At 70.6% G+C, this 112,027-nt stretch carries 107 protein-coding genes, 5 tRNA genes, 1 other RNA gene and 4 pseudogenes (2 of these 117 cut by a window edge); 62 read left to right on the top strand and 55 right to left on the bottom strand.

What is annotated here, in order from left to right:
- From arsB to G6R20_RS18610, 3 genes and pseudogenes are all read left to right on the top strand, one after another.
- A protein-coding gene (arsB, locus tag G6R20_RS01555) for an ACR3 family arsenite efflux transporter (protein ID WP_163375400.1) crosses the window boundary here: on the top strand, positions 1-364 show its end. The gene continues 749 nt to the left of window position 1, outside the view; 364 of the gene's 1,113 nt are visible here — the last part of the coding sequence; its start codon lies beyond the left edge, outside the window; the stop codon is at positions 362-364.
- Positions 361-768, top strand: a pseudogene (locus G6R20_RS18615) (low molecular weight phosphatase family protein); the annotation flags it as partial. The gene arsB and the pseudogene G6R20_RS18615, both read left to right, overlap by 4 nt.
- 18 nt (positions 769-786) lie before the next feature.
- Positions 787-1,200, top strand: a complete 414-nt coding sequence (locus G6R20_RS18610) for an arsenate reductase ArsC (protein ID WP_240341265.1) — start codon at positions 787-789, stop codon at positions 1,198-1,200.
- Positions 1,201-1,255: 55 nt separating this feature from the next.
- Here the strand turns inward: G6R20_RS18610 and G6R20_RS01545 are convergent, their stop codons facing one another.
- The 3 genes from G6R20_RS01545 to G6R20_RS01535 all read right to left on the bottom strand — a co-directional run bounded on the left by G6R20_RS01545 (position 1,256) and on the right by G6R20_RS01535 (position 4,548).
- The gene (locus G6R20_RS01545) at positions 1,256-2,782 is read right to left on the bottom strand and encodes a glutamine synthetase family protein (RefSeq protein WP_163375398.1); all 1,527 of its coding nucleotides are present in this window, start codon (positions 2,780-2,782) and stop codon (positions 1,256-1,258) included.
- Between the two features lie 92 nt (positions 2,783-2,874).
- On the bottom strand, positions 2,875-3,552 hold the full coding sequence (locus G6R20_RS01540) for a trimeric intracellular cation channel family protein (RefSeq protein WP_163375397.1): 678 nt from the start codon (positions 3,550-3,552) through the stop codon (positions 2,875-2,877).
- A gap of 15 nt (positions 3,553-3,567) precedes the next feature.
- On the bottom strand, positions 3,568-4,548 hold the full coding sequence (locus tag G6R20_RS01535) for an LLM class flavin-dependent oxidoreductase (RefSeq protein ID WP_163375396.1): 981 nt from the start codon (positions 4,546-4,548) through the stop codon (positions 3,568-3,570).
- A gap of 307 nt (positions 4,549-4,855) precedes the next feature.
- On the opposite strand from G6R20_RS01535, the gene G6R20_RS01530 reads away from it, so the two are divergent.
- The 5 genes from G6R20_RS01530 (at position 4,856) to G6R20_RS01510 (ending at position 12,138) form a co-directional block, all read left to right on the top strand.
- Positions 4,856-6,010 carry a phosphotransferase family protein gene (locus G6R20_RS01530; protein ID WP_240341225.1) on the top strand — a complete coding sequence of 385 codons (1,155 nt, stop codon included), beginning with the start codon at positions 4,856-4,858 and terminating at the stop codon, positions 6,008-6,010.
- Positions 6,011-6,120: 110 nt separating this feature from the next.
- Positions 6,121-7,221, top strand: a complete 1,101-nt coding sequence (locus G6R20_RS01525; RefSeq protein WP_240341224.1) for a hypothetical protein — start codon at positions 6,121-6,123, stop codon at positions 7,219-7,221.
- Positions 7,222-7,318: 97 nt separating this feature from the next.
- Positions 7,319-7,714 carry a (deoxy)nucleoside triphosphate pyrophosphohydrolase gene (locus tag G6R20_RS01520; RefSeq protein WP_163375395.1) on the top strand — a complete coding sequence of 132 codons (396 nt, stop codon included), beginning with the start codon at positions 7,319-7,321 and terminating at the stop codon, positions 7,712-7,714.
- Positions 7,711-10,923, top strand: coding sequence for a DUF3427 domain-containing protein (locus G6R20_RS01515; RefSeq protein ID WP_163375394.1), 3,213 nt, complete (start codon positions 7,711-7,713; stop codon positions 10,921-10,923). Before G6R20_RS01520 ends, G6R20_RS01515 begins: the two co-directional genes overlap by 4 nt.
- A gap of 243 nt (positions 10,924-11,166) precedes the next feature.
- On the top strand, positions 11,167-12,138 hold the full coding sequence (locus G6R20_RS01510; protein ID WP_163375393.1) for a VOC family protein: 972 nt from the start codon (positions 11,167-11,169) through the stop codon (positions 12,136-12,138).
- A 51-nt stretch (positions 12,139-12,189) separates the two neighbouring features.
- Here G6R20_RS01510 and G6R20_RS18605 read toward each other — a convergent pair.
- A pseudogene (locus G6R20_RS18605) lies at positions 12,190-12,375 on the bottom strand (sucrase ferredoxin); the annotation flags it as partial.
- Here G6R20_RS18605 and G6R20_RS18600 point away from each other — a divergent pair.
- A pseudogene (locus tag G6R20_RS18600) lies at positions 12,367-12,530 on the top strand (LuxR C-terminal-related transcriptional regulator); the annotation flags it as partial. The pseudogenes G6R20_RS18605 and G6R20_RS18600 overlap by 9 nt on opposite strands.
- Here the strand turns inward: G6R20_RS18600 and G6R20_RS01505 are convergent.
- The 11 genes from G6R20_RS01505 to G6R20_RS01455 all read right to left on the bottom strand — a co-directional run bounded on the left by G6R20_RS01505 (position 12,508) and on the right by G6R20_RS01455 (position 21,968).
- A complete protein-coding gene (locus tag G6R20_RS01505; RefSeq protein WP_240341264.1) occupies positions 12,508-13,398 on the bottom strand; it encodes an alpha/beta hydrolase in 891 nt (296 codons plus the stop codon). The pseudogene G6R20_RS18600 and the gene G6R20_RS01505 sit on opposite strands and share 23 nt — an antisense overlap.
- A gap of 110 nt (positions 13,399-13,508) precedes the next feature.
- The gene (locus G6R20_RS01500) at positions 13,509-14,378 is read right to left on the bottom strand and encodes an SDR family oxidoreductase (protein WP_163375391.1); all 870 of its coding nucleotides are present in this window, start codon (positions 14,376-14,378) and stop codon (positions 13,509-13,511) included.
- A complete protein-coding gene (locus tag G6R20_RS01495) occupies positions 14,375-15,535 on the bottom strand; it encodes a hypothetical protein (protein WP_240341223.1) in 1,161 nt (386 codons plus the stop codon). Before G6R20_RS01495 ends, G6R20_RS01500 begins: the two co-directional genes overlap by 4 nt.
- A 98-nt stretch (positions 15,536-15,633) precedes the next feature.
- Positions 15,634-16,653, bottom strand: a complete 1,020-nt coding sequence (locus G6R20_RS01490; protein WP_120284854.1) for an AraC family transcriptional regulator — start codon at positions 16,651-16,653, stop codon at positions 15,634-15,636.
- Between the two features lie 115 nt (positions 16,654-16,768).
- Positions 16,769-17,671, bottom strand: a complete 903-nt coding sequence (locus G6R20_RS01485; protein ID WP_163375390.1) for a sucrase ferredoxin — start codon at positions 17,669-17,671, stop codon at positions 16,769-16,771.
- Positions 17,668-18,903, bottom strand: coding sequence for a cupin domain-containing protein (locus G6R20_RS01480; RefSeq protein ID WP_163375389.1), 1,236 nt, complete (start codon positions 18,901-18,903; stop codon positions 17,668-17,670). The genes G6R20_RS01485 and G6R20_RS01480 overlap by 4 nt, the downstream gene beginning before the upstream one ends.
- Positions 18,904-19,182, bottom strand: a complete 279-nt coding sequence (locus G6R20_RS01475) for a hypothetical protein (RefSeq protein WP_061917080.1) — start codon at positions 19,180-19,182, stop codon at positions 18,904-18,906.
- 257 nt (positions 19,183-19,439) lie between these two features.
- Positions 19,440-20,111: an enoyl-CoA hydratase/isomerase family protein gene (locus G6R20_RS01470; RefSeq protein ID WP_163375388.1), complete on the bottom strand. Its 672-nt coding sequence runs from the start codon at positions 20,109-20,111 to the stop codon at positions 19,440-19,442.
- A 68-nt stretch (positions 20,112-20,179) separates the two neighbouring features.
- On the bottom strand, positions 20,180-20,515 hold the full coding sequence (locus G6R20_RS01465; RefSeq protein WP_163375387.1) for a type II toxin-antitoxin system PemK/MazF family toxin: 336 nt from the start codon (positions 20,513-20,515) through the stop codon (positions 20,180-20,182).
- Positions 20,508-20,735, bottom strand: a complete 228-nt coding sequence (locus G6R20_RS01460) for a hypothetical protein (protein WP_067714579.1) — start codon at positions 20,733-20,735, stop codon at positions 20,508-20,510. The genes G6R20_RS01465 and G6R20_RS01460 overlap by 8 nt, the downstream gene beginning before the upstream one ends.
- A 198-nt stretch (positions 20,736-20,933) precedes the next feature.
- Positions 20,934-21,968, bottom strand: coding sequence for an aspartate-semialdehyde dehydrogenase (locus G6R20_RS01455; RefSeq protein WP_132063754.1), 1,035 nt, complete (start codon positions 21,966-21,968; stop codon positions 20,934-20,936).
- 451 nt (positions 21,969-22,419) lie between these two features.
- Between G6R20_RS01455 and G6R20_RS01450 the strand changes: the two genes are divergently transcribed.
- Entirely contained in the window at positions 22,420-23,310 is an 891-nt protein-coding gene (locus G6R20_RS01450) for a DUF559 domain-containing protein (RefSeq protein ID WP_240341222.1), read from the top strand.
- Between the two features lie 194 nt (positions 23,311-23,504).
- On the opposite strand, the gene G6R20_RS01445 is transcribed toward G6R20_RS01450, so the two are convergent.
- Positions 23,505-24,767, bottom strand: coding sequence for an aspartate kinase (locus G6R20_RS01445; protein ID WP_163375386.1), 1,263 nt, complete (start codon positions 24,765-24,767; stop codon positions 23,505-23,507).
- A gap of 71 nt (positions 24,768-24,838) precedes the next feature.
- Here G6R20_RS01445 and G6R20_RS01440 point away from each other — a divergent pair, with 71 nt between their 5' ends.
- The 5 genes from G6R20_RS01440 to G6R20_RS01420 all read left to right on the top strand — a co-directional run bounded on the left by G6R20_RS01440 (position 24,839) and on the right by G6R20_RS01420 (position 30,550).
- Positions 24,839-25,702, top strand: coding sequence for a DMT family transporter (locus G6R20_RS01440; RefSeq protein WP_163375385.1), 864 nt, complete (start codon positions 24,839-24,841; stop codon positions 25,700-25,702).
- Between the two features lie 116 nt (positions 25,703-25,818).
- The gene (locus G6R20_RS01435; protein WP_163375384.1) at positions 25,819-26,631 is read left to right on the top strand and encodes a trypsin-like serine protease; all 813 of its coding nucleotides are present in this window, start codon (positions 25,819-25,821) and stop codon (positions 26,629-26,631) included.
- 52 nt (positions 26,632-26,683) lie between these two features.
- Positions 26,684-27,115, top strand: coding sequence for a GNAT family N-acetyltransferase (locus G6R20_RS01430; RefSeq protein WP_163375383.1), 432 nt, complete (start codon positions 26,684-26,686; stop codon positions 27,113-27,115).
- A gap of 158 nt (positions 27,116-27,273) precedes the next feature.
- Positions 27,274-29,133, top strand: coding sequence for a 2-isopropylmalate synthase (leuA, locus tag G6R20_RS01425; RefSeq protein ID WP_163375382.1), 1,860 nt, complete (start codon positions 27,274-27,276; stop codon positions 29,131-29,133).
- A 316-nt stretch (positions 29,134-29,449) separates the two neighbouring features.
- The gene (locus G6R20_RS01420) at positions 29,450-30,550 is read left to right on the top strand and encodes a peptidoglycan recognition family protein (RefSeq protein WP_163375381.1); all 1,101 of its coding nucleotides are present in this window, start codon (positions 29,450-29,452) and stop codon (positions 30,548-30,550) included.
- 282 nt (positions 30,551-30,832) lie between these two features.
- Here the strand turns inward: G6R20_RS01420 and G6R20_RS01415 are convergent, their stop codons facing one another.
- The 3 genes from G6R20_RS01415 to G6R20_RS01405 all read right to left on the bottom strand — a co-directional run bounded on the left by G6R20_RS01415 (position 30,833) and on the right by G6R20_RS01405 (position 33,718).
- Positions 30,833-31,264: a phage holin family protein gene (locus G6R20_RS01415; protein ID WP_069389444.1), complete on the bottom strand. Its 432-nt coding sequence runs from the start codon at positions 31,262-31,264 to the stop codon at positions 30,833-30,835.
- A 7-nt stretch (positions 31,265-31,271) separates the two neighbouring features.
- The gene (locus tag G6R20_RS01410) at positions 31,272-32,633 is read right to left on the bottom strand and encodes an aspartate aminotransferase family protein (RefSeq protein ID WP_163375380.1); all 1,362 of its coding nucleotides are present in this window, start codon (positions 32,631-32,633) and stop codon (positions 31,272-31,274) included.
- Positions 32,634-32,776: 143 nt separating this feature from the next.
- Positions 32,777-33,718, bottom strand: coding sequence for an exonuclease domain-containing protein (locus G6R20_RS01405; RefSeq protein ID WP_163375379.1), 942 nt, complete (start codon positions 33,716-33,718; stop codon positions 32,777-32,779).
- Here G6R20_RS01405 and G6R20_RS18970 point away from each other — a divergent pair.
- From G6R20_RS18970 to G6R20_RS01390, 4 genes are all read left to right on the top strand, one after another.
- Positions 33,717-33,839 carry a hypothetical protein gene (locus tag G6R20_RS18970; RefSeq protein WP_256385628.1) on the top strand — a complete coding sequence of 41 codons (123 nt, stop codon included), beginning with the start codon at positions 33,717-33,719 and terminating at the stop codon, positions 33,837-33,839. The two genes, G6R20_RS01405 and G6R20_RS18970, sit on opposite strands and share 2 nt — an antisense overlap.
- A gap of 44 nt (positions 33,840-33,883) precedes the next feature.
- Positions 33,884-35,206, top strand: coding sequence for a MurT ligase domain-containing protein (locus G6R20_RS01400; RefSeq protein ID WP_163375378.1), 1,323 nt, complete (start codon positions 33,884-33,886; stop codon positions 35,204-35,206).
- Positions 35,203-36,084 carry a glutamine amidotransferase gene (locus G6R20_RS01395; RefSeq protein WP_119193465.1) on the top strand — a complete coding sequence of 294 codons (882 nt, stop codon included), beginning with the start codon at positions 35,203-35,205 and terminating at the stop codon, positions 36,082-36,084. The genes G6R20_RS01400 and G6R20_RS01395 overlap by 4 nt, the downstream gene beginning before the upstream one ends.
- Before the next feature lie 246 nt (positions 36,085-36,330).
- Positions 36,331-37,260 (top strand): amidohydrolase family protein, encoded by a 930-nt coding sequence (locus G6R20_RS01390; RefSeq protein WP_163375377.1) that lies wholly within the window; start codon positions 36,331-36,333, stop codon positions 37,258-37,260.
- A 189-nt stretch (positions 37,261-37,449) separates the two neighbouring features.
- Here G6R20_RS01390 and recR read toward each other — a convergent pair.
- The 5 genes and pseudogenes from recR to ffs all read right to left on the bottom strand — a co-directional run.
- Positions 37,450-38,055 (bottom strand): annotated as a pseudogene (recR, locus tag G6R20_RS01385) (recombination mediator RecR); the annotation flags it as partial.
- A 112-nt stretch (positions 38,056-38,167) separates the two neighbouring features.
- Complete coding sequence (locus G6R20_RS01380; RefSeq protein ID WP_067714618.1) at positions 38,168-38,503, bottom strand: YbaB/EbfC family nucleoid-associated protein; 336 nt, start codon at positions 38,501-38,503, stop codon at positions 38,168-38,170.
- A 148-nt stretch (positions 38,504-38,651) separates the two neighbouring features.
- A complete protein-coding gene (locus G6R20_RS01375; protein ID WP_163375375.1) occupies positions 38,652-41,402 on the bottom strand; it encodes a DNA polymerase III subunit gamma and tau in 2,751 nt (916 codons plus the stop codon).
- Positions 41,403-41,928: 526 nt separating this feature from the next.
- The gene (locus G6R20_RS01370) at positions 41,929-43,203 is read right to left on the bottom strand and encodes an aminotransferase class I/II-fold pyridoxal phosphate-dependent enzyme (RefSeq protein ID WP_163375374.1); all 1,275 of its coding nucleotides are present in this window, start codon (positions 43,201-43,203) and stop codon (positions 41,929-41,931) included.
- A gap of 59 nt (positions 43,204-43,262) precedes the next feature.
- Positions 43,263-43,357, bottom strand: an RNA gene (gene ffs, locus G6R20_RS01365) — signal recognition particle sRNA small type.
- A 118-nt stretch (positions 43,358-43,475) separates the two neighbouring features.
- On the opposite strand from ffs, the gene G6R20_RS01360 reads away from it, so the two are divergent.
- From G6R20_RS01360 to nuoN, 16 genes are all read left to right on the top strand, one after another.
- Positions 43,476-43,563, top strand: a tRNA-Ser gene (locus tag G6R20_RS01360).
- A 212-nt stretch (positions 43,564-43,775) separates the two neighbouring features.
- Complete coding sequence (locus G6R20_RS01355) at positions 43,776-44,102, top strand: hypothetical protein (RefSeq protein ID WP_240341262.1); 327 nt, start codon at positions 43,776-43,778, stop codon at positions 44,100-44,102.
- A gap of 251 nt (positions 44,103-44,353) precedes the next feature.
- Positions 44,354-44,713 (top strand): NADH-quinone oxidoreductase subunit A, encoded by a 360-nt coding sequence (locus tag G6R20_RS01350; protein ID WP_067714630.1) that lies wholly within the window; start codon positions 44,354-44,356, stop codon positions 44,711-44,713.
- Between the two features lie 27 nt (positions 44,714-44,740).
- Positions 44,741-45,295, top strand: a complete 555-nt coding sequence (locus G6R20_RS01345) for an NADH-quinone oxidoreductase subunit B (protein WP_067714633.1) — start codon at positions 44,741-44,743, stop codon at positions 45,293-45,295.
- Entirely contained in the window at positions 45,292-46,044 is a 753-nt protein-coding gene (locus G6R20_RS01340; protein WP_163375372.1) for an NADH-quinone oxidoreductase subunit C, read from the top strand. Before G6R20_RS01345 ends, G6R20_RS01340 begins: the two co-directional genes overlap by 4 nt.
- Positions 46,041-47,393 (top strand): NADH dehydrogenase (quinone) subunit D, encoded by a 1,353-nt coding sequence (gene nuoD / locus G6R20_RS01335; protein WP_163375371.1) that lies wholly within the window; start codon positions 46,041-46,043, stop codon positions 47,391-47,393. The genes G6R20_RS01340 and nuoD overlap by 4 nt, the downstream gene beginning before the upstream one ends.
- The gene (gene nuoE / locus G6R20_RS01330) at positions 47,390-48,190 is read left to right on the top strand and encodes an NADH-quinone oxidoreductase subunit NuoE (RefSeq protein ID WP_163375370.1); all 801 of its coding nucleotides are present in this window, start codon (positions 47,390-47,392) and stop codon (positions 48,188-48,190) included. The genes nuoD and nuoE overlap by 4 nt, the downstream gene beginning before the upstream one ends.
- A gap of 1 nt (position 48,191) precedes the next feature.
- A complete protein-coding gene (nuoF, locus tag G6R20_RS01325; protein WP_163375369.1) occupies positions 48,192-49,619 on the top strand; it encodes an NADH-quinone oxidoreductase subunit NuoF in 1,428 nt (475 codons plus the stop codon).
- Positions 49,616-52,366 (top strand): NADH-quinone oxidoreductase subunit G, encoded by a 2,751-nt coding sequence (locus G6R20_RS01320; RefSeq protein WP_163375368.1) that lies wholly within the window; start codon positions 49,616-49,618, stop codon positions 52,364-52,366. The genes nuoF and G6R20_RS01320 overlap by 4 nt, the downstream gene beginning before the upstream one ends.
- The gene (nuoH, locus tag G6R20_RS01315; protein WP_163375367.1) at positions 52,363-53,817 is read left to right on the top strand and encodes an NADH-quinone oxidoreductase subunit NuoH; all 1,455 of its coding nucleotides are present in this window, start codon (positions 52,363-52,365) and stop codon (positions 53,815-53,817) included. The genes G6R20_RS01320 and nuoH overlap by 4 nt, the downstream gene beginning before the upstream one ends.
- Positions 53,810-54,439: an NADH-quinone oxidoreductase subunit NuoI gene (gene nuoI / locus G6R20_RS01310; RefSeq protein WP_163375366.1), complete on the top strand. Its 630-nt coding sequence runs from the start codon at positions 53,810-53,812 to the stop codon at positions 54,437-54,439. Before nuoH ends, nuoI begins: the two co-directional genes overlap by 8 nt.
- A complete protein-coding gene (locus tag G6R20_RS01305) occupies positions 54,436-55,188 on the top strand; it encodes an NADH-quinone oxidoreductase subunit J (RefSeq protein WP_163375365.1) in 753 nt (250 codons plus the stop codon). The genes nuoI and G6R20_RS01305 overlap by 4 nt, the downstream gene beginning before the upstream one ends.
- Entirely contained in the window at positions 55,185-55,484 is a 300-nt protein-coding gene (gene nuoK / locus G6R20_RS01300) for an NADH-quinone oxidoreductase subunit NuoK (RefSeq protein WP_067714654.1), read from the top strand. The genes G6R20_RS01305 and nuoK overlap by 4 nt, the downstream gene beginning before the upstream one ends.
- Before the next feature lie 26 nt (positions 55,485-55,510).
- A complete protein-coding gene (gene nuoL / locus G6R20_RS01295; RefSeq protein WP_163375686.1) occupies positions 55,511-57,517 on the top strand; it encodes an NADH-quinone oxidoreductase subunit L in 2,007 nt (668 codons plus the stop codon).
- On the top strand, positions 57,514-59,088 hold the full coding sequence (locus G6R20_RS01290; RefSeq protein WP_163375364.1) for an NADH-quinone oxidoreductase subunit M: 1,575 nt from the start codon (positions 57,514-57,516) through the stop codon (positions 59,086-59,088). The genes nuoL and G6R20_RS01290 overlap by 4 nt, the downstream gene beginning before the upstream one ends.
- Positions 59,085-60,701: an NADH-quinone oxidoreductase subunit NuoN gene (nuoN, locus tag G6R20_RS01285; RefSeq protein ID WP_163375363.1), complete on the top strand. Its 1,617-nt coding sequence runs from the start codon at positions 59,085-59,087 to the stop codon at positions 60,699-60,701. The genes G6R20_RS01290 and nuoN overlap by 4 nt, the downstream gene beginning before the upstream one ends.
- 184 nt (positions 60,702-60,885) lie before the next feature.
- On the opposite strand, the gene G6R20_RS01280 is transcribed toward nuoN, so the two are convergent.
- Complete coding sequence (locus tag G6R20_RS01280) at positions 60,886-61,242, bottom strand: 4a-hydroxytetrahydrobiopterin dehydratase (RefSeq protein ID WP_163375362.1); 357 nt, start codon at positions 61,240-61,242, stop codon at positions 60,886-60,888.
- 162 nt (positions 61,243-61,404) lie between these two features.
- On the opposite strand from G6R20_RS01280, the gene gluQRS reads away from it, so the two are divergent.
- The 3 genes from gluQRS (at position 61,405) to G6R20_RS01265 (ending at position 63,723) form a co-directional block, all read left to right on the top strand.
- Positions 61,405-62,328 carry a tRNA glutamyl-Q(34) synthetase GluQRS gene (gluQRS, locus tag G6R20_RS01275; RefSeq protein ID WP_163375361.1) on the top strand — a complete coding sequence of 308 codons (924 nt, stop codon included), beginning with the start codon at positions 61,405-61,407 and terminating at the stop codon, positions 62,326-62,328.
- Between the two features lie 304 nt (positions 62,329-62,632).
- Positions 62,633-63,358, top strand: a complete 726-nt coding sequence (locus G6R20_RS01270; protein WP_163375685.1) for a queuosine precursor transporter — start codon at positions 62,633-62,635, stop codon at positions 63,356-63,358.
- On the top strand, positions 63,355-63,723 hold the full coding sequence (locus tag G6R20_RS01265) for a CHY zinc finger protein (RefSeq protein ID WP_163375360.1): 369 nt from the start codon (positions 63,355-63,357) through the stop codon (positions 63,721-63,723). The genes G6R20_RS01270 and G6R20_RS01265 overlap by 4 nt, the downstream gene beginning before the upstream one ends.
- On the opposite strand, the gene G6R20_RS01260 is transcribed toward G6R20_RS01265, so the two are convergent.
- The gene (locus G6R20_RS01260) at positions 63,708-64,397 is read right to left on the bottom strand and encodes a hypothetical protein (RefSeq protein WP_163375359.1); all 690 of its coding nucleotides are present in this window, start codon (positions 64,395-64,397) and stop codon (positions 63,708-63,710) included. The two genes, G6R20_RS01265 and G6R20_RS01260, sit on opposite strands and share 16 nt — an antisense overlap.
- A gap of 122 nt (positions 64,398-64,519) precedes the next feature.
- Here G6R20_RS01260 and G6R20_RS01255 point away from each other — a divergent pair, with 122 nt between their 5' ends.
- Complete coding sequence (locus G6R20_RS01255) at positions 64,520-65,215, top strand: SIMPL domain-containing protein (protein WP_163375358.1); 696 nt, start codon at positions 64,520-64,522, stop codon at positions 65,213-65,215.
- Between the two features lie 63 nt (positions 65,216-65,278).
- Here G6R20_RS01255 and tgt read toward each other — a convergent pair whose 3' ends face one another.
- Positions 65,279-66,562 (bottom strand): tRNA guanosine(34) transglycosylase Tgt, encoded by a 1,284-nt coding sequence (gene tgt, locus G6R20_RS01250; RefSeq protein WP_163375357.1) that lies wholly within the window; start codon positions 66,560-66,562, stop codon positions 65,279-65,281.
- 136 nt (positions 66,563-66,698) lie between these two features.
- On the opposite strand from tgt, the gene G6R20_RS01245 reads away from it, so the two are divergent.
- On the top strand, positions 66,699-67,304 hold the full coding sequence (locus tag G6R20_RS01245) for a TetR/AcrR family transcriptional regulator (protein WP_163375356.1): 606 nt from the start codon (positions 66,699-66,701) through the stop codon (positions 67,302-67,304).
- A gap of 299 nt (positions 67,305-67,603) precedes the next feature.
- Here G6R20_RS01245 and G6R20_RS01240 read toward each other — a convergent pair.
- The 4 genes from G6R20_RS01240 to G6R20_RS01225 form a co-directional block, all read right to left on the bottom strand.
- Positions 67,604-67,694 (bottom strand) — tRNA-Ser (locus G6R20_RS01240).
- A 74-nt stretch (positions 67,695-67,768) separates the two neighbouring features.
- Positions 67,769-67,972: a CsbD family protein gene (locus tag G6R20_RS01235; protein WP_163375355.1), complete on the bottom strand. Its 204-nt coding sequence runs from the start codon at positions 67,970-67,972 to the stop codon at positions 67,769-67,771.
- Positions 67,973-68,115: 143 nt separating this feature from the next.
- The gene (locus G6R20_RS01230) at positions 68,116-68,553 is read right to left on the bottom strand and encodes a nucleoside deaminase (protein ID WP_083249541.1); all 438 of its coding nucleotides are present in this window, start codon (positions 68,551-68,553) and stop codon (positions 68,116-68,118) included.
- A 71-nt stretch (positions 68,554-68,624) separates the two neighbouring features.
- Positions 68,625-69,152: a tRNA adenosine deaminase-associated protein gene (locus tag G6R20_RS01225; protein ID WP_069388832.1), complete on the bottom strand. Its 528-nt coding sequence runs from the start codon at positions 69,150-69,152 to the stop codon at positions 68,625-68,627.
- Positions 69,153-69,188: 36 nt separating this feature from the next.
- On the opposite strand from G6R20_RS01225, the gene G6R20_RS01220 reads away from it, so the two are divergent.
- Positions 69,189-70,151, top strand: coding sequence for a prephenate dehydrogenase (locus tag G6R20_RS01220; protein WP_163375353.1), 963 nt, complete (start codon positions 69,189-69,191; stop codon positions 70,149-70,151).
- Between the two features lie 61 nt (positions 70,152-70,212).
- Here G6R20_RS01220 and G6R20_RS01215 read toward each other — a convergent pair whose 3' ends face one another.
- The 3 genes from G6R20_RS01215 to G6R20_RS18435 form a co-directional block, all read right to left on the bottom strand.
- Positions 70,213-70,824, bottom strand: coding sequence for a putative glycolipid-binding domain-containing protein (locus tag G6R20_RS01215; RefSeq protein WP_240341221.1), 612 nt, complete (start codon positions 70,822-70,824; stop codon positions 70,213-70,215).
- Positions 70,825-70,983: 159 nt separating this feature from the next.
- Positions 70,984-72,396: a cytochrome P450 gene (locus G6R20_RS01210; protein ID WP_205475694.1), complete on the bottom strand. Its 1,413-nt coding sequence runs from the start codon at positions 72,394-72,396 to the stop codon at positions 70,984-70,986.
- 4 nt (positions 72,397-72,400) lie between these two features.
- On the bottom strand, positions 72,401-72,547 hold the full coding sequence (locus G6R20_RS18435) for a hypothetical protein (RefSeq protein WP_205475693.1): 147 nt from the start codon (positions 72,545-72,547) through the stop codon (positions 72,401-72,403).
- Between G6R20_RS18435 and G6R20_RS01205 the strand changes: the two genes are divergently transcribed.
- From G6R20_RS01205 to G6R20_RS01195, 3 genes are all read left to right on the top strand, one after another.
- On the top strand, positions 72,546-73,175 hold the full coding sequence (locus tag G6R20_RS01205) for a hypothetical protein (RefSeq protein ID WP_163375351.1): 630 nt from the start codon (positions 72,546-72,548) through the stop codon (positions 73,173-73,175). The two genes, G6R20_RS18435 and G6R20_RS01205, sit on opposite strands and share 2 nt — an antisense overlap.
- Positions 73,176-73,267: 92 nt before the next feature.
- Positions 73,268-73,990: a VIT family protein gene (locus G6R20_RS01200; protein WP_163375349.1), complete on the top strand. Its 723-nt coding sequence runs from the start codon at positions 73,268-73,270 to the stop codon at positions 73,988-73,990.
- 83 nt (positions 73,991-74,073) lie between these two features.
- Positions 74,074-74,634: a PGPGW domain-containing protein gene (locus tag G6R20_RS01195; protein WP_163375347.1), complete on the top strand. Its 561-nt coding sequence runs from the start codon at positions 74,074-74,076 to the stop codon at positions 74,632-74,634.
- On the opposite strand, the gene G6R20_RS01190 is transcribed toward G6R20_RS01195, so the two are convergent.
- Positions 74,621-77,062, bottom strand: a complete 2,442-nt coding sequence (locus G6R20_RS01190) for a glycoside hydrolase family 65 protein (protein ID WP_163375345.1) — start codon at positions 77,060-77,062, stop codon at positions 74,621-74,623. The genes G6R20_RS01195 and G6R20_RS01190 overlap by 14 nt on opposite strands.
- Positions 77,063-77,247: 185 nt before the next feature.
- Here G6R20_RS01190 and G6R20_RS01185 point away from each other — a divergent pair, with 185 nt between their 5' ends.
- Complete coding sequence (locus G6R20_RS01185) at positions 77,248-77,709, top strand: hypothetical protein (RefSeq protein ID WP_163375343.1); 462 nt, start codon at positions 77,248-77,250, stop codon at positions 77,707-77,709.
- Here the strand turns inward: G6R20_RS01185 and G6R20_RS01180 are convergent.
- Complete coding sequence (locus G6R20_RS01180) at positions 77,664-79,700, bottom strand: DUF2339 domain-containing protein (RefSeq protein ID WP_163375341.1); 2,037 nt, start codon at positions 79,698-79,700, stop codon at positions 77,664-77,666. The two genes, G6R20_RS01185 and G6R20_RS01180, sit on opposite strands and share 46 nt — an antisense overlap.
- A 140-nt stretch (positions 79,701-79,840) precedes the next feature.
- On the opposite strand from G6R20_RS01180, the gene G6R20_RS01175 reads away from it, so the two are divergent.
- A complete protein-coding gene (locus G6R20_RS01175) occupies positions 79,841-80,350 on the top strand; it encodes a hypothetical protein (protein ID WP_163375339.1) in 510 nt (169 codons plus the stop codon).
- Here G6R20_RS01175 and G6R20_RS01170 read toward each other — a convergent pair.
- Both G6R20_RS01170 and G6R20_RS01165 read right to left on the bottom strand, forming a co-directional pair.
- The gene (locus G6R20_RS01170; RefSeq protein ID WP_163375331.1) at positions 80,318-81,289 is read right to left on the bottom strand and encodes an ADP-ribosylglycohydrolase family protein; all 972 of its coding nucleotides are present in this window, start codon (positions 81,287-81,289) and stop codon (positions 80,318-80,320) included. The two genes, G6R20_RS01175 and G6R20_RS01170, sit on opposite strands and share 33 nt — an antisense overlap.
- A gap of 33 nt (positions 81,290-81,322) precedes the next feature.
- Positions 81,323-82,138: a hypothetical protein gene (locus G6R20_RS01165; protein ID WP_163375330.1), complete on the bottom strand. Its 816-nt coding sequence runs from the start codon at positions 82,136-82,138 to the stop codon at positions 81,323-81,325.
- A gap of 70 nt (positions 82,139-82,208) precedes the next feature.
- On the opposite strand from G6R20_RS01165, the gene G6R20_RS01160 reads away from it, so the two are divergent.
- Positions 82,209-82,901, top strand: coding sequence for an NUDIX hydrolase (locus tag G6R20_RS01160; RefSeq protein WP_069390440.1), 693 nt, complete (start codon positions 82,209-82,211; stop codon positions 82,899-82,901).
- On the opposite strand, the gene G6R20_RS01155 is transcribed toward G6R20_RS01160, so the two are convergent.
- Entirely contained in the window at positions 82,860-83,804 is a 945-nt protein-coding gene (locus G6R20_RS01155) for a DMT family transporter (RefSeq protein WP_067714715.1), read from the bottom strand. The two genes, G6R20_RS01160 and G6R20_RS01155, sit on opposite strands and share 42 nt — an antisense overlap.
- A gap of 267 nt (positions 83,805-84,071) precedes the next feature.
- On the opposite strand from G6R20_RS01155, the gene G6R20_RS01150 reads away from it, so the two are divergent.
- The 4 genes from G6R20_RS01150 to G6R20_RS01135 all read left to right on the top strand — a co-directional run bounded on the left by G6R20_RS01150 (position 84,072) and on the right by G6R20_RS01135 (position 86,954).
- Positions 84,072-84,416 (top strand): hypothetical protein, encoded by a 345-nt coding sequence (locus tag G6R20_RS01150; protein WP_146776241.1) that lies wholly within the window; start codon positions 84,072-84,074, stop codon positions 84,414-84,416.
- Positions 84,417-84,493: 77 nt separating this feature from the next.
- Complete coding sequence (locus G6R20_RS01145) at positions 84,494-85,384, top strand: oxygenase MpaB family protein (protein WP_163375328.1); 891 nt, start codon at positions 84,494-84,496, stop codon at positions 85,382-85,384.
- 224 nt (positions 85,385-85,608) lie between these two features.
- Entirely contained in the window at positions 85,609-85,953 is a 345-nt protein-coding gene (locus tag G6R20_RS01140; RefSeq protein ID WP_069390443.1) for a helix-turn-helix transcriptional regulator, read from the top strand.
- Positions 85,953-86,954 carry a hypothetical protein gene (locus tag G6R20_RS01135; RefSeq protein WP_069390444.1) on the top strand — a complete coding sequence of 334 codons (1,002 nt, stop codon included), beginning with the start codon at positions 85,953-85,955 and terminating at the stop codon, positions 86,952-86,954. Before G6R20_RS01140 ends, G6R20_RS01135 begins: the two co-directional genes overlap by 1 nt.
- Positions 86,955-87,013: 59 nt before the next feature.
- Here the strand turns inward: G6R20_RS01135 and G6R20_RS01130 are convergent.
- A tRNA-Arg gene (locus G6R20_RS01130) sits at positions 87,014-87,086 on the bottom strand.
- Between the two features lie 47 nt (positions 87,087-87,133).
- Positions 87,134-87,225: transfer RNA gene (locus G6R20_RS01125), tRNA-Ser, on the bottom strand.
- A gap of 105 nt (positions 87,226-87,330) precedes the next feature.
- On the opposite strand from G6R20_RS01125, the gene G6R20_RS01120 reads away from it, so the two are divergent.
- From G6R20_RS01120 to G6R20_RS01110, 3 genes are all read left to right on the top strand, one after another.
- A complete protein-coding gene (locus tag G6R20_RS01120; protein WP_096906230.1) occupies positions 87,331-88,389 on the top strand; it encodes a pyridoxal phosphate-dependent aminotransferase in 1,059 nt (352 codons plus the stop codon).
- A gap of 123 nt (positions 88,390-88,512) precedes the next feature.
- The gene (locus tag G6R20_RS01115; RefSeq protein WP_083249862.1) at positions 88,513-90,249 is read left to right on the top strand and encodes a 5'-nucleotidase C-terminal domain-containing protein; all 1,737 of its coding nucleotides are present in this window, start codon (positions 88,513-88,515) and stop codon (positions 90,247-90,249) included.
- Between the two features lie 306 nt (positions 90,250-90,555).
- Complete coding sequence (locus tag G6R20_RS01110) at positions 90,556-91,434, top strand: alpha/beta fold hydrolase (protein ID WP_069390447.1); 879 nt, start codon at positions 90,556-90,558, stop codon at positions 91,432-91,434.
- A 382-nt stretch (positions 91,435-91,816) separates the two neighbouring features.
- On the opposite strand, the gene G6R20_RS01105 is transcribed toward G6R20_RS01110, so the two are convergent.
- A tRNA-Ser gene (locus tag G6R20_RS01105) sits at positions 91,817-91,902 on the bottom strand.
- Between the two features lie 139 nt (positions 91,903-92,041).
- Here G6R20_RS01105 and G6R20_RS01100 point away from each other — a divergent pair.
- On the top strand, positions 92,042-93,082 hold the full coding sequence (locus G6R20_RS01100) for an NAD(P)H-quinone oxidoreductase (RefSeq protein ID WP_096906231.1): 1,041 nt from the start codon (positions 92,042-92,044) through the stop codon (positions 93,080-93,082).
- Here the strand turns inward: G6R20_RS01100 and G6R20_RS01095 are convergent.
- The 6 genes from G6R20_RS01095 to G6R20_RS01070 form a co-directional block, all read right to left on the bottom strand.
- Positions 93,069-93,620: a PadR family transcriptional regulator gene (locus G6R20_RS01095; RefSeq protein ID WP_069389249.1), complete on the bottom strand. Its 552-nt coding sequence runs from the start codon at positions 93,618-93,620 to the stop codon at positions 93,069-93,071. The genes G6R20_RS01100 and G6R20_RS01095 overlap by 14 nt on opposite strands.
- A 4-nt stretch (positions 93,621-93,624) precedes the next feature.
- Complete coding sequence (locus tag G6R20_RS01090; protein ID WP_069389250.1) at positions 93,625-94,605, bottom strand: nitronate monooxygenase family protein; 981 nt, start codon at positions 94,603-94,605, stop codon at positions 93,625-93,627.
- A 141-nt stretch (positions 94,606-94,746) separates the two neighbouring features.
- On the bottom strand, positions 94,747-95,385 hold the full coding sequence (locus G6R20_RS01085) for a TrkA family potassium uptake protein (protein WP_061229485.1): 639 nt from the start codon (positions 95,383-95,385) through the stop codon (positions 94,747-94,749).
- Between the two features lie 19 nt (positions 95,386-95,404).
- Positions 95,405-96,763 carry a potassium transporter TrkG gene (locus G6R20_RS01080; protein ID WP_069389251.1) on the bottom strand — a complete coding sequence of 453 codons (1,359 nt, stop codon included), beginning with the start codon at positions 96,761-96,763 and terminating at the stop codon, positions 95,405-95,407.
- Between the two features lie 103 nt (positions 96,764-96,866).
- Entirely contained in the window at positions 96,867-98,234 is a 1,368-nt protein-coding gene (locus G6R20_RS01075) for a polysaccharide pyruvyl transferase family protein (RefSeq protein ID WP_163375326.1), read from the bottom strand.
- Positions 98,235-98,327: 93 nt separating this feature from the next.
- A complete protein-coding gene (locus G6R20_RS01070; RefSeq protein WP_069390377.1) occupies positions 98,328-99,344 on the bottom strand; it encodes an NADP-dependent oxidoreductase in 1,017 nt (338 codons plus the stop codon).
- A gap of 66 nt (positions 99,345-99,410) precedes the next feature.
- Between G6R20_RS01070 and G6R20_RS01065 the strand changes: the two genes are divergently transcribed.
- The 4 genes from G6R20_RS01065 (at position 99,411) to G6R20_RS01050 (ending at position 102,939) form a co-directional block, all read left to right on the top strand.
- Positions 99,411-100,298: an ABC transporter permease gene (locus G6R20_RS01065; RefSeq protein ID WP_069390376.1), complete on the top strand. Its 888-nt coding sequence runs from the start codon at positions 99,411-99,413 to the stop codon at positions 100,296-100,298.
- 12 nt (positions 100,299-100,310) lie between these two features.
- Positions 100,311-101,129 (top strand): ABC transporter ATP-binding protein, encoded by an 819-nt coding sequence (locus G6R20_RS01060; RefSeq protein ID WP_067714748.1) that lies wholly within the window; start codon positions 100,311-100,313, stop codon positions 101,127-101,129.
- Complete coding sequence (locus G6R20_RS01055) at positions 101,119-102,240, top strand: glycosyltransferase family 2 protein (protein ID WP_240341220.1); 1,122 nt, start codon at positions 101,119-101,121, stop codon at positions 102,238-102,240. The genes G6R20_RS01060 and G6R20_RS01055 overlap by 11 nt, the downstream gene beginning before the upstream one ends.
- 93 nt (positions 102,241-102,333) lie before the next feature.
- Positions 102,334-102,939, top strand: coding sequence for a maleylpyruvate isomerase family mycothiol-dependent enzyme (locus tag G6R20_RS01050; RefSeq protein WP_067714750.1), 606 nt, complete (start codon positions 102,334-102,336; stop codon positions 102,937-102,939).
- Here the strand turns inward: G6R20_RS01050 and G6R20_RS01045 are convergent.
- Positions 102,926-103,117: a ferredoxin gene (locus G6R20_RS01045; protein WP_007633389.1), complete on the bottom strand. Its 192-nt coding sequence runs from the start codon at positions 103,115-103,117 to the stop codon at positions 102,926-102,928. The two genes, G6R20_RS01050 and G6R20_RS01045, sit on opposite strands and share 14 nt — an antisense overlap.
- 149 nt (positions 103,118-103,266) lie before the next feature.
- Between G6R20_RS01045 and G6R20_RS01040 the strand changes: the two genes are divergently transcribed.
- A complete protein-coding gene (locus G6R20_RS01040; protein ID WP_067714753.1) occupies positions 103,267-103,740 on the top strand; it encodes a DUF4442 domain-containing protein in 474 nt (157 codons plus the stop codon).
- A gap of 93 nt (positions 103,741-103,833) precedes the next feature.
- Positions 103,834-105,033: a TerC/Alx family metal homeostasis membrane protein gene (locus G6R20_RS01035; RefSeq protein ID WP_069390375.1), complete on the top strand. Its 1,200-nt coding sequence runs from the start codon at positions 103,834-103,836 to the stop codon at positions 105,031-105,033.
- Between the two features lie 61 nt (positions 105,034-105,094).
- Here G6R20_RS01035 and G6R20_RS01030 read toward each other — a convergent pair whose 3' ends face one another.
- Both G6R20_RS01030 and G6R20_RS01025 read right to left on the bottom strand, forming a co-directional pair.
- Positions 105,095-105,943, bottom strand: coding sequence for a hypothetical protein (locus tag G6R20_RS01030; protein WP_227022101.1), 849 nt, complete (start codon positions 105,941-105,943; stop codon positions 105,095-105,097).
- A gap of 107 nt (positions 105,944-106,050) precedes the next feature.
- Positions 106,051-106,191 carry a hypothetical protein gene (locus G6R20_RS01025; RefSeq protein WP_163375187.1) on the bottom strand — a complete coding sequence of 47 codons (141 nt, stop codon included), beginning with the start codon at positions 106,189-106,191 and terminating at the stop codon, positions 106,051-106,053.
- 227 nt (positions 106,192-106,418) lie between these two features.
- Here G6R20_RS01025 and G6R20_RS01020 point away from each other — a divergent pair, with 227 nt between their 5' ends.
- Positions 106,419-106,787, top strand: coding sequence for a RidA family protein (locus G6R20_RS01020; RefSeq protein ID WP_067714759.1), 369 nt, complete (start codon positions 106,419-106,421; stop codon positions 106,785-106,787).
- A 15-nt stretch (positions 106,788-106,802) separates the two neighbouring features.
- Here the strand turns inward: G6R20_RS01020 and G6R20_RS01015 are convergent, their stop codons facing one another.
- The 4 genes in view from G6R20_RS01015 to G6R20_RS01000 are tightly spaced (at most 32 nt apart) and all read right to left on the bottom strand, a layout consistent with a single transcriptional unit that may run on beyond the window.
- On the bottom strand, positions 106,803-107,669 hold the full coding sequence (locus tag G6R20_RS01015) for a potassium channel family protein (RefSeq protein WP_069390373.1): 867 nt from the start codon (positions 107,667-107,669) through the stop codon (positions 106,803-106,805).
- Positions 107,670-107,701: 32 nt separating this feature from the next.
- Entirely contained in the window at positions 107,702-109,573 is a 1,872-nt protein-coding gene (locus tag G6R20_RS01010; RefSeq protein WP_069390372.1) for a glycosyltransferase, read from the bottom strand.
- A gap of 25 nt (positions 109,574-109,598) precedes the next feature.
- Positions 109,599-111,659, bottom strand: coding sequence for a DUF6541 family protein (locus G6R20_RS01005; protein ID WP_096906234.1), 2,061 nt, complete (start codon positions 111,657-111,659; stop codon positions 109,599-109,601).
- Between the two features lie 5 nt (positions 111,660-111,664).
- On the bottom strand, positions 111,665-112,027 hold the 3' portion of the coding sequence (locus tag G6R20_RS01000) for a GtrA family protein (protein WP_082923818.1). Its footprint extends 162 nt past the window's final position; 363 of the gene's 525 nt are visible here — the last part of the coding sequence; its start codon lies beyond the right edge, outside the window; it ends in the stop codon at positions 111,665-111,667.

The raw sequence follows: 112,027 nt of genomic DNA, 5'->3' as shown, positions 1-112,027 counted from the left end.
CATGCAGGGCGATGCCATCACGTCCCAGCCGCTCGACGTGGCGCGGATGGCCGTGCCCCTCCTGCTGTACTTCGTCCTCATGTTCCTCGTCAGCCTGTTCGCCTCCCGGGCGGTGGGGCTGAACTACGCGAAGTCGACCAGCGTGGCCTTCACCGCGTCGGGCAACAACTTCGAACTGGCGATCGCGGTGTCGATCGGCACCTTCGGCATCGCGTCCGGCCAGGCCCTCGCGGGCGTGGTCGGGCCGCTCATCGAGGTGCCGGTCCTCATCGGGCTCGTCTACGTCGCCCTGTGGGCCGGGCCGAAACTCTTCCCGGGCGACCCGACCCTGCCCGATCGTTCGGTGACCGGGACCCGCTCATGACCGGGGAGCAGCAGGCGCACCGCGTCCCCAGCGTTCTGTTCGTGTGCGTGAAGAACGGCGGCAAGTCCCAGATGGCGGCGGCGCTCATGCGCCTGCATGCCGGTGACGCCGTCGTCGTCCATTCGGCGGGCACCGCGCCCGGCTCGGCGGTCAACGCGCTCGCCGCGGAGGCGGTTGCCGAGGTCGGCGCCGACATGTCCGGCGAAACGCCCACGGCCATCGACCCCGACCTACTGCGACAGGTGGACCGGGTGATCGTCCTGGGCGACGAGGCCGCCGGGGAGATCGACGACGACGACGAGGTCAGCGCGCTCGAAATCTGGCGCACCGACGAGCCGTCGCACCGGGGCATCGAGGGCATGGAGCGGATGCGTCTGGTCCGCGACGACATCGATCGCCGCGTCCGCACCCTGCTCGCAGAGCTGACCGATTCCAGGCCCCGCGTGCTGTTCGTCTGCGTCCACAACGCCGGGCGCTCCCAGATGGCCGCCGGTTACCTGTCCCACCTGGCCGGAGGACGCATCGACGTCCTGTCCGCCGGGTCGGCACCCAAGGATCAGATCAACCCGGTCGCCGTCGAGGCGATGGCTGAGGACGGCGTCGACATCACCTCGGCGACCCCGAAGATCCTCACCACCGACGCCGTCCGCGCGTCCGACGTGGTCATCACCATGGGCTGCGGTGACGCGTGCCCGATCTTCCCCGGCAAGCGCTACGAGGACTGGGAGCTCGCGGACCCCGCAGGCCAGGGACTCGAGGCCGTCCGCCCCATCCGCGACGAGATCAAACGGCGGGTGAGCGCGCTGATCTCCGAACTGCTCGAGACCGAACCGTAGCGGGCGGGCAGGGGGCTGGCCCGCTCCCCCGGGCCACCTCGCCGACCGGGCGGGCTCAGCCGACGTGCCAGTGACGGCGGATGAGCTCCTCCCGGTCGGCGTCGCCGCTTCCGGAGTCGCCCACCTCGTCGTCGTCATCATCGTCGTCATCATCGTCGTCGTCGTCATCGTCGTCGTCGTCGTCGTCATCACCGCGTAGCCCCGCGAGCACCGAGTCGATGAGCGCGGCGGGGAACACACCGTCGGCCTCGAATATCTCCCGCTCGGCCTCCAGCACGTCGGCCGACTCCGCGCACGAGGTGGGCAGGGTCTCGAAGTCCTCGCCGTCGGCGGCGTTGAGGCGCTCGGCCTGCTCCAGGCTGCCCGGGTCGTCGAGCCCGCGCCTGGCCGCCACGGCCATACCCGCCAGGAGCAGGTGCACGTCGGCTGAGCCGTCGCCGAGCCGGAACTCGACGGTCTGGGGGTGCGTGGCGGGCTCGGGGATCGGCTCGGAGCTGCCGGGGTTGGCGTGGGCGACCATGTCGGCCAGGACGTCGCCGCCCCAGGCCAGCGGGACCCGGACCAGGCCGGTACGGTCCTGCATCCCCCAGCAGATGTCCTCGGGCGACTCGTCACCCTCGGCGAACCGCAGGTACGAAGTGGGGACGGTGTTGCCGAACGCGGACAGTGCCCGGGCGGCCGAGAGGTAGCCGGCGATCAGTCTGCGCGCGGTGTCGGTGATGCCGGCGTCGTCGACGATGACGTTGGTGCCGTCGCGCACCAGGCGGCTGTGGATGTGCAGGCCGTTGCCCGCGCCGTCGCCGCTCACCAGCGGGGCGAAGGTCGCCTCGAGGCCGTGGGCGTAGGCGACCTCACGCACCACCCACTTGGTCAGGACGATGGCGTCGGCGGCCTGCTCCAGCGGGACGGGCTGGAGTTCGATCTCGTGCTGGACCAGCTGTCGGTCATCGGTCAGGATGTTGCCGACCTCGCCGTGCACGTACTTCATCGCGACCCCCATCTCGCGGAGGTGCCCCAGCACCTGCTCGCGGACCCGCTCGTGCTTGGAGAAGGGCGCCGACTCCTGGTAGCCGCGCTCGGACTCGACGGGGTAGATCGGCTCGGGCTCGGCGGCGAGGTAGTACTCCAGCTCACCGAAGGTCTCGAGCGTCATGCCGGTCTCCCGCGTGAGCACCTCGGCGGCGCGGCGCACGATCTGCTCGCGCGCGTAGGACAGCGGCGTGCCGTCGGGTGCGTAGAACGAGCAGAGCACGTCGAGGGAGGTCCGCTCGCCGAAGGGGTTGAGGAAGGCGGTGCGGTGGCGCGGGACGATGTAGACGTCGCTGGCCTCGGTGTCGGTGCCGGGGAAGACGCTCGAGCCGTCCACCCGCTCGCCGCGGGTGAGCACCTCGTGGAGGTGCTCGCGCGAATTGACGGGGAAGGCGAGCGTCTTGAGCCGGCCGTCGCCGCCGACGTATCGCAGGTTGACCTGGCTCAGCTCCAGCTGCTCGGCGGCCCGGACAAGGTCGGCTGCGGTGAAGTCGGCCGTCGGTGTGCCGAGTAGTCGGACGAGCGGGTGGGGTTCCAGTGCGTCGATGGCCATGCCCCGTTCTACCAGCGGCAGGGCCGGTACGCTTCCGGTCGACCGGGCGCCCGCGCTGCCGGGGACGCGCCGTCCTTGACGAGCCCGATGCGTCAGTCCAGGTCTCTAGACGAGACCCGGCTCCAGCGGTGCCGACGACGTCCGGGTCGACGGTGCTCGATCTCCTGGTAGTCGAACACCGGTAGTGAGAGTCTGAAGCGGATCGCGGCCACTCGCAGGCCGAACCCCACGACGAGGGTGATCGCCGCGCCCCAGTTCTCCGGGACGCCCGCAGCCGCGAGGCTCACGTAGACGAGCGCGGCCAGGATGGCGACACTGGCGTACAACTCGTGCCGGAACACGAGCGGCACCCGGTCGCACAGTAGGTCACGCATGACTCCCCCGAACACGCCCGTGATGACCGCGGCGGCGACGGCGATGACGACGCCGTGGCCCATCTCGAGGGCGATCCGGGCACCGAAGATCGCGAAGACGGTCAGCCCGAGTGCGTCGAGCCCGAGGAAGAGCACCCTGAAGTGCCGCATGAGCGGGGCGACGAACACGGTCACGACCGCGGCCAGCGCGACCAACGCGAGGTAGGACGGATTCTCCACCCAGATGAGCGGATAGTGGCCCAGCAGGACGTCCCGGATCGAGCCACCGCCGATGGCGGTGACGCACGCGACGATCACCACCCCGAACAGGTCCATGCGCTCGCGACCGGCGGCCAGCGCGCCGGTCATCGCCTCGGCGGTGATACCGATGAGGAACAGTATGGTGAGGAATTCCACGGGTGCGACGCGAGACTAGAACCAGAGGTCGGCGAGCAGCTCGATCGACCGGTTCCGCACGGCCGGATCGTAGGCGTAGGTGACGGTGATGAGCTCGTCGGCGTCGGTGCGCTCGACGAACTCGTCCAGCTGCTTCTTCACCGTGGCCGGCGAGCCGACGGCGCTGATCTCGAGCATCGCGGGCGTGCTGCCGGCGAACTCGGACGGGTCGACGGGCGGCTGGATCTTGCGGCTGCGCCCGGCCCGCAGGTCGAGGAACATCTGCTGCAGGGTGGTGAACTGCCGCTGCGCCTCCTCGTCCGTGTCGGCCACGACCACGTTGATGCCGGCCATCACCTGCGGCTTGTCGATCCGCGCGGTGGGCGCTTCGGTGCTGAACGAGTCGCGGTAGACGCGGATGGCATCGTCGATCTGGTCGGGCGCGAAGTGGGAGGCCAGCGAGAACGGCAGGCCCAGCTGCCCGGCGATGGAGGCGCCGTTGACGGTGGAGCCGAGCACCCAGATCGGCACCTCCGTGTTCTGCGAGACCGACGACAGGATCGGGGTGCTCCGCGCCGTGCCCTCCTCGCCGAACCAGCCCTGCAGGTCGTAGATGTGCCGGGCGAAGGCCTGCGGCTCGGCGGACGAGCGGCTCAGCGCCTGGGCGGTCATGCCGTCGGTGCCGGGCGCGCGGCCGAGGCCCAGGTCGATGCGGTCGCCGTGGATGTTGGCCAGCGTGCCGTACTGCTCGGCCACCATGAGCGGGGCGTGGTTGGGGAGCATGACGCCGCCGGAGCCCACGCGGATCCGCTCGGTCACCGACGCGGCCTGGGAGATGAGTAGCGCCGTGGCGCTGGAGGCGAGGTTGGGGGTGTTGTGGTGCTCGGCGAACCACAGGCGCGAGTAGCCCAGCCGGTCGGCGAGCTGCGCGGACTCCATCGAGGCGGCGATGCCCTCACGCGCAGTGGAGCCTTCCGAGATGGAGACCAGGTCGAGGATGCTCAAGGGGACCGACACAACACACCTTTTTCTACGTTCACCGTTGCATAAGGGCCGTGCTGGCCCACGCCCAGAGGCTACCGATCCGCCCATGTCGGTGACGGATCACCGATCTCCCCACCCCCTGTCGGTCCAGGGAACTACCGCGAAGCACTGCGACGAAGTACGACGACGACGAGGTCCGCCGCCCCAGACCGCGTGGGCGACTGCGAGGATGCGCATTTCGGATCCCCTGGATTGTGCGCTGGGTCACACTGTGCTCATCGCGGGTCCCGCCCGCGCATCAGGTCCGTACGAAGGGTCCGAACCACATGACGACGATCGCATGACCACCGCACGCTCCGACGAACCACTCCACCAACGGGTGACCTCGGGCGAGGCGGACCTGGACGAGTTCCGCGACCGCCTCACCGCCTGGCTCGCGGGCCGCGACGAGGTCGACGCCTCCGCAGGTGTCGAGGTCTCCGCCGTGAGCAGGCCGGGGAGTTCGGGGATGTCGAACATCTCGGTCCTCTTCGACGCCACCTGGACCCCGGCCGGCCCGCCCTCGACAGGGGGCACGGCCGAGCCGCAATCGGCGCAGCTGGTGGTCCGGATGTGTCCGCAGGACGACGCGTTCCCGGTGTTCCCCGACTACGACCTGGCCAAGCAGTTCGACGTGATGCGGGTGGTCGGCGAGAACACCGACCTTCCGGTCCCCGGGGTCCGCTGGCTGGAGCAGGACCCGGCCATCCTCGGCACGCCCTTCCTGGTGATGGACCGCGCCACCGGCCGCGCGCCGGTCGACAATCCCCCGTACGTCTTCGACGGCTGGTTGCTGGAGATGGACCCCGAGCAGCGCCGAGAGTTCCAGCGCGAGTCCGTCGCGGTGCTGGCGGCGATCCACCAGATCCCTCGGCCCGCCGAGTTGGTGTCGTCGCTCGCGCCCGCTCCCGGCATGAGCGCGCTGCGCGCCCACGTCGACGAGCAGCGCGCCTACTACGAGTGGACGATCCGCGAGGACGGGCTCACGATCCCGGTGATCGAGCGGGCCTTCGACTGGATCGAGGCGCACTGGCCCGCCGAGACCGGGCCTGACGTGTTGAGCTGGGGCGACGCCCGCATCGGCAACATCCTCTACGAGGGCACCACCCCCACGGCCGTGCTGGACTGGGAGATGGCGGCCATCGCTCCGGCCGAGGTCGACCTCGGGTGGTTCCTGTACTTCCACGACCTGTTCCAGGAGCTCGCGGTCGCCTTCGACTTCCCCGGCATCCCGGACCTGTTCGACCACCGAGAGGTCGTCGAGCAATACGAGCAGCTCACCGGCTCCACGGTCCGGGACCTGCCGTTCTACTACGTCTACGCGGGGCTGCGGCAGGCCATCATCCTGTCGCGGATCACTCGTCGTCGTATCCACTTCGGTGAGCAGGACGCGCCCTCCCACCCGGACGAGTACGTCCTCCACCACCCGATGCTCGCCCGATTGATCTCCGACTGACCTCGCCCGCCCAACCGGACCGCCCCGAGAGCCCGCCTCAAGCACCGCACCGCGCATATCGTCCGTCCCACCGCACCGCCCGACCGCCTCCCCCGGCCCCGAGGATCCACGTGAAACCCACCCCCCTCGACGAGTTCCCCGTCCACCAGACGCCGCTGCCGATGGCACAGGTCGGCACGAGCGACCGGAACTTCTACGACCGCTACTACTTCAACGCGCACGACCGCACCGGCGACGTGTTCCTGGTGACGGGGTTCGGTGTGTATCCCAACCTCGGGGTCGTGGACGCGTTCGTCACCGTCCGCCACGGCGACACCCAGCGATCCGTGCGGTTCTCCGATGCGCTTGATGCCCGGTCGCTCGCTCCCGCGGTGGGAGGGTTCCGGATCGAGGTGATCGAGCCGCTGCGCACCATGCGGCTGGTGTGCGAGCACCCGGACCTGTCGGTGGACATGACGTGGGAGGGGTCGTTCGACGCGGTGCTCGAGGACCGGCACGTGCTGCTCGAGGGCACGCGCGCGATGCTCGACGCGAGCCGGTTCGCGCAGGTGGGCAGCTGGTCGGGCACGCTCTCGGTCGACGGCCGGGACTTCGCCGTGGATCCCGACGTGTGGCTGGGGACGCGGGACCGCTCGTGGGGCATCCGGCCGAGCGGTGAGTCGGATCCCGCCGGCCGGTGGGCGGCCGAGCCGCGCGAGGGCTTCTGGTGGACCTACATTCCGTTGCGCTTTGACGACTACGCGATGGTCGTCATCCTCCAGGAGAGCCCCGACGGCCACCGGACGCTCAACCACGCGAGTCGGGTGTTCGCCGACGGCCGGATCGAGCAGTTGGGCTGGCCGCGGTTGGTGGTCGACTACCGCAGCGGCACCCGCCATCCCGATTGCGCGCGCCTGCACCTGACCACGCCCCGCGGCGAGCCGCTGCTGCTGGAGGTCGAGACCCTCGGCGGCGTGCCGCTGAGCATGGGCTCGGGGTACGTGGGCGACCCGGCGTGGTCGCACGGCCGCTGGATGGGCCGCGAGTGGAGCGAGTCGGTCACCTACGACATGACCTCCCCCGATGTGGTGGCGATGCTGCCGTTCAACACCATCGACCACGTGGCCCGCGCGACCTGCAACGGTGACGTGGGCTGGGGCCTGTTCGAGCACGCGAACCTGGGCCGCCACGATCCGTCGGGATTCACCGACTGGGGCGACATGGCCCGATGATCCCCTCAACCATGGCCGGTGTCTCCCGGCGGAGTCTCAGCGGGACCTGTCGGGTAGAACAGGGACCGACGAGTACTGACACCTGCCCGAGGACGAGATGGCAAAGACAATTACCGTGGTTGGCGCTGTGTTCAGCACGGAAGACGCAGTATTGGCGTTCCGCCGTTCCCCAGGGCGCTCGGCCGGAGGAAAGTGGGAGTTCCCTGGGGGGAAGGTAGAGCCGGACGAGTCACCGCAAGACGCCCTTCGCCGTGAGATTTCAGAGGAACTAGGCCTAGACATCTCCGTGGGCAGGTTAATTGACCGGTCGAGCACACTCGTCGGCGACAAGGTCATTGACCTCGCCTGTTATTTCGTTAGCGCGGACGAGTACCCCTCTGATAGCTCGGATCATGACAAGATCACGTGGCAGCCATACGAGGCAATTCGCGACCTGGATTGGGCGAAACCAGACCTACCAACAATTGAAGCACTGCTAGAGTCCCGCGAGTGACCGAACCTTTACCGCACGGAGTCTACGAATCCCTAGTCACTCCTCCGCTCGAGCGCCGTATTCATGCAACTGACGCGGTTGCACAGTATGCAACGCCCGATGACACTGAACTCTCGCTTGCACTTTCTCGCTATATCCAGTCGGTGGTCCACGACCGCCTATCTGGTAAGCCCGCCGCGGATCAGCTAGAGCTCGCAAGGTCCGTACTAAAGTCCTTCGGCGATGAGCATGAGATTACGGCTTCCCGGCTGCTTCACGCTCTCACAGCCCACGGCAATCGCCATCCGAATAGACCCTCACATCCGTTCACCTCCGGAGCGCTGCTGACAAACGCTCGTGACGAGCCAAATCTCGGCAACGAGCTATCCCTCGAGATGGAGACAGCAGACCGAGTCGACTTGCTCTGTGCGTTTGTAAAATTCTCCGGTGTTCGAGTTATTGAGAACCAACTTGCCGGGCTGAAACGTCGCAATGTACCACTCCGCGTCCTTACCACGACTTACATGGGCGCTACGAACCGCCCAGCGCTAGACATCCTCGTCCGAGAATTCGGAGCGCAAGTTCGCATCAAGTACGAGATATCGTCGACGCGGTTGCACGCAAAAGCCTGGCTCTTCCACCGTTATTCTGGCTTCAACACCGCCTACGTTGGTAGCTCCAACCTCTCGAAGCCAGCCCTTGTGGACGGTCTAGAATGGAACATTCGACTCGCGGAAGCGGCAAGTAGCACAGAAATTGCCAAGTTCTCCAAGGTCTTCGACTCGTACTGGAGTTCACAGGAATTCGAAGAGTACGACCCAGATCGCGATGCAGCACGGTTAGATGCCGCCCTCGCGTCGGCCGGGCACTTCTCTAAGCGCGAACACTCCGCCAGACCGCATGAAGCTGCGGGAGATCTGGACCTCGAGCACTCCACGGCTTCCGCCCGCGGCAGCGACATGCACGAAGAACCAACTGCTCCAGGTGTCTCGCCGGACGGCCACCAACACACCGATCTGACTAACGACACTGCCCTCCTCGCTGCACCCACAGCCATTCACTTCACGCCCTACCCTCATCAGCGCCACATGCTGGAAGCGCTGGAGGCAGAGCGGAGGGTCTTCGGCCGACATCGCAATCTGATCGTCGCCGCCACCGGCACCGGCAAGACAGTCGTCGCCGCACTCGACTATCAGCGGATGTGCGATCCATCGGCCGGCCTTTACCCCACCCTCCTCTTTGTCGCCCACCGGAAGGAGATTCTGACTCAGGCGCTTGCAACGTACCGAAGCGTTCTCGGCGACCAGAATTTTGGAGAACTACTTGTGGGCGGCGAGCGACCGAGTCGAGGCACCCATGTATTTGCGAGCATCCAGTCGATTAGCCGCGGAGCACAGGCCGGAATCTCTTCGTCATGGGACGTCATTGTCGTCGACGAGTTTCACCACGCAGAGGCAGCTACCTACCAGCATTTATTAGAAAACTACGAGGCATCGGAGTTACTAGGACTCACAGCGACGCCCGAGCGAGCCGACGGGGTAGACGTCAGCAAGTTCTTCGGTGGACGAACCGCGGTTGAGCTCCGCCTGTGGGACGCCCTCAACCAAGATCTTCTGTGTCCCTTTCACTACTACGGAATCTCGGACGAGACGGATCTCAGTACCGTCAAATGGACGTCGTCCGGATACGACCCCACTCAGCTGTCGAACTTGTACACCGGCAACGATGCTCGTAGCGCCCTCATCTACCGGGCACTTCGAGAGAAGGTGCTCGACGCGAGAGCTATGCGTGCTCTCGGTTTCTGCGTGACCATCGAGCACTCCGAATACATGGCTAAGTGGTTCACAGACCGTGGGATTCCTGCAATCTCGATCAGCGCTAAAACCGCTCGCGAGGATCGCGAACGCGGCATCAGTGACCTTAGAGCAGGTCGCATCAACTGCATTTTCACGGTGGACGTATTCAACGAGGGCGTTGATATTCCCGAGGTTGACGTGGTGCTTATGCTCCGGCCGACTCAAAGTTCGACCGTCTACATCCAGCAGCTGGGCCGCGGGCTGCGTAGGTCACCCGCCAAGTCAGTGCTCACCGTTCTCGATTTCGTGGGCCATCACCGCGCCGACTTTGACGTATCCGCCCGGTACCTGTTAATGACCGGCCGCACCCGGAGGGAGCTCGGACAAGACCTCGAGAAGGGATACCCCACCTTGCCAGGTGCGTCCCGGATTGTTCTCGACGAGATTACCCGCGCCGAGGTGCTGGAGTCCGTCAAGCGCGCAGCCAACAACTCGAAGATGACCGCGCTAGTGGCTGACCTACGAACAGTTGGAGTGGAGAAAACGCTGTCGGCTTTTCTTCGAGAGACCAACCGCACGCTAGATGACGTCTACAGGGCGGATCGGTCGTGGCACACAGTGGTCGTCAAGGCCAAGGGAGATCCCGCGGTCCCAAAGGATGAGCACTCCCTCCTCAAGCGCCTCCACCGACTGCGAACTGTGGACGACCTCGACCGTATCGACGGGTACACACACGTCGCGAGGGCCATCCGCAACGGCGATTCAGTAAGTGAATCCGATCCATGGGCACGGATGCTCATCGACTTCATGTTTCCCCGCGACAAATTCGACCGATTCGATGACGCGGTGGAGCTTCTGTCCCGATACCCGAGCGTTCTCGATGAAATTCCCGAACTGATGGAAGCCGCTAGGGACAACATCGAATTGCTGCCGCTGCCTCTCGGTGGTTCTCTAAGCAACCTCCCGCTCCGCTCCCATGCGCGCTACCAGCGCGAAGAGCTACTCTCCGGTCTCAATTGGACGTCGATGGACCGCCGACCCGGCACCCACCGCGAGGGGGTTCTATGGTCCCCTGAAGTCGAAACTGATCTCTTCCTAATCAACCTGCACAAGGACGAGAAGACGTTCAGCCAGACCACGATGTACCGCGACATCCCGGTAACAAAGGACTTGTTTGACTGGGAGTCCCAGTCCACGACAAGACAAGCATCGCCCACCGGCAGGCGATACATCGCACACAAAGAAAACGGCACGAACATTCTCTTGGCAGTCCGAAATTCGCCGGATGACGAAGTCGGCACGGCGCCTTTCCTCCTATTAGGGGGAGCCGATATCGAGTCGTACGGAGGTGACAAGCCTATTCGGTTCCGCTGGCGGCTTCACCGCTCCATGCCAGCGGAAGTGCTCGCGGAAGCGTCGGTTATCGGGGCGTAGCCGCATCGGAACCGCCGCCCGATCAGCGTGACCCGGCGGCGGCTTCCTCCGTGCAATGGCTAATCCTCGTCGTCGCCGCCCTGACACCCCCCGCCCCACCTGCACCTTTCCCACCCACCGGAATCGAGTGGTGATGCGCGCCACAGCGCGGTCACAGTGTCCTCACCCTCCCTACGGCGCGCGCGGCGCGGCGGACGGCGGTACCCCGGCACGCCGGGACCCTCATCGGCGAAAGGACACTCCATGGGCGACATCCGGGCCCTCGGCTACCTCAGAATCGACACCACCGACCTCGACCGCTGGCGCACCCTCGCCCACGACGTCCTCGACCTGGGCGTGGGCGCCGGTGGCGACGATGACACCCTCCACCTGCGCCTCGACGAGCGCGCCCGCCGCATCACGCTGCGCCGCGCCGAGAAGGACAACCTCGCCGCGGTGGGCTGGGAGGTGCGCGACGAGATCGCCCTGGACCGCGTCCGGGCCACCCTCACCGAGCACGGCATCGCCTACCGCGACCTCACCCACGACGAGGCGCAGGCCATCAAGGTCGACGGCGCGATCACCCTGGAGGACCCCTGCGGCCAGCGCCTGGAGATCTTCCACGGCGCCGAGCTGGACCACTCCACGGTCTCCACCAAGTACCGCACCGAGTTCGTGACCGACGAGCTGGGCCTGGGCCACCTCGTGGTCCCCACCACCGACTACGACGCCACCATCGGCTTCTACCGCGACGTGCTGGGCTTCCACACCCGCGGCGCGTTCCCGTTCCCGTCCGCGCCCGGCATGCCTCCGCTGCGGATCCAGTTCATGGGTGTCAACCCCCGCCACCACAGCTTCGCCGTGATGCCCGCCCCGCACATGGGCCCCGGGATTGTCCACATCATGCTCGAGGTGGCCGAGATGGACATGGTCGCCCAGGCGATGGAGCGCACCACCGAGCACGGGTTCGGCATCTCCTCCACCCTCGGTCGCCACACCAACGACAAGATGGTGTCCTACTACCTGCGCGCGCCCGGCGGCTGGGACATCGAGTACGGCTACGACGGCCTCATGGTGGACGAGAACCAGTACCTGCCCCAGAACATCACCGCCGACAGCTACTGGGGCCATGACTGGTCCGGCAGCGAGCCCCTGGCCTGCACCATCCCGCTCGAGGAGACCGCCGCCGAGGCCGCGGCCGACTCCCTGTCCGAGCCCGTGGTGGAGACCGTCTGACGCACTGACGCTTCCTACGCGCCCCTGACCTCGATCAGCTCCCACCACCGCGCGGGCATGGTGCTGGGCGCTCTGCACGGCCGCCGAGCGGCTACTGTGTCCACGCAGGTACCGCTCGTCGACCCGCTCCTCGGTGTAGGCGGTGACGATGTCGGCCGGGTCCTCCGCCTGGTCGACGCGGCCGTAGAAGAGACCGTGCGGCAGGACGAGCATCGTCGCGGCGAAGCGGTCGCCGCCCGGCTACTGAGCCGGATGCGTGGTCCTCGGCCGGTGCTCACGGACCGGGAGTCCGAGGTCCTGCGCGCCGTGGCCGAGGGGGCTCGAGCAACCGGCAGCCCGCCGAGTCGCTGCACCTGTCCGAAGGCACCGTCAAGACCCATCTCGTGCATGTCTTGAGAGAGGGCGCTGTGAGACCGGCGCCGTCATCGTTCGGCGCAAGAACTCGGCCGTGATCCTGCCGGCGTGGCGGCTGTGCGGGGTCAGGCCGGCGAGCACCGGGAACGCGTGGACTGCCGAGTACCACCGATGGGTCTCGACGGGCCGCCCGGCCGCGTGGAGGCGTTCGGTCAGCTGGAGCGCGGCCGATTCCACGAGTTCGCCCGCAGCCAGGGTGATCAGCGTCGGCGGGAACACCTCCGGATCGCAGGTGAGCATCGAACGGCTGCTCTCCAGCCCGTCGGCGTGGTGCTGCCACAGCCTCTGGAACCGCTGCACCGTGACGGCCGGTTGGTAGGAGTCGCGCGTGGCCCACGGCCCCTCACGCACCTCGCCATCGACGTCGAGCAGGGGCGAGTAGCCCACCATCGCGGCGGGCTGGCGGACGCCATCGCGGGCGGCCAACTCGCAGATCGCGGCGGCCAGGTACCCGCCCGCCGAGTCCCCGGCCACCACGATCCGGTGATCCGCGGGCAGTTGCTCGGACAGAGCGCGATACCCGGCGTAGGCATCCGCGACCACGGTCGCCAGGTCGACCTCCGGCAGCATCCGGTAGTCCAGCGAGTGCACGGTCACGCCGAGGTCCATCGCCAGCCGGCCGCAGAGCCCACGGTGGGTGCCGGGGCCGCAGAAGACGAACGCGCCGCCGTGGAGGTAGAGCAGGGTCACGTCGGCCAATGCGTCCGGGCCGACGGAATCGGGGGTCGACGTCTCGGCCGCCGTGCCGCCGAGCACGGTCCGTTCCACACGCACCCCGGCGGGGCCCGCCAGTCGCGAGAACCCGCGCTCGACTGCGGCCAGCCCCCGGATCCCGGCGCCGGTCATGGGCCAGAAGCGGTACACCTGACGGAGCGTCGCCCGCCCGGCCCAGTAGAGCAACCGGGACTGCAGGTCGACCTCACGATGGATGGTCACGGAGGGGTCTGTCCGAGTGGTCAAGAGCGGGACGATCCTTGCGTTCGTAGGAGAGTGCGCTGCTTCCGGCGACCCTTGGCGGCCATCAGCGGCAGGAGGGCGGACGCCAGGCGGGGGAACGCGGCACCCAGCCTGGCCAGCGCCCCGCGCCTAGCCGGGACGGCCGTAACCGGGCGCCGCGACTCCAGCACCCTGCCCACCGCGCGCACCACGTCCTCCGACTGCAGGAGGACACCCGAGAACGACAGCGCCGCCTGCGGGTCCTCGAGTTTGTCGAAGAGCATCGGGGTCCAGATGCCGTCCGGGCAGATGCACGAGATGTCGATATCGTCCACCCCGGCCAGCCGCAGGTCGGCGGCCGTGCTGGAACTGAAGCCCATCACCGCGTGTTTGGACGCCGCGTAGACGGCCTCGCCCGGGACCGCGGAGATCCCCGCCAGCGAGACGATGTTGACGATGTGCCCGCCACTGCCGGTCGCGCCGGTGCCCGGGATACCAACGCTGCGGGCGCGCATGGCCTCGATCGCGGCGACCGTGCCGTTGATCGTCCCCAGCGCGTTGACGTCCAGCATGAGCCGCCGCTGGTCGTCGGTCTGCTCCCACGCCGGGCCTGTGAGCAGGACGCCGGCGTTGTTGACCCACACGTCCACGCCCCCGGTCTCCGCGACCAGCCGGTCCCGGGCCTCGTCGACCTGCCCGCGATCGCGGACGTCGACAGCGGCCCAGAGCGCGCCCCGCCCGATCTCCGCGGCCGCCGTCCGGGACGACTGTTCGTCCAGATCGGTGATCATGACGCGATATCCGCGGTCGGCCAGCAGGCCCGCGATATCTCGGCCCAGGCCGCGACCGGCCCCGGTCACGAGCGCGCTGCGGGTCCTCGTCGTCGTCACTTCCCGTCCCTCAGTCCGGCGCGGATCTCGCCGTAGGAGATCCCACCGTGGCAGTACGTCGGCACCACCGGCCAGAAACGCTTCCACGGCGCCAGTTCGGTGGAGGGCAGGATCTGCAGCCAGCGCGGGTCGGTCGGGCACGGGTCGGCGAGGGTCTTCTCCTTGATCATGGAGTCGTACTGGTCCAGCGCGTCCTCGAGGGTGTTGGCGTTGGGGCAGATCTCGCGGCCATACTCGCGGTGGTAGCGGCGCACGCCCGGGATCTTCGACAGCTCCGGCTGCCAGTTGTCCAGGGAGATGCCGTTCTCGGAGGACACCCACACGCCGTCCGGGGTGTTGATGACCAGCGAGTGGTTGCCGTCCGTGTGGCCGGGCGTCCACAGCAGGGCGATGCCGGGGCCGAGCTCGATGTCGCCGTCGAACACGGCGAACTTGTCCCGGGGGACGCCGTCGAGGCCGTCCTCGACGTACCAGGCCCATTGCATGGGGTGCAGGTCCTCCAGGGTGGCCAGTTCGCGGCGGTGCACGAGCAGCTGCGCGTCGCCGAACAGGGCGGTGCGCGGCGTCGGCTCGCCCGCGATCACCTCGCTCGAGCCGAGAATCATCCGGGGGTCCTGCACGTGCAGGTGGTCGAACGTGAGGAAGTCCACGTGCTCCGGCCGCAGCCCCACCTTCGCCAGGGCCTCGCCGGGCTCGTTGAAGTACTTGAGAATCGCCTTGCTGGCCAGGCGGCCGCCGGGGACGGCGTCGACCAGCCTCTCCAGATTGGCGTAGAACGGCGCCTTGGCGGAACCGGCGGGGACGGTCGGCTCGAACACCAGGGTGCGGGGCCGACCGTTCCAGTCGTCGTACTGGACCACCACCATGCGGTTGATCATGGTGACCAACGGCAGGCTGGGCACCGACACCGCGTTGTCGAAGGCGTACTTGACCGGGTACGGCGCCCCGGCCACGTCGACTGACCGCACCGCCCGCACCTGCCCCTGCTGCACAAACCGCTTCTTGTACTCGGCGGCCGCCGAGCGCACCGCCCTCAGCCGCTCGCCCCGCGGCCACACGTCGTGGACGCCGTCGAATTCGGGGATCGGCCGCGCTCCGATCTGCTCGAGCATGGGTCCGGACACCTGGTCCGAACGCGGTGGATCTTCGCGCAGCATCGTTCGCTCCTCCTCGCCGATGGGGTGGCCGCCCGGGGGGCGCCGGTCGTTCCCGCGGTCGACACCAGCATCCGGTGTCCGGCGGCGGGAAACTTGTGTCAGGGCGACAGGTTGGTGGTCCGCCTCAGCTCCCCGGGGGACATACCGAACCACCGGCGCGCCGCGTGGCTGAGCGTGGCCTGCTCGGCGAAACCGACCAGGTCGGCGATCTGGGTGAAGGACAGGTCGCTGGTCGTGATGAACCGGTGCGCGCGATCCCGACGCAGGTCGTCGACGACCCGGCCGTAGGTGGTGTCGACGGCGGCGAGGCGACGTTGCAGCGTCCGCGGGTGGAGCAGGAGCGCCCCGGCCACCTCGGCGAGGGTGGGGACGCGGCCGGGAAGGCGCTCCCCCACGAGGCGGCGCACCTGGTGAGCCACCGAGTCCGACGGGTCGGAGTACGAGCCCGTCAGGTGATCGAGGGCCGCGCGACGGAGATCCTCATCTGCGGAGGCGAACGTGGCATCCAACATCCGACGGTCGACACACAGCGCGGCCGCGGGCCGGTCGAACTTCACGTCGACGCCGAAGAAGCCCAGATACCGGCCGACCGGCGAGAGTGGTCCGTGCGGCACCTCCACCGACCGCAACCCGGTGGACTGCCCGACCAGATGCACGGCCACCCGGTAGAACACCCCCAGCCCCAGCTCGGCGGCCTGCGGCGAGTACGGCGACTCGGTCAACTCCTTGCGGTAGGTCAGGGCGATCACGCCGCGCCGGCCCCACGGGTCGTCGGCGACCTCGATCCTCAGCGCGGGGCTGTGCACGAACATGAACCGAGCCGCGCACTCCAGCGCCTCCGCGGGGGTCTGCGACGATCCGATCGCGCGCGCGATGGGGCCGAGAATCGTCACGTCCTGCCGTTCGGCCAGCCGCAGACCGAGGTCCGGGCAGCGCAGGTGGGCTGCCGCCACATCGAGCATCCGGTCGTGGTCGGTGATCGACAGCAGCCCGTCCTCGTCCGCCAACGTCTCTGGCTCGATGCCGAACCGCGCGAGCAGCCGATCCGGATCCCCGCCGAGTTCGGTGACGAGCTCAGCGAACCCGCGCAGGCTCGCGGCGCGGATCAACGGCTGCATCGACGTCGCCTGTCCTTTCGCGTGCGGAGTCCCCGAGGAGCCGCGGTCGAGGACGTCTCCGCGGAGCCACACGTGGTTCGACCATCCTCGCTCCACCTCGCCCCGACGTCCGGCCCTACCCGCCGCCCCTGACCTCGATCAGCTCCCACTGCCGGACCGGCCCGGGGGCGTGGGCCCGGCACATCGTGAAGATCGGCTCCGAGTAGGTCTCCCGCAGCCACACCTCGACCGGACCGCGCGGCCCCTCGAGCGTCACCTCGACGTGCTCGTCTCGTTCGACCACGCGCACGGGGGCGAAGGCGTCGATGCGGTCGTCGGGCTCCACCGCCCGGGCGTGATGCTGCGCGCTCTGCACGGCCGCCGAGTGACTACTGCGTCCGCGCAGATACCGATCGTCGACCCGGCCCTGGGTGTAGCGGGTGACGATGTCGGCCGGATCCTCCGCCTGGTCGACGCGGCCGTAGAAGAGTCCGTGCGGCAGGACGAGCATCGTCGCGGCGAAGCGGTCGCCGCCCAGGTGCGAGCACTCCCAGGTCGCCTCCGGATGCCGCTCGGCGATCCGCGCCGCGGCGCTGCGCCCCCGCACCGCGCAGCACTGATCGTGCTTGCCGTGCGCGCACACGGCGACCAGCGGGTCCGCTGACGGGGTGCCGGCGGAACCGTCGAGGGGGATCTCGGCGTACCCGACCGGGCCGTCGACCTCGCCCCACCGCAGCGACTCATGCCCGGGCCGAGCGTCCGCGAGCGCCCACCGCCAGCGTTGCTCATCGGTGTGACGACGACGACCCGGCCTGCGGATCGCGGCAACCCGCACATCAGCCTCCTGGGCACGCCCGGCGATCTCGCGACCCAGCTCGGGCGGAAGGAGTGACGGCGAGTCGAGCAACGCCGAGTATCCCCACGGGCCGGCCAGCTCGACCATCAGCCACCGCAACCCCCGGGAGCCCGACCCGTCCAGGGGATCGCCGCGGCGCAGCGACGAATCACTGCACGGCTCCCAGTCCGCAGGCCTGCTCATAGCGCCACCACCACGCCCTCCCGCAACAACCGCCGAAGAACCACCAGGCCATCGTCGGCATCGAGGCCGGGCAGCGAACCGGCGCTCACGGGGTCACCCTCGAGGACAGCGCGCAGGGCGGAAGCGCATACCGCCGGGAACGTCACCGACTTAGTGGGCAGCCTCAACACCACCGTGCCGGGATTGCCGGCGTCGGCGTCGGAGTCGGTGCAGTCCACCCGTGCGTGGAGTCCCTCGCGCAACTGCAGCTGAGTGTCGGCGTCGAGGGCGGCCACGGCATCGAGGGTGGCCAGCGGGCGGATCGCGGCGGGTCGTGTGAGGTCGAGGTACTTGCCAGCCAGCGCGTCGCCGGCGAGAGCGCTGAGCTGGTCCTGTTTCTCGGCGATCAACCGGGCCAATACGTCGAGGACCTCGCGGGCGTGAGGCTCGGCCCGGGCGGCATCGACCGGGGCGAGCCCGAACGGCAACGACGCCCGCAGCTCCTCCTCCGAGGCCAGTGCCTCGATCATCGCCGTGGCGACGTCGTGCCCGGTCAACGGGGCCACGCCCACGGTGAGGTGGATGGAGGTCTCGCCCTGCGCCTCGGCCGAGTGGACCCAGCCGCGCGGCAAGTAGAGGCAGTCCCCCGGCTCGAGCACGGTGTCGATCACCGGCTCGTTCTTCGCCCGTTCGGCGATCGCCTCGCGGTGATCGGTCCACGGCTGATCCGCAAGCGGATGGTGGTGCACGGGCTCGTGGACCCGCCACCGCTTGGTGCCGGACACCTGGAGCACAAAGACGTCGTGGACGTCGTAGTGCGGATCGAACCCGCGATTGGCAGGCGGGGTGATGTAGGCGTTGGTCTGCACCGGATGCCCGATGTCCGAGGTCATGCCCCGCACGAAGTCGATGATGGGCGGCCAGAACCGGTGCAGTCCCTGCAGGACGAGCGTCGCCCCGGCGGCGTACTGCGTGAGCACGCCGTCGGGATCGAGCTGATCGGCGATCTGCGCCCCGAACCCCGCGGAGCGGGTGAAGCACGCCCGGTCGACGAGCGTGCCCTCCCGCGCCATCCGGACGAACGGCGTGCGCACCCCGCGCTCGGCGACGATCTCGTCGACCATCCCGGGTGAGAGCAGGTCGGAGTAGTCGCGTGGCAGCTCGGCCGCCCGGGTCAGCAGGGGCCGCTGCCCCCACACCCCCGCAGCGAACTCATCCGAGCTGCACGCGACGCACCGATGAAGCGCCCGCAATTACTGCGTGCCGTCAGCGCCGCCGTCGGCACCATCCGGGTTGGAACCGCCGTCGGCCACCCCTTCGCCGGTGTTCGCGGATCCATCGGCGGAACCGTCCGCGCCGCCGTCGTGACCGTCCGGGTTCGAACCGCCGTCAGCCAAGCCCTCGCCCTCGCCCTTCATGTGGTGGGCGGACCCGTCGGCGCCGCCGTCATGGCCGCCCGGATTGGAACCGCCGTCGGCGATGCCCTCGCCCTGAGCGCCGGACGTGGTGATGTCGTCGTCGTTGATCGCCATCTGCGTTCCTCTCGTCGGTGCAGGCGTGAACCTGCAGGGAGTCGTGCGAACTGGCCACGTGTTCCGGCAGCATGCCGGGACACGAGGGGCGTGCAGTTCCACTATGGCACTGGACCGGCCTCTATACGACCGAAGCCGCCGCCGGTTCGGCGTGACCGGGCGACGGCATGGTTTCCGAGCGGCGGCGGGCCTCGTCGTCGTCGTCGATCTATCCCCGCGCTACCCCGAACTCGCGGTCGACCCGGGACGGGTGGGCATCAGAGGCTGACGCCGCCGGGGCCTCGGCCCAGCGCCTCGGTGACGGAGGCGAACATCGTGGACTTGATGGCGCCGAGCGTGGTGCGGTCCTTGCCGAGGATCGGCTGGAGACGCCCGAGCGCCGCGGTGACGATCTCGGCCTCCGCAGCGGTCGCGTCGACGAGGCCCGCCCCCTTCGCCTCGGCCCCCGGGTAGCGGTAGCCCGTGCTCATCGCGGTGATGGCGGTCTGCGGGGTCGTCTTGGCCTGGATCAGCGCCGCCATGCCCGGTGTGAACGGGATGTTGATGTCCACCTCGGGGAAGCAGAAGTAGCCGCGGTCGTCGCGCATCACCCGGTAGTCGTGGGCCATCGCGAGCATCGCCCCGCCGCCGAAGGCGTGCCCGTTGACCGCGGCGACCGTCGGCAGGGAGAACGTCAGGATGCGGGAGAACAGCTCGTGGATCCGGCCGACGTACCAGTCGAGGCGGTCGGAGTTGGCCATGAGCCAGTCGAGGTCGAGACCGTTGGAGTAGAACTTGCCCGACCCCACGGTGACGAGCCCCTTCGCCGACTGCTCGACCTCATCGAGGTGGGCATTGATCGCGTCGAGCCGGTCCGGGGTGAAGCGGTTCTCGTCGTCGCCGAGCGTGAGAACGGCGATGTCCTCGTGGTGGGTCAGGGTCGGGGTCATGGGTGGTCCTCTCGGGTGGTGGGTTGTGGGGTGTGGGTGGGTCGGGGTCGGGGTTCGGCGGTCGACCGCTACTCGTCGAGGAAATCCTGGATCCACCGGCGAATGTCTGCCAGGGTCCCCGCATCCACCTGGCCGGCATGGCCGACAACCCGCTGGCGCGAAAGGGTGCGCACCTGCTCGGTCATCGCCCAAGAGTCGCGGTCGAACACGTCTCCGCGGAGCAGGACGTGGTTCGACCATCCGCGATCCACCGACGTCACCGGCACCACCATCACGAGAGTATCGGCGAGGGAGATGTGCGCGCGCGACGAGACCACCACCGCGGGCCGGCGACCGCTCTGCTCACGACCCGCCACGGGATCGCGGACTACCCATACGACCTCCCCGGGAGTCGGGTCAGGCATCCTGCGCCCGCTCCCACCACTCGGACTCCTCGCGGTAGGACGCCAGATCCTCAGGCGATGTCGCGTCTATCTCCGCACGCAGGCGCTCGAGCCGCCGTTGCTTCTCGGCGAGTGAGGCGAGATACGCCAGATGATCGCCCAGCGTGCGGTGCTCCTCGGCGGCCTGCCTCTTCAGGAGATCCCGGAGGTCGCGACTCACCTTGATCGTCGTGTGGGACATACCGAAAGTATACCCACGGTCATACCGCCGAGATAGCGAACTCCTCGCGAGCCCTGTGCACAAGAGCCGCCGCCCGGTCTGCGTGACCGGGCGGCGGCTCTCGTCTGGGTGCGACTGCGGGGCCTCGTCGTCGTACTCCCGACCGGCTGCACTCCCGACCAGCACAGCCCGCGACTGGCCACCCGACCAGCAGGTGCGCTACTTGACCAGCAGTTCCGCGATCTGGATGGTGTTGAGCGCCGCACCCTTGCGGAGGTTGTCGCCCGCCACCATGAGGTTGAGGCCCTTGTTGCCCTCGATCGACTGGTCCTGGCGGATGCGGCCCACCAGCGACTCGTCGATGCCCGCCGCGTCCAGCGGGGTCGGCACGTCGACGACCTTGACGCCCGGCGCCTTCGACAGCAGCTCGCGCGCCTGCTCCGGCGTGATGTCTTTGTCGAACTCCGCGTTGATGCTCAGCGTGTGACCGGTGAACACCGGCACGCGCACGCAGGTGCCGGCCACCCGCAGCTCCGGCAGGTCGAGGATCTTGCGCGACTCATTGCGCAGCTTCTGCTCCTCGTCCGTCTCCTCGGACCCGTCGTCGACGAGCCCACCCGCGAGCGGCAGCACGTTGAACGCGATCGGCGCGACGTACGGCCCGTGGTCGTCGGTCTTCAGCGCCGAGCCGTCGTGCACCAACTCGTGGCCCGCGCCGACGTTGCCGGTGATCTGATCGTTCAGCGTGTCCACGCCGGCGAGCCCGGAGCCGGAGACCGCCTGGTACGTCGACACGACCAGGCGCTTGAGGCCCGCCGCGTCGTGCAGCGCCTTGAGCACCGGCATCGCGGCCATCGTGGTGCAGTTGGGGTTGGCGATGATGCCCTTGGGCGGGTTCTTCGCCGCGTCCGGGTTCACCTCGGAGACGACGAGCGGGACGTCGGGGTCCTTGCGCCACGCGCTGGAATTGTCGACGACGACGGCGCCGGCCGCGGCGAACCGAGGGGCCTGCTCCTTCGACATCGTGCCGCCCGCGGAGAACAGGGCGATATCGATCCCCTCCAGCTCCTCGTCGGGCGTGTTGGCGGTGTCCTCGACGACGATGTCCTCACCGCGGAACGGCAGCGTGGTGCCGGCGGACCGGGCGGACGCGAAGAAACGGACCTTGTCAGCCGGGAAGTCCCGCTCCTCCAGCAGGGCACGCATGACGCGCCCCACCTGGCCCGTGGCTCCGACTACGGCGACAGTGGTCATCGAAAAGGTCAACTCCTGAAAGGTTGGTCCCGGCCCGCCGCGGACGGGTTCTCCGCCCTGCGCTCGACCGACCGGCAGTACCCCATCCTACCGGGGTCGCCCAGCTCGGACAGCGGCGTGCGTCACACCCGGCCGCGCTTCGGGCACAGACACCACGCAAGGCGAGGCCGGGAGCGGAGCGCGGGCGGCGGGGCACGCCCCGCCATCCGGTCGCTCGCCCCCGGCCTCGCCGTCCGGCCTCGCCGTCCGGAGGAATTCGCCTGTATCGGCCGAGTGGCGTTGCGCGAATTCCTCTTCTCGGCGAGGACCGCGGTGCTCGCCGAGGGGGTCGACGTGCTGGGCCAGAGGCCGTGGCATCGCTATCCACACCCCTCGGCCCCATCCACAGGTCGACGCGGATCCCTGCTCTGCGCCCCTGCCAGTCAACGTCCGCTTGGCAGAGTCACGGTCCGTGAGCGCAGAATCCCGCACCGCCCCCATCCGCACAGCCCCCATCCGCACCCGCGACCTGCGGCACCTGACCGGAAGCCGCGTCACGAACCGCGGTTACACCCGCCTGCACCACGGACTGTGGGTCCGGAACCACGTGCACGTCGACGCCTGGGCACGGGCCGAAGCGCTCATGACGCTCTACCCGGACGCAACGTTGACCGGGTGGATCGCAGCCACGCTCTATGGGCACGACTTCCCGCCGCGCGAGTTCGCGGACGATGTGGTGGCGCCGGGCCGGCGGATCGAACGGCCCGGGCTGGCGGGCTGGCAGTACCGGATCCCGCCCGAGCACATCCACGTGCTGACGTCGGGACGTTCCCCCGACATCCGCATCGCCAGCCCCGAGTGGGTCTTGTTCGACATCGCTCGTCGCGAACCGCGCGTCGAGGCCATCTGCGCGCTCGACGCCTCCACCACCATGGGCGTCCTACCGATCAGCCGCCTACCGGCCCTGGTGGAGGACATGCACGGCGTCCGCGGTCGCCGGACTGTTCTCGAGAGGCTCGAGGAGGTCGACACAGATGCCGAGTCGCCCTGGGAAACCCGGACGCGGCTGTTCCTACTCGAGAACGGTCTGACCGGATTCGTCCTGCAGCACCGGGTGCCCGAGTTCAGGTATCGCCTGGACATCGCCTGGCCGGAGTTGAAGGTGGCGGTGGAATACGACGGAGGGGACCATCGCACGAAAGAGCAGCAGGCGAAGGACGAGATCCGACGGAACCGGCTTCGGGCGGCCGGCTGGTACATCGAGGTGGTCACCGCGACCTCGCTCGTCCGCACCCCCGGCGAGATCCTGGCCCACGTGCGCGCAGCCCTCCACCGCCGCGGCTACGGGAGCTTTCGCGGCTGAACCGACCGATTCGGACGACGAGCCGCGGCGGGTGATCGCCGAGCAGAGGATTTCGCACTGAGCCACTCGGGCGATACAGGCGAATTCCTCTGCTCGGCGGGGCGCCGGGTGCGCAGGCGGGCGCCGGGTGCGCCGGCGCCGGGTGCGCGGGCGCCGGGCCGGCCTGGCTTGGGGCGGGCCGGGCGAGGGTCAGGTCAGCGGCCGGTGCCGGCGTAGACCTGCGCCTCCTCGTCGCCGCCCAGCTCGAACGCCGTGTGCAGCGCGCGGACGCTGTCGGGCAGCTCGTCCTCCCGGACCAGGGCCGAGATGCGGATCTCGGAGGTCGAGATGAGCTCGATGTTGATGCCGGCCTCGGACAGCGACTCGCAGAACGTCGCGGTGACGCCCGGGTGCGACTTCATGCCCGCGCCGACGAGGGAGACCTTGCCGACGTTGTCGTCGTAGAGCACCTGGTCGATACCCAGATCGTCCTTGGCCTGCGAGAGGACCTCAACGGCCTTGGCACCCACCTCGCGGGGGCAGGTGAAGGTGATGTCGGTCTTGCCCTCCGCCTTGGAGACGTTCTGCAGGACCATGTCGATGTTGATCTCGGCGTCGGCCACCACGCGGAAGATCTTGGCCGCGTACCCCGGCTGGTCGGGGATGCCTACGACCGTGATCTTGGCCTCCGAGGCGTCGTGAGCGACTCCGGTCAGGACTGCGTCTTCCACGGGGATGTCCTCCACTTTTCCGGCCACGAGCGTGCCCGGGTTGGTCGAATACGAAGAGCGGACGCGCAGCGGCACGTGGTAGCGGCGGGCGAACTCCACACTGCGCAGGTTGAGGATCTTGGACCCGACGGCCGCCATCTCCAGCATCTCCTCGTACGAGATGGTGTCGAGCTTCCGGGCATCGGGCACGATCCGGGGGTCGGCGGTGTAGATGCCGTCCACGTCCGAGTAGATCTCGCACACGTCCGCGCCCAGGGCCGAGGCCATCGCGACCGCGGTGGTGTCGGACCCGCCGCGACCCAGGGTCGTGACGTCGCGGGTCTCTCGGGACACCCCCTGGAAGCCCGCGACGAGGGCGATCTTGCCCTCGTCCAGCGCCTCACGGACGCGCCCCGGGGTGATGTCGATGATGCGGCTGTTGCCGTGCCTGGTCGTGGTGATGATCCCGGCCTGGGATCCGGTGAAGGAATAGGCCTCCATCCCGAACGAACTGATGGCCATCGCGAGCAGCGCGTTGGAGATGCGCTCCCCCGAGGTCAACAGCATGTCCATCTCGCGCTGCGGAGGCGAGGGACAGACCTGATCGGCCAGATCGAGTAGCTCGTCGGTCGTGTCGCCCATCGCCGAGGCCACGACCACGACGTCGTTGCCCGCCTTCTTGGTCTCCACGATCCGTTCGGCCACCCGACGGATTCGTTCTGCGGACTCCACGGAGGAGCCGCCGTACTTCTGCACTACGAGTGCCACGCGGTCACACCCTTCCGGTGTTGATCGGCTTACCGCAGACCTACTTTACGGGAGGTGTTTACTCATCAGGGATGAGTGAAATCTGGGCGGCAGTGATTCTCGCCCTCGCGTCCGCCCTCAGCCAGGCATTCGGAACCGTCATGCGGCACCGATCGCCCCAGCGCGCGAAGGGTCGACACGAGGGTCACTTCAACGTGCTCGCCAGCCGGTACTGGTGGACCGGCATGGCCATCAGCCTCGCCGGATTCGCGTTCCAGGGCCTCGCGCTCGCGTTCGGATCGCTCATCCTCGTCCAGACGATCACCGTTCTCTCACTGACCTTCGCCCTCCCCCTCGGCGCCTGGGTCACCGGCCGACGGGTCACCAAGACCGAACTCTTCTGGGGGTACGTCCTGACGGGATGCGTGATGGTGCTCGTCATCTACGGACGGCCCACCGGAGGGGACGCCCACCCGCCCTGGTGGCAGTGGGCACTCGCGTGTGCGGGCGGACTCCTCGTCGTCGTCGTCCTCCTCGCCGCCTCCCGTAACCGCCGCTCCAACGGCAACCGTGCCCTCCTGCTGGGCGTGGCCGGCGGCACCGCGTTCGCCTACGTCGCACTGTTGACGAAGGGCGTCGCCGAACGGTTCCACGACGGCGGACTGCTCACCGTGGCCACGACCGGCGAGGTGTACGGACTGGGGGTGGCCGCAGTGGCCGCACTGACGCTGCAACAGATGTCGTTCTCCGCCGGCGCCGTGCACCAGGCCGTGCCCGCCTCCACGGTCACCACCCCGGTCGTCTCGCTCGGGCTGGGGGTCGTGGTGCTGGGCGAGTGGTTCTCGGTCGACGGCGCCGCGCTCATGCTCCTCGGCGCCACCCTCACCGTGATGGTGCTCGCGACGGTGCGACTCGCGCACAAGGACGTCGACGCAGCGCGATCGGCATCGAAGTAGCGCCCCGGGCGTGTCGGGTCGGCGGTAACGCGCCCGACGCGCGCCACGACGTCATCACCATGAGGACCCACGCCGACCGGCCCGCGCCATCCCTCCGATCGCCTAGGCTGAGTCCCATGCGCCTCACACGCCACAGCAGCACCGCCTGGCCCGGTCGACTCGCCGCCGCGGTCACCGCCATCGCCGGCACGGTCGCCGCGTCGCTCGCGGTCGCGGCACCCACGGCCGGCGCGGTAGTGAACGGCGCCCCCTCCGGCCCCGCCCCGTGGGCCGTGCAGATCACCGTCTTCGACGGCGTCCTCGGCGCGCCGTGCTCCGGCGTCGTCATCCACCCGCACTGGGTCGCCACCGCCGCCCACTGCGGGCCGACGAACCCCAACGCGTACACCCTCGGATTCGGCAACCTCGCCACCGTTCCCGGCGGCTTCACCGCGACCGCCTCCCTGGCCAGCCCGAGCATCGTCGGCGCATTCGGATCTCTCGACACCGGCAGCCTCGGTCGCCACGCCCCCGAGGCGGTCTACAAGGCCCCCGCCGGGGACTTCATGCTCCTCAAGCTCCGCCACCCCGCGCCGTCGCCCGCCGTGCGGCGCGCCGGGGTCGACCCCGCCCCGGGCGACGTCCTGCGCTTCCACGGATTCGGCGAGACCACCCCCCGCGGCCTGCGCTCCCCCGAACTCCGCACGGGCCTCACCCGCCTCGACCGGATGGAACCCCGAGCCGGTTCACGCATCGGCCGCTCCCACACCATCCAGGGCGGATACGGGTACGGAGACTCCGGCGGACCCGTCTTCCAGGGCGACCGACTGGTGGGCGTCCACTCCGGCTCCGACCACGACCGCCGGCAGCCCGACGGCACCAACCCGGCCCGGTACGAATCGATCCCCGCCCAGAACGGCTGGATCGACTGGATGATCGCCAACCGATGACCCAGGGCAGTCGGCGATGCCGAACCCCCTCGATTTTTGCCACACTGGACAGATGACCCCGCCGGAGCTCGTCATCCGCCGCGCCGCGCGCGCGGATGTTGACCTCGTGCTGTCCGCGGGTGACCTGCTCAGCACCCCGCCCACCCCGGAATGGACCACGGACTTCCTCGACCGAGGTTCCAACCTGCTCGTGCTGGCGCTGCAGGACGAGGTGCCGGTCGCGATGCTCGTCGCGGTGGAGACCGGACACCTCGGCGCCAGCCCCGACCTGTTCGTCTACGGCATCCGGGTCCGTGAGGACCTGCGCGGCCGGGGCATCGCCCACAAACTCGTCGAGAAGGCGGTGGAGGTGGCCGAGGAGGCCGGCTGCAGCAAGGTGTGGGGGTCCATGCAGGTGCCCGACGAGCTCACCCAGGACCCGCCGTCGGTACCGCCCGAAGGGACCACAGCCGAGTCCTCGACGTTCGTCATTCCGATTCCGTGACGGCCCGCAGGGATGTGTATGATGACCCGCATGCAGCGCGTGCTCCTTCTTGGGTGCCGCGGCGGGGCCCGCTGAGACGGACCGGCTCCCCGTCGCGGGATCTCGTCGCGCCGGTCCGATCCCTGCCGATCGCCCCCCTAGGAAGTTGAGCCACTGCAATGAATCCCGCTGATGCCTTCGTCTCGTCGTCGTCGACCCTGACTCCCCCCTCCAAGCCCGGCCGCCCCGACCAGCCGTCGTGGAACAAGCAGCGCGGCTCCTCCATGCCGGCGCACCGGTACCGGCCGTTCGCCGAGGAGGTCGAGGACGTCTCCCTGCCCGACCGCACCTGGCCGGACAAGATCATCACCCACGCCCCCCAGTGGTGCGCCGTGGACCTGCGCGACGGCAACCAGGCCCTGATCGACCCCATGAGCCCCGCGCGCAAGCGCCGCATGTTCGACCTGCTCGTCCGCATGGGCTACAAGGAGATCGAGGTCGGCTTCCCGTCCGCCTCGCAGACGGATTACGACTTCGTCCGCGAGATCATCGAGGACGACGCGATCCCCGAAGACGTCACCATCCAGGTGCTGGTCCAGTGCCGCGAGGACCTCATCCGTCGCACGTTCGAGGCGTGCGAGGGCGCGTCCGACGTGATCGTGCACTTCTACAACTCGACGTCGATCCTGCAGCGCAAGGTGGTCTTCCGTAAGGACCGCGACGCCATCAAGAAGATCGCCACCGACGCCGCCGAGCTGGTCACCACGATCGCGCGCGACTACCCCGACACCAACTGGCGCTGGGAGTACTCGCCCGAGTCCTTCACCGGCACCGAGCTGGCGTTCTCCAAGGAGGTGTGCGACGCCGTCACCGAGGTCGTCGGCGCCACCCCCGAGAACCCGATCATCCTCAACCTGCCGGCGACCGTCGAGATGGCCACGCCCAACGTGTACGCCGACCAGATCGAGTGGATGCACCGCAACCTGGCGAACCGCGAGTCGACCATCCTGTCGCTGCACCCGCACAACGACCGCGGCACCGGCGTCGCTGCCGCCGAGCTGGGCTACCAGGCCGGCGCCGACCGCATCGAGGGCTGCCTGTTCGGCAACGGCGAGCGCACCGGCAACGTCTGCCTGGTGACGCTGGGCATGAACCTGCTCACCCGCGGCGTCGACCCGCAGATCAACTTCTCCGACATGGACGAGATCCGTCGCACCGTCGAGTACGCCAACCAGCTGCGCGTGCCCGAGCGCCACCCCTACGGCGGCGATCTGGTCTTCACCGCGTTCTCCGGCTCGCACCAGGACGCCATCAACAAGGGCTTCGACGCCCTGCAGGCCGAGGCCGGCACCCGCGGCGAGGACATCACCGACATCACGTGGGAGGTCCCCTACCTGCCCGTCGACCCCAAGGACGAGGGCCGCACCTACGAGGCCGTCATCCGCGTGAACTCGCAGTCCGGCAAGGGCGGCGTCGCCTACATCATGAAGAGCGACTACGGCCTGCAGCTGCCGCGGCGCCTGCAGATGGAGTTCTCGCAACTCGTCCAGAACGTCACCGACTCCGAGGGCGGCGAGGTCACCCCCAAGGCGATGTGGGACATCTTCTCGCTGGAGTACCTGGACCGCGTCTCGCCCATGGAGCGCATGTCGCAGCACCTCGTGCCCGCCGAGACCGATGACGGCGAGGACGCCATCGAGGCCGTCATCAAGTGGAAGGGCGAGACCCGTGAGCTGGCGGGGTCCGGGAACGGACCCCTCGCCGCGTTCGTCGCCGCCCTGAACGAGATGTTCGACGACGAGGTACGCATCCTCGACTACTCGGAGCATGCGATGACGTCCGGGGATGACGCCACCGCGGCCGCGTACGTCGAGGTGCAGTTCGGTAACCGGGTCTTCTGGGGTGTCGGGCGGGCCGGTTCCATCACCACCGCCTCCCTGCGCGCCGTGGTCTCCGCCGTGAACCGCGCCTACGCCGATGAGGCCGAGGGCGCCGAGGCCGTCGGTTCGGTCGAGGGCGCCCGCACCTGGGCCCCCTGACCGGCTGACGTCGGCTGGCCCGCCGCCCGGGTGGGCGGGCCGACCGGACATCGACAAGACCGTTCCGCGCACATCGCCCGAGAGGTGAGTGCGCGGAACGGTCTTCTCGTCGCACGTCGTGGCCGCCCGAATCGTGGGGCGGCACAAGCCGTTTGGTCTCATCGTCCGGGCGTACGCCGCCACATCAGTCACATCACCCTCAGATATCCCTCCGGTAACGAGGGTCTCGATTCGGTCACGTCAAGCGCGTAATGTAGCGGCGGGCCGCGCCGATAGGTATGGGTCGGCCCTTCGCAAACCTCAGTCTGGAGCCCGTATGTCCGTGACACGCCGTGGATTTCTCACAGCCGCATCCGTCGGCGTGGGCGCCGCCGTCGCCTCCACCGTCCGAGGTCCCGTCGCCGGGGCCAATCCCTTCACCACCGGCTCGCTCGGCGTCGCCCAGGACCTCATGCAGTCGGTCTCGACCGGCAGCGGGATGATCCAGCCCAACGGCCCTCTCGGCTACGTCGGCGTGACGTTCCCCAGTGCCGAGGAGATCGTCGGCCGGATCCGCTTCGCATTCCCCGACGGCTCGGTCGGTGACTGGCTTCCGCTCGAGGGGATGGACTCCGCCCCGGACGCCGGCAGCACGCCCGCCTCCGAACTCGTCGGCGCGCCCGATGGTGCCGTGGGGTACGAGGTCGATGCGCCCGCGGGGGCCGAGGCGACCGTGTTCGACGACGGCCGCGGCACCCCGCGCAACTACAGCCTCGGCAGCGTCGGCCTGGCGGGCCTACCGGTCATCCCGCGCGCGGCGTGGGGTGCGGGCGATGTCGGGGGCTTCCGCTGGGCCCCCTCCTACTTCCCCGCGCAGTCCATCACGATCCACCACACCGCCTCCCCGGTCGGGCCGGACCGTGCGGCCAGTGTGCGGGCGATCTACAACTATCACGCCAACACCCTGGGCTGGGGCGACGTCGGATACCACCTGCTCATCGACCCCGAGGGCCGGATCTACCAGGGTCGCGGCGGAACGCCCGTCGGCAACCCCGTCTTCCAGTTCCCGCCGGTCGCCGGGATCGCACCGCCGGTCGTCACCGGTGGCCACGTGGGCGGATTCAACAACGGCAACATCGGCATCAGCCTGCTCGGTGACTTCACCGGTGCACCGCCGACCTCGCGCGCGGTGGGCGCGGCCATCGACTGCGTCCGGGCCCTGTGCAACGCCACCGGCATCAACCCGCGCGCCGGCATTACCTACCGCAACCCGCAGGGTGGGGCCACCCGGCCGATGATGGCCGTGTCGGGCCACCGCGACTGGGGCGGGACCGCCTGCCCGGGCAACTCGTTCTACCCGCAGATGCAGTTCATCCGCGACCAGGCAGCGCGGGGTTGGGCCCCGACCGCCGTCTCCTCGGCGGTGTTCGGCTCCTGACCTGAACGGGGCGGGGCCGCCCGCCCCTCGCGGCGTAGCCGTCGCCGCCGAAGCAGAGGATTTCTACTGCATCGCCCGAGTAGCGGGTGCGCGAATTCCTCTGCTCGGCGGGCGGGTGCCCGCCCGGGCGCCGCTCAGCCGCCGCCGCCGCTCGGTCGCGGGCGGGTGCCGGCCCGGCGCGTGCCCGCCCGGGCGGCCGCCGCCGCTCGGTCGCGGGCGGGTGCCGGCCCGGCGGGTGCCCGCCCGGGCGGCCGGCGCTGGGCCGGGCCGGGCCGCCGCCGCTCAGTCGCGGGCGCGGCTGGGGACCAGCATGCCGAGCACCCAGTTGACCAGGCCGATCACGATCGCGCCGAAGAACGCCGCCCAGAACCCGCTCACCACGTACTCGGCCCCGAAGGGCTGGAACGTCGTGGTGATCCAGCCGGTGAGCATGAGCATCAGCGCGTTGACCACCAGCAGGAACAGGCCAAGGGTGAGGATCGTCAGCGGCAGCGACAGCAACTGAACGATCGGTTTGATCACCGCGTTGACCAGCGTGAACACCACCGCAACGACGAGCAGCGCCGTGATGGTGGGGACGTTCACCTCGTTCTCGATGTCGCCGGCGCCAGAGGCTGCGGCCCCGGAGATCTCGTGCAGGGTGATGCCCGGCACGATCAGCGTCGCCACCCACAGGGCGACGGCGTTGACGATCAGCCGCAATATCAGCGCCATCGAATGGTCAGCTCCTCACGTACTCGTCGGCCACGTCGAGTGCGCGGTCGAAGATGTCGAGGCCCTCGTTGGCCTCGTCCGGGGTGATGATGCACGGCGGCACCACATGGAATCGGTTGTAGTTCATGAACAGCAGCAGGCCGTCGGACTTTGCCTTACCGAACGTGCGGGCCATGGCCTCCGATGATCCACCGTAGGGCGCGAGGGGCTCGCGTGTCTCGCGGTCGGCCACCATCTCCACGGCCCAGAACACGCCGAGGCCGCGGACCTCGCCGATCGACGGGTGCTTTTCGGCGAGCTCGCGCAGGCGCGGGCCGATGACGTCCTCGCCGATCTTCTTCGCGTTCTCGACGATCTTCTCGTCGCGCATGAGGTTGATCGTCGCGACCACGGAGGCGCAGGCCAGCGGGTGCCCGGCGTAGGTCAGGCCACCGGTGTAGGGCGTGGTCTCGAAGGAGGCGGCGATGCGGTCGTGCAGGATGACGCCGCCGAGCGGGACGTAACCCGAGTTCGAGCCCTTGGCGAAGGTGATGAGATCGGGCGCCCAGTCGTCGTCGCCGGAGCGGAAGTGGTCCAGGGCGAGCCACTCGCCGGTGCGGCCGAAGCCGGACATGACCTCGTCGCAGATCATGACGATCCCGTACTTGTCGCAGATCTCGCGCACACCGCGCAGGTAGTCGGCGGGCGGCACCATGATGCCGACCGTGCCGGGCACCGACTCGATGATGAGGGCGGCGAAGTGGTCGGGGCCCTCGAGGCCGATGAGCGAGTCGAGGTGCTCGAGCGCCCGGTCGCATTCCTGCTTGTCGTTCTCGGCGTAGAACTGCGAGCGGTACAGGAACGGGGCGTGGAAGTGCACGGCGCCGGTGTTGCCCATGTCGTTGGCCCAGCGGCGGGTGTCACCGGTGAGGTTCATCGAGGTGGTGGTGGCGCCGTGGTAGCTGCGGAACGCCGACAGGGTCTTGTGGCGGCCGGTGTGGCGGCGGGCCATGCGGACGGCGTGCTCGACGGCCTCGGTGCCGGCGTTGGTGAAGAACACGCGGTTCATCCCGGCGGGCGCGACCTCGGCGACGAGGCGGGCCGCCTCGGCGCGGGCGGCGTTGGCGTGTGCCGGATTGATGGTGCACAGCTCGGCGGCCTGGTCCTGGATGGCCTTGACGACCACCGGGTGCTGATGGCCGATGTTGGTGTTGACCAGCTGCGAGGTGAAGTCGAGCAGCCGGTTGCCGTCCCCGTCGGTGAGGTGGCAGCCCTCGGCCGCGGTGACGACCATCGGGTCGCTCGAACCCCAGGCCGACCACGGGGTCAGGACGTGGGCGCGTTCCTTCTCGTAGACCTCACGGGCGGCGGCGTTCTGGGGTGCGGGCACTTGCGGTACTCCTGTGGTCGACGACGGTGGCCGTCGCCCATCATGTCAGTTCCGCCGCGCCGCCTCGGGCCAGCGCCCCACGATGCGGAACGCGGGGGTCTGGAGGCGCGGAACGCGGGCGCCGAGCAGCGCGGAGCGCGGGGTCAGAAGAGCGCCCCCTGCGCACTGTCCACGGCCTGGGCCCCGGCGACGGGCCGTCCGGGGGCGACGGCGGCGAGCATCTCCTCGAACCGCGCGTACGGCACAAGCTCGAGCCCCTTCTTGCGGGCGAACGCGGTCCGACCCCGCACGGCACCCGGTGCGTCGCACACTGCGAGGGACGTGCGGGACGAGATGCGGTCGGCGACGTAGAGACCGGAGTCGACGACGAGGCCGGCGATCTCCTCCGGATCGCGGTCCACGTCCTGGGTGAAGACCACCTCCATGCCCTGCACCAGCCCGCCGCCGCGCTTGAGCCGCCCGGCCGGCCGCCACAGCCTGGGGGCGGCGAGGGCCTCCGCCCACACCGTGGACACGAGGTAACCGGTCTCGGGATGCGCCACCATCGCGTCGAGCTCGCGCAGCTTCGGCTGCACGTCCTTGCCCCCGGCCACCTCGAGCAGTCCGGCGAACACCCCGGCCAACACGAGGGCGTCATCGTGGGCGTCGTGCGCGGCCCGCTGCTCCACCCCGAAGTGGGCGGCGAGCGTCGACAGTTTGAGGTCGGCGGTGGACAGGTGCAGCCGACCGGCGAAGTCCAGGGTGCACAGGAACCGCTCGAGCGGCGCCGGGAGTCCTGCCCGGCGGGCCTCGGCCGCGAGGAACGACGCGTCGAAGGCGGCGTTGTGGGCGACGACCGTCCTCCCGTCGAGCACCCGGTCCAACTCCGCGGCCACGTCCGGGAAGCGTGGTTTGCCCGCGAGGAGTGCCGGTGTGAGGCCGTGCACGTGGACCGGCCCCGGGTCGACGCCCGGATTGAGCAGGGTCGTGAACTCCTCGACCACCTCGCCGTCGTCGTCGATCACCACCGCGGCCACCGACAACACACGGTCGACCGCCGGCGTCATCCCCGACGTCTCGACGTCCACCACCACCCAACCTGCCATGCCCACCATCGTCCCAGACCCCTCCGACATCCCGGCCGTCACCGTCGCAGGTCACGGCGTTCACACCGTGGTGAACACCGCGAGCGGCCGCTACGCGCTGGGCGGTGCGGTGCGGTTCTGAGGCGGCCGTGCTGCCCGGACGCCGCGCTGCCTAGACTCTGCGGCATGAGTTCCCCCGCGATCACCGCACTCACCCCCCGCGGCCGGGTGGCCGTGGCCGTCTCCCGGCTGGCGACCTGGGCGTCCCGGGTGTCGGGGCGCGGGTCGGGCGGGATGATCGGCGGCCTGGTGGCGCTGAAGCTCGATCCTGACCTCATGCGCCAGCTCGCGGCGGGCCGGAAGACCGTGCTGGTCACGGGGACCAACGGCAAGTCGACGACGACGAGGATGGTCGCCTCCGCCCTGTCGACGGTGGGCCGGGTCGCCTCGAACGCGAACGGCGACAACATGGACGCCGGGATCGTGTCCGCTCTCGGGGCCGACCGGGTGGCCGGGTTGGCCGCCATCGAGGTCGACGAGCTCCACACGCCCGCGGTCGCGGAGAACACGGCGCCCGAGGCGATCGTCCTGCTCAACCTCAGCCGCGATCAGCTGGACAGGGTCGGGGAGATCAACGCCATCGAGCGCCGGCTGCGGGCCGGGGTGGCCGCGCAGCCGCAGGCGACGGTGGTGGCGAACTGCGACGACGTGATGATCACCTCCGTGGCGTACGACAACCCGTCCGTGGTCTGGGTGGCCGCAGGGTCCGCGTGGGCGGGCGACTCGGTGAGCTGCCCGCGCACCGGCGAACCCATCTCGCGGACAGTGGACTCCACCGGGGCCGTGCGGTGGCGGTCCGCGGGCACGCTGCCCGACGGCCGGACGTTCGAGCGGCCCGAACCGGACTGGTGGGTCGACGACGAGGCCATCCACGGGCCCGACGGGTTCAGCGCCCCCATGACTCTGGCCATCCCGGGGCGGGCCAACCGGGGCAACGCCGCGCAGGCCGTCGCCGCCGCCGTGGCGATGGGCGCCGACCCCGCCGCCGCCGTCCGGGCGGTGGAGCAGGTCGACGACGTGGCCGGACGCTACTCGACCGTCGACGTGGACGGGCGGGCCGCGCACCTGCTGCTGGCCAAGAACCCGGCCGGCTGGCAGGAGGCGCTCGGCATGATCGACACCTCCGCCGACGGCCTGGTGATCGCGGTCAACGGGCAGGTCGCCGACGGCGTGGACCTGTCGTGGTTGTGGGACGTGCGCTTCGAGAGCTTCGAGGGCGTGACCGTGTACGCCTCGGGCGAGCGCGCCGCCGACCTGTCGGTGCGGCTGAGTTACGCCGGGGTCGAGCACCAGCTGGAGCCGGACCCGCTGACCGCGATCCGCCGCTGCCCACCCGGGCGCGTGGAGGTGCTGGCCAACTACACCGCGTTCCGCGATCTGGGGCGGGCGATCGCCGCTGTCGGGCCCCGCACCGGGGCCGGGGCCGACCGGAAGGAGCAGCAGCGATGAGCGAGCAGAACACTGGCGCGGAGATCCCCGGCGCGGGCGGTTCCGGGACGAATCCCGACCCGCGCAACGCCGGGGGCCGCGACGCCGGCGCCTCGGCCTCACCGCTGGACACCGTCGCCGCGGATTCGGCCCGGCCCTCCGAGTCGACCGTGCGGATCGGCCTGGTCCTGCCGGACGTCATGGGGACGTACGGCGACGACGGCAACTCGCTGGTCCTGCGCCAGCGCCTGAGGTGGCGCGGATACGACGCCGAGATCGTGCGGATCACCCTGGAGGACGAGGTCCCGGACTCGTGCGACCTCTACACCGTGGGCGGTGGCGAGGACGCGGCGCAGAAGCTCGCGTCCCGGCACCTGACCGCGTCGCCGGGGTTGCAGCGAGCGGTGGAGCGCGGCGCGCCGGTCCTGGCGATCTGTGCCGGGATGCAGGTGTTCGGCGAGTGGTTCGTGGTCTCTGACGGATCCCGTGCGCCCGGCCTCGGCCTGCTGGACGTCACCACGACGCCGCAGGCCTCCCGCTCGATCGGCGAGTTGGTGGTCGCGCCGCAGGTCGCGGGCCTGACGCAGCCGCTGACGGGCTTCGAGAACCACATGGGCGCCACCGTCCTGGGCCCGGACGCCGCCCCCCTGGGCCGCGTGACCTCCGGGGTCGGCAACGGCGTCCCGGCCGGGCAGCAGGTCCCGGCCGGCGGGCTGGTCGAGGGCGTGGTGCAGGGGTCGATCATCGCCACCTACATGCACGGGCCGGCGCTGGCCCGCAATCCCGAGCTGGCCGACCTGCTGCTGTGCCGCGCGCTGGGTGTGGACTCGCTGCCGCCGGTCGAGGTCCCCGCGGTGGCGCAGCTGCGCCGCGAACGGATCGCGGCCGCTCGCCGCTGAGCCGTCCGGCGGTCCGCTCGCCGGATCGCGATCTGCTCCCCGGTTCGCGATCCGCCCTCCGATCTGCCCCGAGCCGCCTCGATCTGCCCTCCGAATTTTGATACGCGCTGCGGCGCCCGCGGGCGGATCGCATACCGAGGGGCGGATTCGTGTCGTGACCGGGAGGTCGTCTGCGTCCGGGGGTAGCGATGGCCGTGGACGCCCGATCGCCCTGCGGGTCGGCGCCTCTGACATACCCTCGGTGACATGTGTGAACACCACGGCGCCGCCACCCTCACCGGGACCGTGTCCCCGCCCGATCCCGCCGTCGAGGCAGCGCAGGTCCGCGCGTTGTGGGAGCCGCTGGGGCTGCCGGGGGTCATCGACGTGCACACCCATTTCATGCCGACGCGGGTCATGGACAAGGTGTGGAACTACTTCGACGCCGCCGGCCCCAAGATCGGGCGTCCCTGGCCCATCACGTACCGGGAGGCCGAGGACGAGCGGGTCGAGCGGCTGCGCTCGTACGGGGTGCTGGCGTTCTCGTCCATGCTGTACCCGCACAAGCCCGAGATGGGGGCCTGGCTCAACGCGTGGGCCGCGGAGTTCGCCTCCCGGCACCCGGATTGTCTGCACACGGCGACCTTCTATCCCGAGCCGGCGGCGGCCGACTACGTCCGGGATGCCGTCGATGCCGGGGCACGGGTGTTCAAGTCGCACATCCAGGTGGGCGAGTACGACCCCCGTGACCCGCTGTTGGAACCGGTGTGGGGTGTGCTGTCCGAGGCGCAGGTGCCCACGGTCATCCACTGCGGGTCCGGGCCCGTGGCGGGCGAGTTCACCGGACCTGAGCCGGTGTCTGCGGTGCTCGAGCAGTTCCCTGAGCTGCCGCTGATCGTCGCCCACATGGGCATGGGCGAGTACCCGGAGTTCCTCGATCTGGCCGAGCGGTACCAGAACGTCTACCTCGACACCACGATGGCGTTCACGGACTTCGTCGAGGAGACCATGCCGTTTCCAGAGGACGAGCGCGGTCGCCTGGCCGATCTGGGCCACAAGGTTCTGTTGGGGACGGACTTCCCGAACATCCCGTACCCGTACGCGCACCAGCTCGAGGCCCTCGCCGGGCTCGGGATGGGCGACGACTGGCTACGGGCGGTGTGGCACGGAAACGCCGCGAGGCTGTTCGGACTCTGACTCCGCGCCCGGGTAGCCGATCTCCGGGCTCGGTGCGGGGTCGGCCGGGGCCGGGGCCCACGCGTCCGGGGCAGGCGGGGTGTCCTGGGCGGGCGCCGAGTTCGGCGCGGGTACGGCGGGCTGCGCGGGGTCGATCTGCTCGGGGCGCAGCACGCCGCCCGACCGGGGGGCCTGGGCGGGCCCGCCCGAGAGGATGCGGCGCCCCGACAGTGCGCTGCCGAGGGTGAGCTCGTCGGCGAACTCCAGGTCGGCGCCCATCGGCAGGCCGGACGCCAGGCGGCTCACCACGAGATCGGGGAATGGCCGCAGCAGACGGGCCAGGTAAGTGCTGGTGGCCTCGCCCGTGGTGTTGGGATCGGTCGCGATGATGATCTCGGCGATCTCCTCGCCCTCGGCCTCCCCGCCGACCCGCCGCATCAGGCCGGCGATGCGCAGCTCGTTGGGTCCGATGCCGTTGATGGGGTCGAGCGCCCCGCCGAGCACGTGGTAGAGCCCGCGGAACTCCCGGGTGCGCTCGATGGCCTCGATGTCCTTGGGCTCCTCGACCACGCAGATGAGCGTGGGGTCGCGGCGCGGGTCCGAGCAGATACGGCAACGCTCGGCCGCCGCGACGGTCCCGCAGACCTCGCAGTAGGTGACGCCCTCGACCACGGCCTGCAGCGCGGAGCGGAGGCGTTCGACGGAGTCGGGCTCGGCCTGCAGCAGGTGGAAGGCCAGGCGTTGCGCAGACTTCGGACCGATGCCCGGCAGCTTGCCGAACTCGTCGATCAGGTTCTGGACCGGTCCCTCGTACATCGCGCTTTCCTGTGCTCTTGCTGTCCCGACGACGGCTGCGTCGACGGGTGGCGGGTCCGATTCCTGGTCGGAACCCGGTGGCGGGGCCCGGAACGTGCCGGGCCCCGCGGGCTCACATTCCCAGTCCGCCCATCATGTCGCCGAGGCCGCCACCGGAGGCCAGCGGGCCGAGACGGGACTCGGCGAGCTCCTGCACCTTGGTGTGGGCGTCGCCGAACGCGCCCACGAGGAGGTCCTGCAGCGTCTCGATGTCCTCGGGGTCGACGACCTTCGGGTCGATCGTGACGCCGGTGACCTCACCGGTGCCACGCATGGAGACGGTGACGAGTCCGCCGCCTGCCTGACCGTCGACGGTGCTCGCGGCGATCTCCTGCTGCGCCTCGGCGAGCTGGGCCTGCATCTGCTGTGCCTGCTGGAGCAGGGCGTTCATGTCGGGTCCGGGCTGCATGGCGGGGTCCTTTCGGCGGTGTGCGGGGCAGTGCTGAGTTCATGGCTGGTGTTCAGGCCTGACCCTGCCGGGGCGGCCCCGGTCGGTCGGTTCCCAGCGTAACCGTCCGGTAGGACACCGTGCCCCGGCGCGCGGCGGGGCGGGTGGGTCAGCGCTCGAGCGGGCGGGCCCCGAGGTGCTCCTTGAGCAGGGCCAACGCGATGTCCTCGCCGGTCCGGTGATCGAGGTTCTGGGGGCCGCTGCGGGCCTCGTCCACCATCTCCTCCTCGCTGACCGGCTGCGGGGGCGGACTGTTGGGCTCGCCCGGTTCCGGTTCCGGCTCCGGCTCCTCGGGCGGCGGCGGGATGTCGTCGTACCCGCCGCCCGAGCGACCGCCGCCCTGGCCCTGCCCCGCGTCCGCCCCGCGCAGGCGACGCTCCCAGCCCCGCGGCTCGCCCTGTTGGGGCGTGCCGGGGGCGTCAGTAGGGCCCGCGGCGGATCCCCGTCCGGGTGCTGGAGGAGACGCGTCGGCGGGAGCCGCGGCGTCCCCGGCTGCCGCGGACGCGGAGCCCGACGTGCAGCGGATGGTCCAGTCGCCGCCCACGACCTCGGTGATCGAGTCGGTGATGGCGGTGGCGTTGTGCGGCTGCGAGAGTCGCTTGGCCAGCGGCGCGTAGTCGTGCACCAGGTGGATCACCCGGCCGTCCACCCCGGCGACCGTCGCGCCGGCGAGCATGACCTCCACGGTGCGGGTGCGGGTGCGGACGGCGTCGCGGATGGCGGGCCAGGCCCGGCGGATGTCCTCGGCCTCGATCCCGGGGGCGGCAGCCGCGGGCGCGGACGCCGCCACGGGCTGTGTCTCCGGGTCCGGCTCGGGCGCCGACTGCTCCGGATCCGATGTTGGCGGTACCGGTGCGGACGGCTCGGTCGCGGTTGCGGGCTGTTCGCGCCACGGGTCGTCGGTCTGCGCCGGCGCGGGTGCGGGTGGGTCCGACGCGGCGGTAGGAGTCGAGTCGGCGCCGGCCGAGGCTTCCTGCGCAGGCTCCGGAGCGCCCGCTTCGGCGGCTGGCGCTGTGATCGCCGTGCCGGGATGAGCGGCGGGAGCGGACGGCGCGGCGGTCGGCGTGTCGGGACCTGCGGCGGGCTCGGATGCCGGCCCGGGCAGTACGTCACCTACGGGTTGCTGCTCGGAGGTCGGCGGTTGGGCCGACTGCGGGGGCTGTGCCGACTGCCGCGACTGAGTGTGATGCGGGGACTCCGACTCGGGAATCTGGTTTGCCGCGATCTGCTCCGCGACGGACCCGGCGGGCACGGCCGGGGCGGCGGGGTCGTCTGCCACGGCGGGCTGGTTCGGCGCTGTGTTCCCAGTCGGCGCTGAGGGCTCAGTCGGCGCGGCGGGTCGGCTCGGCGCGGGTTCGGCGGCGGCGTGCGGCGGCTCTGGCGCGGACGCCTGAGGCGGAGTCGGAGTCGAAGCCGGCGTCGGAGTCGGAGGCGGAGGCGGAGTTGAAGGCGCAGCTGCAGCCGGAGCCGCAGCCGGGGGCGCACCCTGGCCCGCCGGCGCGGGGGTCTGCGGCGCCGGCTGCTCTGCGGCGGGCGCGGCCTGCTGCTGCGACCGGCGCACGAACTTGGGCCGCCCCTCGGACTGGCCGGCAGCCTGCGGCCCCGGCCCGCCGGCGGTGCCGGGGCGGGGCTCGTCGTCGTCTCCCCGAGGCGACCCTCCCGGTGCGGATCCACCGCCACCGACGGCACCCGCCGCGGCGGCCGGCCGCACGGCGCCCGACTCGAGCGACTCGACACGCTGCAGCAGCGCGATCATGGAGTCGTCCGCCGAGGGCAGGAGCAGCTTGGCGCAGAGGATCTCCAACAACAGCCGCGGCGAGGTGGCGCCGCGCATCGACCCCATCCCCTCGTGCACCATGTCGGCGCAGCGAGCGAGAGTGGCGGGCCCGATGTTCTCGGCCTGACGCCGCATGGTCTCGGCCTGCTCCACCGGCGCGTCGACGAGCCCACGCTCGATCGCCTGCGGCACGGACTGCACCATGATGAGGTCGCGCAGCCGCTGCAGCAGATCGGCGGCGAACCGACGCGGGTCGTGCCCGGCCTCGACAACCTTGTCGACGGTCCGGAACAGCGTGGCCCCGTCGCCGGCGGCCAGCGAATCCACCGTGTCGTCGATGAGCGCGACCTCGGTCGCCCCCAGCAGGCTCACCGCGCGCGGGTAGGTGATGCCCTCGTCACCGGCGCCGGCCATGAGCTGGTCCAGCACACTGAGCGTGTCACGCGGCGATCCCCCACCGGACCGGATGACCAGCGGGAACACGGTCGGCTCGACCTGCACACCCTCCTGCTCGCAGATCCGCTCGAGCAGCCCGCGCATCGACGTGGGCGTGAGCAGCCGGAAGGGGTAGTGGTGCGTGCGCGAGCGGATGGTGGGCAACACCTTCTCCGGCTCGGTGGTGGCGAAGATGAAGATGAGGTGCTCCGGCGGCTCCTCCACGATCTTCAGCAGCGCGTTGAAGCCCGCGTTGGTGACCATGTGGGCCTCGTCGATGATGAGCACCCGGTACCGCGAGGACGCCGGCGCGAAGAACGCCCGCTCGCGCAGATCACGCGTGTCATCGACACCGCCGTGGCTGGCCGCGTCGAGCTCGGTGACGTCGAGGGTCCCGTGGCCGCCGGGCGCCAGCGCCACGCACGAATCGCATTCGCCGCACGGGTCGGCGGTGGGCCCCTGCACGCAGTTGAGCGAGCGGGCGAGGATGCGGGCGGACGAGGTCTTGCCGCAGCCGCGCGGGCCGGAGAAGAGGTAGGCGTGGTTGATACGACCGGAGGACAACGCCACCGAGAGCGGTTCGGTGACGTGCTCCTGGCCCACGACCTCGGCGAAGGAGGCGGGGCGGTACTTCCGATAGAGAGCCACGCCTAGAGGGTACCCAGGGGGTACGACGACGAGGACTTCCGCTTCCGAAGGCGATCACGCGTGATCCGGGATGGGCCGAAATGACCGGAGGGGCCGCGTCATACGCAGCCCCTCCCGACGTCCCTCGCGCGCGGATCGGGCCCCCTCAGACCCCCGCAGCACGGTTCCCGAACCGATATCGGACACCGGCCCCTCACAGCCCCTCAGCTGTCTCCGGTGTCCGCATCCCTCTAGCTCGGACAACTCCGATACAACCAGACGGGACTGGCCCGGACAAGACCACACTTGCATTGACACTTGCTCAACAGGCCCGGCGAATTACATTCATGCAGGTGACAGGGTTACCTAAGCTACGGACTTACACATTCACACTTTGGGAATGTGGCGGAGATCACGGACAGGCAGACGTGCTGGTCACCTGACGATTCCCGGGGATGAAGAGGCGAGATCGGGAGCGCGGTCCGTTAATGGCCGCCGTTAACGCAGATGACGCAGTTGTTACACGCCGCCCGAGCCGAGCGATCGCTCAGTCGGCGAGCGCCCCCCGGCAGGCCGCGAGAAGAGCGCACAGGCCCACGACATCCATGGCGGTCTCGACCTCGGCCAGCGGCGGGAGCGTGGGCGCCAGACGGATGTGACGATCCTCGGGATCCTTGCCGTACGGGTACGCGGACCCGGCCGGCGTGAGGGCCACCCCGGCCTCCTTGGCCAGGCGGACGGTCTCGGTGGCGGTCCCGTCGACCACCTCGAGGTCGATGAAGTACCCACCCTCGGGCCGGGTCCAGCGGGCCACGTCGTACTCGCCGAGCCGGTGGGCCAGGGCCGCGGCGGCGGCCTCGAACTTCGGCGCGATGACCTCGCGGTGGCGGAGCATGTGGGCGCGTACCCCGTCGGCGTCGCCGAAGAATCGGGCGTGCGCGAGCTGGTTGACCTTGTTCGGCCCGATGGAGCGCACGGAGGTGTGGCCGAGGTACCAGTCGAGATTGGCCCGCGAGGCGGAGAAGAACGACACACCCGCGCCGGCGAAGGTGATCTTGGAGGTCGAGCACACCTGCCAGAAGCGGTTGGGGTGACCCGCCTCGGCGGCCAGCGTGTCGACGTCCGGGACCTTGGGGAAATCCTCGGTGAGCGTGTGGACCACGTAGGCGTTGTCCCAGACGATCCGGAAGTCCGGGGCGGCGGTCGCCATGCGCGCGAGGCGGGACACGGTGTGGTCGTCGTACACCGCGCCGGTCGGGTTGGCGAAGATCGGAACGCACCACATGCCCTTGATGGACGGGTCGTTCGACACGAGACGCTCGACCTCGTCCATGTCCGGACCGGTCGGCCCCAGCGGCACCGGGATCATCTCGATGCCCAGCGCCTCGGTGATGTTGAAGTGGCGGTCGTAACCGGGCACCGGGCACAGCCAGCGCAGGACCGGCTCGTCCTTCCACGCACGCTGGGAGTCGGGCGTGCCGAAGAGCATGGAGAACGTCAGCAGGTCGTACATGATCGACAGGCTCGCGTTGTCCTGGGCGATCACGCGGTCGGTCTCCACCCCGAGCAGCTCGGCGATGATCGACCGCAGTTCCGGCAGTCCCGCCCCGCCGCCGTAATTGCGGACGTCGGTCTTACCCGCCGCGTGGTCGCCCTCCCCCGGCAGCGACAGCAGCCGCTCGGACAGGTCCAGCTGTTCGGGCGAGGGCTTTCCGCGAGTCAGGTCCAGGGCCAGGCCCTTGTCGGCCAGCGCGTCGTACTCGGCGGCCAGTTGCGACTCGAGTCGGGCGAGTTCGTCGGCGGGGAGATCGGACAGTGCCACTGTGGCCTCCGGCGGGATCGACAACTTCGGTGTTGGTGCCCTAAGACATGTCCCAAGACATAAGGGGACCCCGCGCACCCGCCAGAGCCCGCTGACCCTTGCTGCCTTCCGGCCCTGGGGGAGTTCACAGGATGGACGCCGCGCGGGGTCCACGGACGAGTCTAACCGCCCCGCCTCCCGCGCCGCACCCCACCCGCCTCCCGGGCCGCGATCCGAGGCCGCTCGGCCCCGCGGTTTGCCTCTGCTTGCGCGTCCTGGGTATTGTCCTCCCCGGAGGATTCGCCTAGTGGCCTATGGCGCTCGCCTGGAACGCGGGTTGGGGTTTATAGCCCCTCAGGGGTTCAAATCCCCTATCCTCCGCCGCAGACGCGGCCCGGAGCTCTCGAGCCCGGGCCGCGTCGCTCATTTCAGCCACGCCCGGGCCGACCGGAGGCCCGCTCTCGCTCCCGCGACCACCCACGCTCGGTAGGCTCGCGATCGTGACCGAGACCACGGGCGGCCGGACCGTTGACGACGACGTCGCCCTGCGGGTGCTCGTCTACAGCCACGACGCCGCCACCCGCAGCCGCGTGATGTCCGCCCTCGGCACCCGCCCGCACCCGGACCTGCCCCGGCTGACGTACCTCGAGGTCGCCACGGCCCCGGTCGCCCTCGAACACCTCGACGCGGGCGGGGTCGACCTCGCGATCCTCGACGGCGAGGCGACGCCCACCGGCGGACTCGGCCTGGCCAAGCAGCTGCGGGACGAGCTCGGCCGCTGCCCGCCGGTGCTCGTCCTCATCGGCCGGGCGGACGACCGCTGGCTCGCCGACTGGTCCCGCGCGGACGCATCGGTCCCCCACCCGATCGACCCGCTGCGCCTGCGCGACGCGGTGAACGGGCTCCTCGCCCCCGCCTGACACCGGCCCCCGCGGCCGCGCGCACTCTTCCCCCCGCCCGCGGAGCACGACCGAGACGCCATCTGTCCGAACCCCCGACGCACGTCAACACAGTGTGAGTAGAGTCACAGTTGCGGGCCGCACAGTGAACGGCCCGCCGGGGAGACGGACGACCGGACCCCATCAGCGCCGGTCGCTCGAACCCCCTGCGGTTGCAGTAGAGGCCCGCCTACAGGCGGCTTCTCATCACAAGCGCGAGGAGTGACGCCGACGTGAACGAATACGTGCCCATCCTGGTACTCGGGGCCCTGGCCGTCGCCTTCGCCGTCTTCTCCTCGGGCGTGTCCTCCTTCGCGGGGCCCAGCCGGTTCAACCGCGCCAAGCTCGAGGCCTACGAGTGCGGCATCCAGCCCACGCCGCAGCCGGCGGGCGGCGGCCGCTTCCCGGTGAAGTACTACCTCACCGCGATGCTGTTCATCATCTTCGGCATCGAGATCCTCTTCCTCTATCCGTGGGCCGTCCACTTCGACCAACTCGGCGTGTTCGGGCTGGCCGCGATGGCCCTGTTCGTGTTCAACGTCTCCGTCGCCTACGCCTACGAGTGGCGCCGCGGCGGACTGAGCTGGGACTGACCCGGCGAGTCGGAGAGGAGCGCCGAGATGGGACTCGAGGAGAAGGTGCCGGCCGGCTTCCTGCTGACCACGGTCGAGCAGCTGGCGGGCTACATGCGCAAGGGCTCGCTGTGGCCGGCGACGTTCGGTCTGGCGTGCTGCGCGATCGAGATGATGTCCACGAGCGGCGGCCGCTACGACCTGGCCCGATTCGGCACGGAGGTCTTCCGCGCGTCCCCCCGGCAGGCCGATCTCATGATCGTCGCGGGCCGGGTCTCGCAGAAGATGGCCCCGGTCCTGCGCCAGGTGTACGACCAGATGGCCGAGCCCAAGTGGGTCCTGTCGATGGGCGTGTGCGCGTCGTCGGGCGGGATGTTCAACAACTACGCGATCGTGCAGGGCGTCGACCACATCGTGCCCGTCGACATCTACCTGCCCGGATGTCCGCCGCGGCCGGAGATGCTCATGCACGCGATCATCACGCTGCACGACAAGATCCAGAACATGCCGCTGGGCGCGAACCGGGCCGAGGCGATCCGTGCCGCGGAGCAGGCCGCGCTCGACCAGCGTCCGCTCATCCCCGTCGAGGGGATGTTCCGATGACCGATCGTCGCCCGGACTCCGGCGCCACGGACCGCGACCGGGCGCCCGACGCACCGAACACACCCGACCGCACGCACAGCCCTGACCCGGACACCGTCGGCGTGCGCCACGGCATGTTCGGCGTCCGTGGCTCAGGGGACACCTCCGGGTTCGGCGGCCTCGTGCGCCCGACCGAGATGCCCGGCAGTACCCCACCGCCCTACGAGGACGACGACGACGAGGTCATCCGCGGGCTCACCGCGGCCCTGCGCCAGCGGGGTGGGCCGAGGTTCTCCGAGGCCGTCGAGAAGGTCGTGGTCCACTGCGGGCAACTCACCCTGCACGTGGAGCGGGAGCACCTACCGGCGGTGGCCCTGACCCTTCGAGACGCCCCCGACCTGCGGTTCGAGATGTCGTTGGGCGCGAGCGGGGTGCACTATCCCGACGCCGCGGGCCGGGAGCTGCACGTGGTGTATCCGCTGCAGTCCATCACCCACAACCGTCGCGTGATGCTCGAGACGTCGGCCCCGGACGCGGACCCGCACATCCCCACGCTGACCCGCGTGTATCCCACGACGGACTGGCACGAGCGGGAGACGTACGACTTCTTCGGCGTCATCTTCGACGGCCATCCGTCGCTGACGCGGATCGAGATGCCCGACGACTGGGAGGGCCATCCGCAGCGCAAGGACTACCCGCTGGGCGGGATCCCGGTGCAGTTCAAGGGTGCGACCATCCCGCCGCCCGATCAGCGGAGGGCGTACTCATGACCGCCGATCGCACCCGCGCGAGGCGCTCGGGCCGCTCGGCCCGTGCCGACCGCGCCGCGGACTCCGACACGATCCTCACCGCCTCCGGACAGGACTGGGACGCGATCAGCGAGGCCGCGCGCAACGCCGACGACGATCGCATCGTGGTCAACATGGGCCCGCAACACCCGTCCACGCACGGGGTGCTGCGGCTGATCCTGGAGATCGAGGGCGAGACCGTCACGAAGGCCCAGTGCGGGATCGGTTACCTCCACACCGGCATCGAGAAGAACCTGGAGTACCGCTACTGGACCCAGGGCGTCACCTTCGTCACCCGCATGGACTACCTGGCGCCGTTCTCCAACGAGGTCGCCTTCTGCCTGGGCGTGGAGAAGCTACTCGGGATCTCCGACCGGATCCCGCCGAGGGCGTCGGTCATCCGGGTGATGCTCATGGAGCTCAACCGCATCTCCTCGCACATGGTGGCCTTGGCGACCGGTGCTCTGGAATTGGGGGCGAGCACACCGATGCTGTTCGGATTCCGCGAGCGGGAGCTGGTCCTGGATGTCTTCGAGGTCATCACCGGTCTGCGGATGAACCACGCCTATGTCCGGCCCGGCGGCGTGGTCCAGGACCTGCCCGACGACGCGGTGCCCAAGGTGCGCGAACTGCTCGAGGTGATGCCCGGGCGGATCCGCGAGATGGAACTCCTGCTGCGCGAGAACCCCATCTGGAAGATGCGGCTGCAGGACGTCGGCTACCTCGACCTCACCGGGTGCATGGCCCTCGGCGTGACCGGCCCGGTCCTGCGGGCCACCGGTCTGCCCCACGACGTGCGCCGGTCCGACCCGTACTGCGGATACGAGGACTACGAGTTCGACGTCATCACCGGGTCGGCGAGTGACTGCTACGACCGGTTCGTCATCCGGGTAGACGAGATGAAGGAGTCGCTGAAGATCGTCGAGCAGTGCCTGGACCGGCTCGAACCGGGACCCGTGATGGTCGACGACCCCAAGATCGCCTGGCCCGCCCAGCTCAAGGTGGGACCAGACGGGCTCGGCAACTCCGCCGAGCACATCCGCGAGATCATGGACAGCTCCATGGAGGCGCTGATCCACCACTTCAAGCTGGTCACCGAGGGCTTTCCGGTCCCTCCGGGCCAGGTGTACGTGCCGGTGGAGTCCCCCCGCGGCGAGCTGGGGGTGCACATGGTCTCCGACGGCGGGACCCGCCCGTACCGGGTGCACTACCGCGACCCGTCGTTCACCAATCTGCAGGCCGTGGCAGCGATGTGCGAGGGCGGGATGCTCTCCGACGTCATCGCCGCGGTCGCCAGCATCGACCCCGTGATGGGAGGGGTGGACCGATGAGCAGCACGGAGTCGACGAGTAGAGAACCGGTGTTCCTGCAGTTCGGGCAGCAGCCCGACGAGCCGGGGGCGATCGTCCGGCCCGACGCCCGCCGGCGCTACCCCGACGACGTCCTGACGCGACTGCGGGCCGACGCCGAGGTGATCATCGCCCGCTATCCGCAGGCCCGGTCGGCGTTGCTGCCACTCCTCCACCTCGTCCAGGCCGAGGACGGGCATCTCACGCCCGCCGGCATCGAGTTCTGTGCCCTCGCCGTCGGACTCACCTCCGCCGAGGTCATGGCCGTCGCCACGTTCTACTCGATGTACCGGCGCACGCCCACGGGCGACTTCCTGGTCGGGGTGTGCACCAACACCCTGTGCGCGGTGATGGGCGGCGACGAGATCTACGCCGACCTGCGTGACCACCTGGGGCTCGACGGGCCCGGCACCACCGACGACGGCCGGGTGACGCTCGAGCGCATCGAGTGCAACGCGGCCTGCGACTACGCCCCGGTGATGATGGTCAACTGGGAGTTCTTCGACGACCAGACCCCCGCCTCCGCCCGGCAGGTCGTCGACGACCTGAGGGCCGGCCGGACGGCGACCCCGACCCGCGGCGCGCCGTTGTGCACGTTTCGCGAGACCTCCCGCCTCCTCGCCGGCTTCCCCGACACCCGCCCCGGCGCGAACGACGGAGCCCCCGGCGACGCGACTCTGGTGGGCCTGCGGATCGCCCGCGAGCACGACATGCGCGCCCCCGCGGGGCCGGACGAGTCCACTGAGCTGCCCTCCACCGAGCCGGACGAGGAGGCCTGACATGCCGCTCGCGCCGTACCTCAGCCGCTACTGGGACGCCCCCAACAGCTGGACGCTCGAGACCTACCTGGAGAACGACGGCTACACGGGTCTGCGCAACGCCCTGGCCACCGGACCGGACGAGGTCATCTCCACCGTCCTCGACGCCGGCCTGCGGGGCCGCGGCGGCGCCGGGTTCCCCACCGGCCGCAAGTGGGGCTTCATCCCGCAGGAGACCGGCGAGTCGGCCGGCGGCTCCGACTCCGGCTCGGGCGCGCAGGCCTCCGCGGCCGCCAAACCCCACTACCTGGTGGTCAACGCCGACGAGTCCGAGCCCGGCACCTGCAAGGACATGCCGCTCATGCTGGCCACCCCGCACGTGCTCATCGAGGGCATCATCATCGCCGCGTACGCCATCCGCGCCTCGCACGCGTTCATCTACCTGCGTGGTGAGGTGGTGCCCGTCCTGCGCCGCCTGCAGGTAGCGGTCGCCGAGGCATACGAGGCCGGGTACCTCGGCCGCGACATCCTCGGAAGCGGCGTCGACCTGGAGCTGATCGTCCACGCCGGCGCCGGCGCCTACATCTGCGGAGAGGAGACCGCCCTGCTCGACTCGCTCGAGGGACGCCGCGGCCAACCCAGACTGCGGCCGCCGTTCCCCGCCGTCGCGGGCCTCTACGCCTGTCCGACGGTGGTGAACAACGTCGAGTCCATCGCCAGCGTCCCGTCGATCCTCCAGCACGGGCCCGAGTGGTTCCGCTCGATGGGCTCGGAGAAGTCCCCCGGCTTCACCCTGTACTCGCTGTCCGGGCACGTCACCCGGCCCGGCCAGTACGAGGCCCCGCTGGGCATCACGCTGCGCGAGCTACTCGACCTGGCCGGCGGGATCCGCCAGGGCCACACCCTGAAGTTCTGGACCCCGGGCGGCTCCTCGACCCCGCTGCTCACCGACGCCCAGCTCGACATGCCGCTCGACTACGAGGGCTGCGCCGCCGAGGGCACCATGCTCGGCACCAAGGCACTGCAGATCTTCGACGACACCACCTGCGTCGTGCGAGCGGTGCTGCGGTGGACGGAGTTCTACGCCCACGAGTCGTGCGGCAAGTGCACCCCCTGCCGCGAGGGCACGTTCTGGCTGGAGCAGATCATGCACCGACTCGAGGACGGCACCGCCACCGCCGACGATCTGGACCGACTGCTCGACATCTCCGACAACGTCGCCGGCAAGTCGTTCTGCGCCCTCGGCGACGCCGCCGCGACCCCGATCATCTCGTCGATCGCGCTCTTCCGCGACGAGTACCTCGCGCACATCCCGGGTGGCTGCCCGTTCGACCACAGCCGCTCCACCCTCTTCGACCGGACCGACCGTGCGGGTGCGGGCTCCCGGCGACCGCCCGTACGGCCGGCCACTCGACCGGATCCCACACGACCCGAGGAGGTGGCCCGATGACCTCCGCCCAGTCAGGTGTCCCCCGCGACGCCCGCGGTCCCGACCAGGAGCCGGACCATGGCCGCGCCAAGTCAGAGCGCACGGACGATCTCGTCACGCTCACCGTCGACGGCCGCGCGGTCTCTGTGCCGCCGGGCACGCTCATCATCCGCGCCGCCGAGCGGTTGGGCGTGCAGATCCCCCGCTTCTGCGATCACCCGCTGCTCGAGCCGGCCGGGGCGTGCCGCCAGTGCATCGTCGAGGTCGAGGGCGCGCCCAAGCCCGTCACCTCGTGCACCACCCCGGTCACCCAGGACATGCAGGTGCGCACGCAATTCACCTCCGAGATGGCCGACAAGGCCCAGCGCGGGGTGATGGAACTGTTGCTCATCAACCACCCGCTCGACTGCCCGGTCTGCGACAAGGGCGGCGAGTGCCCGCTGCAGAACCAGGCCCTGTCCAGCGGCCACGGGCGGTCGAGGTTCACCGAGGTCAAGCGCACGTTCCCCAAGCCGATCGCCATCTCGTCGCAGGTGCTGCTCGACCGCGAACGCTGCGTCATGTGCGCCCGGTGCACCCGCTTCTCCGAGCAGATCGCCGGGGACCCGTTCATCGACCTCTTCGAGCGCGGCGCCCGGCAGCAGGTCGGGGTGTACGGCGACGAGCCGTTCGAGTCCTACTTCTCGGGGAACACTGTCCAGATCTGCCCGGTGGGCGCCCTGACCGGCGCGCAGTACCGCTTCCGCGCCCGCCCCTTCGACCTGGTCTCCAGCCCGGCGGTCTGCGAGCACTGCGCCAGCGGTTGCGGGCAGCGCACCGACCACCGTCGCGGGAAGGTCCTGCGCCGCCTCGCCGGCGACGACCCCGAGGTCAACGAGGAGTGGAACTGCGACAAGGGCCGGTGGGCGTTCACCTACGCCACCCAGCGCGACCGCATCACCACCCCGATGGTCCGCGGCGAGGGCGGCGGGCTGGTTCCGGTCCCGTGGTCCACCGCCCTGGCGACCGCTGCCCAGGGGTTGGCCGCCGCCCGCGGACGGGCCGGGGTCCTCACCGGGGGGCGGCTCACCGCCGAGGACGCCTACGCCTACGCCAAGTTCGCCCGCACGGTGCTCGGCACCAACGACGTGGACTTCCGCGCCCGCCGCCATTCGGCCGAGGAAGCGGACTTCCTGGCCGACCGGGTTGCCAGGCGCGGCCCGGGCGGCGGGTCGGAGCAGGGATCCGGCGACGGTCCGGGTCAGGACAGCGGGCCGGGCCAGGGCGGCGGGGCCGTGACCTACGCCGACTTCGAGACCGCACCCGCCGTGCTTCTCGTGGGCTTCGACCCGGAGGAGGAGTCGCCGATCGTGTTCCTCCGCCTGCGGCGGGCCGCGCGCGACCACGGGCTGAAGGTCTTCTCGATCGCGCCCTTCGCCACCCCGGCCATCCGCAAGACCCGCGGCGCTCTGCTGCCGACCGTCCCCGGGGCGGAGCCCGAGGTTCTGAACGCCCTCGCCGTCGTCCCCTCCGACCCCGGCGGCACGGACTCCGGCGGCGCGGCTCCCGCCGGCGAACCGACCTCCGACGCCGCCGGGTACGACCCCGCGACCGACCCCACCCGCGGCGCTCTGCCCACTCTGCTGCGCGAGCCCGGCGCGGTCATCCTCGTCGGCGAGCGGCTCGGCGCGGTGCCCGGCGGGCTCACGGCCGCGGCCGCCCTCGCCGACACCACCGGCGCACGGCTGGCGTGGATTCCCCGGCGAGCGGGTGAGCGCGGGGCGCTCGAGACCGGGTGCCTGCCGGGACTGCTGCCCGGTGGCGCTCCCGTCACAGACGACGACGCCCGGCGGACCCTCGCCGAGCTGTGGCGCTGCGACGATCTGCCCGCGACGCCCGGCCGGAGCACCGCCGAGCAGCTGGCCGCGGCCGGCTCCGGCGAGCTCGGGGCCCTGGTCGTCGGCGGGGTCGAGGCTGCCGACCTGCCCGACCCGCGCGCCGCGCTGGACGCGGTCGACGCCGCCGGCTTCGTCGTGAGCCTCGAGCTGCGCCGCAGTGAGATCACCGATCGCGCCGACGTCGTTCTGCCGGTCGCGGCAGTCGCCGAGAAGGCGGGCACGTTCGTGAACTGGGAGGGCCGGACCCGCCCCTTCGCCGCCGCCCTGACCGGTACCGATGCTCTGCCCGACCACCGGATCCTCAATGCCCTGGCCGAGGAGACCGGTGCCTGGTTCGGCCTGGCGGACGTGGAATCGGTGCGCCGCGAGATGCAGGCCGTCAGCCACGCGCTCCGCCCCGCATCCGCCTATTCGGATCCGCAGCCGCGCCCCGGCAGGGCGTCTCGCACCGACCGGAGCGCTGGCGAGACGCCATCCCCAGGAGCGGCTGCGGGGTCGGCGGCGTCGGCGGGAGCGGCTGCGGGGTCGGCGGCATCGGCGGGAGCGGCTGCGGGTCCGGAGCCCGGCGCCGGGCAGGCCGTCCTGGCCACGTGGCGGATGCTGCTCGACGACGGTCGCATGCAGGACGGGGAACCCCACCTCGCCGGCACGGCCCGCCGCCCCGTCGCCCGCCTGTCGCCGGACACCGCCGCCGAACTCGGAGCCGTCGACGGCGAGCCGGTGACGGTCTCCACCGACCGCGGGGCGATCACCCTGCTGCTGGCCGTCACCGAGATGCCCGATCGCGTGGTCTGGGTGCCGCAGAACTCGCCCGGGTCCGCCGTGAACGCGACTCTCGCCGCCGGCGCGGGCGACGTGGTGTCCATCGCGGCCGGGGAGGTGGCGTCATGACCGGGGTCGCGGTGAGCGGAGTCGCGGTGAACGGGCCCGCCGTGCTCGCCGCCGGGGCCTCGTCGACCACCGGCGCCGACCTCACGGCCTTCGGTACGGACCCGTGGTGGCTGGTGTTGGCCAAGGTCCTCGCGGTCTTCGTGTTCCTCGTGGTGACCGTGCTCGCGGCCATCTACCTGGAGCGCAAGATCCTGGCGTGGATGCAGATGCGCATCGGCCCCAACCGCGTCGGCCCCGGCGGGATCCTGCAGAGCCTGGCCGACGGCGTGAAGATCGCCCTCAAAGAGGGATTCATCCCGGCCGGGGTCGACAAGCCGATCTTCCTGCTCGCACCGGTCATCGCGGTGATCCCGGCGTTCATGGCGTTCGCGGTGATCCCCTTCGGGCCCGTGGTCTCCGTCTTCGGCCACTCCACGCCGCTGCAGCTCACGGACCTGCACGTGGGAGTGCTCTACATCCTCGCCGTCACCTCGATCGGCGTGTACGGGATCGTGCTGGCGGGCTGGTCCTCCGGCTCGACCTACCCACTGCTCGGCGGCCTGCGCTCCACCGCCCAGGTGATCAGCTACGAGATCGCGATGGCGCTGTCGTTCGTCGGGGTGTTCCTCTTCGCCGGCACCATGTCGACGTCGGGGATCGTCGCCGCCCAGTCGCAGGTGTGGTTCGTGTTCCTGCTGCTGCCCTCGTTCGTCATCTACGTCATCTCGATGGTCGGCGAGACCAACCGCGCCCCCTTCGATCTGCCCGAGGCCGAGGGCGAACTCGTGGGCGGGTTCCACACCGAGTACTCATCGCTGCGCTTCGCGATGTTCATGCTGGCCGAGTACGTCAACATGACCACAGTCTCCGCGCTCGCGGCCACGCTGTTCCTCGGCGGCTGGCAGGCCCCCCTGCCGTTCTCGCTGATCGACGGCGCCGACTCCGGCTGGTGGGCGCTGCTGTGGTTCGTGGCCAAGGTGTGGGCGTTCATGTTCCTGTTCATGTGGCTGCGGGCCACCCTCCCGCGACTGCGCTACGACCAGTTCATGGCCTTCGGCTGGAAGGTGCTCATCCCCGTCTCGCTGGCCTGGGTCATGGCGGTGGCGACCATCCGGGTGGTCGTGGGCCCCGGGTCCGCTCTCCTCACGCCCGCCATGGTGATCGCGGGCCTGGTGGCGGTGGCGGTCATCGTCGTCGTCCATCGGTCCCGCTCCCGGCGCGGCGGCCGGGCCACGCCCACCCGCGGCGACTCCCCACCCGCGTCCGTCACGCGGGGCGCGCCCGTCGGCCCCACGTCCGTCGACCATGCGCCCTCCGACTCCGCTTCCTTCACCCCCGCGCCCTTCGACGCAGCGCCCTTCGACCCCACGGCCGGAGGGTTCCCCGTCCCGCCGCTCCCCCACCAGCGCGTCGCGCTCGACCGCGCTATATCTGCAGACTCGCCCCGCAGTCAGGAGTCCCGCCATGCCTAGGCAGTCACGGTCCCGGGTTCCCAGGTTCCTCGAACCGCTCGCCGGGTTCGGGGTGACGTTCTCCACGATGTTCCGCAAGGCCCACACCGAGCAGTACCCGGAGGAGAAGGTCCCCACCGCGCCCCGCTACCACGGGCGGCACCAACTCAACCGCTACGCCGACGGGCTGGAGAAGTGCATCGGCTGCGAGCTGTGCGCCTGGGCGTGCCCGGCGGACGCGATCTACGTCGAGGGCGCCGACAACACCGCCGAGGAGCGCTTCTCCCCCGGTGAACGCTACGGGCGGATCTACCAGATCAACTACCTGCGCTGCATCGGCTGCGGCCTGTGCGTGGAGGCGTGCCCCACCCGGGCGCTGACCATGACGAACGACTACGAGATGGTCGACGACAACCGCGCCGACCTCATCTACGAGAAGCACGACCTGCTCGGACCGATGCTCGCCGGGATGGTCCCCGCCCCGCACGACATGTACCCGGGCGCCGACCACTTCGACTACTACCGCGGAGAGATCACCGGCTCCGCGCCCGAACAGGGTGAGCCCTACGCGCCCGGGGCGGCCGAAGCGCGCGGTGCGACCGCAGCCGGCTCGCGCTCGCGCCGCGGGAAGGGGGCCTCGTGACCACCGGGGAGTCCGTCCTGTTCTGGGTGCTGGCCATCATCGCCGTGGCGGGCGCGCTCGGCGTGGTCTCGGCGACCAAGGCGGTCTACTCGGCGCTGTGCCTGGCGGCGACCATGGTCTCGCTCGCCGTGCTGTACATCGCGCAGGGGGCGGTGTTCCTGGGCGTGGGCCAGATCGTCGTCTACACCGGCGCCGTGATGATGCTGTTCCTGTTCGTGGTGATGCTCATCGGGGTGGAGTCGTCGGACTCTCTGGTCGAGCGGATCCGGGGGCACCGGGTGGCGGCGATCGTCGCGGGCCTGGGGTTCGGCATCCTGCTGGCCACCGGGCTGGCCCGGGCCGAGCTGCCGCCGTTCGCCGGGTTCGCCCCCGGGTACTCCGACGTCCCCGCGCTGGCCGAGCTGCTGTTCTCCCGGCACGTGTGGGCGTTCGAACTCACCGGGGTACTGCTCATCATCGCCACTCTCGGCGCGATGGTCCTGGCGCACCGCGAGCGCTTCACCGGACGCCTCACCCAGCGGGAGATGTCGCAGCAGCGTTTCCTCGACTGGCAGGCCGACGACACCGCCCGCGTGACCCCGCTGCCCAGCTCCGGCGTGTACGCGCGCCGCAACTCCGCCGACATGCCCGCCCGACTGCCCGACGGGTCCGACGCCCCCGACTCGGTGAGCGAGGTGCTGCGGCGCCACGCGGCCGATCGCGCGGACGGCCCCGACGAACTCGGCACCGGCGGAGGTGAGCGGCCGTGAACCCCGAGTACTACCTGTACCTCTCGGCCGTGCTGTTCACCATCGGCGCGGCCGGGTTCCTGCTGCGTCGCAACGCCATCGTCCTGTTCATGTGCATCGAACTCATGCTCAACGCCACCAACCTCGCCCTGGTGGCGTTCGCGCGGATGCACGGCGACGTCACCGGCCAGCTCTTCGCGTTCTTCATCATGGTCGTGGCCGCCGCCGAGGTCGTGATCGGCCTCGCGATCATCATGGCCATCTACCGCTCCCGCCGATCGGCGTCCGTCGACGACGCCAACCTGCTCAGGTACTAGGGGGGACGACGATGACGACGACCGTGATGACGACGACGACAACGACCGCAGCCGCCCTCGCCCCCGCCGTCGCCGGGCCCGCGCTCTGGCTCATCCCCGCACTGCCGCTGTTCGGCGCGGCGGTCCTGCTGCTGCTCGGTCGCCGCGCGGACAGGTGGGGCCACCTGCTCGGGTGCGCGACCGCGCTGGGCTCGTTCGCCGTGGCGGTGTGGCAACTCGTCGCCATGACCGGCCGCGACGCCGCCGACCGCGCCGCGGGGCAGACCCTGTTCGAGTGGGTCTCGGTCGGGGAGTTCGAGCTGGACTTCGGCCTGCGTCTGGACGAGCTGTCCATGGTGTTCGTCCTGCTCGTCACCGGCGTCGGGCTGCTCATCCACGTGTACTCGATCGGCTACATGGCGGCCGACCCGGCGCGACGCAAGTTCTTCGCCTACCTCAACCTGTTCCTCGCGGCGATGCTGCTACTGGTGCTGGCCGACAACTTCCTCGGCCTCTACCTGGGCTGGGAGGGTGTCGGTCTGGTCTCCTACCTGCTCATCGGGTTCTGGCAGTACAAGCCGTCCGCCGCCACCGCGGCGAAGAAGGCTTTCGTCGTCAACCGCGTCGGCGACATCGGTCTGGGTGTGGCGCTGATGGTCATGGTCACCCAGCTGGGCACGCTGTCCTACGAGGGCGTGTTCTCGGCGATCGGCAGCGGGGCGGCGGGCGGCGAGGGGGCGGTAGCCGACGGCGGGGCGGTGAGCTCGGGGCTGGTCACCGCGCTCGGGCTGCTGTTGCTGCTGGGCGCGTGCGCCAAGTCCGCCCAGGTGCCGCTGCAGTCCTGGCTCGGCGACGCGATGGAGGGCCCCACCCCGGTGTCGGCCCTCATCCACGCCGCGACCATGGTCACCGCGGGCGTCTACCTCATCACCCGGTCCAACCCGATCTACGACGCCACCCCGACCGCGCGCGCCGCCGTGATCGCGGTCGGCGCCGTGACGCTGCTGTTCGGTGCGATCGTCGGTTGTGCCAAGGACGACATCAAGAAGGTCCTCGCCGCCTCCACCATGAGCCAGGTCGGCTACATGGTCATGGCCGCCGGCTTCGGACCCGCCGGATACGCGCTGGCGATCATGCACCTGCTCACCCACGGTTTCTTCAAGGCCGGACTGTTCCTCGGCGCCGGCTCGGTGATGCACGGGATGAACGACGAGGTCGACATGCGACGCTACGGCGCCCTACGCGCGGTCATGCCGGTCACCTTTGTCACCTTCGGACTCGGCTACCTGGCCATCATCGGCGTCCCACCGTTCGCCGGCTTCTACTCCAAAGAGGGCATCATCTCCGCGGCGTTCGACGTGGGCAGCGGGTCGGCTGCGGGTGCGGGCGCGTTCGGCTCAGGATCGGCGGTCGGCTACCTCCTGGGGGCGGTGGCCCTGCTCGGCGCGGGCCTGACCGCCTTCTACATGACCCGTGTGATGATCCTGACCTTCTTCGGGCCCGGGCGCTGGGCCGACGACGCCCACCCCCACGAGTCGCCGGCGATCATGACGGCGCCGATGATCGCGATCGCCGTGGGCTCGGTGCTCTCGGGTCTGCTGCTGTCGCTCGGCGGGCGGCTGCAGGACTGGCTGGCACCGGTCGTCGGCGAGCACCATCCGGAGCACGTCCTACCGGTGTGGTTGGTCACCGCCGCATCCCTGGTCGTGGTGGCCGTCGGCATCGCCCTCGCCGTGCACCGCTACACCCGTAGTGAGGTCCCGACCACCGCCCCCGCCGGCTCCGCGCTCACGCGGGCCGCGCGCCGCGACCTGTATGCCGACGACCTCAACGAGGCGGTGTTCATGCGACCCGGCCAGGCCCTGGTCGCGGGCACCGAAGTGATAGACCGGCGGGTCGTGGCCGGGACGGCGACAGGCGTCGGCACCACCCTCGGGGAACTGTCCGCCCGGACGAGGCTCCTGCAGTCCGGGCTCACCCGCTCCTACGCGCTGTACATGCTGATCGGCGCCGTTCTGGTGATCGCCGCGATGTTGGGGGGTGGCGTGCTGTGACCGGCCCCGGACTGCTCACCGCGCTGTGGCTCACGCCCCTGGTCGGCGCACTCGTCGTCGTCCTCCTCCCCGCGAGCGCGCGCCGCGCGGCGAGGCCCCTCGCCCTGGTCACGTCACTGGTCGTCCTGGGGGTGGCCGTCGCGCTGGCTGTCGGGTTCGAGCCGGGCGGCGACACCCACCAGTTCGTCGAGTCGCGGCCGTGGATCCCTGCGTTCGGCGCGACGTACACACTCGGGATCGACGGCGTGGCGCTCGTGCTGGTGCTGCTCACCGCCGCACTCATGCCGTTGCTGCTGCTCGCCGGGTGGCGTGACACCGACGGGCCCGGCGGCGACCGCCCCGCCCCGAACGGTCGGCGGACGCAGGCGTACCCCGCGTTGATGCTCGCCACGCAGGGGCTCGCGCTGGTGGCCTTCACGAGCCTGGACGTGCTGCTGTTCTACGTGGCGTTCGAGGCCATGCTCATCCCGCTGTACTTTCTCATCGGGGGATTCGGAACAGGCGCGTTCGGGGACAGCGGTGCGGACCGGGCGCGGGCGGCCGTGCGGTTCCTCCTCTACAACCTGCTCGGCGGGCTCGTCATGCTGGCCGCGGTGCTCGGGCTCTACATGTACACAGACCGGGCCGGACTCGGGCCCGACGGCCGCGGCACCTTCGACTACCGCCTCATCACCGACGCTGTCGCCGACGGTCGACTGCAGATCCCGCCCGGCGCAATGCTGCTGCTGTTCGCCGGGTTCACGCTGGCCTTCGCGATCAAGGCCCCGCTGTGGCCGTTCCACACGTGGCTGCCCGGCGCCGCCGTCGCCGCGACGCCCGCCTCCGCGGTGCTCATGATGGCCGTGGTGGACAAGGTCGGCACCTTCGCGATGCTGCGCTACAGCCTGCCGCTGTTCCCCGAGGCCGCGGCGACCGCGGCGCCCGTGATGGTGACGCTCGCGGTGATCAGCATCGTCTACGGCGGCATCATGGCCATCGCCCAGACCGACCTCCTGCGCCTCATCGCGTACGCGTCGATCTCCCACTTCGGGTTCATCGTCCTGGGCGTGTTCGCCGCGACCGAGCAGTCGGCGGCCGGGTCCACGCTGTACATGGTCAACCACGGCATCGCCACGGCCGCGCTGTTCCTCGTGGCCGGGTTCCTCGTCCGGCGGCACCGGATCCGCGAGATCGGCTACTACGGCGGGGTGCAGCAGGCCGCGCCCGTGCTCGCCGGGGTGTTCCTCATCGCCGGGCTCGCGACGCTGTCACTGCCCGGGCTGGCCCCGTTCATCAGCGAGTTCCTGGTGTTCGTCGGCACGTTCGAGGTCTACCCCGTCGCCGCCGTACTGGCGACGGCGACGTTCGTCCTGGCGGCCGTCTACATCCTGTGGACCTACCAGCGGGTGATGGGCGGGCCCCTCGCGCCGGGGTTGCGGTCCACGCCCGACCTCACGACCCGCGAGCGCGTGGTGCTGGCCCCGCTGGTCGTGGCGCTGATCGTGCTGGGCTTCTACCCGCAGCCGGCGCTCGACGTGATCGACCCGGCGGTCGCCGAGACCGTCGCCCACGTGGAAGGTGCCACCCGATGACCCCGGACATCGCCTACTCCTCGCTCCTGCCGCTGCTCGTGGTGCTCGGGACGGCGATCGTCTCGGTGCTCGTCGAGGCGTTCGCCCCCGCCCGACACCGCTACGCCGCGCAGCTGGTGCTGTACCTCGGCGGGCTCGTCGCGGCGCTGGTGACGGTGGTCCTGCTCGCCGGGACGCGGCTGGTGACGGCTGGCGGCGCCGTGGCCGTGGACGGGCCGGCGCTGTTCCTGCAGGGGGCGACGGTCCTCGTGGCGATCGGGGCGGGGGTGCTCATCGGGGAACGCTCCCGGGTGGGCGCGGCGGCCGGGGCCTCGTCGGGTTCGGTGGGCGCGTCGGCCGCGGCCCGTCGCCCGGTGCTCGCGGGTTTCGCCCCGCAGGCCGCCCTGTCCCCGGGCGGCGATGCCGAACGCGAGGCCGAGCGCACGGGCGTCTCCCAGACCGAGGTCTTCCCGCTCGCACTGTTCGCCACGGGCGGGCTCATGTTGTTCCCCGCGGCCAACGACCTCATCACCCTGTTCATCGCGCTAGAGGTGCTGTCCCTGCCGCTGTATGTGATGTGTGGCATGGCCCGCCGGCGGCGGCTCCTCTCCCAGGAGGCCGCGGTGAAGTACTTCCTGCTGGGGTCCTTCTCCTCGGCGATCTTCGCCTACGGCGCCGCGCTGATCTACGGGTACGCCGGAACCGTCGAATTCGGCGGCATCGCAGCAGTGGTCGCCGCCGAGGGCGGCAGCTCGCTGGCGCTGATCGGCGTGGCGATGATGTCGGTGGGCCTGCTGTTCAAGGTCGGGGCCGTGCCGTTCCACACCTGGACCCCTGACGTCTACCAGGGCGCGCCCACCTCGATCACGGCGTTCATGGCCGCCGGGACCAAACTCGCCGCGTTCGGTGCGATCCTGCGGTTCTTCCACACCGCCGTCCCCCGCCTCGAGGACGACTGGGCGCCCGTGCTCTGGGTGATCGCGGCGCTGACGATGATCGTCGGCACGGTCGCCGGTGTCACGCAGAACGACGTCAAACGGCTGCTGGCCTACTCCTCCGTCGCGCACGCCGGATTCCTGCTCACCGGAGTGCTCGGGCCTCCGGCGGCCGGGACCTCCGCCGTGCTGTTCTACCTCGCGGCGTACGCGGTGAGCACCGTCGGCGTGTTCGCGGTGGCCGGGCTGGTCCGCGCGCCCGACGGCGCTGAGATCACCGACCTGCAGGCCTGGGCCGGGCTCGGCCGACGCCAACCGCTCGTGGCGGGGGCGTTCGCACTGCTGCTTCTCGCACTCGCGGGCATCCCGCTGACCAGCGGGTTCATCGCCAAGTTCGCGGTGTTCTCCGCAGCCGTTGCCGGCGGCGCGGTGAGCCTCGTGGTGATCGGCGTGCTCACGAGCGCGATCGCGGCCTCGTTCTACGTCCGCGTGATCGTGGTGATGTTCTTCCGCGATGCGGGCGAGGTGGACTCCGGAAACGAGCGTTACGGCTCTGCAGGCGCCGGCGAGGTGGCGTTCGCGCGCAGGCCCGTCACGTACGCGGTCGTCGGCGTCGCGGTCGTGGTGACGATCCTGCTGGGGATCGTGCCGCAGCCACTGCTCGACCTGGCCACCGCGGCGGCCGCGTTCGCGGGGTAGGAGTTCGCGGAGAGGAGGCCGAGTTGGCGGAGTTCGCGGGGTAAACAGCCATCCGGCCGTCAGTAGCCGCGTCGACAAGAGTCTTTCACCCGTATCGGTCGAGTAGCAGTGCACGAAACACTCTTCTCGACGACTGCCGCCCGCCGCCTGCCGCCCGCCGCGCCCCCGGAGCCCGCCGCGCCCCCTACTCCCCCAGGCCCAGCGGGGTGGCGTCGAACTCCCCGGACAACGCGGAGACCGACCGAGCCAGTCGGAGGTCGCGCTGGGTCACCCCGTCGACGTCGTGGCTGCGGAGATCGAGGGTGACCTCGTCGTAACTCCACAGCAGGTCGGGGTGGTGGTCCTGCGAGTTCGCGGCCTGCCCGATCGCGGTGACCAGGTTGATCGCGGCCTGCGGGGTCTCGCACACGGCCGTGTAGGTCAGCGACCCCTCCGAGAAGGCCCAGCCGGGCAGATCGGCGAGGCCTTCGGCGATCTGCTCCTCGGTCAGGCGGGTGTTGTCGTCGGCGGCGGGGCGGGCGTTGTCGGCGTCTGCGCTCATGCCGTCCAGTCTGGCACCTCCCGCCGCACCCGGCACTCCCGCCGGGGCGCGGGAACTCATCGCCGCGCCCGCTGCTTCCCGCCGGGGCGCGGGAAATCTCCGCCGCGCCCGGCGCTTCCCGCCGCGTCGGCCCTTCCTGGTGGCGCGGCCTACCCTGTGGGAGTGAAATCCCCCGCCAGCTCCCTGCCCCCCGGCGCCGGCCGGTACGCACCCAGCCCGTCGGGCGACCTGCACCTGGGCAATCTGCGCACGGCGGTGGCGGCGTGGGTGCTGGCCCGCGATTCGCGCCGGGCGTTCCGGATGCGCGTCGACGATCTCGACGCCGCCCGAGCGCGCCCCGGCGTGGCCGAGCGTCAGCTGGCGGACCTGGCGGCGATCGGCCTCGACTGGGACGGCGAGATCATGTGGGAGTCCGAGCGGTCGCACGCCTACGCCGCGGCGGCGAACCAGCTGTCCGACCAGGGCCTGGTCTACGAGTGCTACTGCTCGCGCCGCGAGATCGCCGAGGCCCCGCGCGCGCCGCACTCCCCGCCCGGGTCGTACCCCGGCACGTGCCGTGACCTGTCGGAGGCGGAGCGGGAGCGTCGCCGGGAGGCGCTCGGCCCGGGGCGGGTGCCGGCGCTGCGACTGCGCGCAACGGTCGACGAGCTGACGATCACCGACGGCGTCCACGGGCCGTACACCGGCGTCGTCGACGACGTGGTGCTGCGCCGCGGGGACGGCGTGTGGGCGTACAACCTCGCCGTCGTCGTCGATGATGCCGAGCAGGGCGTCGACCAGGTCGTGCGCGGCGAGGACCTGCTCTCCTCCACTCCCCGCCAGGCCCACCTGGCCGACCTGCTGGGCCTGCCGCACCCGGAGTACGTGCACGTGCCGCTTGCGGTCAACGCCGCCGGTGAGCGTCTGGCCAAGCGGAACGGCGCGGTGACCCTGGCCGATCTGGCGCAGGAGGGGACGACGACGAGGGCCGCGGTCGCCCGTATCGTGGCCTCACTCGGTGGGCCGGAGGGCGCGGACTCGATCGAGGCGCTGCGGGGGGTGGTCACCGCCGAGTCCTTGCGGGCCGGCCCCTGGGTGGTGGCCTGATCGGCCGACGCGCGCCCAGCCCGGCCCGACCGCCTCATCGAAAAGAGCGTTCCGCGCAGGCCCACTCGCACAACGCGTGCGGAAGCGACTTGTCGATCAACGGTGACGCGGCGCGACGCGACCTACTCGGCAGGCAGGGATTCGGCATCGCGGCGGGCGGCGCGGATAATCGTCGTTCGTGACCACTTCATCGCAGAATTCCGACCAACTGGGGACTGGGCGGCCGGACGGGAACACTCCCGAGCCGGCGCCCAGTACCCCTTCCACCGCGTCCGCCGCCTCCGCTGGTCTCCCCGGCCGCGCCGTGTTCGCCACCGTCGCCAGCCCGTACTACGGCTATCTCATCGCCCTGTTCGTCGGCGTGATGCTCATCAGCAACGTCACCGGAACTAAGGGCGTCCTCCTCTTCCCCGACCTGAGCTTCGAACTCTGGTTCCTCTCGATGGACGGGCTCGTCACCGACGGCGCCTTCCTGCTCTTCCCGCTGGCCTACGTGCTCGGCGACGTGATCAGTGAGGTGTACGGCTTCAAGGCGATGCGCCGCGTCGTGCTCTCCGGTTTCGCCGTGCTGGCGCTGGCCGCGTTGAGCTTCAGCCTGACCGTGCAGTTGCCGCCGGCCGACTTCTACGAGAACCAGGACGCGTTCGAGGCCGTCGCGGGGGTCATCCCGCAATTCTTCCTCGCCGGCCTGGCCGGGTACGTCGTCGGCGAGTTGCTCAACTCCTACGTCCTGGTGTGGATGAAGCGCCGCACCGGTGAGCGGAGCCTGTGGGCGCGGCTCCTGGGGTCGACCGTGGTGGGCCAGCTCGCCGACACGCTGGTGTTCTGCACGATCGCGGCTCCGGCGCTGGGCATGGTGCTCGGCTCGGGCGACTACTGGAACTACGTCGTCATCGGCTTCGTCTGGAAGACCCTCGTCGAGGCGGTCCTGCTGCCGGTGACCTACGTGGTGATCGCGTGGATCAAGAAGCGCGAGCCCAGCTATCAGGCCGCCCTGTCGGGTTCCGCCCTGTCACACTCGGCGGTATGACCTCCGCTGACCGGGACGCAGACGACGGTCGCGACGCCGCTCGACCCGCCGCGGTAATGGTGCTCGGCGAGACGGTCGACGACCAGACCAGGTGCATCCACTACCACGGCCCGTTGGACGTCATCGCGATCCGCTTCCACTGTTGCGGCGAGTTCTATCCCTGTTTCCGCTGCCACGCCGACGCCACCGACCATGCGCTGTCGGTGTGGCCGCGGGACGAGTTCGACACCGATGCCCTGCTCTGCGGCGCATGTTGGAGCACGCTGACCATCGCCGAGTACCAGACCGTCGACGCCTGCCCGGCCTGCGGCACGGCGTTCAACCCGGGCTGCTCGCTGCACTACCCGCTCTACTTCGAGTCATAGGTCGAGTTCAACGGCGCGCGAAACTCCTCGACCATGCGTGCTGCCAGGACCAGGTGAGCCCGGATCACGCCCGCGAGTTCGTTCTCGATGCGTTCTCGGGGCAGGTCCCGAGCTCTGGCCCCCTCCGGCAACCTGTCAGCCACCCGTTGTAACCCGTCGTTGTGGACCCCGCCGCGTCGCTGTCTCCACGGGTCGGAGAGCACGTCGAGGATCGATGCCCGGAGCGTCGCGAATGCCACTGGGTCCGCCCCGTACGCGGCGCTGTAGATCCCAGTCGCCACCGGGACCCGGGGCTCCTCCTCCTCTAGTTCGGCGATCAGTTCGTCGTCTTCGTCGAAGTACGCCGCCTCGTACAGATCCTTCTCCTCCTCGAACTCTTCTACACCTTGCTCGAGCACCCCGGAGAGAATCTGGTCGGCGGCCACCAGCTGTGGCCACCTAACCATGAGCTCGTCGAACTCCAGATCCGCCATTCTGCTGATCAGTCGCCGAACCGCGGCGTCATCCCCGGCCAGCGCCTTTCGTAGCGCCTTCTCCGCGAGGTTGAACGCGGCGGTCTGCCACGTCTCACTCTTTTCTGAGCTATCGCGTACCGGACTATGCAGGAGGACGCCCAACGGCGAGCGCCTCTCGAGGTCGTCGTGGGGGTGATCGTTTCTGGTCTGGTTCGTCATGCGCGCAGCGTCGCACGCAGCACCGACACCTACGAGTCGCCTGGTCGTGCGGAGCTCATCAGCTGGTCGACCAAGACCGACGTGTAGGCCCGCCTATGTCGGTTCCTGCGTCATAGTGACGTATGGCCTCACCCCGCGTACCCGCCGCACTCGCACTCCTCACCGCCGCACTGCTCCTGGCGGGTTGCTCGGGTCAGAGTGAGGATCCGCCGGTCATCAGCACGCAGGGAACCGGCATCGTCACCGGTTCTCCCGATACCGTCACCATCGTGCTCGGCGTCGAGACCCGGGCATCTGACGCCAGCACAGCGCTGACCGACAACGCGGAACGCGCCCGATCCCTTATCGAGACCATCAAGGCCCAGGGCGTCGAAGAGGAGGACATCGCCACCAAGAACCTGTCGGTGCAGCCCAATTTCCTGCCCAGCGGCAGCATCGACGGATACATCGTCACGAACCAGGTGACGGCGACCTTGCGCGACGTCGACAGGAGTGGCGATCTCATCGATGCAGCGGCGGGCGCCGCCGGCGACGCGAGCCGGGTTCAGCAGTTGACGTTCTCCATTGACGACGACAGCGACCTCAGGGCCCAGGCCCGGGCGCAGGCGGTCACTCGAGCTGAAGAACAGGCCCAACAGATCGCCGAGGCGGCCGGGGCGGAGTTGGGGGCGGTGCAGTCGATCACCGAGGTACCGGAGACCGAAGCGACTCCGTTTCCGGTCTCGAGGTCGTTGGCAGACGGCGCAGCTTCGACGCCGATCGAGGCCGGTAGCCAGGACCTCACTGTGTCCGTCTCCGTGACCTACGAGATCAACTAGCTGATCCCGCCGACGGATACGGGCGGCCGGGCGCCCTGGCCGCGCGGCCAGGGCGGCCAGGGATCAACGTCCCGAGTAGTACCGCCCCAGGAACTGCTCCTTGTAGGCCACGTACTCGTCGGGCCCGGCCGCCATCGCCGCGCGCACCTCGTCGACCAGCCGCACCACAAAGGCCAGGTTGTGCACGGTGAGCAGGGTGGAGCCGAGGAACTCCTTGGCCTTGAAAAGGTGATGCAGGTAGGCGCGGCTGTACTCGCGCGACACCTCGGACGGGCCCTCGGCGTCGAGCGGGGTGTGGTCGTGGCGGAACTGGGCGCGGGTGATGTTGACCCGCCCGTCCAGGGTGTAGATCCCGCCGTGGCGGGCCAGCCTGGTGGGCGCCACGCAGTCGAAGGTGTCGGCGCCGTTCTCCACGGCGGTGAAGATGTCGTCGGGCTCGCTGATGCCCAACAGGTGTCGCGGACGGTCGTCGGGCAGTTCCTCGGTGCACCAGCCGACGATCGTTCCGAGGTTCTCCTTCTCCAGCGCGCCGCCGATCCCGTAGCCGCCGAACCCGCGCCGCCCCTCGGCCTCGGCGCGCTCGCTCATCTCCACGAGCCCGCGCACGGCCTGCCGCCGCAAATCCTCGAACTGTGCACCCTGGATCACGCCCCACAGTGACTGCCCCGGCCGGTGCCCCCGCTCCAGCGACAGCCGCTCGTGCTCGTCGAGGCAGCGCTGCGCCCACCGCCGCGTCCGCTCCACCGAACTCTCCTGGTACTTCCGCGTGTTCATCAGCGTGGTGAGCTCGTCGAACGCGAACAGGATGTCGGCGCCGAGCGAGTGCTGGATGCGCATGGCCACCTCGGGCGAGAAGCGGTGCCGGGACCCGTCGAGGTGCGAGGTGAAGGTGACGCCGTCCTCGTCGACCTTCGCGAGCCGGCCCTGCCCCTTGTTGGTGGCCGCGTCGTCCGGTTTGGCGGCCGCGCCCGCGGACATCTCGATGACCTTCTTGAACCCCACCCCCAGGCTCATCACCTGGAAGCCGCCCGAGTCGGTGTAGGTGGGCCCGGACCAGCGCATGAACTCCCCCAGCCCGCCGGCGGCGTCGACGATCTCGTGGCCTGGCTGCAGATAGAGGTGGTAGGCGTTCGCCAGCACCGCCTGGGCGCCGGTGGAGCGAACCTGCTCGGGGGTCAGCGTCTTGACGGTGGCCTTGGTGCCGACGGGGATGAACGCCGGGGTGGCGATGTCACCGTGCGGCGTGTGGATGACACCCGTCCGCCCACCGGCCGTCCCGTCGAGGACCATCCGCTCGCCCACGTCGAAGGTGGTCGCGCGGGTGGTGGGCGTGGCGTTGTCCGGCATCACTCCATCGTGGCATGGCGGTCGCGGATTGCGGACGTGACCCTAAGATGGGGAGGTACGTCGGCATGGGGGGCGTAGTCGTCGGCGTCGGAGGGCGCGACGTGCGCGCCCGAGAGTACGACGACGAGGTGGGGCGATGACCACATCAGGTGGCCGTAGGCTCTCCAAGCACGAGCGCCGTTCACAGCTGATCGTGTTGGGGATCCGTTTGCTTGAGACCGTGCCTTTCCATGCCCTGTCGCTGGACGACGTCGCCGAGCGGGCCGGGGTGTCCCGCAGCCTGCTCTTCCATTACTTCCCCACCAAGCTGGATTACCTCACGGCGGTCGTGCGTGCAGCGGCCGACCACGTGCTGTCGCTGACCGAGATCCCGGTGGGCGCGCACGCCGAGGACAGCACGCGCGCGATCATCACGGCGTTGGTGCGCTACATCCAGCGGCGGCGGGACAACTACGTGGCGGTCCTGCGTTCGGGCCGCGCGGTGGATCCGGTGCTGGAGAAGGTCGTCGACGGCATGCACCGCACGATCAGTCTGCGAATCCTCGACAGCCTCGGGGTGCACGACCCGGACCCCCTGGCACTCGCTCTCACGCGGGCGTGGCTGGCCGGCACCGAGGAGTTGGCGTTGCTGGGCGAGGAGTCGGGCCTGCCGCAGGCCACGGTGATCGACGCGTCACTGTCGACCCTGAGCTCGGTCGTGACGCTGCCGGACTTCGCCGAGGGCACCTCCGGTCACCCCTGAGAGCGGGGCTTGCCTGCGCCCGCTCCTGCCCCACACACAGCCGCCCGCCAGCATGGCGTCTCGCACCTGCCCCACACACAGCCGCCCGTCGCCATGGCGTCTCGCACCTGCCCCACACACAGCCGCCCGTCGCCATGGCGTCTCGCACCCACCGCGGGGCAGGCGAGACGCCATCGTCAGGGGCGGCTGGCGCGGGGGCGGCTGCCGAGGGGGCGGCCAGGCGCGGGAACGGCTGCCACGGGCGAGGGGGCGGAATGACGAGAGCCCCGGACCTCTCTCGAGATCCGGGGCTCTCCCCGTGGCGGTGGCGGTGGGATTTGAACCCACGGTTGGGGGTTACCCAACACAGCATTTCGAGTGCTGCACCTTCGGCCGCTCGGACACGCCACCGCCGATTAGGCTACTTCACGCATGGCCCCAGACGAAAATCGCCAGGCCAGAGGCGAGGAGTCAGCTGCTGCAACTCACTTGTCGTTGCCGGTGAGCTTGCTCGCGGCCTCGTTGGCCTTGTCCTTGAGCTTCTCGGCGCCCTGCTTGACGTTGGCTGAACCCTGGTCCGCCTGGCCCTCGGCCTGCAGGTCACGGTCTCCCGTCGCGGCGCCGGCCGACTCCTTGGCGCGGCCGCCCAGCTCCTCGGCCTTGTTCGAGAACTTGTCTCCCACTCCCATGTGGTGCTCCTCTCGATCGCGGCGCCGGGGTCCGGCACCTCTCACGACCCACCGTACGGAGATGCCGGACCGGCCTCCACCGCGAGCGGGTCACGATCGGGTCACCGACGGGCGCCCCGCCGCGGACCCCGGCACAGCCGCCGTCATCGACGAGCGCGGAAGAAACCCTCCAGGACGGCCGCACACTCGTCCTCGAGCACACCACCCCGCACCTCTGGACGGTGGACCAGACGTCGGTCGCGGACGACGTCCCACAGCGACCCGCACGCCCCGGTGCGCGGCTCCCAGGCGCCGAAGACGATGCGGCCGACCCGGGCCGCGACCGCCGCCCCCGCGCACATCGTGCAGGGCTCCAGGGTCACCACGAGAGTGCAGTCCTCCAGCCGCCAGCCGTCACCCAGGACCCGCGCTGCCTCGCGGAGCGCGATCACCTCGGCGTGCGCGAACGGGTCACCGTCGGCCTCCCGCCGATTGGTGGCGGCGGCCAACTCCCGACCGTCGGGGCCCAGCACCAGCGCGCCGACGGGCACGTCCTCGGCCGGGGTACCGCCCGCCACGGTCAGGGCGCGCCTCACCAGCATCTCGTCGGCCACCCGCGCGGAGCCCCGGTGTTCGGGGTGCGCCGATCCGGGATGCGCCGGACCTGCCGGGCTCACGAGTCGGGCTGGTGCCGCTCGAACTCGTCGCCGAAGCCCATCCGCTCGGCCACCGACTGCAGCTGTTCGTCGGCGTACAGGTCGGTCTCGGAGACGATGATCTCCAACACCCCGGCGGGCAGGCCCATGTCGTCGAGGATCGCCATGTCGCCCTCGCCCCACGGGTCGGTCTGCTCGAGCTCCTCGTCGGTCATGTCGGGCACGTCCACGTTGAGCTCGTCGAGCACATCCGCGGCGAGGTCGTAGTCCAGCGACGCGGTCGCGTCCGAGAGCATGAGTCGCATCCCGGACGGGCCCGGGCGCAGGATCACGAAGAACTCGTGGTCCACGTCGACCAACCCGAACGACGGCCCCTCCGCGCGCAGCGACCGGACCTGCCGGGCCGCGTCGTCGAGACTGGTGAGGGCGGCGTCGTCCAGACGGGTGACCTGCCAGGAACCGCCGTCCTGGACCACCCCGAGTGCGATGCCGGTGACCGAGTCGTCGTCGGAGTCGCGGGAGAGTCGGTCGGAGCTGCTGGGCATGGGCTCAACCGTAGTCTGCTGTGAGAACCTTGTCAGGTGACGGTGACGGCGGACGTGTGCGTGCTCGGGGTCGGCCTGATCGGCGGCTCACTCCTGCGGGCCCTCGGCCCCGATAGGACCTTCGGCTGGAACCGCTCCCCCGCCGGCGCCGAGGCGGCCACCGCCGCCGGTTTCGACGTCACCACGGATCTGCCCACCACACTCCGCCGGGCTGCGGAGTCGGATGCCCTCGTCGTCGTCGGCGTCCCCCTCCCCGCCCTCGAGTCGGTCCTGGGCGCGGTGGCCGAGCACGCACCCACCGTCGCCCTCACCGACGTGATCAGCGTCAAGGGCCCCGTGCTGGAGGCGGTACGACGTCACGGACTGGGGGCGCGGTTCGTCGGCGGGCACCCCATGGCCGGCACCGCCCACTCCGGCTGGGACGCAGGCGACCCCGACCTGTTCCGCGGTGCCACGTGGCTCATCGCGGCCGACGACGACGCCGATCCCGACACCTGGGGACGGGTGGCGCGGCTCGCGCTGGACAGCGGCGCACGGGTGGTCGCGGCGACCTCCGCCGACCACGACGCGGCCGTCGCCCGGATCTCCCACCTGGGGCACGTGCTGGCCGAGGCGCTCGCGCTGGCGGGCGGCCGGGGCGGGGACCTCGCGCTCTCGTTGGCGGCGGGGTCGTTCCGCGACGGCACGCGCGTCGCCGGGACCGCGCCCGATCTGGTGCGCGCGATCTGCGAACCCAACCGGGACGCGCTGCTGGACGTGCTGGACGAGTGCCTCGCCGACCTCGGGGCCGCGCGGGCGGCGCTGGCCGAGCGGGGAACGCTGGGGCCGCTCGTCGACGACGGCCACCGCGCGCGGCGCTCCTACGAGGACGCGCAGGCCGATCGCACCGGCGGGGATCGCCGACCGGCGGAGGTCACGCCGGGGGCGGCCGGGTGGCTCGAGGCGCTCCGCGAGGCGGGCGCCGCGGGCAGGGAGGTCCGGCTCGCCGACAGGCTCTAGAGGCCCGGCGGCAGGCCGTTCAGGCCCTTCGGCTGGCCGTTCAGGCTCTTCGGCTGGCCGTTCAGGCCCTTCGGCTGAGCCCCGGCACGTCGATGATCACGCCGTCGGCGTCGACCGTCGCGCTGGTCGACGCGGTGGCGGTGATGCCGTGGACCTGCTCGTCGTCGCTGGAGAGGGTGACCGTGTCCTCGGTGACGTCGAGAGTCAGGGAATCCACCGACAACACCCGCACGTCCTCGGAACCCGGCTGTGCGTGCAGACCCAGGCGACGGATCATGACGCTGGCGAAGAAGACGCTGTAGGTAATGTCCACGTCCACAACGCCGTCGCCGCCCACGCGGGAGCGGGTGCCGGAGGAGTCCTCGAGCAGCCAGGCCCCCTCGTCGTCGCAGACCAGGTCGATCGTGCGCTCGTACTCCTCCGTGGTGAGGGTCAGCCACACCCGGCGCAGGGTCGTGTCGGCGCCGAGTTGAGCCTCGTACTCCACGGTGAAGGCGGGGTTGTCCGCGCCGGCGGCGGCGACGATCCGACCGCGGGCGCGGGTGGAATCACCCTTGGGGACGACCCTGACCTGCTCGATCAGTCTGCCGTTCTCGGATATCCACGTGTACATACGGGTGACCGAGGCGCGGTGCGCTTCGGCCTGCGGCGAGGACGTCTCAGAAGCGTTCACAGCCTCCACGGTAGGAAAATCCCCACCAAAACGCACATCTGAGTCCCGTTAACCTCCTGCCCACCACCCGTCACACAGGCGGATCCGGCCCCCGGGCGGCCCTGAGGAGGAACTGAGGGCCCACGGAGCGCTGCGGGCCCGCAGGCCCGCAGGACGGGCTCAGCGCCGCCGCAGGTCCACCCGCGCGCGGCGCCACGGGTACAGGGTGACGTTGCGGGACCGCGGCCACTCGCGACCGCTGCCCACCGGCTCCAGGCGGTACCGCTCCAGCAACTGGCGCAGGATGACCTGGCCCTCCATCATCGCGAACGACGCCCCGATGCAGCGGCGTGCGCCCCCGCCGAAGGGCAGCCACTCGGTCGGCGTGGGCACCTCGCCGAGGAACCTCCCCGGGTCGAAGTCACGGGGTCCGGCGTAGGTGGCCGCGGAGCGGTGGGCCAGGACGATCGACGGCGAGATCGTCACTCCCCGCGGGTAGGTCCGCCCGCCGACGGTGGCCGGCTCCTGCAGCTCCCGCATCACCATCGGCACCACCGGATGCAACCGCAGGACCTCCTTGAGCACGGCGTCGAGGTACTCCGACCCGCCCTCGGCGATCTCGGCCACACACCGGTCCTGGACGTCCGGGTGGCGGGCCAGTTCCAGCATCGACCACGCCATCGCGGTGGCCGTGGTCTCGTGCCCGGCCGCCACGAGGGTCATGAGCTGATCGCGCAGCTCCTGGTCCGACAGTCCCTGCGCGTCGGCCGCCGAGGCGCGGACCAGCAGCGCCAGGAGGTCCCGCCGCTCGGACAGGGCCGGGTCCAGGCGGGCCGCGGAGATCTCCTCACCGAGGAACTCGTGGATGGTCTCCAGGTCCCGCACCTCCCGGCTCCACGGCCACCGCCGGCGCAGCGCGGGGATCCCCAGGCCGATCATCACCACCGGGCCGGCATCGACCGCCCGGGCGACGATCGGCCGCATCCGGTCCAGGCGCGCCGAGTCCGTCACCCCGAAGACCACCCGCAGGATCACCTCGAGCGTCAGCTGGTTGAGCAGCACGTGGGCGCGGACGCGGCCCGACCGCGGCCAGTGGTCCAGCTGTTCGCGGGTGACATCCTCGACGAGCGTGCGGTAGCCGTCGATCTCGCGCCGCCCGAACGCCGGCGCCAGCAGCCGCCGGGCGCGCGCGTGCTCGTCACCGTCCTGGAGGAGCAGCGAGTGCTCGCCGAGGAGGGGGCGGAGCAGGTCGTTGCCCTTGCCGGCGTGGAAGACCGACGGCGAGCCGGCGAACACGTCCTTGATCTGCTCGGGCTCGGACACCGCGACGACCTTGCGCCCGGCGGGCATCAGATCGAGCGTGAACGGCACCCCGTAGCGCCGGGCCGCCGCCGGGAAGACGACGGCGGGAGCCGACAGGGCGAGCACCGCCTGCAGGATCCGCGGGAGCCGGGGGCCGGGCGGGAGCCCGTCCCGCCCGATCCCAGCCTGCGTGGTCGGGCCGGGGCCCGCGTGACCGTGAGCCGGGCCGGGGCCCGCGTGACCGTGTGCCGGGCCGGGGCCCGCGTGACCGTGTGTCGCCTCGCTGCGCATGCGCTCACCGTACGAGTCGGCACGCCCCCGCCGCAGCGGGATCGGTGATGCCCGGCGCCCGCCCGCGCACCCCTGCGTCACCCGCGGGTGGCCGGACGTTCACCGGTATCGCCACCTCGTCGTCGTCGATCCGGTCTAGCGTGGACCACATGGCCGTGCTCCCCGTGGACCTGGACTCGACGCCCGACGACATCGCCTCCCTCCTCGCCGTGGACGCCGCCGTCCGCGCGGCGGTGGGCCTCGACCACCACGCACCCGCCACCGGCGCCCTGCACTGGTCGGCGGACGAGGGGATCTGGATGGCGTTGCTGCGACCGGGGCCCGGGCGCGCACTCCTCGCCGGCTGGCACCACGAGTTCTCGCTCACCGAGGGCAGCGGCACCGCCGGCGAGGCGGGCACCGACCTGGTGGGCGACGCCCCCGGGTGGTGGCGCCGCGGCGTCGAACACGCCCGCACCCACGACGCGTGCCTGGGCTTCCTGTACGGGTGGGACGGGTCACGGTGGTGGCGACTGGACCAACCCGCCGACGACGGCTTCGACCCCGAACTGTTCCCGGTGACGCGGGCCGCCCTGCGCGACATCGTCGACGAGCTGGCCGACGACACCCTGCTCGACGCCCCCGACCCCGATGCCGTGGAGGCACTGCTCACCGCCGGGTCCGCCCTCACCGCCGTCGAGCTCGGCGCGGTGCTCCACGCCCCCGACGGCTGGCCCGAGGTCGACCTCGACGCCGGCGCCCGGGCCGCCCGCGAGTTCCGCTCCGCGGTCCCCGCCTGAGCCGGCGGACCGTCCAGCGCTGTAGAAAAAACGCTGGTAAGGATAGCCTTTCGAGGCTTGTCGGCGACTCCGGGGAGTCCTACCGTAGGGGCATGAGCGTCCCCGGTCCGGCACCACACAGCACGGTGGAACCCCACGATTCATCGGTCGGCAGCAAACTCAACTGGCTGCGTGCCGCGGTCCTGGGTGCCAATGACGGACTGCTCTCGACCGCGGGCCTCGTCCTGGGCGTCGCCGCCGCCACCACGGATCGCCCGGCGATCCTCGTCGCCGGCATGGCGGGGCTGGTCGCGGGCGCGAGCTCGATGGCCATCGGCGAGTACGTGTCCGTGAGCACGCAACGCGACACCGAGAAGGCGCTCATCGAGAAGGAGACCCGCGAGCTCGAGGAGGCACCCGAAGCGGAGTTCGACGAGCTCGTGGGCCTGTACACGGCCAAGGGGCTCAGCGAGGAGACCGCCCGGCGGGTGGCGGAGGAGCTGCACGCCGACGATCCCCTGGCGGCCCACCTCGATGCGGAACTGGGCATCGACGCCGAGTCGTTGACCAACCCGGTCAGCGCCTCGATCTCGTCCGCGATCTCCTTCGCGCTCGGTGCCGTCATCCCCCTGCTCGCCGTCCTCGCCCCGGCCACGCTGAGGGTTCCGTTGATCGGCGTCCTCACGGTGGTGGGGTTGATCCTCGCCGGGTACGTCTCCGCCCGACTCGGGGACGCGGATCCCCGCCCGGCCGTGCGCCGGCTCGTGATCGGGGGCGTCGCGGCCATGACGGTGACCTACGGGATCGGCCTGCTGCTCGGGACCAGTGTGGCCTGAGCCGTGGGGCGCCTCCGCTGTTCGGGCCCGGGACGCGGGGGGATCGCCTGCATCGGAGGCGCGGACTCTGTAACCATGGTCCGGTGAAGAGACTCGGCTACGTGGCGGTGAGACGCCTCGCGCTCGAGATCATCGGGTGGACGCTCATCGTTCTCGGCATCGCCGCACTGTTCCTCCCGGGTCCCGGGCTCCTCATGCTGTTCGCCGGGACGGTGGTGCTCTCGCGGCAGTACGAGTGGTTCGACCGGCGACTGCTGTCGATCAAGCGCGTCGCCATGGAGGGCGCCTCCCGCGGGGTCCAGTCGTGGCCCAAGATCGCCGGGTCACTGCTCGGCGTGGCCTGGCTGATCGGCCTGGGGATCTTCTGGGGGATCGGCTCGACGGTGCCGACCTGGTGGCCGCTGTCGGCCGACCTCTGGCTGATCGGCGGCTGGGGCACCGGCGGCACCCTCATCTTCTCGGGCCTCGTCGGGCTGGCGCTGCTCGTCTACGCACTGCGTCGGTTCCGCGGCAGCCCGTACGACCACGAGGCGGAGGTGGTGCACGAGCACCAGCGCCGCGAGGAGCGGCGCCGGGCGCGGGCCGCGCGGCGGCACGCCCACGCGGCGGCGCGCCGCGCCGATCCGGGCGTCACTCCAGGCTGAACCTCTCCTCGCCGCCCACCTCGACCATCCGCTGCTCCCCACGCACACACACGCACACCGGGGTCTCGTCGATCACGCCGTCGCGGTGACGTATCACCACCTCGTCCCGCATCACCGTCACCGTGAGCGGCGAGCGCAGGTAGGTCATGTTGAACGAGACCCCGTCGATTCCTCCGGGCAGATTCGGGTCGAACTGCAGCATCCCGCCCTCGACCCGCATCCCGGCGTAGAAGCGCTGCACGAGGTCGACCGTGCCGGACATGACCCCCATGTGGATGCCCTCGCGGGTCGTCCCGCCCTGGATGTCGTGCACGTCGCTGCCCAGCGCGACCTTGAACCGTTCCCAGGAACTGTCCGGGTCGAAGCGTGCGAGGACGCCCGCGTGGGTGATGTACGACAGGGTCGACCCGTGGGAGGTGCGGCGGTCGTAGTACTCGATGGTGCGCCGCGCGGCGTCGTCGGGGAACTCGTACCCGAGACGCCCGAACACCCGTCGCAGCTCGTCGTCACTGAAGAGGAAGAACAGCATCACCGCGTCGGCCTGCTTGGCCAGCTTGTACCGGTCCGGGGTGTCGCCCTCGGCCTTGAGGATCCGGTCGAGCCGCTGGATGTTGCCGTACCTGGCCCGGTATCCCTCCCAGTCCAGCTCCTCCAGCTCCTCGTAGCCCTCGAACTGGCTGATGATCCCGTCGTGGAACGGGACGAACATCTTTCGGCTCATGTCCTTCCACCGGGCGATCTCCTCGTCGCGCAGTTCGAGCCGGGCGCGGACGGCACCCGCCTGGGGCGCCGGCAGCAGGTCGAGCAGGTGGGCGGCGATGTCGCAGATCCACGCCACGAAGACGTTGGTGTAGGCGTTGTTGCGCACTCCGCCCTCGGACGCGCCCGGGTACTTCTCGTGGTACTCGTCCGGCCCCATCACGCCGTGGATCTCGTAGCGCTGCCGCTCGGGCGAGTAGTGCGCGATGGATGACCAGAACCGCGCGATGCCGAGCATCATCTCCGCGCCCCGGAACTCGAGGAACATCGTGTCCTCGGTGAGGGTGACGTACTGCCAGACGTTGTAGAAGATCGCGGCGCTGACGTGGCGTTGGTTGTGCGACAGGTCGATGTCCCACCGCCCGGACATCGGGTTGAGGTGGAGTTCCTGGGTCTGCTCCGTGCCGAGCGATCCGCTCTGCCACGGGAACATGAACCCCTCGTAGCCGGCCGACGCCGCCGCCACCCGCGCCTCGGACTGCCTCCGGTAGCGGTACATGAGCAGGCTGCGGGTCACGGCCGGGAGCCGGAAGGTCAGGAACGGGAAGACGAACAGCTCGTCCCAGAACACGTGGCCCCGATAGGCCTCGCCGTTGATCCCGCGGGCGGGCACGCCGGCGTCGAGGTCGGAGGTGTTGTGCGAGCACGTCTGCAGGATGTGGCTGATGTGCACCCGCAGCAGGTGCTGGGCCTCGTCGTCGCCGAACACGTGCAGGTCGCACGCCTGCCACAGCCGCTCCCACGACTCGCGGTGGTGCGCGTACGCCGCGTCGAACGGTCGCGAGCGCGACGCCGACCGGGACGCGCGCAGGAGCGTGTCCCCCGTGGCCGGGTCACGAGAGGTGAACAGGGCCACCGATTTCTCGATCGTCGTGGGGACGTCGCGCTCCAGTTCCACGTGGAGGGTCTGCTGGATGTAGTCCGCCGTCCGGAAGTCGGAGCGGGGCACCTCGCGTTCCCGGCCGCCGGTCGAGACGAGGGTGCGTGCCGCGACGCCGACGTTCACCTCGGACTGCCGGGTACGCACCTTGAGCGCCATCACCTCGGGCTGCGGGAACACCGTGCTGCCCGGCCGGAGGTGATCGCTCTCGAGTTGCCGGTAGCGGGGCACCCCGTCGTTGGTGACGCGCCCGTCGAGCGCGCTCACGATCTCCGCCTGGCCGGACCAGTTCAGCGGCGTGATCGTCCACTCGAGGTAGGCGTGGTGCATGCTGGCCATCGACGCGAACCGTCGGCTCACCAGCTCGGTTTCCCGTCCCTCCCGGTCACGGAAGCGGATCTGGCGGGTCATCAGCGCCGAGTGCAGGTCCACCCGGTGGCGGTACTCGAGGATCTGCACCTCCGAGAGCCGTAGTACCTCGGCGCCGCCGATGCGCAGCTTGAGCGGCAGCCAGTTGGGGAGGTTGACCAGGTCCTCGTTGTGCACCGGCACGCCGCCGAGCATGGTGGTCGCGCGGTTGTAGAGGCCGTGCACGTAGGTGCCCGGGTAGTGGACCCCGTCGTTCTCCTCCCATTCGGCGGTGCCGCGGGTGGACATGTACCCGTTGCCGGTCGAGGTGAGGGTCTCGCGCAGGCCCTCCTCACCGGGGTCGAACCCGTCGTAGGACAGCGAGAAGGCGTCGTCCTGCCCGCCCGGGGAGGCTGCACGTCCGGTCTGTGAGGTGGTCACACGCCCGACCCTAACCAGTCCGTCGACTCCTCGGTGGCGATCCGGCCGGACGGCTCGGCGAGATCGTCATCCCGCCGAGACCCGCCCCGCACGTGTTTACGATATGATCTACGTCACAGTCGGGACGGTTCGGGGCCGCGCCGCGATCCCTCTTGTCGACCGTCTCCGTCCGACAGGGGTTCATCATGACCGTTCAGCTCATCGAGATCACCGAGGACGTCGCCGACCGGCTCCAGGTCCTCACCACACCGACGGCCTGTCAGGTCGGCGATGCGCGCATGATCATCATCGATCTGCTCGGTTCCGGGCCGTCGTGGCCATTGTCCGTTCTGATCAACCACGTCTGCACCTCCTACGAGGCCCCGGACGGCGAGCGTCTCATGGTCGACCTGCGCGACCGCGAGGGCCTGGCCGACCACCTCCTGCGTGACGAGCCCGCCCTGCGCCACGTGACGTGGGTCCGCGCCACGCGCCAGGCACTGCGCGAGTTGACCGACGCCGGCGAGGTGGTGTGGAGCCTGCCGTCGGACGATCCGGACGAGGTCGACCATCCGGAGGTCGAGGTACTGATGTCCGGCGCCCAGCCGCGCGCGTTCCGCGTCTACGTCGGCGATCCGCTGCCCGACGGCTCGGTCTCCCTGCGGTAGCGGACGGCCACCGCGAGCATCACCGCGCCGACGGCGATGAACGACAGCACACGGAACAGTCCCGGCAGGGTGGCCAGGTCGAGCAGGAGCAGCTTCGCCAGCGCGAGGGAGCCCAGGACGAACCCGAGTCGACGCGCATCGGCGATCCGCGGGTTCGCGGTGAGGACGAGCCAGGCCGCGCAGCAGATCCACAGCACCGTCACCACCAGGTGTGCGGCGAGGAACCCGTTCCGCGCCACCCCGGTGAGGTCACCGATCACGACGCCCGCCGCGACCACCATCACCGAGAAGGCCGCCAGGGCCACGACGGCGCCCACCATCATCACGCGCGTCGACTCGCGGGGCAGGCGGCGGCGCGCCCACCACGTCACGGCGACCGCCAGCGCCGTGATGGCGAACGCGGAGATCACGTCCCAGTAGGTGAACTCGCGGACCGCGAGCCGGTCGCTCAGCGCGAGGTGCGGGTGGTTGACGGCCGCGTAGACGAGCACGGCGATCACGGAGGCGGCCGCGGCCACCAGGTCCACCCAGCGTCGTCCCCACAGGCCGGCGGCCACGACGTAGGCCAGGGCGCTCAGGGTCAGCGCGAAGCCGGTGAGCTCGCGCCCTCCCAGTTCGACCCACGTCAGCAGCAGCAACGCGCTCCCGACGAACCCCGTGACCGCGGCCAGCAGCACGTGCGCCCTGTCGCGGCCGGTACGGCCGGCGAGAACCGCGACGGCGAGGTAGGCGGCGGCGAGGGCCAACCCGACGGGCCAGCCGGGCCGGAGGAGGTGGGTGGCCGGCAGGAGGGCGAGGGGCAGGGCGGTGGGGACGACGACGAGGGCGGCATTCTCGAGTGCCGGGCGGCGGCGGGCGGTGTCGAACCAGGCCACCCCGACGCCCACTGCGGCGAAGACGAGCGCTGTCGCGATGAGTGCGATCTGTTCGCCGCGGCTGTGGAGTGCGGCCTGCGAGAGGTAGCCGGCCAGCAGGAACCCGGGCAGGACGGACCACACCACGCGGACGGCCGCCCCGAGTTCGGCGGCGAGTATCGCGGTGGCGATGCCGACGATCGCGACGAAGATCGGCAGTTCGACGCCGGTGGAGATGAGGGGTGCCAGGATCATGGTGCCGGCCGAGACCAGGCAGGCCAGCAGTCCGGAGGACCAGCGCCCCGCGAGTGCCATCCCCCCCAGGGCGAGCCCGCCCACGAACATGTACGCGGCCGGGACGGGGATCCACAGGTAGAGCGTGGTGCTGGCGATGACGTCGAGCATCGCCGCTGCCAGGCCCGTGCCGACCAGGGCCAGTGCGCCGGGGTTGACCGGGGTGCCGTCAGGGTCGGAGGCGGCCCGGGGGTCGGTGTGGGCCGTGGGGTCGGTGGTGGCGGATTCGTGGCGGGACTGCAGTCGCAGGCCGAGGCCGACGAGCACCACCGCCAGGACCGCGGCGGCGACGACCCGCGCGAGCGGCGGGAACAACCCCGCCTGGATGGCCACGACCAGTAGGAACGCGATGCCGGCGAGCATGACCGACCCGCCGATCGCGGCGATGACAGTGGCGGCCGTGATGCGCGGCCTCCGCCGCGGCGACTGGCGCGGCGCCGCATCCCACGGTTGCCGCCACGGCCGGTCGGCCTGTTGCCACGGCCGGTCGGGGTGCGCGGGCGGCGGCCCGTACCGCCCCGCGGGGTCGTCCTGTCCGGGTGGCCGCCAGGGCCCGCCCGGACGTGCCGGGGCGGGGACAGGCTGCGAGGGAGCGCCAGCCGGGGCCGGGGCGCCAGACGGGGCCGGCGTCACCGGGTGCGGCGTCCCCTGAGGCGGCGCGCCCGCACGCCACGGCGACTCCGCCGGCGACTCCCCCGGCGACTGTCCGCCCACCGCCGGACCGGACTGTCGGGCGAGTGCCGACAACCCGGCCCGGACCTCCCCGACCTCTGCGGTGATGCGTCCGAGACGGGCGTCGAGGTCGGCGAGGGCGCGCTGCAGGTCGGACTGCTGGGGGTTCACCCCTGAATCATCTACCGCTCCGTTGCCAGCGTCCATGCCCCTCTCCCCTGACACCTCGACACGGAGCGCCGTCCCGGACTAACGACTCCGCCCGCCGGGCCGATAGATCAGAATGAGCTACGGGCCCGGACGGAGCAGGCATGAGTGAGAACATCATCGGCGTCGAGGGCGGAACCCCGATGCACTTCATCTCCGAGGGCGGCACCCTCTCTTGGCACCACCAGTCGGCCGAGACCGAGGAGACCACAGCGTGGTGTGGCGAGGTCGTGGACGTCGATACCAGCGCGGTCACTGCGTGGGAGCCGATCTCCCTCAAGGGAACACTGTCCTGCCCCCGGTGCGGTCTGGCCGGCGGGGTCCTCGAGGGCACGTTCATCCGCGTCTTCCGGCTGGAACCGGGCCAGACCCGGGCTGAGGCATTGGCGGCCTACCACAGGTACCGCCTGGGGCCTCGCAGGATCTGGTCCCCGAGCGACCCCCGATCCCCGGGGGCCACACGCTGGTCCGTCAGCGCGCGGGGCCGGGAGGGACGGGTTCATATCCAGGATCCGTCCGAGAACATGGATCCAGACCAGACCGAGGAGTTCGCGAAAGCGCTCCTGGCAGCGGCCGAGCAACTACGCGCGTGGAAGGCAGGCGTCGATCGATAGCCGCTCGAGTTCGCGTGACCCGATACCCGGGTAGCCGTGGCAGATGTCCCGCCACTGCGCCGGCACGGCCGACGCACCCCAGCGCGCGCCCAGCAGGCCCCCGGCGATGGCGGCGACCGTATCGGTGTCGCCTCCGATCCCGATCGCCGTGACCAGTGTGTCGGCGAGGTGCCGCCCGGGATAGGCGGCGGGGATCGGCGTGTGGTGGATCGCCGACCACGCGGCCTGCAGCGCGGCCACCACCCAGCCGTTGCGGCGGAACCGTTCGGGCGGCCGCTGTTCGGCCTCGTCGATGCAGGCCTCCCAGTACTCCCGGTCCGGCCCGTCGAGGTGCGCCAGTCCGCCGCGGAGGTCCAGAACCTGCTCCCGCACGGCGCGGTCGATGGCCGACGACCACAGGACGCACGCCTGGGCGGTGCGCGGGTCGGAGTGGGTCAGGTCGCTCACGGCCGTGGCTGCCCGGACGATCGCCCCGGTGTCGCCGAGGTGGGCCAGGGCGACGGGTGCGGTGCGCATGAGGGAACCGTTGCCCGCGGAGTGGTGACTCCGCCTGAAGTGCTCCTCGGCCGCCTCCCGCGCGGCGGCGGCCGTCGGCGCGGGCCCCGCGGCCCGCAGGACCGCGGCGGTCTGGTTGCCGATGTCCGGCGGGCCGGAGTCGTACCACCGCCCGAAGTTGCGGGTGACCTCCGAGAGCGCCTCGTCCGTGAGCAGGCCCCCACCCCTGGCGGCCACGTCGAGCACGCACCACGCCATGGACGTGTCGTCGGTCCACTGTCCGGGCGCGAACCCGCCCAGTCCGCCGCCGATCATCCGCGGCCCCTCGGGACCGAGCCGCGCGGAGCCGTACTCGTATCCGGCGCCGAGGGCGTCCCCCACGGCGGTACCGAGCATCACCCCGGCGACCCGGTCGTCCCACCCCCGGTCTCCACTGCCCGTCATCACGCCACCTTCCCTCCGAGCCGGTACGCCAGCTCATCCCGGTTCTGTTCGAGGTCCTTCGCGAACGCGCGGAGCATGCCCTCGATGTTGTCCGCCGAGAGCGGGCGCGCGGGGAGGGTGATCCGCTGGAACACGTCGCGCCCGCTGAGGTACCAGGTGCTCCACATCCCCTTGCTGCCCGAGCAGATCCACCTCGACCGCGGTGGTGCGACGGCTGTACACCCCGCGGACCACGAGCGCCCAGGCCTGGACCAGCCCGCCGTCGGGGCTGAAGATGACGAATACCGTGGTGCCGGCGACGGTGAAATACACGTCGCCGTCGTCGTCGACGCCCGGCTCCTGCCCGAACATCCTCCCCACGGCCTCCACCACCACCGGACGCAGCGCGTCCGGACCGCCGCGGACCCCACCGTCCGTACGGCCGTCCGGCCCACCCGGCGCGTCCGCGTCCGCGAGCCCCAGGGACTCCGCCAACTCGGCTGCTCCGTGTCCGCTCGCGCGGGCCGTGAACAGCTGGGGGTGCGGCAACCGCAGGTCCTCGCGCGCCACGCGGACGATCGCGTCCGCCAGTGCGAACGCCCCGTCGGCGCCGGCGCTGGCCACTACCTCCTCGGCCGCCGTGCTGCCGGCGATCCCGCGGGTGACCCACATGAATCCCCGACCGCGGTCCGACCGGACGACGAGCTGCTGGCTCCACCCCTCCGGCCCGGGCGGGGCCACCAGCGCCAGCGCGTCACCGTCCCCGACAGCGCCGATCCGCAGGATCAGCGTGTCCAGGAACACGCCCCATGCGCACTCGGTGGCCTCGCCGCCGACCCCGTCCATGCCGTCGTCTCGTCGACTTCCCATGACCCCTCCACTCCTTTAGCACTCCAGGCGCGCTAAACATTAGCACGCCAATCGCGCTAAAGTGAAGGCCATGTCCGATCTCGATAAGTTCCCCCGGCCCGCCGTGGCCGTGGACCTGGCGATCCTCACCGTGACAGGGGCCGGCGGCACCGACCCCGAGCTGCGGGTATTCACGCAATCACGCCGGAATCCGGACGGTCGCGCGCTCCCGGGCGCGTTCCTGCGCGAGCGGACGACCGTCGCCGAGACCGCGGACCACGTACTCCGCGAGAAGGTCCGGATCGCGCCACACGGGACCATCCGTCCGCGCCTGCTGCGGCTCTTCGACGACCCGGGGCGGGACGAGCGGACGTGGGCCGTCTCCGCCGCCCACGCGCTCCCCCTGCCCGAGTCCGCGCTGGCCGGAGCGAACGGCGAACTCACCCGCGTCACCGCGGACGGCCGACTCGACGGCATCGAGTCGCTACTGTTCGACCACGACGCGATCGTCGACGCCGCGATCCGCGACGTCCGCGAGCTCTACGAGATCCGCCTGCGCTACGTCGACGTGGGCCCCGACCCCGACGGCTTCCTGGCCGAACCGTTCACGCTGCTCCAACTACGTCGCGTGCACGAGGCCGTGATCGGCGAGGAACTGCACAAGGACAACTTCGCGCGCCGGATGCGACCGCACCTGGAACCCGTCCTGGACGACGACGGCGAGGTGGCGCTGTCCACGGCCCTACGCGGTCGCCCGGCCGCGCTCTTCCGGCGCGCGCGCTGAGGCGTCCCGCGCCGCCCGCGACCGCAGCACCAGGGTCACGCCGACCGCACTGATCGCCATGCCGACCACGGCCGGGAGGGTGATCGGGACACCGAACATGAGCCACACCCAGACCATGGTCGTGGGCGGGGTGAGGTAGAGCAGCACGCTCGCGACGGTGGCGCCACGGGTGCGGGTGACAAAGACGAAGAGGACGTACCCACACAGGGTGGACAGGAACACCAGCCAGGCCACCGCCGCCCAGAAGTCGGGTTCGGCCACGGGCGCCGCCTGGCCGGTCACCAGAGCCGCGGACATCAGGGTGACCCCCGCGACGACGGACTGCATGGTGATCGACTGCAGCAGCGTCTCGGAGGGCCGCAGCCGCTGCGTGAGAACCGTGCCCGTGGCCAGACTGAGCATGCCCGCCGCCGGGAACAGGTACGCCCACCACGGGGCGGCGCCCGCGTCGAGACCGCCGGAGACCACCACCACGACGCCCGCCATCCCCAGCACCATGCCGACCCACATGCCGGCCGTCGTGCGCTCGCCGAGGACCCTGCCCGCCACCGTCGCCACCAGCAGTGGCTGGAGCGCGGCGATGAGCGCCGCGGTGCCGCCGTCGACGCCCCGGGAGACCCCCTCGAAGATCATGAACAGGAAGAACGCCTGACTGAACAGGCCCAACACCGCCTGCCGCGTCCACGCCGCGCGATCGTTCAACCGCACCCCCAGCACGAGGCAGACGGTCACCAACAGCACGCCGAGGATCGAGAACCGCCAGCCCAGCAGCTGCAGCGGGGTCCCGTCGGCCCGGATCCCGAGTTCCGCGCCGACATAGCCCGAGCTCCACATGAGCACCAGGGCCACCGACGCCAGATGGCCGGCGTTGCGGCGGAGCGCCTCTCGCGCGGGCTGAGCCATCGGCACAGCCTACGAAGCGGCCGACCTCGTCGTCGTCGTACTCTCGCGTCCCACCCCCGGCCCGTGGCCGTTCACCCCTCCGCGCTCACTCCTCCGCGCTCACCCCTCCGCGTCGACGATCACCGTCCCGGCCTCGAGCCGGGTGTTCGTGGGGCCGCCACCGCCTCCTCGAGCGACGACGGCGCGCGGTCAGAGGTCGGACTGTGGTTTCTGTCGCGGCTCCGGGACGGGCCCCACTCGTCGGGCGTGGGGGAGGCGGTCGGGTCCATGGGATTCGCACTCGCGGTCATCGGGGTGTGCATCCTTATCGGCGGGACGCGGCTGCGGTGGCTGTTCCGGCCGGTACGGGTGCTGGGCGCGATGCCCCTGACCGCGTACACCGCACATCTCCTCGTCTGGGCGGCGTGGATCGCCATCGCGCGCGCCGAGGGCCGACAGTTCGACCCGATGGGCGACTTCCGCGCCCTGGACCCGTTCTGGCCGATGACTCTCGGGGTGACGGCCGGGTGCGCCCTCTGGGCGGTGTTCGTCGGGCGAGGCCCCCTCGAGACAGCCGTTTCGCGGCGCGCGGTCGCGGACCTTCCTCACCGTCTGCGCCGGCACGAAGTATGAAGGACTTATTATCGACGGTGTCGGTCGGGCTCTCACCGACCATTCCCCCCCGATCCACCGAACCCGAAGGTGACTCCATGACCGACACCCGCGTGCCCTTGCGGCTCTCCGACGCCCCTCGCTCCGACGACGGCCACTACGGCCCCGACAGCATCTCCTGGCGGGTGTTCTCGGACCCGGCCTCGGGGCTCGGCGCCAAGAACGCGCTCTTCCTCCAGATGCTCGAACCGGGCATGATGACCCACTTCGATCGGGTCTCGCTGACCAGCGAGGGCGCCGACGAGATGGCCGCCCGGTTCGACCGCACGGCCGCCTACCTGCGGGACTCGGTCTTCGCCGACACCGCCCACGCGGACGCGGCGACCAAGCGCGTCGACCACCTCCACGAGATGGCGACCTGGACCAACCCGGAGACCGGAGAGGCGGAGGAGGCCAAGCAGCCGGAATGGATGCGGTGGACGTGGTGGACGTACATCTGGTCGGCCGTTCGGGGCTACCAGGAGTTCGGCCCCGGCCTGAGCGCCGCGGACGCGGACCGCCTGGTGATGGAGTCGCACATCGGCGCGGACAAACTGCACGTCCCCGGCCCGCACCTCGAGACCTTCGCAGCGGTCGACCAGTACGTCACCGAGGGCCTCGACACCAAGGCGTTGACCATCTTCGCCGCGATGGCCGGCCACTCGCTCCGACACCCGGACGCGAAGGGCCCGGTGGCCAGGTGGGTCACCCGCCAGATCCTCAACGGCGTGCTGTCGCTACTCCCCGACAAGGCCAAGCTGTTCTTCGCCGTGGAGGACCGCAGCGCCAAGGAGTTCGCCCGCGGGGCCCGGTTCACCAAGCTCGTCGCCACACTCGCGCGGAAGAACCGGACCGCCGAGGACCTCATCGCGCAGGCGATCGGCGAGTCCGTCGCTGCCCCCTACCAGCGGGTGCGGGTCAAGAAAACCAAAGCCTCGCCGGCTTCCTGACGCGTCGACCGCGAGACCCCACGCAGTCCCGCAACCCGGCAGTGCGCCGGGCCGCGGCCTCCCGACCTGCGGTGCCCTGCACACCGTCTTCAGGGCACCGCAGGTCAGGGCCGGTCAGGGCCGGTCGATGGCGGAGTGTCGCGGTGCAGCGGGTGGAGCGAGAGGGCCCGCGCCGAGGCTGTGCGCCATTTACATAGTGTGTGCCACACACTAACGTGTGCCGCATGGGCGACGACGCGGACGCGGCACTGGGCACCCACCTGCAGGAGCTCCGGCGCGGGTCGGTCGTCCTGGCGAGTTTGCTGGCCTGCCGGACGCCCAGGTACGGGTACGCCCTGCTCACCACGCTGGCCGAGGCGGGAATCGCCACCGAGGCCAACACCCTCTACCCGTTGCTGCGCCGCCTCGAGGGACAGGGCTTGCTCACCTCGACGTGGCGGACCGAGGAGCCCAGGCCCCGCAAGTACTACGAGACCACCGCGCTCGGCACCGAGACCGCCGAGCGCCTGCACGCCGAGTGGCTGGCATTGGGTGCCGGCTACACCGATCTGCGGAAGGCGGACGCGTGATGTCCACACTGACCGATCGCTACATCTCCGAGGTGGTCCGCCACCTCCCCGAAGACCAGCGTGGCGACATCTCCTCGGAGATCGCCGCGACCATCGCCGACATGGTCGCCGCCGAACCCGACGCCGTGAACGACGCCAGCGGGACCGAGCCGGCCGGGACCGCCGACCGCGATTCCGCCGAGCGCGCCGTCCTGGTGCGACTGGGCGACCCGGCCGAACTCGCTCGCCGCTATGCCGGCGCCCGCCAGTACCTCGTGGGGCCGGAGGTCTACCCGGTCTGGGCTCGGGTACTGCGGTGGCTCCTGCCCGTCGTGGGTGTCATCGCCGCCCTGGCCGGCAGCATCCTCTACGTCTCGACCACCGCGGAGCCGGAGCTCGGCGACCTCATCGGCCAACTCGTCAGCTCCGTCGCCGCCGCCCTGCTGTGGGCCTTCGCGGCCTGGACGCTCGTGGTGGTGATCATCGAGCGGACGACCCCGGAGGGCGAACGCAGTCCGTTGACCCTGACCCCCACCTGGGACCCGGCGCACCTCGACGGGCCCCGTGGCGGGGCGGACACCCGCGTCGACGCGGTCGTGTCGCTGGTGATGCTGGCCATCCTGGTCGCGGTGCCGTTCGTCCCGTCGACGTTCCTGTACATCGGCCATCTCAACGGCGGCGAACCGCTCGTGAACCCCGCCATCCCCACCAGGTGGTTCACGGGGTACGTGCTGCTGATCGGAGCGCTGGCGCTCGTCCAGGTGTGGCGCCTGGTGAGGCCGGGCAGGTCACCGGCGCGGCTCGGCATCGACGTGGTGGTCGACGTTGTCTTCGGCGTCTTCCTCACGGTCCTGGTGCTGAGCCACGACTCGGTGATCCACCCCGATCTCGTCCCGGACGACGGCGGCACGGCGACCACCGCGATCCGCTGGAGCATCATCGCCACGATCTGGGTGATCGTGGTCTGGGATCAGATCGAGACCCTGCGCGCATACCGGCGGGGGGCCGCGAACGCCGCGTGAACACCGCAGGCCGGAAATGGCGAACGCCCCCGTCCGCGTGGACGGGGGCGTTCCTTCTGTGCGCCCGAAGGGACTCGAACCCCTAACCTCTTGATCCGTAGTCAAGTGCTCTATCCATTGAGCTACGGGCGCAATATTCTTCTGTCGTGCCAGCTATCCGGTCACCCGGATCCCCGGCATGGCGGAGGCGAGAGGATTTGAACCTCCGGTCCCCTTTGAGGAGGACAACTCATTAGCAGTGAGTCCCATTCGGCCGCTCTGGCACGCCTCCTGGAGGCTCTGCTGAGCCAACGAGGAATTACAGTACACACAGGCCGGGCCGGTGCGCAAAACGGCCGGACACCGGGCCCGCAGGGGGTGGTCCTACCCTGTAGTCATGTCCCCCGACGTGCGCAGCGACCTCGACGCCATCCCCGCCTACATTCCGGGCGCCTCCGTGCCGGGCGCGGTCAAACTCGCGTCCAACGAGACCACCGCGGGCCCGCTGCCGAGCGTGGCGGCGGCCATCGCCGAGGCCGCGGCGGGCGCCAATCGCTACCCGGACATCACCGCCGGCGCGCTCGTCGACCGGCTCGCGGACTTCCTCGACGTGCCCACCGGGAACGTCACCGCCGGCTGCGGCTCGGTCGCCCTGTGCCAGCAACTGGTCCAGGCGGTGTGTGCACCGGGCGACGAGGTGGTCTTCGGCTGGCGCTCCTTCGAGGCGTACCCGATCATCGCCCGCATCGCCCACGCGGTCCCGATCGCGGTCCCCAACCGGGACGACGGGTCGCTGGACCTCGACGCGATCGTCGCCACCGTCACCGACCGGACCCGGCTGATCTTCGTCTGCACGCCCAACAACCCGACCGGCCCGGCGGTGACCCGCGCCGAACTCCTCGCTTTTCTCGACCGCGTCCCCGAACGGGTCACCGTGGCGCTGGACGAGGCCTACTACGAGTACATGCGATCCGAGGACCCGGTGGACGGCGTCGCCGAGGCGATGTCGCGGCCCAACGTGGTCTCGCTGCGCACCTTCTCCAAGGCCTACGGTCTGGCCGGCCTCCGTGTCGGCTACCTCGTCGGACCCGCCGAACTGGTGGTACCGGTGGCGAAGATGGTCGTCCCGTTCTCGGTGAGCTCCCTGGCGCAGGCCGCCGGAATCGCCTGCCTCGAGGCCGGGGACGAACTGCGGGCCCGCACCGACGCGGTCGTCGCCGAGCGCTCCCGCGTACGGGCTTCCCTGCTCGACATGGGGCACGCGGTCCCGGACACCCAGGCGAACTTCGTCTGGCTACCCCTCGGGGACGCCGCGGCTGATTTCGACGCCCACTGCCGCGAGCACCTGGTCGTCACCCGGTGTTTCGCCGGCGACGGAGTGCGGGTGTCCATCGGGGATCCCGAGGAAAACGACCGATTCCTCACTGCTGCCCGGCATTTCGTGACCAGAACGTAATGCTTCCGGCGGGGTCCCGTGACATCGCGAGGGCAGCATGGGCCGGGTTTGGGAGAGCAGGTCACGATCTCGCGACCCCCGGATCGCGGAACGTGCGAGCCCCCACCCCCCCTAGGAGACGATGTGCAGCAGAAGAGTTCATGGCACGAGGTGAACTCCGCAGCTATCCACACGTCCATAACGGGCCGCGTCGGGCCGGTCGCTTTCGCACTGTTCGCGGCCGTGGTCCTCGTCGCAACCCTCGCTTCCCCTCCGCGTGCCGACGCGCAGATCAGCAGTCCCTGGAGCCCGGCGGCGGAGACCCGGTCGGTCCGCATCCTGGGGATCGGGGAGTTCTCCGGTGCGCTGTCCCGGCCCGTGGGGTTCCAGGGCGAGCTCCGTGACGGCTCGGGCAACGTCCGCCCCGCCGGTGGCGGGCCACACCTCGCGGCCACGGTCGGAAAGTTGCGCGACCAGGCCGAGGATTCACTGCTGTTCGCCACCGGCGACTCGATCGGCGGGACCGCCCCCGAGGCCGCGTTGCTGGGTGACCGAGCGACCATCGAGTACTTCAACCGGCTCGGTGTGGACGGGGCCGGCGTGGGACGACGCGAACTCGAGAAGGGCGCCGACCACGTCCGATCCCTGGTGACGCCGGGGTGCGTGACCGAGCGGGACTGCCGCGTCGACCCCCCGCTCCCGCCGTTCCGTGGGGCGGCGTTCCCGTTCCTCGCGTCCAACGTCATCCCGTCGCCCGATTCGGCCCCCACCTTCCCCTTCGCCATCCACCGCGTCGGTGACGTCCTGGTGGGGGTCGTGGCGGTGACCGCCCCGTCGACGTCCGTCCCGGAGACGACCACGCGGTTGACCGACCCCGTCCGCGCGATCGACGAGACCGTGGAGTCACTCCGGTTCCTGGGCGTGGAGGCGATCGTCGCCATGGTCCAATCCGACACCGTCCACGCCAACCTCGACCCGGCGGCGTGCCCCGACGAGCTCACCGAGATGGACCTGGTCAAGCAGCTCAATCCCGCCGTGGACGCCCTCATCGTGGGAGCTTCCGGCGGCCCGGCCACCTGCCGTGTCTTCGACTCGGACAACGACGAGCGCGTCGTCGTTGCCCCCGCGTCCCACGGCCGGTCCGTCACCGTCGTCGACCTGGCGGTCGACCCCGCCACGGGCGACGTGATCCGGCCCCAGACGTCGGTGTTCAACCAGACGGTCAACCTCGACATCGAACCCGATGCCGGGACCGAGGAGCTCGTACGCCAGGCCCGGGCCGCCGCGGCGCCGCAGGCCCGCGAGGTCATCGGCACCGCCGACGAGACCATCGAGCGGGACATGGACGCGAACGGCGAGTCACCACTGGCAGACCTCATCGCCGACGGCCAGCTCCACGCCGCCCGGGGGCGGGGCGCCGAGCTCGCCCTGTCCAACCCGGACTCCCTGCGCACCGACCTCCCCGCCGGTCCCCTCGACTACGCCGACCTGCACACCGTGCAGCCCTACGGGGATCGCCTCTACCTGGTCACCGTGACCGGGGAGGAACTCCGCGCGGCCTTCGACCACTTCGCCGACGACATCGGCCGCAACGGCCCGGCGGTCTCGTCGAACGTGCGCTACACCGTCGACCTCCGCCGCCCGCCCGGAGCGAGGGTGTCGGAGATAATTATCGACGACGAGCCCGTCGACCCCCGGCGCGAGTACACCGTCGTGGTGAACGAGTTCCTCTCCTCCCCCGAGTGGCACGGCTCGGTCCTGGCCGAACGCGGGGACCGCCGCGAGGCCGGGGTGACCGATCTCGACGCACTGCGTCGCTATGTGGGCGAGGAGGGCCCGCTGAGCGCCCCCGAGACCGGCCGGATCAGCGTCGTCAGCTGACGAGGCCCGACAGCCGCACCGGGTCGCCGCAGGCCGGGCTCGGCACGGCACGCCGGGGGCCGACACGGGGGGGGCACCTCTCAGCGCCGCGGGCCTATCAAAGAGTAAGATCAGCTTCACTCTCCGCGATTCCGGACGCCCCCGCCCCTGTGCACCGTGCCCACCCAAGGAGAAAAAAGGTACTCCGCCTTATTGACTCCTGAGGAAGTGGTGGCCATGTCGTCGCGAAGACCCGTCGTGGGACCGGGGCACCTCCTCATGCGTGGCGCGGCCCTGGTGGGCGGCGCACTCACCCTGGTCGGCTGCATGACGACGACCGCCATTCCGCAGGTGGACCCGACCTATGCGGGAACCGTCCGACTGGACGAGGTCACGGTCCAGCGCTTCGAGTACCCGACCCGGGATTCCGACGCCGATCCCGAACAGAACTGGGCGGACCTGTACCTGCCGTCCGGGGCCCAGGAGGTCGACACCATCCCGCTCGCGGTCCTCATCCACGGAGGGGCGTGGCAGAACCAGCTGGGTGCGGACATCTTCGACCCCCTGGCGCGCGAACTGGCGAGCCGAGGGATGGCGGTCTACAACGTGGAGTACCGCCGGGTCGGTTCCGGCGGCGGCTGGCCCGGCACCTTCCGGGACATCGCGGACGCACTCGACCACGTGGTCGAGGTGGACCGGCGCTTCCCCCAGATCACGACCGACGACGAGGTCGTGGTGGGCCACAGCGCGGGCGCGCAACTCGCCGTGTGGGGCGGCACCCGCCACCTGCTCGAGGACGACGAGGTGGGCGCCGAGCCCGCATTCCGGCCCACGCGCGTGATCTCGATCGCCGGACCACTGGACATGGTCTATGCCGCGAACCACGGGGACGACAGGATCGTCACGGCGATCGGCGGGACGCCCTCCGAGTTCCCGTGGCGGTACGCGTCGGTGGACCCCATCCAGAACATCGACACCGGCACACCGGTCGTCGCGATCCACGGCAACCGGGATGCGACCGTCTCGGCGGAGAACTCCCGGCGCTACGTCGACGAGGTCACCCGCCGGGGAGGACGCGCCAAACTGGTCCTGCTCGAGGGTGAGGACCACGTCTCGATCGTGTCGGGGAAGTCCCGCTCGTACCCGCGGGTGCTCGAGATCATCCGCTACGTCGCGGCAGCGGACCTGCAGGAGACGACCGCCTGAGCGGGCCCTCGGTGACGAATTCCCGGCATCTCGGCCCCGTGCGGTGACCAGCCCGAGCGGCGGGGGCTGACGTCTGCCCCGGGTCGGCGTAAACTTCTGCCGATGACCGTTCGAGTGACCACGCACGACGTCACCTGTCAGCGGTGCGGAGCGCCCATCCCCGCTGGCACCCCTCAGCGGTTCTGGCTAGGCCCTCGCCCCAACTGCGTCGAATGCGACGAGCGGGCTCTCGAGAACTACGGCAACTACAGGCGTCGGTGCATCGAGCACAACGAACGCCGCCGCCGGGAGCTCGAAGATCGAGGCCTCTGACACGACAGTGACACGAGACCAGATACCGGTTCCGTAAACGCCCCTGAACTGGAAGTTCTCTGAGCTAAGGCGGAAGTGGAGGGATTTGAACCCCCGGTGCTGTTTAGGCACGCTCGCTTTCAAGGCGAGTGCATTCGGCCGCTCTGCCACACTTCCCCGCCGCCTGCCGCGACACGCACGACCGCGTGGTTCCACGTGGAACCCGCGTTGACGACGCCGTTCATCGTAGTGGACCGCGGGCGTACGCACCCAGCCCGCCCGCCCTCGGGTCTCATCCCGGCTACCGTCGGAGGACATGAAGGCAATCGCATATGACAACGGCCCCGACACCCTGCGCCTGACCGAGGTCGACGACCCGGTCGCGGCCGCCGGCGAGGTACTCATCGATGTCGCGGCCTCCGCGGTGAACCGGGCCGACCTGCTGCAGTCCAGGGGCCACTACCCGCCGCCGCCCGGCGCCTCCGAGATCCTCGGCCTCGAGTGCTCGGGCCGCATCTCGGCGGTCGGCGAGGGCGTGGAGGGCCTGGCGGTGGGCGACGAGGTGTGCGCGCTGCTGGCCGGCGGCGGGTACGCCGAGAAGGTGGCCGTCCCGGCCGGGCAGGTCATGCCGGTCCCCGCCGGGGTCTCGCTCCACGAGGCCGCGTCGCTCCCGGAGGTGGCGTGCACCGTCTGGTCGAACCTGGCCATGACGGGCGGGCTCGGCCGCGGCGTCCTGGCCGCGCAGGCCCGCTGGGGCGACACCGACCTCGGCGCCCCGCGGGTGCTGATCCACGGCGGTGCCGGCGGGATCGGCTCCCACGCGATCCAGGTGTGTCGCGCGCTCGGGGCCCGCGTGGCCACCACCGCTGGCGGGCCGGAGAAGGTGCAGATGTGCCGCGAACTGGGCGCGAACCTGGTGATCGACTACCGGGACGAGGACTTTGTCGAACGGGTCAAGGACTGGACCGACGACGACGAGCGCGGCCGCGGCGTCGACCTGGTCCTGGACGTGATGGGCGCGAAGTACCTGGAGAAGAACATCGCGTCCCTGGCGCCGGACGGTCGCGTCATCGTCATCGGCCTGCAGGGCGGGGTGAAGGGTGAGCTCAACCTGGGCCGGTTACTGCCCAAGAGGGCCGGCATCCTCGCGACCAACCTCCGGGCCCGACCTGCGGACGGCCCCGGCGGCAAGACCGGCATCTGCCGGGAGGTCGTGGACCAGGTGTGGCCGATGGTCGCAGCAGGGGACGTCACCACCCGGGTCTCCCGCGAGATCCCGCTCGACCGGGCCGCAGACGCACTGGCCCTGCTGGAGTCGGGCGAGAGCCACGGCAAGATCCTGCTCACGGTCGACTGATGCGATCCAGCACGTCGAGGGTCTCGTCGCACCAGCCCACCCACGCCTGCTCCGCCTGGATGCCCAACTTGAGCACCTGGTGCTGGAGCGCACCCCGGACCTCGACGGGGTCGCGGTCCGCGAAGTCCTGCTCCTCGATCTCCCGGTACCGCCGTAGGTTCTCCACCCGCTGGCGGCGGTGGTACCCGAGGGCCCGCCGAAGGTCATCCACCCTGCCCGTGGCCGCGGCCGCGCGGACACGGACCGCGAGGCTCGAGCGCATCGTTTCGGGCTCGTCGTCCTCCCCGATCCACTCCACCAGCAGGTCCCGGCCGGTGTCGGCGACGGCGAACCTCCTGGGTTGCCCCCGCCGCGGCGGTCCCTGCTGAGGCAGCTCGTGGATGAGGCCCGCGGACGCCAGCCGATCGAGCTCGCGGTAGATCTGCTGGTGGGTCGCGGGCCAGAAGTACCCGATCGACTTGTCGAACCGGCGGGCGAGTTCGATGCCGCTGCCCTCCCGCTCGGTGAGGGAGGTGAGGATCGCGAACTTCAGCGACATCGGGTCAGCGGGTCGCGGGCAGACCCGCGGTGAGAGCCGTCACCGCGTCGTCGTACTCGGACCGCAGCCGCTCGACCAGCTCGCGGACGGTCCCGACCGAGTCCACCGCGCCCACGCCCTGACCGGCGCCCCAGATGTCGCGCCACGCCTTGGAGTCGGTGGTCCCCCCGGAGCCGAAGTCCATGGCCGAGGGATCGGACTCGGGCAGATCGTCGGGGTTCAGGCCGGCGGCCTCGATACTGCCCCGCAGGTAGTTCCCGTGGATACCGGTGAAGAGGTTGCTGTAGACGATGTCGCCGGCGCCGCTGTCGACGATCATCTGCTTGTAGGCGTCGGTGGCGCGGGACTCCTCGGTCGCGAGGAACGCCGAACCCACGTAGGCGAGGTCGGCACCGGCCGCCTGTGCGGCGAGGATCGAGCGACCGTGGGCGATGGCCCCGGACAGCAGCAGCGGGCCGTCGAACCACTCGCGGATCTCGCTGACCAGCGCGAACGGCGACTGGGTGCCGGCGTGTCCCCCGGCGCCTGCGGCGACCGCGACGAGCCCGTCCGCGCCCTTCTCGACGGCCTTGCGGGCGAACCGGTCGTTGATCACGTCATGCAGGACGATGCCGCCGTACGAATGGACGGCCTCGTTGACCTCCTCGCGCGCACCGAGGGAGGTGATGACGATCGGCACCTCGTGCTCGACGACGGTGGCCAGGTCCTGCTCGAGCCGATCATTGGAGCGATGGACGATCTGGTTGACCGCGAACGGGGCGACGTACCGGTCGGGGTTAGCGGCGGCGAACGCCTCGTTGCTCTCCCGCACCTGCTCGATCCACTCGGCCAGCGCCGACTGCGGCCGAGCGTTGAGCGCCGGGAACGACCCGATCACCCCCGCCTGACACTGCGCTGCCACCAGCTCGGGGCCGGAGTAGATGAACATCGGCGAGGCGACCACCGGGACGGTGAGCGGGCCGGCGAGCACTGAGGGAAGGGCCATGAGCAGTCCTGTCGTGAGCGGGGCGGAGCAGACTTCTCCCCCGACCGTACGGTCGCGCCGACTTTTGTGCAACTAGTTGCACAAAAGTCGGCGGCCTCGCGTCAGCGACAGAACCCACACCTCACGGACGGGAGTCGCGGTCTAGGACAGCTCCGCGAAGCGTTCGGTGTCGCGTACCTTGCCGGAGACGATGATGGTGTCTCCGGGGTGCAGGATCGTGTCGGCGGCGGCGTAGGTGAAGCCCTCCCCGGGACGCTTGATCGCCACCACGGTCACGCCGTGGTCCGTGCGGATCGACGTCGCACCGAGACTGCGACCCGTCGCGAACGCGGGGGCGGTCGTCTTGACCATGGCGAATCCGTCATCGAACTCGATGTAGTCGATCATCCGGCCGCGGACCAGGTGGGCCACCCGCTTGCCCATGTCGTGTTCCGGCCGCACGACATGATGCACACCGATCTGCGTGAGGATTTTGGCGTGAGAGTTGCTGATCGCCTTGGCCCACACGTTGGCCACGCCCATATTGATCAGGGCCGAGGCGGTCAGCAGGCTGGCCTCGAGGTCGGAGCCGATCCCCACCACCGCGCGATCGAACTCGTGCACCGACAACTGACGTAGGGACTCCTCGTCTGTGGTGTCGGCCACCACCGCGTGGGTGAGGCGGTTGGCGATCTTCTGCACGACCGCATCGCTCGCGTCGACGCCCAACACCTCCGCGCCCTGGGACATCAACTCCAGGGCGAGCGACTTGCCGAACCGACCCAGACCGAGCACTGCCACGGCGTCCGGCGCTGATTTCCTAGCCAATGAGAGGCCTTTCTGCGGGAAGGTCGTACCGTCGTCCGCGCTGGCGAGCGGCCAGGGCACTGACCATGGTGATCGGGCCGATCCGGCCCAGGTACATCAGTCCGATCAGTATCCACTGACCCCACTCGGGAAGCCGCGCGGTGATGCCGGTGGACAGCCCCACCGTGGCGAACGCGGAGGTGACCTCGAACAGCAGTTCATTGAGCCCGAACGGCGTCCCCGCCAGGAGCACGATGGTCGAGACCGTCACCAATCCGATACCGATGAGGGCCACGGCCAACGCCTGGCGCTGGACGCGGGTGTCCACACGACGGTCGAAGATCGTGACCGTCTTCTCGCCCCGCACCTCAGCGACCATGACGAACAGCAGCAGCGCGAAGGTCGTCACCTTGATCCCGCCCGCGGTGCCTCCGCTGCCGCCTCCGATGAACATCAACACGTCGGTCACGAGCAGGGTGGCATCGTCCATCTGCGCGTAGTCGACGCTGTTGAAGCCGGCAGTTCTGGGCATCGTCCCCTGGAACGCGGCCACCAGGACCTTGTCGGCGAAACCGAACGATTGCAGCGTGCGGGTCCACTCCAGCGCCAGGACCGCCGCAAACCCCGCCAGCAGCAGGATCACCGTGACGTGCACGGTCAGCCGGGTGTGCAGGCTCCACCGCGGGTGCTCCCGGGCCGCCGACCCGGACCGGCGGATGCGCCGCCCCACCTCGAACAGGACCGGGAAGCCCAACCCGCCCAGGATCACGGCCACCATCAACGGCACACAGATCCACGGATCGGTGGCGAAGCCGATCACATTGTCGCTGTACAGCGCGAACCCGGCGTTGTTGAACGCCGAGATCGAATGGAACACGCCCAGCCACAGCGACCGCAGCACCGACTCGTCGTACCCGACCGCGAAACGAACCGCCAGAACCGCCGCGGTGACCGCCTCGATCAGCAGACTCATCCGGACCACGCCCACGACCACGCCCCGCACGTCGCCGAGTTCGGCCGCCCGGGCCTCGGCCGCGGTGTTCAACCGTGCCTTGAGCCCGATCCGGTGCGCCAACATCAACCCCACCAACGAGGCCATGGTCATGATCCCCAGGCCACCGATCTGGATCAGGCCCAGAATGACCGCCTGRCCGAATCCCGACCAGTGCACAGGGGTGTCCACCACGATCAACCCGGTCAAGCACATCGCCGACGTCGCCGTGAACAGCGCTGCGGTCACACTGGTGGCGCCCCCGGACGCCACCGCCGCGGGCAGCAGCAGCAACCCGGTCCCCACCGCGATCGCCGCAGCGAAACTCAGGGCGACGACCCGGACCGGACTCAACGTCGCCCAGCCCGCCCACCGCCGCATCACAGACGGTGACACCCGCCCATACGCAGTCACGAGGTCGAACAGTAGACCTCGGCGCCACCGATGAACAGTAGGAGTTCGCCCTCCGTGAACCGGCTGCGTATCACCGCAGCGTGCGGCCCACGACCCCCGCGTAGATCTCCTGCGCCAACCGCTCCGCGCCCTCCACGAGCGCGGCGACGGCTGCCGGATCGACGCCGCCCGCCGCGGGCACCCGGGGAACGACGGTGCGCGGGCCGTCGTCGGCCGCCACAGAACTCCACCGCGATCCGGCCGCGAGCAGCGACCCGTGCTTGACGTCGTAGTAGACCGACCCCGACCGGAGCGCCACCCCGGAGGCCCCGCGGGCCGCCGCGAAGAGATGCGGATGGAAACGGGTGGTCAGCCAGACCTGCCCAGGCCGGGCGGGCAGACCCGTGGCCCACAGTTCCTGGAAGGGCACGAAACGCGCACGGGGCAACCGCAGATCGGCCAGGGCGCGGCCCACCTCGTCGTCGTCGCCGTCTCCGCCCCGGCCACCGCCGGCACCGGACGCGGCCGCGGCGCGCGCACACACCCTGTCCCACACCACCCGGTCCCCACCGGGGATCGACTCGACGACGGTGATCCGCTCGCCCGGCACCGCCCACGCGGCGAGGATCCGCGCGACGGTGGCGGCGAGGACCTCGGGTTCCACCAGGTCGGATTGGGCGCAGAGCACCAGGTCGCGGCACGCGTCCGGGTCGGACGAGTAGACGGGGTGGTCGCCGGCCTCGACGCCACCCGCCGCCGACAGGGCGAGCCAGCCGTCGTCGGCCACGTGACGGACCGGCACCCCCGTGCCCGCGAGGAGCTCGAACGAGTCGGCGTCACGGACGGTGACCAGGTCGTAGTCGCGCAACGCCCCCGCCAACCGTCCGGCGTCCCCGCACGGCACGAACCCCTGACCGGTGGCCACCACGCGCGCGCCCGCCGCCCGGCCGGCCTCCCCCGCCGCTGCGACCACGCCCAGGTGATGCGGCCACAGGTCGTTGACGAAGCCCCCGCCGATGAGGTGGACCACAGACGCGCTGCGCAGCAGGTCGATGCCCGTGGCCAGCGCCGGACGCAGCCCGGGGTCGCCCACCGCGGCGCGACAGAACCCGATCGCCTCGTCGGCGCCGGTGTGCTCGGAGGCCAGGCGCCACAGGGTGTCGGTGAAGAGCACGTCCGGGTGCTCGGAATGGTGCAGGACCGCCGCCTGGCCGGGCGTGTGGCAGTCCACCACGACGGGCGTCCCCGGCAGTGCGTGCCGCAGGTAGCGCAGCCACCCCGCCAACAGCTGCTCGTCGCCGTGGTTGGGGTGACCGGCCGGAGCGACGAGGTACACGGGCCGGTGGCCCTCCCGCGGCCGGCCCCACCGCGCGTCCGCGGTGGCGCGCACGCCGTCGAGCCGGCGTCGGGCCCGTCGTCTCAGGCGGGCGGCGGGCGCGGCTCGGCGAGTCGGCGTCATGACGTCAACCCTGCCGCACCCCCGTGGGGCCACGCCCCCCCGGGTCAGACCGCCGCCGGCCGCCGGACCGGACTGAGGGTCAGATCGGTGGGATCAGATCCGCACGAGCATCTTGCCCACGTTCGCGCCCTTCATCAGATCGAGGAACGCGTCGACCGAGTTGTCGATGCCGTCGACGACGGTCTCGTCGAACACGATCTCGCCCGAGGAGACCCACGGGCCGACCTTCTCCGCGAACTCCTTGAACAGATGCATGTACTTGTTCACCGTGAAGCCCTGCAGGGTGAGGCCGCGGGTGATGGCGTGCCACATGTTGTCCGGCCCCGGCGCACGCTCGGTGGCGTTGTACGAACTGATCGCGCCGCACAGGGCCAGTCGGCCCCCGTCGTTCATCAGGTCGAGCGCGGCCTCGAGGTGGTCACCGCCCACGTTGTCGAAGTAGACGTCGATACCCTCACCGTCGCGGGCGCCGAAGTGCCCCCGCAGGAGCTCACGGACCGAGCCGTCCTTGTAATTGATCGCGGCGTCGAAGCCATAGCGCTCCGTGCACGTGGCGACCTTCTCCGCGCTGCCGGCCGAGCCGATGATCTTGGACGCGCCCTCGAGCCTGGCGATCTGGCCCACCGCGGAACCGACGGAACCCGCCGCACCCGAGACGAACACCGACTCGCCCGCCCGGAACCGTCCGATGTGCATGAGCCCCACGTACGCCGTGAGTCCGGTGGTGCCGAGGATGCCCAGGTACGCCGAGACCGGCACGCCGTCGATCTCCTCCACCACGCGGAACTGCCGACCGTCGGCCTGCGCGACGTCACGCCACCCCAGGTCGTGCAGGACCACCGCACCGACGGGGTGGGCGTCGGACCGCGACTCGACGACACGCCCCACCGCGGCACCGGTCATGGTCTCGTCGAGCTCGAACGGCGGGATGTAGGAGCGCCCCTCGTTCATGCGGCCACGCATGTAGGGATCCACGGAGACGTACTCGTTGGCCACCCGCACCTCGCCCTCGGCGAGCTCGGGCAGGTCGACGGTGACCGTGCGGAAGTTGTCGTGGGTCGGCCATCCGCGGGGGCGGCTCGCGAGCTGGATCTGCGTACTGGTCGTCATCTCTACTGTCTACGCGCACTCGCTGCGGGGCTGCCACCGCCGGCCGCTCTAGTAGGCTTCCCGATCGTGCAGGACCAGCCCCTCCCCGATCCCACCTCGGCGACGCTCCCCGACGAGCGCGTACGCGGCGAGATCGTCAACGACTCCCACACCTTCCGCCGGGCCGTCGCCGACCTGCGGCAGGGGCTCAGCCAGCGCGAGCTGTGGTTGTCCCTGGGCTGGCAGGACATCAAACAGCGCTACCGGCGGTCCACGCTCGGTCCCCTGTGGATCACCATCGCCACCGGCGTCATGGCCGTCGCGCTCGGCCTGCTGTACTCGATCCTCTTCCAGATCCCGCTCGCCGAGTTCCTCCCGCACGTCACCGTGGGCCTCATCATGTGGGGCTTCATCTCCGGGTGCATCAAGGAGGGCTCCGAGGTCTTCATCGCCAACGAAGGCCTGATCAAGCAGTTGCCCAGCGCGTTGAGCGTCCACGTCTACCGCCTGGTCTGGCGGCAGTTCCTGTTCCTGTGTCACAACCTGGTGATCTGGGTGGTGCTCATGCTGGTCTTCCCGCGCCCCCTGGGCTGGGACCTGCTGCTGTCCGTCCTGGGACTGGCGGTGCTCATGATCAACGGCGTCTGGGTGGCCATGCTGTTCGGCATCCTCGCCACCCGGTTCCGCGACATCGCGCCGCTGCTGGACTCGATGGTGCAGCTGCTGTTCTACATGACCCCCATCGTCTGGACCACGCAGACGCTCTACGAGCAGGGCGGGGAGATCGCCGAGCGGGCCCGGATCGCCGAGCTCAACCCGCTCTACCACTACCTCGAGATCGTCCGCGCCCCCATGCTCGGGGAACCCACCGCCGCCTATCACTGGTGGATCGTCCTGGGCTGCACCGCCGTCGGTCTGGTCCTCGCGTTCGTGGCCCTGCGCCAGTTCCGCTCCCGAGTCCCGTACTGGGTGTAGGAGATATATCCCATGAGCTCCGCTGTCCCCACGCCCGGCGGCGTGTCCATCGACTGCGTGGACGCCTGCGTCGACTTCCCGATCTTCGACGCCAAGTCGCGATCGCTCAAGAAGGCCGTGCTGGGATCCGCCGGCGGCGCGATCGGCCGGAACGCGTCCAACGTCGTCGTCGTCGAGGCCCTCAAGGACATCACCCTCTCCCTCCGGGAGGGCGACCGGATCGGGCTGGTCGGCCACAACGGGGCCGGCAAGTCCACGCTGCTGCGCCTGCTCTCCGGGATCTACGAGCCCACCCGCGGGGCCGCCCGGATCCGCGGTCGCGTGGCGCCGGTCTTCGACCTGGGCGTCGGCATGGACCCGGAGATCTCGGGCTACGAGAACATCATCATCCGCGGGCTGTTCCTCGGGCAGACGCGCAAGCAGATGAAGGCGAAGGTCGAGGAGATCGCCGACTTCACCGAGCTCGGCGAGTACCTCGACATGCCACTGCGCACCTACTCCACCGGCATGCGCGTCCGCCTGGCGATGGGGGTGGTGACCTCCATCGACCCCGAGATCCTGCTGCTCGACGAGGGCATCGGTGCCGTGGACGCGGAGTTCATGAAGAAGGCGCGGGTCAAGCTCGCCGAGCTGGTCTCCCGCTCCGGCATCCTCGTGTTCGCCTCACACTCCAACGAATTCCTCGCGCAGCTGTGCGACTCGGCCATGTGGGTCGACCACGGCCGGATCCGCCAGCGCGGCAGCATCGAGGAGATCGTCACCGCCTATGAGGGCCCCGAGGCCGGGCGCTCGATCGGCGAGTACATCGGCAGGATGCACCATGAGGACTGAGCGGCAGGGCGCGGGCCGCCCGGGCGGTGCGGGCGACACGCCCGGGTCGGACGCCCCTGCGGTGATGGGCTCGGACCTGCGCGCCCAGAATGGTCCCGACACGCAGCACAACCCCGCCGGAAGCGAGCATTCCGCCAGCGCAACCCAGCGGGGCGGCGACGGGCGGCGCGTCGTGGCCGTGGTGGTCACGCACCGCCGGCTGGAGCAGCTGCGCGCCTCGCTCGAGGTGGTGTGCGGCCAGACCCGCCCGATCGACCACCTGGTGGTGATCGACAATGCCGACGAGCAGGCCGTGCGAGAACTGGTCGAAGCCCAGCCGGTCGAGGCCACGTACATCGGCTCAAAGCACAACCTGGGTGGCGCGGGCGGGTTCGCACTGGGGATGCTCCACGCCCTGGCCACCGGGGCGGGCCTGGTGTGGTGCGCCGACGACGATGGCCGCCCCGAGGGGCCCGAGGTGCTGGCGACCCTGCTGGGCTGCATGGACCGCCACGGGCTGGCCGAGGTGTCGCCGGTGGTGTGCGACCTCGACGATCCCGACCGTCTGGCGTTCCCGCTGCGGCGCGGCCTGGTGTGGCGACGACACCGCTCCGAGCTGTTCACGGTCGGCGGGGCCGGTGGGACGGGCGGGGCCGGTGGGACGGGCGGGCCCGCGGCACCGGCCGAGGACCTGCTGCCCGGCATCGCGTCGCTGTTCAACGGCGCGCTGTTCACCGCCGACTGCCTGGACCGGGTGGGCGTTCCGGATCTACGGCTGTTCATCCGCGGCGACGAGGTGGAGATGCACCGCCGCCTGGTCCGCTCCGGCCAGCCCTTCGGCACCTGCCTGACCACCGCCTACCTGCACCCGCAGGGCTCGGACGAGTTCAAGCCGATCCTCGGCGGCCGGATGCACACCCAGTTCCCCGACGACCCGGTCAAACGCCACTTCACCTACCGCAACCGCGGGTACGTGCTCACCCAGCCCGGCAATCGGCGACTCATCCCCCAGGAGATCCTGCGCTTCGGCTGGTATTTCCTGGTGACGAGGCGCGACCCGGCGGGCCTGCGCGAGTGGCTGCGACTGCAGCGGATGGGCGCCGGCGAGCGGTTCGACAAGCCCGGCGGCTGACCCACGAAATCCGCTACCGCGAATCCGGATCCGCTATGCCGATTGGACTCGCGGATCCGGAGGTGGAGTAGCGGATTTTGGCAGGATGGGTCCATGACCGACTGGATCGCCCTGCAGTCCCGCGCCGCCGACCTCTACGACGAGGTCCTGCCCGCCATCACCGACTGGGACGCCGCCACCCCCTGCAGCGACTGGACGGCGCACGAGGTGCTGGCTCACGTGGTCGACGAGCAATTGTGGGTGCCGGGGTTGCTGGCCGGCGGCACCGTCGACGAGGTGGCCGACGATCTGGAGGACCGCCTGCGTCGGCTCCACGAGGCGACCGGGCCGGAGCTGGTCACCGACTGGCACGCGATCCGCCCGCCGGTGGCGGCGGCGTGGCGAGGGACCCCGGACGACGACGAGGTGCACCTGTCCTACGGGCTGGCGCCCGCGAAGCACTACCTGGCGCAACAGGTGTTCGACCTCGCCGTCCACGCGTGGGATCTCGCCGTCTCCCAGCGGATCGACCTGCGGTGGGGCGACGAGCTCGATCGGGCCGTGCTGGAGTTCGTCCGGGCAGATCTCGCCGACAACCCGGCCCCGGAACTCTTCGATCCCCCGGTGCCCGGCTACGAGGGGCCGGACGTCCCCGCCCGGGACACGGCGCTGGCGCTGACCGGACGCGATCCGGGGGCGTGGCCCGTCAGGCCTCTCTGAGAGCAGCCATCGGGCACTTCGCGACGGCCTTCCGTGCCCGCTTCTCGTGCTCCTCGGGGACCTCATCGACGATGACGCGCACCACCTCGTCGTCGTCCCCCAGCTCGAACACTGCGGGGGCGAGCCCGACGCACACCGCCTGGCCCTCGCACCGGTCCGGATCCACGATGATCCTCATGACGTGCCTCCTCGTCGTCGGCCACGATCGGTTCCGTGGTCGGACCCCTGAACTTAGACAAATCGGTGCTTTTTGTCTAGGGAATTCGTGTTTTCGTCACCGGATCGCAGCCGCCCCGAACTGATCCGCCGGTAAGTTAAGCTCGCCCCGTGCCCAAGACGCTGCTGCACCGATACACCTCGAGCCCCCGGGCGTTCCCGGTCCTGGCCTCGCTCTATCCACCCCTGCTGGGCTCGGGGATCCGCATCCGCCACGTCGCGCCGGACTGGACCCGCGGGGAGCTCGACATGCACGTGGCCCCGTGGACGGCCAACACCAACGGCACCGCGTTCGGCGGCGCGCTGTTCGCCGCCACCGACGTGCTCTACGGGGCGCTGCTGTCCGGGCAGCTCGGCACCGGTTACCAGGTGTGGACCAAGTCCGCGACGATCGACTTCCGTACCCCCGGACGCGGTCGTCTGCGGTGCGTCGTGGAGGTCCCCCGCGTGGAGGCCGACTCCATCCGTGAGCAGCTGACCGCGCGGCCCCGGACGAGCATCGTCCACACGGCCCTGGTCACCGACGCCCGCGGCGGGACGGTCGTGGAGGCCCGGCACACGATGTCGATCCGCCGCAGGGATTGACGGGCAGCGGTCAAAACCTCCGCCGGGGGTCTCCCGCCGCCGGACACGGGTAGGATAATCCGGTCCCAGGCCCTCCCCGGAAAGGAACCCCCGTTGGGAGCCACCCCGCTCGCATGGTCGTTGTCAGTCGGCCTCATCATCGCCCTGTTGCTGTTCGACTACTTCTTTCACGTGCGCAAGGAGCACATCCCCACCCTCAAGGAGTCGGCCATCTGGTCCGCGCTCTACGTGGGGATCGCCCTGATCTTCGGCGGCGTGGTGTGGATCTTCGGCGGCACAGACATGGGCGTGGAGTACTTCGCCGGGTACATCACCGAGAAGGCGCTCTCGGTGGACAACCTGTTCGTGTTCCTGCTGCTGCTCACCAGTTTCAAGGTGCCGCGTGCGGGCCAGCAGAAGGCACTGCTGTTCGGCATCGTGTTCTCGATCATCGCGCGGACCGCGTTCATCTTCGTGGGCGCCGCGCTGCTCAACAAGTTCGCCGTCCTGTTCTACATCTTCGGCCTGTTCCTCATCGTCACCGCCGGACGTCTGCTGGCCGAGGACGACGAGGACGACGACGCCGACAACGTGGTGGTGCGCCTGGCCAAGCGATTCATCCCGGCCACCGACCACTACGACCACGACAAGCTGTTCACCATCGAGAACGGCAAGCGCGTCATGACGCCGATGATGATCGTCATGGTCGCCATCGGCGGCACCGACATCATGTTCGCGCTGGATTCGATCCCCGCGATCTTCGGTCTCACCCAGAACGTCTTCATCGTCTTCACCGCCACCACGTTCTCGCTGCTCGGCCTGCGCCAGCTGTACTTCCTGCTCGACGGCCTGCTCGACCGGCTCGTCTACCTCAAGTACGGGCTGGCCGCGATCCTCGGCTTCATCGGCGTCAAGCTCATCCTCCACGCCCTGCACGAGAACAACCTCCCGTTCATCAACGGTGGCGAGCACGTGGACGTGGTGGAGGTCCCCACGTTCCTCTCGCTGGGCATCATCGTTGGTGTGCTCGTGGTGACGGTCCTCGGCTCCCTGCTCAGCCCGGCCGGCAAGGCGCTCACGGTGCTCGGCAACCTCAAGCGACACTCGCTCGAATACCTCGACAAGGACTTCGTCGACGATCCGGTCGAGCGGGCGAAGCTGTGGGCGAAGATCGTCGAGAACGAGGACAAGCTCAAGGACATCGAGCGCAGGTACTTCGGCAGCGAGGGCGACGTGTGGGAGCTTGAGCAGCTCCTGCGGAGGGTCTGGGACGAGCAGGGCCGCTACGAGAAGGCGACCGACTACACCCGCTGACGCCGGCGGCGGGGCCGGGCCTTACCGGGGCTTCCTCACCGGGGTTCCTGACCCGGGCTCCTCACCAGGGGCTGCCTGACCACATGCCGTGCGGATCCACCGCGCCGTCCTCGCGCAACGGGGACCGGACCTCCGTCGATGGCCAGCGCGACCTCAGCACCGCCGCCGCGCGGTGCCCTTCCCCCCGACCTCCCGGAGGCGTGAGCGCGGCTGGCCCGGCAAACGGAGCGGGCACAGCGGACGGAGCGGGCGCCGCGGCCCCCTCCGGAGAGACGGGTCCTCGGACGACGATCACCGTCCATCCGGCCCGACGCAAGTGCTCCCGGTAGCGCTCGGCGGGTCTCCCGAACGACGGGGCCCGCCCGCCGGGCGTGAACACCACGCACCGGTCGAAGGGATCGGCGAGCGGCAACTCCACCGTGAAGTGCCCCAGCCGGACCGTGTGCCCGTGCCCGAACGTCCCGCACCCCGCCGCCGCCAACTCGAGCCGGGCCCGGGTCGACGCGACCGATCCCGAGAGCGGATCCGCCGCCCCGGCGACCTCACGGAAGGCCCTCGCACCACGCCCGGCGGGATGCCCGGCGGCGCCCGACAACTGGCCCGGCAGTTCGGGCAGCATCCCGCACAGCCGCTCCACCGCGACGACCGCGTCCTCGAACGACAGATCTCCGGCCAGGTCCCGGCAGGTCCGCAGCGGGGTGGTCACACGCAACCCGTCGATCTCCGTGACAGCGGACGGGGGCATCGAACCGTAGCGGTACACCCTGCCCGGACGCGACCTGCGCGTCGACGGCAGCCAGATCTCGGGTGGCGCGTCCGCGGGCGCGGAGTCGTCGCCCCACAGCAGGGCGGCGCTGCGCCCGCGCAGCACCCCTCCGGGCCAGGTCCGCGCCAGCGCGACGCTGCGCATGCGGAGATCGTCCCGTTGGTCCTCCCGCCGGTACATTCCGTGCCAGATCCGCCGATAGCGCGCGCGGTCAGCGGGATCCGGTACCGCGACGGCGAGTTCGGCCGTGGTCAGCGGGCCGGGTGGCAGAACGCCCCGTGCACCCCGTGTTCCCTGTGCGCCGCGGCGGATTCTGCCCGGTGGTGGCGGGTCGCCGGCCACCGTCTCCGCACCGCGTCCTCCCGCATCGAGGACTCGGGCACGGGACGCATCTGGGATCTCCATACCCGTCACTGTGGCGCACGGAGCCGTTGCTCTAGGGCCGGGAAGCCGCCTTCCGGGCGGCGTCTGTGGAGAACGCCACACCTGTGGAATCTCACGACCCACCGCTGTTACACGCAGCTAGCTAACTCGACTCATCGTCCGCCGAGGATCAACCTGTCACACCGACTCACAGACGGAGGAAAAGATTCAGAAGGAAATCGTCGTTCCCGAGGACATGGCCCACTTGGTGGAGCGGTTCAACTACTCACCGGCAGTGAAGGTCGGCAGCCTGATCTACTGCTCGGGCCAGGCCGGGCGGGACTCGGAGATGAACGTCATCGACAGCAGCCTCGAGGATCACTTCGTGGCGGCCTGGGAGAACCTGGGCACGGTACTCCGGGCCGGCGGGTCGGATTTCGAGCACATCGTGGAGATGACCACGTACCACGTCGGTCTCCAGGACCACCTGCCCCTGTTCCTCGACGTCCGCAGCCGCTACATCCCCCGGACGGACGTCCCCACGGCGTGGAGTGCGATCGGCGTCAGCGAGCTGACGTTCCCCGGCCAGCTCGTCGAGTTGAAGGCGGTGGCCCTGGTGCCGTGATCGACCGCCGGCCCCCTAGGGGTGGTGCTCGCGGAGATAGGCGGAGAACACCTGCTCCGGCAGACCACCGCGGTGCAGGAACTGCTGGTCCAGCGTCACCGCGAGCCGCTCCAGCGCCACTGCGAGCTGGCGGCGACCCAGCTCCACGGCGGCCGGCGACCCCGCCGGGCCGGGTTCGGACAGTCGCACCGCGCCGGCCAGCTGTCGTGGCAGCGACAGGTCCGCGAACTGCTCGCGGAAGTAGAAGCCCTCGGAGTGCTGGAAGAAGTCGATCCGGACCTCCTCGACCCTGTCGGCCACCGCCGTCAACTGCGCACACACCGGCTCCGTCGGCAGGTCCGGGATCCGTCCCTGGAAGTCGACCTCGTCCAGACGCGACAGTTCCTGCGCCAACGCCCGCCGCCGCAACAAGAGCGGATACACCTGGTTGAACCAGGTAAGGGCCCCGGTGAGCAGGGCGAACCCCGTCAACGCCTGGAACGGTGTGATCCACCGGACCCACGAATCGGAGGGGACCATGTCACCGAACCCGAGGGTGGCCAGGGTGACGAACGAGAAGTACAGGGCCTCGACGAACGCCGGGAGCCTGTCCGGATCGATCCCGTCCGAGTAGGTGAAGTCCGCGGGCAGGTGCGGGTAGTAGATCAGTCCCCAGCCCAGTCCCTGGAGCAGCACCCACAGCAGGATGACCGTCACCAGGGCCGCCGGACCCACCGCGCTGCCCACCCGATGGCCCGTCGCCCGGGACACCCGCCAGATCCCCGCGAACACCCAGGGACTCAGGTACCCGGTGCCCCCGGGGTGCATCAGCGTGTGGAACACGTCCATCAACACCACCACGATGAGCGCCACGCCCACCACCGTCAGCACGATCTCGACCATCAACCCACCCTAGGCGGCGAGCGGACGGCGGGTCAGAGTCCGTACAGCCGCGCCCAGTTCTCCCGCGCGGTGAGCTCGGCCTGCGCGGCACGCCACCGCTCCTGGGCGGCCGGGGCCTCCCGGACGAACCTGGAGAGCAGTGCGACCAGCCGCTTCTGCAGCTCGGTGGCCCGCGCCGGGTCCACCTTGCGGTGGTGCACCCCCGTCTGCGAGGCGTCGGTCACGTACACCTCGTCGAACAGGGAGACGTGCCACCAGGCCGCGTCCTCGTAGGGGATCGCCACCACGCCGCGGCGCTGCCGGCCCAACTTCTGCACGAGCAGCCGCTTGGCGAGCACCTGGTCCTCGCGGTCCTCCCTCGGGATCCCCACCTTGCGCTGGACACCGACCCCGGCGGGCAGGGCCTCCACCCCGAGCTTGGCGGTCTCCGGGTACCGCGCGCGCTCGGCGCGGATCGCGGCCAGCGCGGCCTGACCGCCGTCACCGACGCCGTGGGTGCCGTCGGGCCCGTCGAGGAACGCCTCGATCCCGCGCAGGCGGGTGGCGGCGAGCCCGTACTGCATGGCCGCCACCGCGCGCAGGACGCTCCGGGCGAGGTTCTTGGCCATGTCCTTGGGGTCGATCCCCTGCCGGACCGCCGCTGTGGTCAGCGAGTTGCGCAGGGAGAAGAACTGGCCGAAGTCGTCGCCGTCCTTCCAGTAGAAGTCCGCGTGCCACACCGCCGCACCCTGCAGGGTGCACGTGGGCATCCCCGCCTGGCGGCAGCGCAGGCCGTACTCGATGTCGTCCCACTGGAAGAAGTACGGCATGGGGAGTCCGACCCGCTCCACGGCCTCGCCGGGGACGAGGCAGGACCACCACGCGTTGTACTCGGCGTCGATCCGCCGCTCCTGCCGGCCCGCGACCACCGACTCGTCACGCAGCGCGAACTCGTCGGCGTCCAACCCGCCCCGGAGCTCGTCGAGCTGCGTCCGTTCGGCCGAGACCAGCAGGTAGTCGGGGTTGAACAGGTAGAGCATCTGGGCGCCCACGAGCATCGGCTCACGGGTGACGGCGGCGAAGGCGAACAGCCGCAGCACCGTCTCGGGCTCCACCCGGACGTCGTCGTCCATGAGCAGCACGTCCACCGGCCCCGGGCCGTCCGGTGCGGTGGCCTCGAACAGCCCGCGGCTGAAGCCGCCGGCACCGCCGAGGTTGGGCTGGCGCAGGTAGTGCAGCCGGTCGCCGAACTCCTCCGCCGCGTGCCGGAACGGATCGCGGGTCTCCACCAGATCGGTGCCCTGGTCCGTGACATAGAGGTCGTCGATCAGGTCCGCGACGAGGGGATCCGAGGCCAGCGAGTCGACCGTGGCCGCACAGTCATCCGCCCGGTTGAACGTGCAGATGGCCACGGCGGCGCGGCGGGCGGGCCTCGTCGTCGTCGTACTCCATTCCACCTCCGACACCGTCGCCGGCGCGTCGACGGCGTGCACCTCCAGCCACATCGCGCCACCGTCGGTGAACGCGTCCACCGGCACGTGCACCACCGCCATGCCGTCGCCGTGGTGGTGGACCACCTCCACCGTCCGCACGTGGGAGCCGATGTCCGAGGCGCGCACCAGCACGTCGACCTGCCCGGCGGTCTCCACCGACACCCGTACGGTCAGCTCCGTGACGACGGTCCAGCGCTGCCAGTAGGACGCCTCGAACCGGCCGAAGTAGGTGTTGGTGTCGACGATCGCGCCGGGCTCCAGGTGCAGCTCGGTGCGTGTGCGGCGCACCACGCCCCGCGTGATCCGCGAGTACAGGTCGTCGTTGACCCACCGGCGCGGGCCGGAGAACAGGGTGCGCTGGAGCAGCAGATCGCGCTCGGGCCGGTCGGTCCCGGTGTCGGCGTCTGCGGTTGTCACGGTGGTGGCGTCCATGGGGCGATGCGCTCCTGGGAGTCGGTTAGGCGGTGCCGTCCAGGCTAGCCCCCGGGCCGGGGGGCGCCGCCTCGACGACCGGTGAGTCGGTGTTCGGGGGCTGCCCCGGCGGCGTCACCGGGGGGATGCCGGGTGGCGGGGGCAGCGGCTGGTGGTCCGCGGGCACCGGCAGGACCTCGTACAGACGGGCGCCCGGAGTGGCCTCCACCAGCCGCAGGTTCGGGTTGAGGTGCAGCCCGATGAACCCACCCGGCCGGCCCGGCCCGCCCACGGACTCCGTCCCGACGATCACCCAGCGCACGTCCCGGAGTTGCATCTCGCGGGTGACGGTCGGGTCGAAACCGTAGCGGTTGACCGAGGTGTACAGCGTCATGCGGTCGGCGCCGACCTGCGCGACCGGGTCGTCGGCGAGCGGCGCCCCGAACACCACCGGCACCCCGTGGAGCGCGTAGACCCAGGCGGTGCCGTCGAACGGGTCGTTCAGGGCCACCCCGCCGTCGTACCTCTCCCCCAGCGCGTCCAGCACGAGCCGCTCGTCGGCGGTGACCGCGGGCCCGTCGGCGTACCCCCAGGCGGTCAGGTCCCGCGCCATCACCGCGTGCCCGGAGGCGGTGAGCAGGGCCAGCGCCGCCGCCACGGCCACGCCGACCCGGGCCGCCGGCCGGCGCAGCGACCCGCGCGGAACCAGCGCCCGCACGCCGGCCCCGGCCAGCACCGCCGAGGGCAGGACGAGCAGCGACGCGAACCGGTAGAAGTCGTCCCACCAGAAGCCGGTGAACGTCCGCACCCAGTCGCCCCGGACGGCCGCGGCCAGGACGTACAGGGTCCCGTAGACGAGGAGCGCGGCGACGGGGGCGGCGAGCGGGCGACGCCGCCGCGGGTCGGCGACCGCCGTCGCCAGTCCCACGATCACCGCCACGGCCATGCCCACCGAGGCCACCGCCGTGGGACCGAGGTCGAGCACCGCGGCGACCGCCCGCGCCACACCCGCCTCCCGTGGCCACGAGAACCCGGCGAGCGACTGGGTGGTCCCGGACGACACCATGCTCACCGACCACCCGACGTACGCCCCCGCGGGCACGGCGGCCAGGACGAACGCGCCCAGCACCGTCAGCCGCGGGCGCAGGCCGGGAGCGGCGGCCAGCCCGGCGAGGGCCTGCGCGGCGAGCGGGATCGCCGCGGCCAGTGCCACCGACGGGTGCACCGACCACGCCCCGGCCATCCCGGCGCCCAGGAGCAGCGCGTGCGCGGGCATCCGGGACCGACGGGCGGCGAGGTGCTCACCCAGCAGGAGCAGTCCGGGGATCACCGCGACGCCCAGCGCGAACGGCAGTACGGGTCCGCGCACCAGGGCGAGGTACGGGAACGTCCACGCCGACGCGGCGACCGCCGCGGCCGCCACCGCCGCGAGTCGGGACCCCCCGCAGAGGCGGGCCGCCAGGACCGCGACCCCCAGCACGAACACCACCCCGGTCGCCGCGGAGACGGCGCCCAGGGCCTCCGGCAGGCCGCCTCCGGGCAGCCCGACCAGCAGCGACGCGAACGCGTGATAAGTGTCCGGGTAGAAGAAGTGCGGGTTGGCGGGCTGGCTCACCGGCGCGAGGTCGGTCAGGCCGGCCCGCCCGGTCTCGGCGATGAACCGGGTGGCGCCGCCGTGGAAGATGGCGTCCCAGCCCTGGGGAATGGCGGTGAGACCGCGGGTGGCGACGAGGATGTGGGCGACCGGGATCACCGCGAGGACGACGACGACGAGGTCCGCCACCCCCGGGCCCGGCCCGCCGCGGCGGGGGTCGTCGTCGTACTCCCCCTCGCCACGCCGCCACGTCCCCCGATCGGTGACCCGGGACGCGATACCCACGACGACGGCGCAGACCAGCGCGGCGAGCGCAGTCACCCCGGCCGAGACGACGCCCCAGCGCAGGTCCACCGCGGCGGTGACCGCGCTGCCGACCGCCACCACCGCGAGCGTCAGCGCCGGCCCGGCCGCCACCGCGTCCCGCCACCGGGTGCCGGCGGCCAGGCAGACCACCGCCCCCGGCACCACCACCAGCGCCACCGCGGCGAGCAGGACGAGCGCGACCGTCACGGTGCTCAGCGCACCCGGAAGATCACGGTCCGTTGGACGATGAAGTTGGTGACCGTGGCGACGCCCTGGGCGATGACGTAGGCCACGGTCGTGGCCCAGAACGGGCTCCAGTCCATACCGAGGAACCACGGTGTCAGCACCATGAACAGGCCCCACTGCACGCCGAACATCAGCGCGTAGAGGCCCATCGTGGCGATGAACCGGGCGCGCGACGGCTCGGCCTGGAACGTCCACCGGCGGTTGAAGGAGTAGGCGGTGAGCGTGCCGGCGACGAAGGACAGCGCCTTGGCCGTGCCGTAGTCCAGGCCGAGGACCCTGAGCAGCTGGAGGAGCCCGTAGTCGACGATCGCCGACAGCACGCCGGTCAG

Origin of the sequence: Dietzia sp. Alg238-R159 (assembly GCF_900537145.1) — a bacterium.
Lineage (GTDB): Bacteria > Actinomycetota > Actinomycetes > Mycobacteriales > Mycobacteriaceae > Dietzia > Dietzia kunjamensis.
Note: the sequence above shows the minus strand (reverse complement) of the source record. Positions and strands in the feature narration are given on the sequence as shown.

Excerpts from the sequence above, each read along its gene's own strand:
- G6R20_RS01545 (WP_163375398.1), bottom strand. The coding sequence starts at position 2,782 with ATGGCCATCGACGCACTGGAACCCCACCCGCTCGTCCGACTACTCGGC.
- G6R20_RS01530 (WP_240341225.1), top strand. The coding sequence starts at position 4,856 with ATGACCACCGCACGCTCCGACGAACCACTCCACCAACGGGTGACCTCG.
- G6R20_RS01520 (WP_163375395.1), top strand. The coding sequence starts at position 7,319 with ATGGCAAAGACAATTACCGTGGTTGGCGCTGTGTTCAGCACGGAAGAC.
- G6R20_RS01510 (WP_163375393.1), top strand. The coding sequence starts at position 11,167 with ATGGGCGACATCCGGGCCCTCGGCTACCTCAGAATCGACACCACCGAC.
- G6R20_RS01505 (WP_240341264.1), bottom strand. The coding sequence starts at position 13,398 with ATGACCGGCGCCGGGATCCGGGGGCTGGCCGCAGTCGAGCGCGGGTTC.
- G6R20_RS01495 (WP_240341223.1), bottom strand. The coding sequence starts at position 15,535 with ATGCTGCGCGAAGATCCACCGCGTTCGGACCAGGTGTCCGGACCCATG.
- G6R20_RS01490 (WP_120284854.1), bottom strand. The coding sequence starts at position 16,653 with ATGCAGCCGTTGATCCGCGCCGCGAGCCTGCGCGGGTTCGCTGAGCTC.
- G6R20_RS01485 (WP_163375390.1), bottom strand. The coding sequence starts at position 17,671 with ATGAGCAGGCCTGCGGACTGGGAGCCGTGCAGTGATTCGTCGCTGCGC.
- G6R20_RS01475 (WP_061917080.1), bottom strand. The coding sequence starts at position 19,182 with ATGGCGATCAACGACGACGACATCACCACGTCCGGCGCTCAGGGCGAG.
- G6R20_RS01470 (WP_163375388.1), bottom strand. The coding sequence starts at position 20,111 with ATGACCCCGACCCTGACCCACCACGAGGACATCGCCGTTCTCACGCTC.
- G6R20_RS01465 (WP_163375387.1), bottom strand. The coding sequence starts at position 20,515 with ATGCCTGACCCGACTCCCGGGGAGGTCGTATGGGTAGTCCGCGATCCC.
- G6R20_RS01460 (WP_067714579.1), bottom strand. The coding sequence starts at position 20,735 with ATGTCCCACACGACGATCAAGGTGAGTCGCGACCTCCGGGATCTCCTG.
- G6R20_RS01455 (WP_132063754.1), bottom strand. The coding sequence starts at position 21,968 with ATGACCACTGTCGCCGTAGTCGGAGCCACGGGCCAGGTGGGGCGCGTC.
- G6R20_RS01440 (WP_163375385.1), top strand. The coding sequence starts at position 24,839 with ATGAGTGAAATCTGGGCGGCAGTGATTCTCGCCCTCGCGTCCGCCCTC.
- G6R20_RS01435 (WP_163375384.1), top strand. The coding sequence starts at position 25,819 with ATGCGCCTCACACGCCACAGCAGCACCGCCTGGCCCGGTCGACTCGCC.
- G6R20_RS01430 (WP_163375383.1), top strand. The coding sequence starts at position 26,684 with ATGACCCCGCCGGAGCTCGTCATCCGCCGCGCCGCGCGCGCGGATGTT.
- leuA (WP_163375382.1), top strand. The coding sequence starts at position 27,274 with ATGAATCCCGCTGATGCCTTCGTCTCGTCGTCGTCGACCCTGACTCCC.
- G6R20_RS01420 (WP_163375381.1), top strand. The coding sequence starts at position 29,450 with ATGTCCGTGACACGCCGTGGATTTCTCACAGCCGCATCCGTCGGCGTG.
- G6R20_RS01415 (WP_069389444.1), bottom strand. The coding sequence starts at position 31,264 with ATGGCGCTGATATTGCGGCTGATCGTCAACGCCGTCGCCCTGTGGGTG.
- G6R20_RS18970 (WP_256385628.1), top strand. The coding sequence starts at position 33,717 with ATGCCCACCATCGTCCCAGACCCCTCCGACATCCCGGCCGTCACCGTC.
- G6R20_RS01405 (WP_163375379.1), bottom strand. The coding sequence starts at position 33,718 with ATGGCAGGTTGGGTGGTGGTGGACGTCGAGACGTCGGGGATGACGCCG.
- G6R20_RS01400 (WP_163375378.1), top strand. The coding sequence starts at position 33,884 with ATGAGTTCCCCCGCGATCACCGCACTCACCCCCCGCGGCCGGGTGGCC.
- G6R20_RS01395 (WP_119193465.1), top strand. The coding sequence starts at position 35,203 with ATGAGCGAGCAGAACACTGGCGCGGAGATCCCCGGCGCGGGCGGTTCC.
- G6R20_RS01390 (WP_163375377.1), top strand. The coding sequence starts at position 36,331 with ATGTGTGAACACCACGGCGCCGCCACCCTCACCGGGACCGTGTCCCCG.
- G6R20_RS01380 (WP_067714618.1), bottom strand. The coding sequence starts at position 38,503 with ATGCAGCCCGGACCCGACATGAACGCCCTGCTCCAGCAGGCACAGCAG.
- G6R20_RS01355 (WP_240341262.1), top strand. The coding sequence starts at position 43,776 with ATGTCCGCCCTCGGCACCCGCCCGCACCCGGACCTGCCCCGGCTGACG.
- G6R20_RS01345 (WP_067714633.1), top strand. The coding sequence starts at position 44,741 with ATGGGACTCGAGGAGAAGGTGCCGGCCGGCTTCCTGCTGACCACGGTC.
- G6R20_RS01340 (WP_163375372.1), top strand. The coding sequence starts at position 45,292 with ATGACCGATCGTCGCCCGGACTCCGGCGCCACGGACCGCGACCGGGCG.
- nuoD (WP_163375371.1), top strand. The coding sequence starts at position 46,041 with ATGACCGCCGATCGCACCCGCGCGAGGCGCTCGGGCCGCTCGGCCCGT.
- nuoE (WP_163375370.1), top strand. The coding sequence starts at position 47,390 with ATGAGCAGCACGGAGTCGACGAGTAGAGAACCGGTGTTCCTGCAGTTC.
- nuoF (WP_163375369.1), top strand. The coding sequence starts at position 48,192 with ATGCCGCTCGCGCCGTACCTCAGCCGCTACTGGGACGCCCCCAACAGC.
- G6R20_RS01320 (WP_163375368.1), top strand. The coding sequence starts at position 49,616 with ATGACCTCCGCCCAGTCAGGTGTCCCCCGCGACGCCCGCGGTCCCGAC.
- nuoH (WP_163375367.1), top strand. The coding sequence starts at position 52,363 with ATGACCGGGGTCGCGGTGAGCGGAGTCGCGGTGAACGGGCCCGCCGTG.
- nuoI (WP_163375366.1), top strand. The coding sequence starts at position 53,810 with ATGCCTAGGCAGTCACGGTCCCGGGTTCCCAGGTTCCTCGAACCGCTC.
- nuoL (WP_163375686.1), top strand. The coding sequence starts at position 55,511 with ATGACGACGACGACAACGACCGCAGCCGCCCTCGCCCCCGCCGTCGCC.
- nuoN (WP_163375363.1), top strand. The coding sequence starts at position 59,085 with ATGACCCCGGACATCGCCTACTCCTCGCTCCTGCCGCTGCTCGTGGTG.
- G6R20_RS01280 (WP_163375362.1), bottom strand. The coding sequence starts at position 61,242 with ATGAGCGCAGACGCCGACAACGCCCGCCCCGCCGCCGACGACAACACC.
- G6R20_RS01265 (WP_163375360.1), top strand. The coding sequence starts at position 63,355 with ATGACCTCCGCTGACCGGGACGCAGACGACGGTCGCGACGCCGCTCGA.
- G6R20_RS01260 (WP_163375359.1), bottom strand. The coding sequence starts at position 64,397 with ATGACGAACCAGACCAGAAACGATCACCCCCACGACGACCTCGAGAGG.
- G6R20_RS01255 (WP_163375358.1), top strand. The coding sequence starts at position 64,520 with ATGGCCTCACCCCGCGTACCCGCCGCACTCGCACTCCTCACCGCCGCA.
- tgt (WP_163375357.1), bottom strand. The coding sequence starts at position 66,562 with ATGCCGGACAACGCCACGCCCACCACCCGCGCGACCACCTTCGACGTG.
- G6R20_RS01245 (WP_163375356.1), top strand. The coding sequence starts at position 66,699 with ATGACCACATCAGGTGGCCGTAGGCTCTCCAAGCACGAGCGCCGTTCA.
- G6R20_RS01235 (WP_163375355.1), bottom strand. The coding sequence starts at position 67,972 with ATGGGAGTGGGAGACAAGTTCTCGAACAAGGCCGAGGAGCTGGGCGGC.
- G6R20_RS01230 (WP_083249541.1), bottom strand. The coding sequence starts at position 68,553 with ATGCTGGTGAGGCGCGCCCTGACCGTGGCGGGCGGTACCCCGGCCGAG.
- G6R20_RS01225 (WP_069388832.1), bottom strand. The coding sequence starts at position 69,152 with ATGCCCAGCAGCTCCGACCGACTCTCCCGCGACTCCGACGACGACTCG.
- G6R20_RS01210 (WP_205475694.1), bottom strand. The coding sequence starts at position 72,396 with ATGCGCAGCGAGGCGACACACGGTCACGCGGGCCCCGGCCCGGCACAC.
- G6R20_RS01205 (WP_163375351.1), top strand. The coding sequence starts at position 72,546 with ATGGCCGTGCTCCCCGTGGACCTGGACTCGACGCCCGACGACATCGCC.
- G6R20_RS18435 (WP_205475693.1), bottom strand. The coding sequence starts at position 72,547 with ATGTGGTCCACGCTAGACCGGATCGACGACGACGAGGTGGCGATACCG.
- G6R20_RS01200 (WP_163375349.1), top strand. The coding sequence starts at position 73,268 with ATGAGCGTCCCCGGTCCGGCACCACACAGCACGGTGGAACCCCACGAT.
- G6R20_RS01185 (WP_163375343.1), top strand. The coding sequence starts at position 77,248 with ATGACCGTTCAGCTCATCGAGATCACCGAGGACGTCGCCGACCGGCTC.
- G6R20_RS01175 (WP_163375339.1), top strand. The coding sequence starts at position 79,841 with ATGAGTGAGAACATCATCGGCGTCGAGGGCGGAACCCCGATGCACTTC.
- G6R20_RS01170 (WP_163375331.1), bottom strand. The coding sequence starts at position 81,289 with ATGACGGGCAGTGGAGACCGGGGGTGGGACGACCGGGTCGCCGGGGTG.
- G6R20_RS01165 (WP_163375330.1), bottom strand. The coding sequence starts at position 82,138 with ATGGGAAGTCGACGAGACGACGGCATGGACGGGGTCGGCGGCGAGGCC.
- G6R20_RS01160 (WP_069390440.1), top strand. The coding sequence starts at position 82,209 with ATGTCCGATCTCGATAAGTTCCCCCGGCCCGCCGTGGCCGTGGACCTG.
- G6R20_RS01155 (WP_067714715.1), bottom strand. The coding sequence starts at position 83,804 with ATGGCTCAGCCCGCGCGAGAGGCGCTCCGCCGCAACGCCGGCCATCTG.
- G6R20_RS01150 (WP_146776241.1), top strand. The coding sequence starts at position 84,072 with ATGGGATTCGCACTCGCGGTCATCGGGGTGTGCATCCTTATCGGCGGG.
- G6R20_RS01145 (WP_163375328.1), top strand. The coding sequence starts at position 84,494 with ATGACCGACACCCGCGTGCCCTTGCGGCTCTCCGACGCCCCTCGCTCC.
- G6R20_RS01140 (WP_069390443.1), top strand. The coding sequence starts at position 85,609 with ATGGGCGACGACGCGGACGCGGCACTGGGCACCCACCTGCAGGAGCTC.
- G6R20_RS01135 (WP_069390444.1), top strand. The coding sequence starts at position 85,953 with ATGTCCACACTGACCGATCGCTACATCTCCGAGGTGGTCCGCCACCTC.
- G6R20_RS01120 (WP_096906230.1), top strand. The coding sequence starts at position 87,331 with ATGTCCCCCGACGTGCGCAGCGACCTCGACGCCATCCCCGCCTACATT.
- G6R20_RS01110 (WP_069390447.1), top strand. The coding sequence starts at position 90,556 with ATGACGACGACCGCCATTCCGCAGGTGGACCCGACCTATGCGGGAACC.
- G6R20_RS01100 (WP_096906231.1), top strand. The coding sequence starts at position 92,042 with ATGAAGGCAATCGCATATGACAACGGCCCCGACACCCTGCGCCTGACC.
- G6R20_RS01095 (WP_069389249.1), bottom strand. The coding sequence starts at position 93,620 with ATGTCGCTGAAGTTCGCGATCCTCACCTCCCTCACCGAGCGGGAGGGC.
- G6R20_RS01090 (WP_069389250.1), bottom strand. The coding sequence starts at position 94,605 with ATGGCCCTTCCCTCAGTGCTCGCCGGCCCGCTCACCGTCCCGGTGGTC.
- G6R20_RS01075 (WP_163375326.1), bottom strand. The coding sequence starts at position 98,234 with ATGACGCCGACTCGCCGAGCCGCGCCCGCCGCCCGCCTGAGACGACGG.
- G6R20_RS01070 (WP_069390377.1), bottom strand. The coding sequence starts at position 99,344 with ATGACGACCAGTACGCAGATCCAGCTCGCGAGCCGCCCCCGCGGATGG.
- G6R20_RS01060 (WP_067714748.1), top strand. The coding sequence starts at position 100,311 with ATGAGCTCCGCTGTCCCCACGCCCGGCGGCGTGTCCATCGACTGCGTG.
- G6R20_RS01055 (WP_240341220.1), top strand. The coding sequence starts at position 101,119 with ATGAGGACTGAGCGGCAGGGCGCGGGCCGCCCGGGCGGTGCGGGCGAC.
- G6R20_RS01050 (WP_067714750.1), top strand. The coding sequence starts at position 102,334 with ATGACCGACTGGATCGCCCTGCAGTCCCGCGCCGCCGACCTCTACGAC.
- G6R20_RS01045 (WP_007633389.1), bottom strand. The coding sequence starts at position 103,117 with ATGAGGATCATCGTGGATCCGGACCGGTGCGAGGGCCAGGCGGTGTGC.
- G6R20_RS01030 (WP_227022101.1), bottom strand. The coding sequence starts at position 105,943 with ATGCGCAGCGTCGCGCTGGCGCGGACCTGGCCCGGAGGGGTGCTGCGC.
- G6R20_RS01025 (WP_163375187.1), bottom strand. The coding sequence starts at position 106,191 with ATGCGTCCCGTGCCCGAGTCCTCGATGCGGGAGGACGCGGTGCGGAGA.
- G6R20_RS01020 (WP_067714759.1), top strand. The coding sequence starts at position 106,419 with ATGGCCCACTTGGTGGAGCGGTTCAACTACTCACCGGCAGTGAAGGTC.
- G6R20_RS01015 (WP_069390373.1), bottom strand. The coding sequence starts at position 107,669 with ATGGTCGAGATCGTGCTGACGGTGGTGGGCGTGGCGCTCATCGTGGTG.
- G6R20_RS01010 (WP_069390372.1), bottom strand. The coding sequence starts at position 109,573 with ATGGACGCCACCACCGTGACAACCGCAGACGCCGACACCGGGACCGAC.